The organism is Planctomyces sp. SH-PL62, from assembly GCF_001610895.1.
In the GTDB taxonomy this organism is placed as follows: Bacteria; Planctomycetota; Planctomycetia; order Isosphaerales; family Isosphaeraceae; genus Paludisphaera.
In genome coordinates this window covers 2,363,662-2,479,004 of sequence record NZ_CP011273.1, presented here as the reverse complement: position 1 = coordinate 2,479,004, position 115,343 = coordinate 2,363,662, and the positions used below count along the sequence as shown (strand labels likewise).

Annotated in this window: 91 protein-coding genes, 1 tRNA gene and 2 pseudogenes (2 of these 94 only partly in view); 59 read left to right on the top strand and 35 right to left on the bottom strand. The window is 69.8% G+C overall.

What is annotated here, in order from left to right:
- Positions 1-77 carry the end of a M56 family metallopeptidase gene (locus tag VT85_RS09545; RefSeq protein WP_068413845.1) on the top strand. The gene continues 3,088 nt to the left of window position 1, outside the view, so 77 of the gene's 3,165 nt are visible here — the last part of the coding sequence; its start codon lies beyond the left edge, outside the window; its stop codon occupies positions 75-77.
- A 27-nt stretch (positions 78-104) separates the two neighbouring features.
- On the opposite strand, the gene VT85_RS09540 is transcribed toward VT85_RS09545, so the two are convergent.
- On the bottom strand, positions 105-677 hold the full coding sequence (locus VT85_RS09540) for a hypothetical protein (RefSeq protein ID WP_068413840.1): 573 nt from the start codon (positions 675-677) through the stop codon (positions 105-107).
- A 256-nt stretch (positions 678-933) separates the two neighbouring features.
- Between VT85_RS09540 and VT85_RS09535 the strand changes: the two genes are divergently transcribed.
- Positions 934-2,064, top strand: coding sequence for a DUF1559 domain-containing protein (locus tag VT85_RS09535; RefSeq protein WP_068421714.1), 1,131 nt, complete (start codon positions 934-936; stop codon positions 2,062-2,064).
- A gap of 36 nt (positions 2,065-2,100) precedes the next feature.
- A complete protein-coding gene (locus VT85_RS09530; protein WP_068413837.1) occupies positions 2,101-2,334 on the top strand; it encodes a hypothetical protein in 234 nt (77 codons plus the stop codon).
- Between the two features lie 383 nt (positions 2,335-2,717).
- Here VT85_RS09530 and VT85_RS09525 read toward each other — a convergent pair whose 3' ends face one another.
- From VT85_RS09525 to nusA, 5 genes and pseudogenes are all read right to left on the bottom strand, one after another.
- Positions 2,718-3,563 carry an endonuclease gene (locus tag VT85_RS09525; RefSeq protein ID WP_068413835.1) on the bottom strand — a complete coding sequence of 282 codons (846 nt, stop codon included), beginning with the start codon at positions 3,561-3,563 and terminating at the stop codon, positions 2,718-2,720.
- Positions 3,564-3,677: 114 nt separating this feature from the next.
- The gene (rbfA, locus tag VT85_RS09520) at positions 3,678-4,172 is read right to left on the bottom strand and encodes a 30S ribosome-binding factor RbfA (protein WP_082858951.1); all 495 of its coding nucleotides are present in this window, start codon (positions 4,170-4,172) and stop codon (positions 3,678-3,680) included.
- 193 nt (positions 4,173-4,365) lie between these two features.
- Positions 4,366-6,870 carry a translation initiation factor IF-2 gene (infB, locus tag VT85_RS29060; RefSeq protein WP_261340565.1) on the bottom strand — a complete coding sequence of 835 codons (2,505 nt, stop codon included), beginning with the start codon at positions 6,868-6,870 and terminating at the stop codon, positions 4,366-4,368.
- A gap of 550 nt (positions 6,871-7,420) precedes the next feature.
- Positions 7,421-7,567: pseudogene (locus VT85_RS29990) on the bottom strand (translation initiation factor IF-2 N-terminal domain-containing protein); the annotation flags it as partial.
- A gap of 399 nt (positions 7,568-7,966) precedes the next feature.
- Entirely contained in the window at positions 7,967-9,679 is a 1,713-nt protein-coding gene (nusA, locus tag VT85_RS09505; RefSeq protein WP_082858481.1) for a transcription termination factor NusA, read from the bottom strand.
- Between the two features lie 429 nt (positions 9,680-10,108).
- Here nusA and VT85_RS09500 point away from each other — a divergent pair, with 429 nt between their 5' ends.
- The 3 genes from VT85_RS09500 to VT85_RS09490 all read left to right on the top strand — a co-directional run bounded on the left by VT85_RS09500 (position 10,109) and on the right by VT85_RS09490 (position 11,859).
- Entirely contained in the window at positions 10,109-10,600 is a 492-nt protein-coding gene (locus tag VT85_RS09500) for a Fur family transcriptional regulator (protein WP_068413826.1), read from the top strand.
- On the top strand, positions 10,597-11,463 hold the full coding sequence (locus tag VT85_RS09495) for a TatD family hydrolase (RefSeq protein WP_068413823.1): 867 nt from the start codon (positions 10,597-10,599) through the stop codon (positions 11,461-11,463). Before VT85_RS09500 ends, VT85_RS09495 begins: the two co-directional genes overlap by 4 nt.
- 162 nt (positions 11,464-11,625) lie before the next feature.
- The gene (locus tag VT85_RS09490; RefSeq protein WP_068413821.1) at positions 11,626-11,859 is read left to right on the top strand and encodes a hypothetical protein; all 234 of its coding nucleotides are present in this window, start codon (positions 11,626-11,628) and stop codon (positions 11,857-11,859) included.
- 81 nt (positions 11,860-11,940) lie between these two features.
- On the opposite strand, the gene VT85_RS09485 is transcribed toward VT85_RS09490, so the two are convergent.
- The 3 genes from VT85_RS09485 to VT85_RS09475 form a co-directional block, all read right to left on the bottom strand.
- Positions 11,941-13,353, bottom strand: a complete 1,413-nt coding sequence (locus VT85_RS09485; RefSeq protein WP_068413818.1) for an arylsulfatase B — start codon at positions 13,351-13,353, stop codon at positions 11,941-11,943.
- An 85-nt stretch (positions 13,354-13,438) separates the two neighbouring features.
- Positions 13,439-15,304 carry a patatin-like phospholipase family protein gene (locus VT85_RS09480; RefSeq protein WP_068413809.1) on the bottom strand — a complete coding sequence of 622 codons (1,866 nt, stop codon included), beginning with the start codon at positions 15,302-15,304 and terminating at the stop codon, positions 13,439-13,441.
- A 196-nt stretch (positions 15,305-15,500) separates the two neighbouring features.
- Positions 15,501-16,241, bottom strand: a complete 741-nt coding sequence (locus VT85_RS09475; RefSeq protein ID WP_082858479.1) for a radical SAM protein — start codon at positions 16,239-16,241, stop codon at positions 15,501-15,503.
- Between the two features lie 340 nt (positions 16,242-16,581).
- Here VT85_RS09475 and VT85_RS09470 point away from each other — a divergent pair, with 340 nt between their 5' ends.
- From VT85_RS09470 to VT85_RS09440, 7 genes are all read left to right on the top strand, one after another.
- Positions 16,582-17,550 (top strand): SGNH/GDSL hydrolase family protein, encoded by a 969-nt coding sequence (locus VT85_RS09470; RefSeq protein ID WP_197491188.1) that lies wholly within the window; start codon positions 16,582-16,584, stop codon positions 17,548-17,550.
- A 692-nt stretch (positions 17,551-18,242) separates the two neighbouring features.
- Positions 18,243-21,590, top strand: a complete 3,348-nt coding sequence (locus tag VT85_RS09465) for a hypothetical protein (protein ID WP_156512773.1) — start codon at positions 18,243-18,245, stop codon at positions 21,588-21,590.
- Between the two features lie 509 nt (positions 21,591-22,099).
- Positions 22,100-24,586, top strand: a complete 2,487-nt coding sequence (gene pilM, locus VT85_RS09460) for a type IV pilus assembly protein PilM (RefSeq protein ID WP_068413803.1) — start codon at positions 22,100-22,102, stop codon at positions 24,584-24,586.
- Between the two features lie 111 nt (positions 24,587-24,697).
- Positions 24,698-26,434 carry a hypothetical protein gene (locus VT85_RS28370; RefSeq protein WP_082858478.1) on the top strand — a complete coding sequence of 579 codons (1,737 nt, stop codon included), beginning with the start codon at positions 24,698-24,700 and terminating at the stop codon, positions 26,432-26,434.
- A gap of 82 nt (positions 26,435-26,516) precedes the next feature.
- A complete protein-coding gene (locus VT85_RS09450; protein ID WP_068413802.1) occupies positions 26,517-28,610 on the top strand; it encodes a hypothetical protein in 2,094 nt (697 codons plus the stop codon).
- A gap of 386 nt (positions 28,611-28,996) precedes the next feature.
- On the top strand, positions 28,997-33,427 hold the full coding sequence (locus tag VT85_RS09445) for a type II secretory pathway, component PulD (protein ID WP_068413798.1): 4,431 nt from the start codon (positions 28,997-28,999) through the stop codon (positions 33,425-33,427).
- A gap of 177 nt (positions 33,428-33,604) precedes the next feature.
- Entirely contained in the window at positions 33,605-34,330 is a 726-nt protein-coding gene (locus tag VT85_RS09440; protein ID WP_068413793.1) for a YdjY domain-containing protein, read from the top strand.
- 31 nt (positions 34,331-34,361) lie between these two features.
- Here VT85_RS09440 and VT85_RS09435 read toward each other — a convergent pair whose 3' ends face one another.
- On the bottom strand, positions 34,362-34,577 hold the full coding sequence (locus tag VT85_RS09435) for a hypothetical protein (RefSeq protein ID WP_068413792.1): 216 nt from the start codon (positions 34,575-34,577) through the stop codon (positions 34,362-34,364).
- A 403-nt stretch (positions 34,578-34,980) separates the two neighbouring features.
- Here VT85_RS09435 and VT85_RS09430 point away from each other — a divergent pair, with 403 nt between their 5' ends.
- The 6 genes from VT85_RS09430 to VT85_RS09405 all read left to right on the top strand — a co-directional run bounded on the left by VT85_RS09430 (position 34,981) and on the right by VT85_RS09405 (position 40,902).
- Entirely contained in the window at positions 34,981-35,898 is a 918-nt protein-coding gene (locus VT85_RS09430; RefSeq protein WP_068413791.1) for an ABC transporter ATP-binding protein, read from the top strand.
- The gene (locus VT85_RS09425) at positions 35,895-36,722 is read left to right on the top strand and encodes an ABC transporter permease subunit (RefSeq protein WP_068413784.1); all 828 of its coding nucleotides are present in this window, start codon (positions 35,895-35,897) and stop codon (positions 36,720-36,722) included. Before VT85_RS09430 ends, VT85_RS09425 begins: the two co-directional genes overlap by 4 nt.
- 33 nt (positions 36,723-36,755) lie before the next feature.
- A complete protein-coding gene (locus tag VT85_RS09420; RefSeq protein WP_068413776.1) occupies positions 36,756-37,577 on the top strand; it encodes a PhzF family phenazine biosynthesis protein in 822 nt (273 codons plus the stop codon).
- 245 nt (positions 37,578-37,822) lie between these two features.
- Positions 37,823-40,072 (top strand): FG-GAP repeat domain-containing protein, encoded by a 2,250-nt coding sequence (locus VT85_RS09415; protein ID WP_068413775.1) that lies wholly within the window; start codon positions 37,823-37,825, stop codon positions 40,070-40,072.
- Positions 40,073-40,309: 237 nt separating this feature from the next.
- Positions 40,310-40,594, top strand: a complete 285-nt coding sequence (locus VT85_RS09410; RefSeq protein ID WP_068413772.1) for a type II toxin-antitoxin system ParD family antitoxin — start codon at positions 40,310-40,312, stop codon at positions 40,592-40,594.
- A complete protein-coding gene (locus VT85_RS09405) occupies positions 40,591-40,902 on the top strand; it encodes a type II toxin-antitoxin system RelE/ParE family toxin (protein WP_068413769.1) in 312 nt (103 codons plus the stop codon). Before VT85_RS09410 ends, VT85_RS09405 begins: the two co-directional genes overlap by 4 nt.
- A gap of 42 nt (positions 40,903-40,944) precedes the next feature.
- Here the strand turns inward: VT85_RS09405 and VT85_RS09400 are convergent, their stop codons facing one another.
- A complete protein-coding gene (locus VT85_RS09400; RefSeq protein ID WP_068413766.1) occupies positions 40,945-42,132 on the bottom strand; it encodes a trans-sulfuration enzyme family protein in 1,188 nt (395 codons plus the stop codon).
- Between the two features lie 49 nt (positions 42,133-42,181).
- Entirely contained in the window at positions 42,182-43,336 is a 1,155-nt protein-coding gene (locus tag VT85_RS09395) for a PP2C family protein-serine/threonine phosphatase (RefSeq protein WP_068413762.1), read from the bottom strand.
- A 564-nt stretch (positions 43,337-43,900) separates the two neighbouring features.
- Between VT85_RS09395 and VT85_RS09390 the strand changes: the two genes are divergently transcribed.
- The 3 genes from VT85_RS09390 to VT85_RS09380 all read left to right on the top strand — a co-directional run bounded on the left by VT85_RS09390 (position 43,901) and on the right by VT85_RS09380 (position 47,505).
- Complete coding sequence (locus tag VT85_RS09390; RefSeq protein ID WP_068413759.1) at positions 43,901-45,952, top strand: M16 family metallopeptidase; 2,052 nt, start codon at positions 43,901-43,903, stop codon at positions 45,950-45,952.
- Complete coding sequence (locus VT85_RS09385) at positions 45,949-46,551, top strand: M16 family metallopeptidase (protein WP_068413756.1); 603 nt, start codon at positions 45,949-45,951, stop codon at positions 46,549-46,551. Before VT85_RS09390 ends, VT85_RS09385 begins: the two co-directional genes overlap by 4 nt.
- A 213-nt stretch (positions 46,552-46,764) precedes the next feature.
- Complete coding sequence (locus tag VT85_RS09380) at positions 46,765-47,505, top strand: hypothetical protein (RefSeq protein WP_156512772.1); 741 nt, start codon at positions 46,765-46,767, stop codon at positions 47,503-47,505.
- A gap of 208 nt (positions 47,506-47,713) precedes the next feature.
- Here VT85_RS09380 and VT85_RS09375 read toward each other — a convergent pair whose 3' ends face one another.
- On the bottom strand, positions 47,714-48,565 hold the full coding sequence (locus VT85_RS09375; protein ID WP_068413749.1) for an alpha/beta hydrolase: 852 nt from the start codon (positions 48,563-48,565) through the stop codon (positions 47,714-47,716).
- 20 nt (positions 48,566-48,585) lie between these two features.
- On the bottom strand, positions 48,586-50,046 hold the full coding sequence (locus tag VT85_RS09370) for a DUF1501 domain-containing protein (protein ID WP_068413747.1): 1,461 nt from the start codon (positions 50,044-50,046) through the stop codon (positions 48,586-48,588).
- 207 nt (positions 50,047-50,253) lie between these two features.
- Between VT85_RS09370 and VT85_RS09365 the strand changes: the two genes are divergently transcribed.
- The 3 genes from VT85_RS09365 (at position 50,254) to VT85_RS09355 (ending at position 52,401) form a co-directional block, all read left to right on the top strand.
- Entirely contained in the window at positions 50,254-51,141 is an 888-nt protein-coding gene (locus VT85_RS09365) for a MotA/TolQ/ExbB proton channel family protein (RefSeq protein WP_156512771.1), read from the top strand.
- A 48-nt stretch (positions 51,142-51,189) separates the two neighbouring features.
- A complete protein-coding gene (locus VT85_RS09360; RefSeq protein WP_068413744.1) occupies positions 51,190-51,639 on the top strand; it encodes an ExbD/TolR family protein in 450 nt (149 codons plus the stop codon).
- A 75-nt stretch (positions 51,640-51,714) separates the two neighbouring features.
- Positions 51,715-52,401, top strand: coding sequence for a DedA family protein (locus VT85_RS09355; protein ID WP_068421706.1), 687 nt, complete (start codon positions 51,715-51,717; stop codon positions 52,399-52,401).
- Positions 52,402-52,461: 60 nt separating this feature from the next.
- Here VT85_RS09355 and VT85_RS09350 read toward each other — a convergent pair whose 3' ends face one another.
- On the bottom strand, positions 52,462-52,758 hold the full coding sequence (locus tag VT85_RS09350) for a type II toxin-antitoxin system prevent-host-death family antitoxin (protein ID WP_068413741.1): 297 nt from the start codon (positions 52,756-52,758) through the stop codon (positions 52,462-52,464).
- 386 nt (positions 52,759-53,144) lie between these two features.
- On the opposite strand from VT85_RS09350, the gene VT85_RS09345 reads away from it, so the two are divergent.
- The 3 genes from VT85_RS09345 (at position 53,145) to gltA (ending at position 57,172) form a co-directional block, all read left to right on the top strand.
- Positions 53,145-54,482, top strand: coding sequence for a neutral/alkaline non-lysosomal ceramidase N-terminal domain-containing protein (locus tag VT85_RS09345; protein WP_068413739.1), 1,338 nt, complete (start codon positions 53,145-53,147; stop codon positions 54,480-54,482).
- A gap of 306 nt (positions 54,483-54,788) precedes the next feature.
- Positions 54,789-55,697: a sulfide/dihydroorotate dehydrogenase-like FAD/NAD-binding protein gene (locus VT85_RS09340; RefSeq protein ID WP_082858474.1), complete on the top strand. Its 909-nt coding sequence runs from the start codon at positions 54,789-54,791 to the stop codon at positions 55,695-55,697.
- Positions 55,694-57,172: an NADPH-dependent glutamate synthase gene (gltA, locus tag VT85_RS09335; protein ID WP_197491187.1), complete on the top strand. Its 1,479-nt coding sequence runs from the start codon at positions 55,694-55,696 to the stop codon at positions 57,170-57,172. The genes VT85_RS09340 and gltA overlap by 4 nt, the downstream gene beginning before the upstream one ends.
- Positions 57,173-57,239: 67 nt before the next feature.
- On the opposite strand, the gene VT85_RS09330 is transcribed toward gltA, so the two are convergent.
- From VT85_RS09330 to VT85_RS09290, 9 genes are all read right to left on the bottom strand, one after another.
- Positions 57,240-57,464 (bottom strand): hypothetical protein, encoded by a 225-nt coding sequence (locus tag VT85_RS09330; RefSeq protein ID WP_156512770.1) that lies wholly within the window; start codon positions 57,462-57,464, stop codon positions 57,240-57,242.
- 353 nt (positions 57,465-57,817) lie between these two features.
- A tRNA-Ala gene (locus VT85_RS09325) sits at positions 57,818-57,890 on the bottom strand.
- A 143-nt stretch (positions 57,891-58,033) separates the two neighbouring features.
- Positions 58,034-58,642, bottom strand: coding sequence for a dCTP deaminase (gene dcd / locus VT85_RS09320; protein WP_068413732.1), 609 nt, complete (start codon positions 58,640-58,642; stop codon positions 58,034-58,036).
- Positions 58,639-58,929 carry a hypothetical protein gene (locus VT85_RS09315; protein ID WP_068413729.1) on the bottom strand — a complete coding sequence of 97 codons (291 nt, stop codon included), beginning with the start codon at positions 58,927-58,929 and terminating at the stop codon, positions 58,639-58,641. Before VT85_RS09315 ends, dcd begins: the two co-directional genes overlap by 4 nt.
- Before the next feature lie 123 nt (positions 58,930-59,052).
- Positions 59,053-60,459, bottom strand: a complete 1,407-nt coding sequence (gene lpdA, locus VT85_RS09310) for a dihydrolipoyl dehydrogenase (RefSeq protein WP_068413726.1) — start codon at positions 60,457-60,459, stop codon at positions 59,053-59,055.
- A gap of 118 nt (positions 60,460-60,577) precedes the next feature.
- Positions 60,578-61,822: a 2-oxoglutarate dehydrogenase complex dihydrolipoyllysine-residue succinyltransferase gene (odhB, locus tag VT85_RS09305; RefSeq protein ID WP_068413723.1), complete on the bottom strand. Its 1,245-nt coding sequence runs from the start codon at positions 61,820-61,822 to the stop codon at positions 60,578-60,580.
- Positions 61,823-61,825: 3 nt separating this feature from the next.
- Positions 61,826-64,639 (bottom strand): 2-oxoglutarate dehydrogenase E1 component, encoded by a 2,814-nt coding sequence (locus tag VT85_RS09300; RefSeq protein WP_068413721.1) that lies wholly within the window; start codon positions 64,637-64,639, stop codon positions 61,826-61,828.
- 276 nt (positions 64,640-64,915) lie between these two features.
- Positions 64,916-65,647: a biotin/lipoate A/B protein ligase family protein gene (locus VT85_RS09295; protein WP_068413719.1), complete on the bottom strand. Its 732-nt coding sequence runs from the start codon at positions 65,645-65,647 to the stop codon at positions 64,916-64,918.
- A gap of 211 nt (positions 65,648-65,858) precedes the next feature.
- Positions 65,859-66,317, bottom strand: a complete 459-nt coding sequence (locus tag VT85_RS09290; RefSeq protein ID WP_068413718.1) for a cytochrome c — start codon at positions 66,315-66,317, stop codon at positions 65,859-65,861.
- Positions 66,318-66,594: 277 nt separating this feature from the next.
- Between VT85_RS09290 and purM the strand changes: the two genes are divergently transcribed.
- The 5 genes and pseudogenes from purM to VT85_RS29980 all read left to right on the top strand — a co-directional run bounded on the left by purM (position 66,595) and on the right by VT85_RS29980 (position 74,614).
- Complete coding sequence (gene purM, locus VT85_RS09285) at positions 66,595-67,662, top strand: phosphoribosylformylglycinamidine cyclo-ligase (protein ID WP_068413715.1); 1,068 nt, start codon at positions 66,595-66,597, stop codon at positions 67,660-67,662.
- A gap of 135 nt (positions 67,663-67,797) precedes the next feature.
- Complete coding sequence (locus VT85_RS29055; protein ID WP_068413712.1) at positions 67,798-70,737, top strand: hypothetical protein; 2,940 nt, start codon at positions 67,798-67,800, stop codon at positions 70,735-70,737.
- Positions 70,738-70,774: 37 nt separating this feature from the next.
- Positions 70,775-72,802, top strand: coding sequence for a hypothetical protein (locus VT85_RS29050; protein ID WP_068413710.1), 2,028 nt, complete (start codon positions 70,775-70,777; stop codon positions 72,800-72,802).
- A 166-nt stretch (positions 72,803-72,968) separates the two neighbouring features.
- Positions 72,969-74,095: pseudogene (locus tag VT85_RS29985) on the top strand (L-aspartate oxidase); the annotation flags it as partial.
- 225 nt (positions 74,096-74,320) lie between these two features.
- Positions 74,321-74,614 (top strand): hypothetical protein, encoded by a 294-nt coding sequence (locus VT85_RS29980; protein WP_409999944.1) that lies wholly within the window; start codon positions 74,321-74,323, stop codon positions 74,612-74,614.
- A 40-nt stretch (positions 74,615-74,654) separates the two neighbouring features.
- On the opposite strand, the gene VT85_RS09265 is transcribed toward VT85_RS29980, so the two are convergent.
- From VT85_RS09265 to VT85_RS09245, 5 genes are all read right to left on the bottom strand, one after another.
- Complete coding sequence (locus VT85_RS09265; RefSeq protein ID WP_068413708.1) at positions 74,655-75,389, bottom strand: hypothetical protein; 735 nt, start codon at positions 75,387-75,389, stop codon at positions 74,655-74,657.
- Between the two features lie 68 nt (positions 75,390-75,457).
- Positions 75,458-76,132: a hypothetical protein gene (locus tag VT85_RS09260; protein WP_068413706.1), complete on the bottom strand. Its 675-nt coding sequence runs from the start codon at positions 76,130-76,132 to the stop codon at positions 75,458-75,460.
- A 227-nt stretch (positions 76,133-76,359) separates the two neighbouring features.
- Complete coding sequence (locus tag VT85_RS09255; RefSeq protein WP_068413703.1) at positions 76,360-77,706, bottom strand: hypothetical protein; 1,347 nt, start codon at positions 77,704-77,706, stop codon at positions 76,360-76,362.
- Positions 77,703-78,236: an RNA polymerase sigma factor gene (locus VT85_RS09250; RefSeq protein WP_068413700.1), complete on the bottom strand. Its 534-nt coding sequence runs from the start codon at positions 78,234-78,236 to the stop codon at positions 77,703-77,705. The genes VT85_RS09255 and VT85_RS09250 overlap by 4 nt, the downstream gene beginning before the upstream one ends.
- A gap of 179 nt (positions 78,237-78,415) precedes the next feature.
- Positions 78,416-79,312, bottom strand: coding sequence for an HD domain-containing protein (locus VT85_RS09245; protein WP_068413690.1), 897 nt, complete (start codon positions 79,310-79,312; stop codon positions 78,416-78,418).
- Positions 79,313-79,531: 219 nt separating this feature from the next.
- Here VT85_RS09245 and VT85_RS09240 point away from each other — a divergent pair, with 219 nt between their 5' ends.
- A complete protein-coding gene (locus tag VT85_RS09240; protein WP_068413687.1) occupies positions 79,532-80,065 on the top strand; it encodes a peroxiredoxin family protein in 534 nt (177 codons plus the stop codon).
- 42 nt (positions 80,066-80,107) lie between these two features.
- On the opposite strand, the gene VT85_RS09235 is transcribed toward VT85_RS09240, so the two are convergent.
- Entirely contained in the window at positions 80,108-80,521 is a 414-nt protein-coding gene (locus tag VT85_RS09235) for a hypothetical protein (protein ID WP_068413684.1), read from the bottom strand.
- 384 nt (positions 80,522-80,905) lie between these two features.
- On the opposite strand from VT85_RS09235, the gene surE reads away from it, so the two are divergent.
- The 10 genes from surE (at position 80,906) to VT85_RS09185 (ending at position 92,317) form a co-directional block, all read left to right on the top strand.
- A complete protein-coding gene (surE, locus tag VT85_RS09230) occupies positions 80,906-81,661 on the top strand; it encodes a 5'/3'-nucleotidase SurE (RefSeq protein WP_068421699.1) in 756 nt (251 codons plus the stop codon).
- 164 nt (positions 81,662-81,825) lie between these two features.
- Entirely contained in the window at positions 81,826-82,398 is a 573-nt protein-coding gene (locus tag VT85_RS09225; RefSeq protein ID WP_068413682.1) for an FKBP-type peptidyl-prolyl cis-trans isomerase, read from the top strand.
- A 122-nt stretch (positions 82,399-82,520) separates the two neighbouring features.
- Entirely contained in the window at positions 82,521-83,375 is an 855-nt protein-coding gene (locus tag VT85_RS09220; RefSeq protein WP_068413680.1) for a serine/threonine protein kinase, read from the top strand.
- A gap of 1,153 nt (positions 83,376-84,528) precedes the next feature.
- Positions 84,529-86,193, top strand: coding sequence for a thioredoxin domain-containing protein (locus VT85_RS26635; protein WP_082858469.1), 1,665 nt, complete (start codon positions 84,529-84,531; stop codon positions 86,191-86,193).
- 205 nt (positions 86,194-86,398) lie between these two features.
- On the top strand, positions 86,399-87,364 hold the full coding sequence (locus VT85_RS09210; RefSeq protein WP_068413678.1) for a glycoside hydrolase family 43 protein: 966 nt from the start codon (positions 86,399-86,401) through the stop codon (positions 87,362-87,364).
- Between the two features lie 212 nt (positions 87,365-87,576).
- Positions 87,577-89,121 carry a M20/M25/M40 family metallo-hydrolase gene (locus VT85_RS09205; RefSeq protein WP_068413675.1) on the top strand — a complete coding sequence of 515 codons (1,545 nt, stop codon included), beginning with the start codon at positions 87,577-87,579 and terminating at the stop codon, positions 89,119-89,121.
- A 272-nt stretch (positions 89,122-89,393) separates the two neighbouring features.
- Positions 89,394-90,248: a DUF2262 domain-containing protein gene (locus VT85_RS09200; protein WP_082858468.1), complete on the top strand. Its 855-nt coding sequence runs from the start codon at positions 89,394-89,396 to the stop codon at positions 90,246-90,248.
- 157 nt (positions 90,249-90,405) lie between these two features.
- Positions 90,406-90,960 (top strand): RNA polymerase sigma factor, encoded by a 555-nt coding sequence (locus VT85_RS09195; protein ID WP_068413669.1) that lies wholly within the window; start codon positions 90,406-90,408, stop codon positions 90,958-90,960.
- 83 nt (positions 90,961-91,043) lie between these two features.
- A complete protein-coding gene (locus tag VT85_RS09190) occupies positions 91,044-91,673 on the top strand; it encodes a hypothetical protein (RefSeq protein WP_156512768.1) in 630 nt (209 codons plus the stop codon).
- Between the two features lie 287 nt (positions 91,674-91,960).
- Positions 91,961-92,317 carry a hypothetical protein gene (locus VT85_RS09185; protein WP_068413663.1) on the top strand — a complete coding sequence of 119 codons (357 nt, stop codon included), beginning with the start codon at positions 91,961-91,963 and terminating at the stop codon, positions 92,315-92,317.
- 103 nt (positions 92,318-92,420) lie between these two features.
- Here VT85_RS09185 and VT85_RS09180 read toward each other — a convergent pair whose 3' ends face one another.
- The gene (locus VT85_RS09180) at positions 92,421-92,888 is read right to left on the bottom strand and encodes a nuclear transport factor 2 family protein (protein ID WP_068413660.1); all 468 of its coding nucleotides are present in this window, start codon (positions 92,886-92,888) and stop codon (positions 92,421-92,423) included.
- A 711-nt stretch (positions 92,889-93,599) separates the two neighbouring features.
- Between VT85_RS09180 and VT85_RS09170 the strand changes: the two genes are divergently transcribed.
- The 5 genes from VT85_RS09170 to VT85_RS09150 all read left to right on the top strand — a co-directional run bounded on the left by VT85_RS09170 (position 93,600) and on the right by VT85_RS09150 (position 98,529).
- Complete coding sequence (locus VT85_RS09170) at positions 93,600-93,953, top strand: RNA recognition motif domain-containing protein (RefSeq protein ID WP_068421696.1); 354 nt, start codon at positions 93,600-93,602, stop codon at positions 93,951-93,953.
- 111 nt (positions 93,954-94,064) lie between these two features.
- Positions 94,065-94,394, top strand: coding sequence for a hypothetical protein (locus VT85_RS09165; RefSeq protein WP_068413654.1), 330 nt, complete (start codon positions 94,065-94,067; stop codon positions 94,392-94,394).
- Between the two features lie 598 nt (positions 94,395-94,992).
- A complete protein-coding gene (locus tag VT85_RS09160; protein ID WP_068413651.1) occupies positions 94,993-95,382 on the top strand; it encodes a hypothetical protein in 390 nt (129 codons plus the stop codon).
- 662 nt (positions 95,383-96,044) lie between these two features.
- Positions 96,045-96,275, top strand: a complete 231-nt coding sequence (locus VT85_RS09155; protein ID WP_068413648.1) for a hypothetical protein — start codon at positions 96,045-96,047, stop codon at positions 96,273-96,275.
- Positions 96,276-96,381: 106 nt separating this feature from the next.
- Positions 96,382-98,529: a hypothetical protein gene (locus VT85_RS09150; RefSeq protein WP_068413645.1), complete on the top strand. Its 2,148-nt coding sequence runs from the start codon at positions 96,382-96,384 to the stop codon at positions 98,527-98,529.
- A 113-nt stretch (positions 98,530-98,642) separates the two neighbouring features.
- Here the strand turns inward: VT85_RS09150 and VT85_RS09145 are convergent, their stop codons facing one another.
- The gene (locus VT85_RS09145; protein ID WP_068413642.1) at positions 98,643-99,569 is read right to left on the bottom strand and encodes a hypothetical protein; all 927 of its coding nucleotides are present in this window, start codon (positions 99,567-99,569) and stop codon (positions 98,643-98,645) included.
- A gap of 118 nt (positions 99,570-99,687) precedes the next feature.
- The gene (locus tag VT85_RS09140) at positions 99,688-100,311 is read right to left on the bottom strand and encodes a DUF1080 domain-containing protein (protein ID WP_068413638.1); all 624 of its coding nucleotides are present in this window, start codon (positions 100,309-100,311) and stop codon (positions 99,688-99,690) included.
- 215 nt (positions 100,312-100,526) lie between these two features.
- On the opposite strand from VT85_RS09140, the gene hpnC reads away from it, so the two are divergent.
- The 3 genes from hpnC to hpnE are packed head-to-tail and all read left to right on the top strand — an operon-like array spanning position 100,527 to position 103,966.
- A complete protein-coding gene (gene hpnC / locus VT85_RS09135; RefSeq protein WP_082858467.1) occupies positions 100,527-101,513 on the top strand; it encodes a squalene synthase HpnC in 987 nt (328 codons plus the stop codon).
- Positions 101,510-102,430 carry a phytoene/squalene synthase family protein gene (locus tag VT85_RS09130; RefSeq protein ID WP_068413635.1) on the top strand — a complete coding sequence of 307 codons (921 nt, stop codon included), beginning with the start codon at positions 101,510-101,512 and terminating at the stop codon, positions 102,428-102,430. Before hpnC ends, VT85_RS09130 begins: the two co-directional genes overlap by 4 nt.
- A gap of 18 nt (positions 102,431-102,448) precedes the next feature.
- Complete coding sequence (hpnE, locus tag VT85_RS09125) at positions 102,449-103,966, top strand: hydroxysqualene dehydroxylase HpnE (RefSeq protein ID WP_068413631.1); 1,518 nt, start codon at positions 102,449-102,451, stop codon at positions 103,964-103,966.
- Between the two features lie 16 nt (positions 103,967-103,982).
- On the opposite strand, the gene VT85_RS09120 is transcribed toward hpnE, so the two are convergent.
- Positions 103,983-107,024 carry a tetratricopeptide repeat protein gene (locus VT85_RS09120; RefSeq protein ID WP_068413629.1) on the bottom strand — a complete coding sequence of 1,014 codons (3,042 nt, stop codon included), beginning with the start codon at positions 107,022-107,024 and terminating at the stop codon, positions 103,983-103,985.
- 124 nt (positions 107,025-107,148) lie between these two features.
- Positions 107,149-108,747 carry a thiamine phosphate synthase gene (locus tag VT85_RS09115; protein ID WP_068413626.1) on the bottom strand — a complete coding sequence of 533 codons (1,599 nt, stop codon included), beginning with the start codon at positions 108,745-108,747 and terminating at the stop codon, positions 107,149-107,151.
- Between the two features lie 178 nt (positions 108,748-108,925).
- Here VT85_RS09115 and VT85_RS09110 point away from each other — a divergent pair, with 178 nt between their 5' ends.
- The 7 genes from VT85_RS09110 to VT85_RS09080 all read left to right on the top strand — a co-directional run.
- The gene (locus VT85_RS09110; protein WP_409999938.1) at positions 108,926-109,522 is read left to right on the top strand and encodes a glutathione peroxidase; all 597 of its coding nucleotides are present in this window, start codon (positions 108,926-108,928) and stop codon (positions 109,520-109,522) included.
- A 364-nt stretch (positions 109,523-109,886) separates the two neighbouring features.
- Positions 109,887-110,621: a hypothetical protein gene (locus VT85_RS09105; RefSeq protein ID WP_156512767.1), complete on the top strand. Its 735-nt coding sequence runs from the start codon at positions 109,887-109,889 to the stop codon at positions 110,619-110,621.
- 23 nt (positions 110,622-110,644) lie between these two features.
- Positions 110,645-111,967 carry an efflux RND transporter periplasmic adaptor subunit gene (locus VT85_RS09100; protein ID WP_068413620.1) on the top strand — a complete coding sequence of 441 codons (1,323 nt, stop codon included), beginning with the start codon at positions 110,645-110,647 and terminating at the stop codon, positions 111,965-111,967.
- A 52-nt stretch (positions 111,968-112,019) separates the two neighbouring features.
- Complete coding sequence (locus VT85_RS09095; protein WP_315850940.1) at positions 112,020-112,664, top strand: ABC transporter ATP-binding protein; 645 nt, start codon at positions 112,020-112,022, stop codon at positions 112,662-112,664.
- 91 nt (positions 112,665-112,755) lie between these two features.
- Positions 112,756-113,316, top strand: a complete 561-nt coding sequence (locus tag VT85_RS09090) for a Uma2 family endonuclease (RefSeq protein ID WP_068413613.1) — start codon at positions 112,756-112,758, stop codon at positions 113,314-113,316.
- A 10-nt stretch (positions 113,317-113,326) separates the two neighbouring features.
- The gene (locus tag VT85_RS09085) at positions 113,327-114,544 is read left to right on the top strand and encodes an ABC transporter permease (RefSeq protein WP_068413610.1); all 1,218 of its coding nucleotides are present in this window, start codon (positions 113,327-113,329) and stop codon (positions 114,542-114,544) included.
- 181 nt (positions 114,545-114,725) lie between these two features.
- Positions 114,726-115,343 carry the 5' end (the start) of a mercuric reductase gene (locus VT85_RS09080; protein ID WP_068421693.1) on the top strand. Its footprint extends 777 nt past the window's final position, so the window shows 618 of its 1,395 coding nt (coding positions 1-618); it begins with the start codon at positions 114,726-114,728; its stop codon lies beyond the right edge, outside the window.

Sequence of the window (115,343 nt, the reverse complement as noted above, 5' to 3'; positions counted from 1 at the left end):
ACCTCGGGACGTTCGACGTCGATTCGGGCAAGCGCATCGAGGGAGTCGCCGCGACGGACGTCGGCGCGGCGCGTTGAGGCGAAGGAAGGAGCGGACCGGCACGGTCAGGGGGTCTTGTACTCGACCACCGTCGTCGTGGTGAGCTTCCGGGCGGCCGGGACGCGGGTGACGGACTTGACCAGGAGGCCGGGGCAGTCGTCGGCGTACCAGGCGCGGACGTTCGACGGCCCGGCCTCGGTCTGGCCCTTGGTGTCGAACCACTCGGCGTGGAAGGTCCGGCCGGCGGCCTCGACGTCTTCCTCGCCCTGGGCGTCGGCCTTCTGGGGGCGGCCGAGCCGGGCCTTGTCGACGCCCTCGGGCAGGAACATCGTCCGGCGGTGGGTGTACTCCTGGGGGCCGAATTGGCTGGTGCCGGCCGACGACTCGACCTCGGTCGACTCCTCCACGACGAGCTTCCGGTCGTCGACCGACCTGAGGACCCGCCGCTTGGTGGTGACGACCCGCTCGCCGCCCCCCGCCTCGCTCTCGGCGACCTCCCGGACGACCAGTGTCGTCCCCGGCCGGCAGCGGGTCCAGCTCGTGTAGACGGGGTTCTCCACCTCCTCGGCCCCCGCAGGCGAAGGCCCGAAGGCCGCGACGGACAGGGCGAGGACGAGAGGCGCGAGGACGCGAGGCATGGCGATTCTCCGGGCGGGAAAATTCTGGTCAGCCCGGCCGTCGGGCCGGCGATCGACCCCAAGGTAAGCGGACCTCGACGATCCCGCCACGGGATTCGGGCGCTTCGATGCGACCTTCTCGAAAGCTTCTCGGCTTAACCATGCGGGTTTCCCGGACTCCGCGCGAGACCTTCGAAACCGGACGCTAGGATGCGACGCGAGGGGGGAAACGCCCCCGTTCGATCGATCCTTCCCCTGGTTGCGAGGTGACGAGACCGTGTCGAAGAACCGCTTGAACTCCCGACCCCGCCGGCCCGCCTTCACGCTGATCGAGCTGCTGGTGGTGATCGCGATCATCGCCGTGCTGATCGCGCTGCTGCTCCCGGCCGTGCAGAGCGCCCGCGAGGCCGCCCGTCGCACGCAGTGCACCAACAACCTGAAGCAGTTGGGCCTCGGCGTGCACAATTTCGAGAGCGCCAACGGTTACTTCCCCCAGGGTCCGTTCGACGGCCACCCCCAGGGCGTGACCAGCTCGGGCGCGCCGGACCCCAGCGGCTACAACTACGACGAGGTCTCGCCGTCCTACGGCGCCACGACCTGCTGCAACGCCTGGCACCCCGACGGCTGGAACCAGTTCTTCAAGATCCTCCCGTACACCGAGCAGCAGGCGGTCTACAACCTCGCCAACTTCGCGATGCTCCCCTACAACGGGGGCCAGAACCTCAACGGCGACCTCGACGTGTCGCGGGTGGCGATCCCCTACCAGTACTGCCCGAGCCGCCGGGCGCCCCAGCGCTACGGGGCCAATCCCGTCACCGCCACGGCCAAGAACGACTACGCCGGCTGCGCCGGGTTCTTCCAGGGCCAGTCGATCGACTGCGACGGCGGCAACGCCGACCCCGGCCGGTTCATCCCCCCCCCGCCCAATGGGGCGACGCCCAACAGCGACGAACGCTCCACGGTCAACCAGTCCAACACGGGCGGCCACAAGGGCGCCATCGCCTGGTCCGGGCGCGGCGCCAAGCGGCGGCTCGCCGAGATCACCGACGGCGCCAGCAACTCGATCCTGATGGGCGAGAAGGGGCTCCCGCCCAACCGCCACGGCGCCGAGGGCGGCGACAACGAACGCTGGAACAACGCCGGCTGGGATGAAGACGCGATCCGCTACCACTTCGTCCCCGAGCCCGACCAGCAGGCGCCCAACGGCACCGGCGCGTGCGCCACGCCCGCGACCCCGGGGGGGAACTCCATCTGGCGCCGGACCTTCGGCAGCTCGCACCCCGGCGGCGCCAACATGCTGCTCTGCGACGGCTCGGTGCGGTTCGTGAAGTTCACCATCGACGCGGGGACGTTCCGCAAGCTGGCCGTCATCGACGACGGCGAGCCGATCAGCAGCGACTCCTACTGATCCCGACCCGACACGACCGACCCGCGAGGACCTCCAATGATCAGCCCACGCCTTCGGGCCGCCCTGTTCCTGCTGGCCGCCGTCGTCCCGGCGGCCTGCGACGACGCGGCGAGCCACCCCGCTTACGCGCCCGACAAGCTCCCGCCGCTTTCCGCCGACGACCTGGAGACGATCAGGTCGGAAGACGCCCGGATCGAGGCCGAGGAGCGGGGCACGCCCGTCTACGCCAAGGGGAAGAAGCCGAAAGGCGCCGTGAAGAGCGGCGACTGAGCCGTCCCTTCCATCCCGCGACCGGATCACCCTCGACCGGCCCGTCTTCCGAGCCGAAACGCCCTTCCCCCTCGCGAGGGAAGGTGGCCCGAAGGACCGGATGAGCGGAGGACGAGCCGGGATGCCGCCGGCGTTTCGGTCCCTCCGCAATGACGGAGGCCGTCGGCATCACGCCTTCCCCCCTGGTGGGGAAGGCGCCTCGCGGCGGCGAATGAGGCGGCGACGAGTGCGAGAGCCGTCGGCGTTTCGGTGGGCCGGATCGCGGATTCCGACGACCTCCCGGCTCGTCATCCCCGCATCCGACCCCCTTGGGGTCTTTCTCCCCCGCGACGGGGGGAAGGCCGTCGTCGTGGAGGGCTCCCCGGAATCCGTGACGGCCCGGATCATTTCTCCCCGGGCTTCCCCTTGCCGCCCTTCTTGGGGGGGGCGGGGGGTTCCTTCGGCGCGGCCTTCTTCACCCGCAGGGGCGCGGGCGCGGGCTCGGGAGCCGGGGCTTCCTTGTCCTTCTCCTTGGGTTTGTCCTTGGCCTTCGCTTCCTTGGCGGGGACCTCGACGGCGTCCTTGCCGGGCTTGGCGGGCTTGCCCTGGTGCTCCCAGCGGGGGACCTTGGGGTCGGTGACGATGGCCGGGTCGTGGGCCATGTCTTCGAGGAGGTCGATGAACTCGGCGCCGCGATTCTTGGGGATGGCGCGTTCCACCAGGCCCCGGAGGGTGGCGACGTCGGGCTCGTGGAGGCCGAGCTGTTCGAGCGTCTTGCGGGTGGCCTCGTCGATCGGGATGGCGTGGCCGCCGAGGGCCTGCTGGACGACGGTGGCGGTGACGTAGTCCGAGTGGAAGGCCTCGAACGGGTGGAGCGTCTTGAGGGCTTCCTTCAGCGGCTTCTTGGCGAGCTGCTCGAGAGCGGTGAAGCTGTACGTCTTCTCGAAGAGCTGGCGGAGGAACCGCCGGATGCGCTGGGCGCGGGCGGCGGCGTCGGGGACGTCGGCCAGGGTCTCCCGGACCTCCTCCAGCGGGCTGACGCGGACCTCGTTCCAGTCGAAGAACTGGTCCTTGAACCGGGAGAGGGCCTGGTTGGCCTGCTCGCGGGTCGTGTCCTCGTGGCAGATCCCGTAGACGACGGCGTCGATCACCGAGAGCCGGCTCACGGCCGGCTCCGCCTTGGGCTTGTACCGGCGCTTGAGGAAGGCCTGGAGATCGGCGAGATACTGGGTTTTGCTTTGAGTCGCCATGGACCTGTCGGGGGTTGGGTGCGCTTCGTCCGGGCCGGGCGGTGCGGGCGACGCCGGCTCCGCGTCCGGCGGGGGCGAAACGCCCGGCCCGCCGTCGGGATGGGACGGGGACGCTCAGGAATCCTGGGTGTCGTCGTCGTCGTCGTCGTTCGGGGAGTCGGCCCCGTCGGGGGCCTCGTCGTCGCCGTCTTCCTCTTCGTCGCCTTCCTCATCGTCGTCGTCGAGGTCGTCTTCGAGGTCGTCGGCCTGGGGTCCCGGCTTCTTGTCGGCCGAGACGGCCTCCTCGATCAGCCGGCCCATCTCGACCGACTTCTTGACGCTCTCGTCGAGCTTGAAGTTGAGGATCGGGGTGTAGCGGATCTGGAGCCGGGCCGCGACCCGCGACTGCACGAACCCGCAGGCGCTGCGGAGGCCCTTCATGGCCTGGTTGCGATCGGCCTCCGAGCCCATCACCGTGACGTAGACGGTCGCGCCGCGGAGATCCTGCGTGACCTCGACGCCGAGGACGGTGACGCCCTGGATGCGGGGGTCGGCCACTTCGAAAAGGACGGCCGTGGCGACCACCTCGCGAATGGCTTCGGCGATGCGGAGGCTGCGGTGGGACGGCATCGGGGGGCGTTCCTTGGTCGGTCGGTCGATCGATCGGTTGGTCGGATGTTCGTCGGGCCGAACGGCCCGGGACGAGGCGGGGCCGCGCCTCCCTTTCACGACGAATCGGGCCGGCCGGGGGGCGTTGGAAACGCCCGATCCGGCTCGGCCCGGCCCGACGGAAGCGGGAGGCGGGGCCCGTTCGTTGCGACGATTACAGGGTGCGGCGGATCACGTCGACGCGGTAGGCCTCGATCACGTCGTCGGCCTTCACGTCGTCGAAATTGGTGATCTTGATGCCGCACTCGAAGTTCTGGGGGACTTCCTTGACGTCTTCCTTGAACCGCTTGAGGGCGTCGACGGCCCCCTTGTAGATCTCGCGGCCCTCGCGGATCAGGCGGACCTTCGCCGAGCGTTCGATGACGCCCTGGGTGACGAAGCAACCGGCGACGGCGCCCACCTTGGAGATCCGGAAGACCTGGCGGACGACGGCGCGTCCCAGGTGGACTTCCTTGATCTCGGGGATGAGCATCCCCTCGACGGCCTTCTTCACGTCGTCGGTGACCTGATAGATGATGTCGTAGCGGCGGATCTCGATGTCCCGATCGTCGGCCATCGTGATCGCCCGGTCCTCGGGGGCGACGCGGTAGCCGATGATGATCGCCTGGGAGGCGTCGGCCAGGATCACGTCGCTCTCGCTGATGCCGCCGACCCCCTTCAGCAGGACGCGGATCGGGACCTCGGCGTTCTCGAGCTTCTCCAGCTCCTTGACGATGGCCTCGATCGAGCCCTGGACGTCGGCCTTGATGATCAGGTTGAGCGACTTGACCTTGCGCTCGGCCATCCGGTTGTACAGATTTTCGAGCGTGACGGTCTGGCGCTCGGCCTGGGCGGCGTCGCGGGTGCGGAGCCGGCGGGTCTCGGCGACTTCGCGGGCGCGGCTGAGGTCGTCGGTGACGGCGAAGTTCTCGCCGGCGACCGGGACCACGTCGAGCCCGGAGATCTCCACCGGGAACGACGGGCCGGCCTTCTCGACCAGCCGGCCGCGGTCGTCGAAGAGGGCGCGGACGCGGCCGTAGCCGTCGCCGCAGACCACCACGTCGCCGACCTTGAGCGTCCCTTCGCGGACCAGGACGGTGGCGATCACGCCCCGGCCTTCGGAGATCGAGGCCTCCAGGCAGGTGCCGGTCGCCGGCCGGTCGGGATCGGCCTTCAACTCGTGGAGCTCGGCGATCGTCTCCAGGGTGGCGAGCAGGTCGGAGACGCCCAGGCCGGTCGTGGCCGACGTCTTCACGACCTCGACGTCGCCGCCCCATTCGACCGGGTTCAGGCCCTGCTGGGACAGCTCGCCGTAGATCTTGCTGATGTTGGCGGCGGTGTCGACGTTGGGGACGTCGATCTTGTTCAGCGCCACGACGATCGGCACCTCGGCCGCCTTGGCGTGGGCGATGGCCTCGACCGTCTGCGGCATCACGCCGTCGTTGGCCGCGACCACCAGGACCACGATGTCGGTCACGTTGGCGCCGCGGGCCCGCATGGCCGTGAACGCCTCGTGGCCCGGCGTGTCCACGAACGTGATCGGGTTGCCGTTGTACTCGACCTGATAGGCGCCGATGTGCTGGGTGATGCCGCCGCTCTCGCTCTCGACGACCTTGGCCGTGCGGATCCGGTCCAGGAGCGAGGTCTTGCCGTGGTCGACGTGGCCCAGGATCGTGATGACCGGCGGGCGGGGCTGGAGGTTCCCCGACTCCTCGACGGGCGCGAACGCCTGCATGAAGTCGTCCTCGGCCGTGCGCTCGTGCACCACGTCGAGGGTCATGCCGAATTCCATCGCCAGCATGACGGCCAGTTCGTCGTCGATGTTGGCGTTGATGGTGGCCATCTGGCCCAACGCCATGAGCTTGCGGAGCAGGTCGTTGGCCTTGATCCCCAGCGCTTCGGAAAGCGTCCGGACGGTGATCGGGGCCTCGACCTCGGCGTGGGACTTTCGCGCCTGGGCGGCGGAGGCGTGGCGGCCCCCGGCCTTGTGGTGGGGGCGGCGGCCGGAACGGCCGCGACGCGCCTCGTCGTCGTCGTTGAGCAGCGCGGCGGCGGGGAGCGGCGAGGTCACGCGGCGATCGGTGGCGCGCTCGTTGCGGCGGGCGCGACGGCCGGCGCGGTCGGCCGACGAGCCGACCCCCTTGCCCTTCTTGCGTTCCTCTTCATCCTCGGTCGGCGGGGTGAGCGGCGCCGGAGCCTGGCCGATCCCGCCGGGGGCCGGGCCGCGGGCGACGGGGCCGCGGCTGGGGCCGCTCGCGGGGCCCGACGGCGGCGGGCCGGGACGGCCGGCGGGTCGGGCGGCGAGCCCGGGACCGCCGGGGCGGAGCGGGCCGCTGGGACGCGCCGGAGGCGCGGCGTTGGGCCCGATCTGGCCCGACCGCATCAGCGCCAGCATGTCCTCGCGGGTCATCCGCTTCTCGGGACGCTGGCTCTTGACCTCGGGCGAGGAGGCCTGGGGACGGACGGGCGAACCCGCCTGCTGAGGCCGGGCCCCCTGAGGCTGCATGGAGGCCACCGGGGGGAGCGGACGGCGCGGCCCGGAGGCGTCGCGGCGCGCGCCTTCGGCGGCGGCGTCGTCGGTCGGGCGTCGGACTTCCTCGCCGGGCCTGCGGCCGCCGGCCGAGGGGGCCGAATGCGTCCCGGTCCGCTGGACCGGGGGGCGGATTCCCGCCGAAGTCATGTATTCGCTCCGCTTCAGAGGTTGGGTGGACGCCGATCCTCCCCCGGGGTGCTGGGGGGAAGCCGGGGCGGGGCCTTGCGAGGAGGGAGATTGCGACGTCCGGGACGTCGGCGAGGGGCCGCCGCTGCGATGCGGCGTGTGGCCGGAAAGGGGACCGCTCGACCGCGACGAAAGGGGCGCGGCGCGTCCGGGGGCCGGCGTCGGCGTCGGGCCCAGACCCGTGGCCGCCGGGCTCGCGGCGGCCTCCTTCGAGACTTTCGGGGCCGCGACCTCGGCGGTCGGCGGCGTCGGAGCGGCGGCTGCGGCCTGGGGGCCGGGACCTCGGCGGCCGGCTGCACCGGGGACGGGGCGGCGACCTTGGGGGCCGGGGCTTCGGGGCCGCGACCTCGGCGGTCGGGGTCGGGGTGGGCGCCGTGGCGGCCGGGGGGGCGGAGGGCGACTTCGCGGGCGTGGCTTCGGCGGCCTTGGCGGCCGGCCGTCGCGTGGGCTCCTCGGCGGCGGGCGAGGGCTTGGGGGCCGATCCGGCCCCCCCCTTCGATTCGCGCCCAAACAGCTCCCGGATCTGCTCCACGGTTGGGGGATCGACGACGGCCAAGGCGTTCGCCTTGACGTCCAGGTTCCACTTGTGGATCCGATCCAGCAAGTCCTGGCTCTTCAATCCCAATTCTTTCGCCAACTCGTGAACACGCGTGGACAAAGGCGACTCCTCCCCGGAACCGGCTCCGGCTGGCCGCGACGGCCGCGACCCGAAACGAATGTCTTCTGGATATTTCGATTGTAGCGAGGTGGTCGGTCGCGCGGCGAGCCCGATCGGGGCGGCGGCGATTATCCGGATGATTCCAACGCGCCTGTGAGGGGGCGGGCCCGCCGGCGACGGGGGTCGACGCCGCGGGGGGCGTCGGTCGTCGGGGTCGAGGTCGGGGGCCGGCTCGCATCAGGGCTCGAGTCGGGTCGGGTCGAGTCGGTCTGGATTGGGGGGTCGGGTGCGGCGAACCTCAGATTGCGGGGTCAGCATTGCCGCCGGCGTTCGCCGGCGTCCGGGTCTCCCCCGGGGCGCGGCCCCGATGGGGGGCCCCGCCGCGCGGGTTGGGCCGGTTCAGGACTCCTCGTCGTCGTCGGCGGTCTCGGCGACCTTCGGGTCGCGACCGGGGTCCTCGTCGAGGACCGGGGGGTCGTCCCCCTCGACCACGTTCATCACCAGCCGGAGGGTCTCCGACTGCTCGGCGTCGTCCGGCGCCGAGGTCACCTCGCGGCCGTTCGTGGTCAGCCCGCCGGTCTCCTCGGCGAGGGCCACGTCACGCCGCTCGGCCCCCTCGATCGACTCGTCCCCGTCCGTCTCGGCGTCCGGGTCCTCGTCATCGTAAGGGGGGTCGGAATCGATCGCGCCGCGGAGTTCGGCGGGCAAGGCCGACTCCCGGTCGCCGGTCGATTCCGGATCGAACTCGTCCTCTGGCCCGCCGCGCGGGCCCCCTTCCTCTTCGGTCTCGGTCTCGTTCCAGTCTTCTTCGCCGCCGGCGTCGATCGCCTGGCCTTCGGTTTCGCCCTCGCCCTCACCTTCGGCCGGTCCGGCTTCGGGGGCCTCGGCCGTCGGGGCGGGGGCTCCGCCGTGGTCGTCGGCCAGGGCGGCGGCGTTGCGGCCCGACTTGCGTCGCGGGAGGTCGTCGGTCTGCTCCTCGGCCATCTGCTCGGCCTGGGAGACGATGGAAGCGGCGAGGTCCTCGTCGAGGCCGTCGATGGTGTTGACCAGGTCGACGATCTCCATCACCGACAGGTCGTCGTAGCTGAGGATCCCCTGCTCGACCAGCCGCTCGGCCAGCTCGACGTCGACCCCCTCGATCTTGGAGAACGAGCCGACGGCCTTCTCGATCACCTCGTCGAGCTCCTCGGCCGTCATGATCTCGACGTCCCAGCCCACCAGCTTCGACGCCAGGCGGACGTTCTGGCCCCGGCGGCCGATCGCCAGCGAGAGCTGGTCGTCGCGCACCAGGACGATGGCCCGGCCCAGCAGGTGGCAGAGCATGACCTCGTCGATCTCGGCCGGCTGCAAGGAGTTGGGGATCAGGACCTGGAGCGACTCGTTCCAGCGGACGATGTCGATCCGCTCGCCCCCCAGCTCGTCGACGATGTTCTTGATCCGGGTCCCCCGGACGCCGACGCAGGCGCCGACGGCGTCGATCTTGGCGTCGATCGAGGTCACGGCCACCTTGGAGCGGTAGCCGGCCTCGCGGGCCAGGGCGCGGATGGCGATGGTCGAGTCGGCGATCTCGGGGATCTCCAGCTCGAACAGCCGGCGGACGAAGTCGGGGTGGGTGCGGCTGAGGATGATCTTGACCCGCTGGCCCACCTTGCGGACGTCCAGGATGATGGCCCGGATCCGCTCGCTGGGGTGGTAGCTCTCGCCGGGGATCTGCTCGCCGCGGGGGAGGATGGCGTCGGTCTTGCCCAGGTTGACGATGACCGCGCCGCCTTCGAACCGCTGGACGGTCCCCGTCATCAGGTCGCCGCGCTGGTCCTCGAACTCGTCGAACAGGCTGTCGCGCTCGGCCTCGCGGATCTTCTGGATGATGACCTGCTTGGCGGTCTGGGCGGAGATCCGGCCCAGCTCGGCGGGGTCCATCCGGACGCCGTCCTTGGTGGCCTCGATGGCCCCGCTGTCGCGGTCGATGCGGACCTCGATGTCGCCGGCGTCCGGGTAGTGCTTCCGCGCCGCGGTGGCGAGCGCCGACTGGATCCCGTCGAACAAGATCTCCTTGGAGATGTTCTTGTCCCGATGGATGCTATCGACGATGCGGACCAGATCGACGCTCATTCCTACCCTCCGAGGCGTGCTTATGAGGTTCACTCGACGGCGGCGCGGCGGATCCGGCGTCGGTCGGGTCGGCTCGGCCGCCCCGACGAAGCCGGGCCTCGCCCGGGGACGGGCGGGGCTCGGGTTGATGCCGCGATACCATCTGAGCGGGCAGCGCCTCCTGGGTCGTCCCCCTCCGCGTCCGCCGGCCGCACGAGCCGAGCGAAGGCGCAGGGACGATCCCAACCCCGCGTGGGCCGAGCCAGAATCCACCGGTTCCCAAGGCCCCGGCCCTGCTGCATCCTATCCGCATGTTGACAGTTCTGTCAAGCGCCCCCACAATGGAAGCGTCTCGACCCTCGGGACGTGAAATCTCAACGGGTTCGCGCCAGGCCCACGGCGCGGCGAGGTCGGCCGGCCCGCCGCCCCACGGACCGCCCCGGAGTCTCGATGACCCATCCCCGCCTCGATCACGACGCGCTGCGTGGCGCCCTGGAGACCGCCGGGTTGCGCCCCACGCCCCAGCGGCTGGCGGTCTACGACCAGCTCGCGGCGATGGATCACCATCCCACCGCCGAGGAGGTCTTCCGCGCGGTGCGGCCCCGGAGCCCGCGGATCAGCCTGGCCACCGTCTATAAGGCGCTTGAGGCGCTGGTGGCCGTCGGGGCGGTGGACCGCCTGGGCGCCGAGTCGGCGGCGGGGCCGGCCCGATACGACGCCCGGGGCGACCGCCACTACCATTTCCGTTGCCTCCGCACCGGGACCATCCACGACCTCCCCACGCAGTACGACCCCCGGCTGATCGAGCAGCTCGACCCCGGCCTGGCCGACGACCTCCGCGATCGCGGTTTCCAGGTCACGGGCTATCGCCTGGAATTGCTGGGCTATCGCCTTCCCGGCCGCGACGAGCCGGGGTCTCCTGGGAGCGGACGCGACGCATGAGCGAATCCCCCCGCGCCTCCGGAAGCCGTAGCGAGCCCCCGCCGCCGCTCGACCCCCTGGTGGACACCCACGCCCACCTCGACGATCCTCGCCTCCGCCCCCACCTGGGCGAGATCCTCGGCCGCGCGCGGCGGGCCGGGGTGGTGCAGGTCGTGGCGATCGCCACCACGGCCGCCGATTCCGCCGACGTGGTGGCGATCGCCGCCGAGCAACCCGGGGTCTTCGCCGCGGTGGGCTTCCAGCCCAACAACGTGGTCGACGCGGTCGAGGGGGACTGGGAGCGGATCGTCGAGCTGGCCTCGGCGCCCCGGGTCGTCGCCCTGGGGGAGACCGGGCTCGACCGCCACTGGGACCGCGCCCCGTTCGACCTCCAGCAAGCCTGGTTCCAGCGCCATCTCGACCTGGCCCGCGAGCGCGACCTCCCGGTCGTGATCCACTGCCGCGAGTGCGAGGCCGACGTCGCCGCCCAGCTCGCCGCGATGGGAAGCCCGGTGCGCGGGGTCCTGCACTCGTTCACCGGCGACCGGAAGCAGGCCGAGGCGTTCCTGGACTTGGGCCTGCACATCTCGTTCGCCGGCATGCTGACCTTCGCCAACAAGAAGCTCGACGCGCTTCGCGAGGCCGCCGCCGCCGTCCCGCTCGATCGCCTGCTGGTCGAGACCGACAGCCCGTACCTGGCCCCCCACCCGCTCCGAGGGCTGGGGAACGAACCGGCCCACGTCGTCTGGACCGCGCGCAAGCTTGCGGAGCTGCGGGGGATGGACGAGTCCGAGCTGGCCTGCGCCGTGACCGCCAACGCCCGCGCCCTGTTCCGGCTCCCCGAGGCCGATCTCATTTCGCCCAGCCCTTGCGACCGTTCCTGACGAATGGATTTGGTCCCGGATTTGCTTTAGGTCCGGGGTCGAACTAAGATAACTGGGCTCGACGGATTATTCCGGCTCGCGTTTAATACGCGCGACGCGATCCGTTGAAGATGCACCTCGTCAGAACAGTCGCCGCGCCTTCGGGCCGGGAGCGTTATCGGCATGGACCTCAAGCAGATCATCGCCGTTTCGGTCGTTTCGATCCCCATCCTCGCCTTGCTGCTCGGCGGCGCGATCATCGCCTCGCGGAGCGGCGTCTCGCGAGTCTCCACCGGCCGCGATCTCGTCCAGATCGCCGGCAACGTCTCGGCCATGCTCGTCCGCGTCGCCGGATACGTCGTGGTCCTCATGTTGGTCCAGCACTTCATCGGCCTGCGATCCACCTTCGGCTGGTGAGCCCGAGTCTTTACGCGCGGCCCCGGGATTCGAGGTCGGACCCGGTCCGGCCTGCGTGCACGCCTTGAGCCCCCTCGGCGGTCACGGCCCGCCCGATGGGAGTACGGGCGGCAGCTTCAAGGTCGCCTCGATCGCCGCCGGCGTGAACAGCGGCGGGGTCATCTCCGCGGCCAACTCGATGACGCGTCCCTGCAAGGCGGCCACCTGATCCGGGTGCTTCGCGGCCAGGTCGGTCGTCTCGTACGGGTCCTCCGCGAGATTGTAGAGTTCCGCGGTCGGCGGGAGGGCCGGGTGCCAGACGAGCTTCCAGTCGCCCCGACGGAGGCCGGCGGCCGAGGGCTCGATGTTGTAGACGACCTCCGTCCGGGGCGACGGCTCCCCCCGATGGATCGTGGCCCAGACGTCCAGACCGTCGAGCGGCTTGCCGCGGTCCAGCCTCCCGCCGGCGAGGGTCACGAAGGTCGGGTACAAATCGACGACGTGGATCAGCCCATCGACCGTGCCGCCGGCCTTGATGCGGCCCGGCCAGTTCGCCAGGGCCACGACCCGGCTACCCCCCTCGTAGAGGGACCCCTTGCCGCCCCGCAACGGGCCGTTGTCGGCCACGGGCCGCGCCGGGGTCTGGCCCGCGATCTTGGGGTCCCGGAGCCCGCCGTTGTCGCTATGGAAGAGGATCAGCGTGCGCTCCCGCATCCCGCTCCGGTCGAGCGCCTCGACCACGCGTCCGATCTGGTCGTCCATGGCGGCGACCATCGCCGCGTAGGTGCGGCGGCTCGGGTCGGCGATGGCCGCGTACCGATCCAGGTCATCCTGGGGCGCCTGGTACGGGGTATGGGGCGCATTGAACGCCAGGTAGAGGTAGAGCGGCCGGGCCGGGTCGTGGTCCCGGATGATCCGCACCGCCTCGTCACCCAGGAGGGTGGTGGAATACCCCTCCTCCCGGACCGGCTCGCCGTTCCGCCACCAATCCGGCACCCCCATCACCTCGTGGGTGAAGTAGTCGATCTCGCTGGCGAAGTAGCCGTACTGGTGGTCGAAGCCGCGCCGGTGCGGCCGGAACTTCGGGTCGGCGTGGCCGACGTGCCACTTGCCGACGATCGCCGTGTCGTAGCCGGCCTCCTTCAGAGCCTGCGGCAAGAGCCATTCGTCGGTCGCCAGGCCATACGTGCCCGAGGCCGGGATGACGAAGGACTGGAGCCCGTAGCGGAAGGGGTAGCGACCGGTCAGCAGGGCCGCCCGGGTCGGGGTGCAAAGCGGGGCGACGTAGAACCGTTCAAGCCGCGCCCCGCCGGCGGCGAGCCGGTCGAGGTTCGGCGTCCGGATGTCCGGCGAGCCGTGGAACCCCACGTCCCGCCATCCCTGGTCGTCCGAGACGATATGGACGATGTGGGGCCGTGGGGAGTCCTGCGCTCCTGCCTCCGGCGCCCCGACGGCGAAGCAACCGGCCAGGCTCACCAGGCCGAGCAGGAATCGTTGGGCGATGCGGTACGGCATGCACGTCTCTCCTCGTTCGCGAGGCATCGGCCGCCAGGGCGAGCCGGTCCGCCGACCGGGCCTGAGTTCGGCCGGACACCGCCGGTCACGCCGGTGCGGACTCATGGGCATCGGCGGTCAGCCTGAAGAGTTGAGGATCGAGCCGATTCAACAGCCGCCGGATCTTGGGGATTTGTTCGAGTGCGGCCGCCTCTCCGATCGCCGCGAGTTCCTTCGCCCTCATGAACTCCGAGGAGTCGACGCCCGTCACGTCCGGCTCGATGACCACGTCCGCCGGCTGAACACCGAAGGCGTTCAGGCTGTGGTTCTGAACCAACAGGCTGCGCAAGATCGTCGGCCCGATGCCCGGCTTGTTCCTGGACTGAATACCTTGCCCAGGTTTGATGTCGCAGAAATGAGTCTCCAGCTTCGCCGTCACGCTGATGGCGATGACGAAGTTGCAGCCCATCGAAACCAGCACATCCGCCGGGATATTGTTGACCAGCCCGCCGTCGATCAGCGCCTGGCCGTCGCGGACGATCGGTACGGAGAGGACGGGCAAGTTGATGCTCTCAAGGATCGCATGGACGGCGTCGCCGCGTTGGCGAACGACCGAGTTGCCGCTCACCAGGTCGACCGTGACGGACAGACAGGGGACGGCAAGTTGTTCGAGTCTCCAGTCGTGCAGGTACTTGCGAAGCATCGGGTCGAATTTCCCGCGACGATACTTGTGTATGAGGTACCAGTAATTGCCTTGCGGCAGGCGGCGGAAAAGCCATGAAGGGCGAAGGTCCGAGGCGAATTGATTCGCGTTGTAGTCGGGATCCAGGCCGGCGGAGTACATGATGCCGGTCATGGCTCCGGCGCTGGTGCCGGCGATCATGTCGACGACGATGCCGCTGTCCTCGAGGGCCTTGAGCACGCCGAGGTGCGACATGCCTCGGGCGGCGCCGCCGCCCAGGGCCACTCCCAAACGCACGCCGCGAAGGTCGTGCACCAGCCGCTCCAGCCCGTTGGCCAGCGACCGGCCCATCGGCGGTTTCGGCGGCGTTTCCTTGATTTTGAAATCGCGGGAGGCAAGCTCGGGGAGGTCCGGAACGGCGGAGACCACGGAACCGTCGCCCCTGATCAGCCAGGCGACACTGATCTTGTCGCGCCAGCCCCGGGCAGGCACTTCCATCGCCTTCAGGCGGCGGATTGCGCTGTCGGCCTCATCCGCCGGGATGAAAAAGACGGCGCGGTCGACCAGATTCATGAGCCGCGCCGCCCGTTCCGGCGTCAGGAAGGTGTGGACGTCGAAGATGATTCGATTGGCGTCCTGCCAGCGAGCGACCTGTTCCCGTATTTCCTCCGACGTCAGATCTCGGCCGTCCTCTCGGAGGGCCCGAAACCGCACATTCGGCGAATCCATCCGCTGGTCCGAATCGCTCAACACGGCGAGCTGCTCGCCGACGTCGCTGAGTCGCCGGATGAGCCGTTCCGCCGTCTGGCGCGTGGCGGGCGAATCGTGAATCAGCGCCAGCATCGTCACCGAGCGCTTGGGGGCGTCGCCCAGGAAGAGCTTTCGCAAGCTCCCCGCGTAGGTCTTCAGCCACAGACGGCGCAGGTCCGGCCTGGCGAGCGTCAGTTCCATCGCCTCTTCGTAGTCCAGCCTGAGGACCGTCGTGGGCTCCAGCGCGATGACGCGGATCGGTACGGATTCGCCGAGCGCGCCGACCATCAGCCCGAATTGCTCGCCGCGCTCGATCATGCGGAACAGCGACTCAGTTCCGTTGGCGGCTACCCGGACGGCCTTGAGCCGCCCGCGTAAGACGAAGCCCACCGTGGTGAGCACGACGTCCGCCTCGTGGACGATGCTCCCGGCTGGATACTGCGCGACCCGTCCGAGCCGCACGACCTCGTCGAGGGCCTCATCGGATGCACCCTTGAAGTACTCATGCACTTTCAAGAGCGGCATGATCTCCTCGTTCATGACGCCGCCTTTCGAGTTCGCGACGGATGTGATCGCCGAATTCCGACGCCGGAGATGTGCTCGCAATGTCGTTCAGGTGGGCGAGACGGCGCAGTTCCCTGAAGGGTAGAGTCCGGTCCAATCGACCGCTCTTGTAGTTTGTAGAGGGTCCGATCCAGAGGGGCGAGAGAAATCCATAAAAGGGCGTGGATCGGCCTCAGACTCCGCGCGCCCTGGGGTCCCAAAGGATCTTGTGGAGCTGCACCTGGAGCCGGATCGGCAGGTGGGTCTCCAGGATCCAGGTCGCCAGTTCGGTCGGATCGACGCGGCCGAAGACGGCGCTCATGAGGATGGGGCAGCGGCGGGCGAGGTCGTGGCGGCGGATGACGTCGACGGACCAGTCGAAGTCGTCGCGGTCGCCGAGGACGAACTTGACCTCGTCGGTCGGTCGGAGCCGGTCGAGGTTGCTCCAGACGTTGGCGTCGACCTCGCCGGAGGCGGGCGTCTTCACGTCCAGGATGATCCGGACGCGCGGGTCCACCCGGTCGGTGGCGACGCCGCCGCTGGTCTCCAGCAGGACCGTCCAGCCCCGGTCGGCCAGCTTCTCCATTAAGGGATAGGCCTCGTCCTGGAGCAGCGGCTCGCCGCCGGTCAGCTCGACGAGTCCTCCCCCCAGCGCCTCGACGGCCGCGACCACGGCGTCCAGTTCCAGGGGCTCCCCCTGGTTGAACGCGTGGGGCGTGTCGCAGTACACGCAGCGCAGGTGGCAGGCGGTGAGGCGGACGAAGACGCAGGGGAGCCCGGCGAACGTGCTCTCGCCCTGGAGGCTGCGGTAGATCTCGTGGACCATCAAGGTCCCCGCCGGCCTCCCCTCGATCGGCCTGAGCCGACGTGCGAGCGCGGCCTCCCGGGCGTCGGGGGCGGCGGTTCGGCGATCCGATGGGGCGACGTCGTGCATGGCGAGACCGCAAGTCCTGGCTGAACGAACGAAGGAATCCCGCGCCCGCCCGAAGCAAGGCGACCGCACCTCCCATCGTAGCCCCGGCGACGCCGAGCCGCCCAGATCAAGATCGCGACCGTCGATCCCGGGTTCAGCCGCTCGACTCAAGAAAGTTCTCAAGAGTTCCGTTGCCATCTGTTCAAATTGAAGAAATGTCATTACTGTGTCGCCTCCGCCCATGCCTAACCTCCGACGCGGGGGGATGGATGGCCGGGCGGATGTCCGGATGGACGCCCGACCAGGATTACGCCGGCCCGGACAGGCCGTCGGCACGAAGCCACGACCAGGAGTCGGAAGCATGGACGAAGTGAAGCGTGCGGGACGGGTGCGGCCGGCGATGTGGGCGGCCTGCCTGATGATCGTCGCCGGGCTGGGGGGCGCGGCGGAGGCGGGCCAGTATTCGGGGCTCGTCGTCTTCGGCGACAGCCTCTCGGACACCGGGAACACCTACGCCGCGGCGGGGTTCCCGCCGTCGTCGCAGCACTATTATGAAGGTCGCTATTCCGACGGGCCGAACTGGGTCGACCATCTGGCCGCGAAGCTGGGAGTCGCGGCGCCGACGCCGAGCCTGCTCGGCGGGACGAACCACGCCTGGGGATACGCCCAGTCGGGCGACGGCTACAGCTATCCCCTGGGGCCCGGCGGGCCGGGCGTGCCGAATCTGCTGACGCAGGTCGGCGGGTTCGTGCTCGGCGGCGGGACCCTGGCCCCGGATCAGCTCGTCTCGGTCTGGGCGGGGGCGAACGACTTCCTGAACAACGGCGTGACCGACTACGTCCAGGTGGCCGACAACATCGTCGCCGCGATCTCGACCCTCGCGGCGGCCGGCGGCTCGCACTTCCTGGTGGGCAACCTGCCGCTCCTGGGCGTGCTCCCGGCGACCCTGGCCTACCCCCAGTCGGTGCGCGATCAGTTGAACCTGCTGACAATGGCGTTCAACGCCACGCTCGAGGCCAAGCTTGCGGCCCTCCAGGCGTCCCTGCCGGGGGTCGACCTGTTCTTCAGCGACGTGAACCTCGCGTTCCAGCAGATTCTCGCCGATCCCGCCGCCTTCGGGCTGACCAACGTGACCGGCTCGGCACTCGACGACGGTGCGACGGGCGGCCAGGGCTATCTGTTCTGGGATTCGGTCCATCCGACGACCGTCGTCCACCAGTTGATCGCCGACCGAGCCTACGCCGCGGCCGTGCCGGAACCCTCGTCGCTCGCCCTGGCCGCGATCGGCGCCGGCGCCGTCCTCGCCCTCGCCCGCCGACGGGCCGCCTGACGACGCCCGTCTCGATGGCTCGGGACCGACGATCCCGCCCGGAATCCAAACGGGTCGGTTCGGCGGTCCCGAAGCCGTCGGCGTCGCATTTCCTCCCCTCCCGCTCCGCTCCCCGTCGATCGGGTGCAGACTTCCTATAGATAGCGAACCGCGTCGAAGGTGCGCGCCGAGCCTCGCGGCGGCCTCCGGCCCTCGACCGATCGCCGGGGATCGTCGAAAAGCGTCGAACGAAGCCAATTTGATGGTTCGGAAAGTCTGGATTTATAAGGAGATATGGCGGATTTGAGCCGGGAGTACGAACCCAATCGAAGCCGATTTCGGGAGGCTCCTCGCCGACCTCCACCGAGTTGCGGCCATCCCCCGATGCCCGTCTCCCGATCCTCTTTGAGGCGGGGACGTTAAGTGAGGAGTGTCCGAACGAAGCCAATTTGGATTGGCCTAAAACTTTGTGCCGAAATGGCTTGTGTCGGAATTGGCTTCGGAATACGAACCCAATCGAAGCCGATCCCGGGGGCGCGGCGCGGGGGGCTGAGGGAAAAGGTGGAGGCGACCGGGGAAGGGGGACGAAGGCAGGAGGGAGGGAGCCTGGCGGGCGGAGGTCGGTTGCTCTTCTCGGTTTTCGGGGGGCGGATAAGATCCGCGGTTCGAGGAATCCGAGGATGGTGGCCCGAGTACAGGGAGGTCTCGAGCCGATGGGAAGCCGGCGACGATCGCGCGTGGGTTGGTGCCTGGTGCTGGCGGCCGGGCTGGTCGGTTCCGGGGGTCTGGCCCTGGGGGTCGCGGCCCAGGAGGCGGCGGACGTCCCCGAGTCGGCCCCGGAGGCGGCGGACCCGAACGTCCTGCACGACGGTTTCGAGACCCCGGCGGCGGTCTGGCGTCGGGAGCACACCGACACCACGATCAACCTGTTGGCCCAGGAGCGCTCCGACCGCGCCGCCAATGACGGGCGGCTGTCCGAGCGGTTCCAGTTCGAGGCCGAGCCGGGCAGCCAGTTCTTCGTGAGCTACCCGCTCCCGAACGTCCCGGTGACCGACGCCCTGGAGGCCTCGCTGGCCGTGCGGGCCAATCGGGCGGGGGTGCAGCTCTTCGTCCGGGTCGTGCTCCCGAAGGACGTCGATCCCGAGAGCCGGGCGGCGTCGTTCGTGCTGATCCCAGGCACGGTCTTCGACCGGGTGGACCGCTGGCAGCGGCTGGAGGTGTCCCAGATCCCGCCGGCCGTCGAGCGTCAGGCGCGGGTGCTGCGGGCGTCTTCGAGCCGGCCGGTCCCGCTGGAAGGGGCCTACATCGACTGCGTGGTGGTCAACCTGATGGGGGGCCAGGGAGGCGCGGAGGTCTTCCTGGACAACCTGAGCGTCGGCCCCGTCGCGCCCGAGATCGTCGCCTCGTGGACCCCCCCCGGCGCCGGGCCGGCCCGTCCCGAGGCGCTCCCGGAACTCCCCGCCGCGGCCCCGGCGGCCGTAGCCGAGGACGGAGCGAGGGGGAAGTTCGACCGGATCCGGCTCGACCGCAACTACCTCAGCCGCCTGGGCGACGATCAGCGGGTGCGGCCCTGGTTCCCGACCGCCGTGGAAGCCCCCGGCGCCGACGTCACCGAGCTTCGCCGCTACGGCTTCGACGTGCTGATCGACGGCCACGACGCCGATCGCGACCGCCTGGCCGAGGCCGTCGAGCGCGGCTTCCTGCTGATGCCCCGGCTCTCCCGGCCCAAGCCCGGCGAGGGGATCGAGGGCCAGCTCAAGCAGGTGACCGACTACCCCTTCAAGGACTCCACGGCCTTCTGGATGCTCGGCGAGGACCTGGGCCGGAACCGCGAGCGGAAGGTCCGCGACGAGGAGCTGGCCCGGACCCGCAAGCTGAATCAGGCCATCCACGCCCTCCCCCCAACCTTCTCCCGCCTGACCGTGGGCGAGGTCCGGGGCGAGCTTCCGCTCTACGCCCGGGCGCCGTCGAACCTGGACGCGATCGCGATCCCGACGAACCACTGGGCCGCGGCTCAGGACCAGAGCGAGTTCCACCGGTTCCTCCTCCAGCGCCGGGAGCTGACCGCCAAGGCCAACGCCGGCCAGCTCTACTGGGCGATGCTGCCGGCCTCGGCGCCGAGGATCGTCGAGGAGAACATCTGGGGAGAGGCCCCGCCCCCCGCCTGGGGCGTCCCCCGGCCCTCGCCGGAGCACCTGCGGCTGATGACCTACCTGGCCCTCTCGGCCGGTTATCGCGGCCTGATCTTCCGGGGCGACGCCGACCTAACCCGCCCAGCCGGCCGCCCCCAGCTCATCGAATCCGCCCTGCTCAACATGGAGATCGACCTGGTGGAGTCGATCCTCGCCAAGAGCGCCGACCCGATCCCGATCCACCCCGTCTTCGACCCCCCGCCGTCGGACCTGCCCCCGCCGGGGTCGATGCCCACGACGCGCGTCCGGCTCCAGCCGGAGTCCCGGCCCAAGGCCTGGCATCGGGCGGCGGCGATCTCGGTCGACCGCCGGGGCGCCCTGCTCTTGCTCGCGGACTACTCCGACAACGTCCAGTACCAGCCCCATCAGCTCGCCACCCGCAACCTGGTCGTCCGGGCCATCCTGCCCGAAGGGGTGGAGGCGTTCGACATCAGCCCCGGGGGGGTCGACGTCCTGGAGCACAAGCGGGGGCCGGGGGGGACGTACGTCACGGTCGAGGAGTTCGGGGTCACCTCGATGATCCTCTGCACGACCGACATGGCGCTCAAGGAGCGCCTGGAGATGGCGATCGCCCGGGCGCGGCCGACCGCCGTGCAACTGGCCATCGAGCAGGCCGAGCTGATGTACCAGCAGGTCGCCGAGATCAACGGCCGGCTCGCCGCCGACGGCGTCTCCATCACGTCCGAGGAGGATGAACGTCAGCGCCGGGCCTTGGGCCTGACGAAGCCGTTCAACGACGCCGCCGAACTGCTGGCGAAGGCCGAGGCCAGCGTCAAGTCGGCCCGGGACGCCCGCGACCGCGAGGACTTCGGGCTGGCCTGGAAGGAAGCCCGGCGCGCCCAGCGGCCGCTCCGCATCCTGGCCTACGCCCACTGGGTCGAGGCCTACAAGGCGCTTGCGCTCGCGGTCGACGCCGAGCGGGGGATCACGCCCGAGACCGACGCCGCCTCTCGCACGGCGTCTCGGCCCCCCGAGCCGCAGACGCTGATGAAGCCGACCAGCTGCCCTCCCCTGGTCACGTTCAACACGCTCCCCGAGCTTTACGTCTGGCTCGACTGGATCAGCGGCAAGAGCGGCTATCGGTTCGGCGCCAACCGGGTCCCCTCCGGGGCGTTCGACGACCCCGCCGCGATGGCCGACGATGGCTGGATGAACATGAGCTACGAGGCCGACGGCATCAAGGCCGCCATGGCCGTCGTCCCCCCCGACGTCCCCGTCCCCACCGGCTCCGCCCCCGCCGACCCGGCGAACCGGGCGATCCGCATGAACGCCACCCCGGCCGACCCCAAGGCGCTGGAGACCTCGCTCCCGCCGTTCGTCGACCACCCGCTGGTCGCCGTCCGGTCGCCCGCCCTGAAGGTCCTGGCCAACAACCTGATCCGGATCTCGGTGCTGGTCCGTCGGCCGATGGAGTCGGCCGCCGGCGCGGGGGGGCTCATCGTCCGCGACTCCATCGGCGGCGAGGCGCTCCAGTTCCGCACCACCGCCCCGATCGCCAACTGGTCGCGGGTCGTCCTCTACCGTAAGGCCCCCGCCGACGGCGAGTTCACCGCGACCCTCGGCCTGGCCGGCTACGGTGCGGCCTGGTTCGACGACTTCCGCGTGGAACTGGTCGAGCAGCAGGCGGGGGACGTCCCGGGCGATCTCGCCGACGCCCCCGACGGCGAGGACCTCGATTCCATCCCCGACCCCGACCCCGCCGCCGATTCCGAATCGCCCGCCGCCGCCGCGTCCGCCGCAGCCGCGCCCGCCGCTCCCCCCGCCGACCTCGACGGGACCCGTCGCGAGTCGGCCGTCCCCCGGCTCCCCGATCCTCGGGTCCCCGCCGCGGCGGAATCGCCTGAACAAAACCGCGCTCGCCGACGTTGAAAAGAGGAAGACGCCCCGGCCGCCGCCCCCCTTCTCACACTTCGACGGGGGTCGGTCGGGGCCGTCTCGTCGCATGAGCCCGCCCCGCGTCTTCGGCCGCGATCCCGTTGCGGGGTCCGTCGCCGCCGCTGCGTCGTTGACAGCGGGCCCTCGGGATGATGCACTTACGGACCTCCGACGCCGGAAGTCGAAGCGGCGCTCCGGCGTTGTGCTAGACTCGACACAGGAAACCCGGGCTCCCGCCGGTCGCGATCGGTGGGGAATAGGATCGACGGTCGGGCCCGGAAAACCGGGAACGGCGGAACTTTTCAGCCTCGGGCTGCATCGAAGGAATTGAGAGCCGAGGGCGCGGACCGGCGTTTCGCCGGGCCGTCCCGGCCGTCCGCCCCCTCGCCGCCCGCTCGATTCTTGCTTTCACGAACCGAATCCACGACGCACTTTGACGATACGGCGAACGGCCCGGCGCGGATCGGGGGCCGATCGACCCGACCCGAGAGGAGTCTCACCTCATGGCGAAGATCCAGTCCGTCTGGGCGATCGACATCGGCCAGGCCGCGCTGAAGGCGCTCAAGATCGCCCCCGGAGGGGACGCCGAGCACGTCACCGCCGAGGCGTTCGACTTCATCGAATATCCCAAGCTGCTGAGCCAGCCCGACGCCGATCCCGAGGAGCTGGTCCGCGAGGCCCTGGCCACCTTCACCGATCGCAACGACCTGAAGGGCTGCCGGGTCGCCATCGCCGTCCCCGGCCAGGCCGGCCTGGTGAAGTTCATCAAGCTGCCGCCGGTCGAGAAGAAGCGGATCCCGGACATCGTCAAGTTCGAGGCCAAGCAGCAGATCCCGTTCGCGCTCGACGAGGTCGTCTGGGCCTACCAGCAGATCGGCGACGACGACGAGGAAGGGGGCGACGACGACTTCATGATGGCCGAGGTCGGCCTCTTCGCCATGAAGCGAGACCAGATCGCCCGCGCCATCCTGCCCTTGACCGTCGCCGGGATCGAGGTCGACGTCGTCCAGATGGCCCCGATCGCCCTGTACAACTACATCACCTACGACCAGATCAAGGGGAGCGGGTCCAAGGACTCGGTCGTCGTCCTGGACATCGGGGTCGACAACACCGACCTGATCATCAGCGACGGCGTCCGGATCTGGCAGCGGAACATCCCGATCGGCGGAAACCACTTCACGCGGGCCCTGACCAAGGAGCTGAAGCTCACCTTCGCCAAGGCCGAGCACCTGAAGCGGAACGCCACCAAGGCCCCGGACCCCCGGGCCATCTTCACCGCCATGCGCGGCGTCTTCAACGACTTCGCCAGCGAGGTCAACCGCTCGATCGGCTTCTATTCGAGCATCAACCGGACGGCCAAGATCCGCAAGATCGTGGGCCTGGGCAACGGCTTCAAGCTGCCGGGGCTCCAGAAGTTCCTCCAGCAGAACCTCAGCCAGGAAGTCGAGAAGCTCGACGAGTACAAGCGGCTCGAAGGGGACGAGGTCAAGGCCGCGCCCCAGTTCCAGGACAACCTGGCGTCGTTCGCCGTCGCCTACGGCCTGGCGCTCCAGGGGGCCGGGCTGTCGGCCCTGCGCACCAACCTGCTGCCGCCGGAGATCGAACGGATCCGGATGATCCGGGCCAAGAAGCCCTGGGCCCTGGCCGCCTCGGCCCTGGTCATGCTGGGCCTCAGCTCGCTGTTCGTGCTGGGGGACTATCGCGCCCTGGCCAAGATCTCCACCCCCCAGTTCAACTCGGCCGTCGAGCAGGCGACCAGCGTCTCCAAGAACGGGTCGACGATCAAGAGCGGCCTGGAGACCGCGAAGTCCGAGTGGCAGGCCAAGTACGACGAGGGGAAGGCCCTGATCATCGACCCCTCCAACAAGGGGATGTGGCCCGCCTTCCTCAAGACCATCAGCAACTACTTCCCCGACCCCGTCGCCGAGTACAACCTCAAGCCCGACGACCCCAAGAACGAGTACCTGATCGAGAAGCTCCGCGTCCACATCGACCGGATCATGCCGGTCTGGCGCACCGACCTGGCCGTCGACTGGTTCGACGAGCTGGACCCGCTCTACAAGCGGCTGATGCACCCCTACGACGCCGAGAACCCGCCGTCCGGCGAGGGCTGGATCGTCCAGATCGTCGGCCACCACTACAACCCGTACCCGACCACCCCGGACCAGCAGCGGCTCGCCCAGGCCAGCCCGGACGACCCCGCCCGCGTCGACTTCGGCCCCTACGAGTTCCTCCTCCGCAAGGTCCTCCGCAAGCTGAATTCGCCCTCGCTGCGGCTCTACGGCGTCACCCACGTCGCTCTGGCCTGGATGAACTCCGACAAGAACTGGACCAGCGAGAAGGGGAGCGCCACCAACAACCTCGCCAGCCGCACCGTCCCCCTCCTCGACCGCGCCGCGCCTCCCGTCGAGGAATCCGGCGGCATGGGCGAGATGGGGATGATGGGGGCCATGATGGGCTCGGGGATGATGGGCCCCGGCGGCATGGGCTCCGGCATGATGGGCGGCCGCGGCGGTCGCATGGGCGAGATGGGGGGCATGCCCGGCATGGAAGGCGGCATGATGGGGATGATGGGCCCCGGCGGCATGATGGGATCGGGCTACGGCAGGCGCGGCATGGGCACGGGCGCCGACGCCGAGAAGGACATCCGCAAGCTCACCCGCACCGACTTCCTGCTCCAGTTCGTCTGGGTGCCGCCCGCCCCCACCGAGGAGGACAAGGCCAAGACCCCGGAGGAGCTGCTGGAGGCCCGCAAGGCCGAGCTCCTGGAGATCACCACCAAGATGATCGAGGCCGAGAAGGGGAAATCGGCCGTCACCGTCCCCGTCGAGGCCGAGATCGAGAAGGCCTCGACCAAGCAGTCCGACGAGATCGACAGCGAGATCAACAAGGCCCTGAGCGCCCCCGCCGCGGGCGCCGCCGGCGCCCCGGCCGGCAAGGAAACCCCGGCCGCCCCGGCGGCCCCGACCGAGGCCGCCCCCAAGTCCTGATCCATCGAGACGCCGTCGCCGTCGCCCGGGCGGGCTCCCTCCCGCCCCGGGACGGCCGGCGGCCTCCACCCTTCATCTTCCCCGGCTTTCCCGAGCGAGGTCCCCGTCACCATGGATCAAATCAAGGATATCCTCCGGCAGATCGCCCGATACCGCTTCTGGATCGCCGTCTGCGTCGCCGCCATGCTCTCCGCCGGGGCCTACGTCCTCGGCTCGGGGCCGGTCCAGAAGAAGACGGCCGACGAGACCGGCAAGATCACGTCGGCCTATAAAGACGTCCAGCAGTACGCCAGCAGCAGCGTCCCCACCGGCGACTTCGCCCCCATCGTGGAGCAGAAGACCGCCGTCCTGACCAAGGACGTCGACGCCGCCTGGAAGCAGCTCTACGACCGCCAGGCCCCCCTCCTGACCTGGCCCCCCTCGGTCTCCGAGCGATTCAAGGCCTGGGGCCGCAAGTGGCCCGAGGACGCCGCCCCCAGCGCCGTGCAACTCGCCATCGTCGACTACGTCGAGGCCTACCCCGCCTACGTCGACCAGGTCTTCAAGGTCTTCCGCCCGTTCGACTACGAGACCGGCGAAGGGGTCGTCGCCTCCGCCCCCAAGGAGCAGCTCCTCCGCCCCGTCACCTTCGACCTCAACACCAAGGCCCCCAAACTCGGCGAGGTCTGGTCGGCCCAGGAACGGCTCTGGGTCCAGCGCACCGCCCTGGAAGTCATCGCCCAGGTCAACCGCAACGCCAAGGACTGGGACTCCGCCTACGTCAAGGAGATCAAGCTCCTCGAGGTCGGCAGCGCCCTGGCCCAGGACCAGCGCTCCCTCGCCAAGGGTGAGGAGCTTGAAGAAGCCGAGGCCATCCGCGCCCCCAACGAGCCCGAAGAAGAAGAAGAAGGCATGGGCGAAATGGGCGGCATGATGGGATCGAGCATGATGGGGTCGGGCATGATGGGCTCCGCCATGATGGGCCGCATGGGCGGCATGGGGAGCGGCATGGGAGGCGCGGCCGGGGCCATGACCGAGGCCCAGAGCGTCCTCTTCCTCAAGCCCGAGAACGCCACCCAGTACAAGATCCTGCCGATCATGTTCACCGTCCTCGTCGACCAGGACCACGTCCAGAACCTGCTGGTCGAACTCGAAAACTCCCCGATGGCGATCGAGGTCCGCGACTTCGAGATGCTCCGCCCCACCGAAAAGGTCGTCAAGCCCGAGAAGGGCGAACAGTTCATGGGCGGCTATGGAATGATGGGGATGATGGGCATGATGGGCGGGCCCGGCGGCATGATGGGCGGTCGTGGCCGGATGGGTTACGGCGGCATGATGTCCGGTCGCATGGGCGGGATGGGCGGCATGCCCGGCATGGAAGGCGGCATGATGGGGATGATGGGCCCCGGCGGCATGATGGGCGGCGGCATGGGCATGGCCCCCACTCGCCAGGGCGTCGACAAGCGTGGCGAGAACCGCGCCGAGAAGCGCAAGGAAGCCGAGAAGGCCCTGGAATCCACCAAGCCCGTCCTCAATTTCGACCCCTACTTCAACATCGTCGAAGTGACCGTGTACGGCCAGGCCCGTTTCTACAACGAGCCCACCCCCGAGGCCGTCGACGCCGAGTCGCCGGGCGCGACCGACGCCGACGCCGCCGATCCGGCCGCCGCCGAGGAGCCGAAGGCGGAAGCCCCCGCGGCCGAGTCCGCCAAGGTTGAGGAACCGAAGGCGGAAGCTCCCGCGGCCGAGCCCGCCAAGGCCGAGGAGCCCAAGGCGGAAGCCGCTCCGGCCGAGCCTGCCAAGACCGAGGAGCCGAAAGCGGAAGCTCCTCCGGCCGAGGAACCGAAGGCGGAAGCCCCCCAATCCTGATCGCTCGCCAGGCGGAGTGAACCTCAGATCGACCACGGTCCTCCCCGAACCCGGGGGGCTCATTTCTCACGGAGACCCTCGCATGGCCAACGCCACTGCGGAAAAGCTCAAGAACTTCGGCCTGCGATTCGGCGACAAATTCGCCGTGGCCCTGGCCTCGATCCTCTTTCTCGTCTGCCTGGTCACCGCCCTCAAGCGGCCGACCATCGACGTGACGCCGGACCAGATCAAGAAGGCGGCCGAGCAGTCCGACTCGAACCTGAGGCGCAAGGTGCCGACCGAGGAGATCGTCGACACCCTGGCCGAACAGGGCCTCAAGACCTCCGACTTCGCCAAGGAGGCCGAGGAGTCGTCGCAGATGGTCCTGGTGGCGGCCGACTTCAAGCCCCGCCGCGAATGGGTGATGCCCGAGCCGGGCGCGGGCCTGATCCGCGACCAGCCCGTCCTGATCGCGCCGGCCGACGTCTTCGCCTATCCCGGCCGAGGCGGCGCGCTGATCTACCCGCTGGACGCCGAGGGAAAGCGGATCGTCGAGACCGAGACCAAGGAACCCCCGAAGTCCGCCACCTACACCCGGAATCGTCGTCGAGGCCGTCGCGGCGGCGGCATGATGGGCTCCGGGATGATGGGCTCCGCCGGCATGATGGGGATGGAAGGCGGCATGGGCATGGGGATGATGGGCGGGGCGCCCCGCTCCCCCGAGGAAGAGAAGGCCCAGAAGGCCGAGATCGAACGTCGTCGGCGTGAGATGCAGGCGAAGCTCGCCGGCAAGGACGCGCCCGCCGAGGAGGAGCCCGAGGATCCCGGCATGAAGCCCCAGGGCCCCCCGCCCAAGGAGGTCACCAGGGGGCTCCGCTGGGTCGCCCTGACCGGCACCCTCGACCATGAGCAGATGCTCGAGAACTACCGCACGGCCCTCAAGAACCCGGCGATCGCCCAGCCCAACTACCGTCGGCTGGACGTCCAGCGCCAGGTCAAGCAGAAGGACGGCTCCTGGAGCGACTGGGCCGACGTCGCGGCCGATCGCAACCTGGACATCCTCGACAACCTCCCCATGGAAGACGAGGAACTCGCCCCCGAGACCGTTCGCCCCGAGAACCTCGTCGACCCCCTCCCGTTCCTGACCAACGGCCTCTGGGAGAAGGTGCACATCGCCAGCCTCGTCCCCAAGGAGCTGAAGGAGATCCCCGACCCCACGGCGACCGGCGGCATGATGGGCCCCGGCGGCATGATGGGCGGCTCGGGCATGATGGGCTCCGGGATGATGGGGGGAATGGATTCCGCAATGATGGGGATGCAGGGCGGTTCCGGCATGATGATGGGCCGTGGCGGCAGCAGCAGCATGATGGGCATGGCCGGCATGATGGGCATGGAAGGTGAGATGGGGATGGGCATGGGCTCCGGGATGATGATGGGGGGCGGCGGCGGCGCCACCGAGACCCTCGCCAACTTCTGGCGGTCCGAGGAGAAGAAGGTGATGGTCCGCGCCCTGGACTTCACCGCCCAGCCCGACGAGAGCTACCGCTATCGGCTCCGGGTGGTGGTCTACAACCCGAACCTGAACCGCGAAGGGGACACCGCGCCGGGCGTGGACACCAAGTCCGAGGAGCTGCAAGGCCCCTGGAGCGAGCCGACGGCCGAGGTCCACATGCCCCCGGACGTGACGGCCTATGCGATGGGGACGCTCCCCGCCGGCCCCAAGTCGGACATGAAGGTCGTGTTCCAGGTCGTGAAGTTCAACCCGGAGGACGGCATGATCCTGCCCCGGAACTTCGACGCCAGCTCCGGTGAGATCATCGGCGACCCCCGTTCGACCCCGGTGCCCACGTCCGACGGCACCGGCCAGAAGAACAAGGTCGTCGACTTCAACAGCCACCTGATCGTCCTGGACGTCGCCGGCGGCACCAAGCCGCTCCCCTCGGACTTCCCCGGCAACATCATCAACCAGCCGGCCATGGCGCTGCTGCTCCGCCCTGACGGGGCCGTGGAACTCCGCGACGAGGCCGAGGACAGGCCCAACGAGGTCCGCAAGGACGTCGAGAGCAACTACAAGCGGGAGCTCAAGGAGTCCGACAAGATCCGCGGCAGCTCCATGGGGAGCGGCTCCGGGATGATGGGCTCCGGGATGATGGGCTCGGGCATGATGGGCTCGGGCATGATGGGCGGCCGTCGTTGACCCGTCCCGACCCCTCCTGATCGAACCGATCGAGCCTCACGAAACGCCCCCGCCCTCGCCGGCGGGGGCGTTTTTTCTTGTGTGATCGGAGCGGGCGGCATTTTCCGCGCTTTCGTCAAAAGTCGACCCCCTCTCTTGACCGAAACTCTCATTAGAGGTACACACCGCCGCATCTTCTCCCGTTCCCGGCGCGTCTCTTTGCATGAGCACCTCGATTCGATGCGCAGGGGGGGATTCGTTTGACTTGGGTTGAAGACCCCGTCCCGGTGTACCTGGACGGGATCCGGGCGTAGCTGCCGCACAAATTGTTTCGCCGTGGGGACTCGAACGAAGGCCGCTCTCAGGGATGTCGGCGGTCGTCCGCGTGACGGCGAAAGGAGGTCGCGTTGAGAAGGCTCAGAACGCTCACTTTCATCATGGTCCTCGGTGCAGGGGGGGGAGCGTCCACGGAAGGTGCGACCCTCGACGACGCGGTCGCCTCGCCGTCACCGACGACGGCTCGGAAGCCGTCGCCGGCGCCCCCGGTCAAGTATCTGGAGGCGGGAGCTCGGCTGTTCAACAGCGGGCAATTCGACCTGGCCGCCAAGTATCTTGACGCGGCCCAGTTGTATCGCGACCAGCTCGAGGCGGGGCATCAGGCCCTGCTGGACGAGTACGCTCGGGAATTGAAGAAGGTCAAGGGGACGGCCACGGCCGCCTCCCCGGCCCCGGCCCCGGCCGCGACGCCGGCCGCCGCGGTCACGCCGTCGGCGTCGTTCGTCGAGGCCAAGCCGGTCTCGCGGAACGATTCCCCGGCCACGGACAAGCCCGACGATCCGGACCTGAAGCAGCGGGGTCGCTGGCTGCTCCAGGAAGCCGGCGAGCAGATCCTCCTGGGCGACTACGACGTCGCCGAGCAGAAGATCGCCGAGGCCGAGGCCCTGAACGTCAAGTGGGGGCTCTTCGATGTGACGCCGGCCAAGGCCCGCGCGTCGCTGGCGAAGGCCCGGCCCAAGGTCGCCCCGGGCACCACGGCCGCGGCCGGCCAGGTCGTCGACCACAAGACGGCCAAGTCCAAGCTCAAGGAGGCCCGCGCCGCGCTGTCCGACCGCAAGTTCGAGGTGGCCGAGGCCATCGCCCTGGAGGTCAAGGGCTGGAACCTGTCGTACGGCATGTTCGAGGACAACCCGGACAAGGTCGCCGCCGCCGCCCGCGCCCTCCGCAAGCGGGACGTGATCCGCGAGACGCCGCTGAAGGACCAGGCCAGCCCGGGCGTCTATGACGTCCTGGTCTCCGAGTCCCGCCAGCTGCTGAAGGTCGGCAAGCTCGCCGAGGCCGAGTCCAAGGCCCGCCAGGCCCAGCGGATGAACGTCGTGCCGGCCCTCACCGCCGACCGGGCGGAAGCCGTCCTGCACGAGGTCGCCATGGCCCGCGCCCAGTCCGAGGCGGCCCCGGCCGTCGCAACCGCCGCGACCGACGAGGCCGCCGGGCTCGCCGCCGAACGCGAGGCCGACGCCCTGCTCGCCAAGGGCGACCAGGCCGCGGCCGCGGCCAAGTTCGCCGAGGCCGAACGGCTCCAGGCCCAGGCCGCCGGCATGCCGGCCCTGGCCTCCGCCACCCCGCCGATCGACGACCAGCTCCAGCGGAGCGGCGCCGAGGAGCCCGCGCTCGACGCGCCGGCCCCGGACCTCGAGCTCGCCCCGGCCCCCGCCCTCGCGGCGAGCCCGGACGACGATCTCGCGGTCCCCGCCCCGGCTCCGGCCCCGGCGCTCGATTCGCTTCCCGCCCCGGCCGCGGCCGAGGCCCCCGTCAACCCCGGCGAGCGGATGCTCTCGCAGGCCAGGACCCTCTACGCCGAGGGGAACTACGCGGCGGCCCGGCAGATCGCCGAGCAGGCCAAGACCGGCGACTTCGGCCTTGAAGACGAGGCCGACGAGCTGTCCGCCCAGATCGGCCTCGCCGAACAGGGGGGCGCCCTCAGCCTCTACGAGTCCGCCCTGACCGCCCTGCGGAAGGGGGAGAAGGATCGCGCCAAGACCCTGCTCACCGAGGTCGCCACGGCCGGCCCGGTCCTCGACGACAACCTCCAGACCAAGGTCCAGGAGCTGCTCAAGAGCCTGACCACCGACCAGATCGGCGACCCCTCCGGCCGGGCCGTGGTCAACGACCGGATGCAGAGCGCCAGCGACGTGGAGAGCGTCGCCGCCCAGAAGCTCAACGCCGAGGTCGGCGCCAAGATCGCCGAGGCCCGGCGGCTCCAGGAGGTCGACCCCGAGAAGGCCCTGACCATCTATGAGCAGACGCTCAAGGCGGTCAAGGCGTCGGACGTCGCCCCCAACCTGCAGCGGCCCATGGTCCGCCGCCTGGAAGTCGCCGTCGAGCTCGCCAAGAAGGACAAGGTCCTCTTCGACGAGAAGATGAAGGAGAAGGGCGCCCGCGAGGAGATCGAGGTCAAGCGGCTGCGGATCCTCGAGGCCGACAACGCCAAGAAGGCCCGCTACAAGGAACTGTTCGAGAAGGCCCAGGCGGCCTACACGAACGAGGACTTCTACCGCGCCGAGTCCTACGCCAAGCAGGCCATGGAGATCGACCCCACCGAGGTGGCCGCCCCCATGATGGTCTTCAAGGCCAAGGCCGAGCGTCGCTACAAGCAGGACAAGGACACCAAGGCCGCCAAGGAGGACGCCGTGGTCGTCGCCCTCCAGCAGGTCGACGCCTCGTCCTACGCCGACCCCGAGGTCCAGCTCCGCGACATCAGCTTCCCGAAGTCGTTCAGCGAGCTGACCAAGAGCCGGCTGGCGATGAACAAGCGGCTGGAGCCCAAGAAGAACCCCAAGACCCTGGCGGTGGAGTCCAAGCTCCGCGAGCCCATCAGCGTCAACTTCGACAAGCAGCCGCTCGGCGAAGCCATGGCGTTCATCAGCAACTACACCGGCGTGAACATCACGCTCGACCCCAAGGCGCTCAGCGACGAGGGCCTCACCTCCTCGACGCCGGTCACCCTGAACCTGTCGAACGTGTCGCTGAAGACCGTGATGAAGCTCATGCTCAAGCCGCTGGGCATGAACTACACGATCGAGGAAGACGTCCTCGTCATCACCAACAACCAGGCCACGAGCCAGGAGACGTTCACCAACACCTACTACGTCGGCGACCTGGTCATGCCCAAGTCCAAGGGGAGCCAGGAGACGTTCGGCGCGGCCACGAACCCGGTCAAGAACCCGCAGTTCGACGCCCTCGGCCAGCCGATCGCGGGCCAGGGGAACGCCCTCGGCCTGACCCCGGGCTCGCCCACGGCCAGCCGTGAAGACCGGCCCAACGTCGACATGACGCCGCTGGTCCAGCTCATCACCGCCTCGATCGCGCCGGGGACCTGGCGGGTCGTCAACGGCGACGACAGCCAGGACGTCTCCGCGGCCTACGGCCTCGGCGGCGGCTTCGGCGGCGGCGGGCTCGGCGGGGACATCGACGAGGGGCGGCCCCCCGGATCGATCACCCCCTTCTTCCTGAGCATCAGCCTGATCATCCGCCACACGGCCGAGGTCCACGAGCAGATCGCCGACCTGCTCCGCCAGCTTCGCCGGCTCCAGGACCTCCAGGTCTCCATCGAGGTCCGGTTCATCACGGTCACCGACTCGTTCTTCGAGCAGATCGGCGTCGACTTCGACTTCGCCATCAACTCCAAGAGCGTCGGCAAGCACAGCACCTGGGCCTACCCGAATAACACCGTCACCAACGTCTCCACGGCGCCCGGCGGCGGCGGCACCACCGGCGGGACGACCGGCGGCGGCGGCATCGGCGGCACCGGCGGCGGCGGGACGACCGGCGGCGGCACCACCGGCGGCGGCACGACCGGCGGCGGCGGCCTCGGCGGCACCGGCGGCGGCATCGGCGGCGGCGGCGTCGGCGGCGGCGCCGGCGGCATCGGCGGCGGCGGCCTCGGCGGCACCGGCGGCGGCGGGACGACCGGCGGCGGCGGCGGCAACACCACCCCCGCGTACCTGATCAACCCGATCCGCGACTACTCCAACTACCTGCCCGGCGGCAAGCAGCCGATCGTGGCCGGGACCCAGGGGGGCGGGCTCTACAACTTCTCGCCGACCCTGCAGATCCCGTTCACCAACACCCAGGGAAGCCTGATCGCCCCGTTCAACACGGTGGCCGGTGCGGGCGCCTCGGTGGGCATGGCGTTCCTCAGCGACCTGGAAGTCTACTTCTTCCTCACGGCCGCCCAGGGCGACACCCGCAACAACATCCTCCAGGCGCCCAAGGTGACCACCTTCAACGGCGCCGCCGCCACCATCCAGAACGGTGACGTCCAGTACTACGTCCAGTCGCTGATCCCGATCATCGGGCCCGGCTCGGTGGCCTTCCAGCCCAGCGTCGGCGTGCTGAACAACGGCGTCGTCCTCCAGGTGACCCCCGTGGTCACGGCCGACCGCCGCTACGTCCGGCTCAGCCTCTCGCCGTTCTTCCAGGTGGTCAACGGCTTCACGACGATCACGGTCCCGGCCGCGGTCGGCGGCGCCGGCCTCGGCGGCGCCTCGGCGGCCATCAACGGCACCATCCAGCTGCCGAACACCACCGTCACCACCGTCAGCACCACGGTCACCGTCCCCGACGGCGGCACCGTCCTGCTCGGCGGCGTCAAGCAGCTCCAGGAACAGCGGCTGGAGTACGGCGTCCCCGTCCTCTCCAAGACCCCCTGGGTCGACCGCCTCTTCCGCAACGTCGGCATCGGCCGCACGACCTCCAGCCTCATGCTGATGGTGACCCCTCGGATCATCATCCTCGAGGAAGAGGAAGAGCGGCTGGGCATCCCCTCGGTCGCCTTCTGACCAGGGTCCCCCCCCTCCGCCGATCGCCAACCCTCCGAGACCGCCGGGACCACCTCCCGGCGGTCTTTCGCTTTCGAAGCCGTCGCCCGGCTTGCAACGGCCGCCCCGGAGGATCATGCTGGATCCCCTGTCGTTCGCGATCGAGACGCGACCCGACCCGCGCACCGAGGGAACCCCATGTGCACCCTGATCCTCCCCGCGACGATCCTGGCGGCCCTGGCCTGGCAGGCGGCCCCCGCCGGCGGCCCGGACCCCGCCGAGCCCCCCGCCGCCTTCCAGCCCGACCCGGCCTGGAAGCCGCTGGGCCCCAGCCTCTGGTTCGACGGCCGATCGAACCCCAAGCGGCTCATCGTCCGGGCCCGCGTCGTCTTCCGCGAAGGCCCGCTGGAGCACCTGCTCTGCCTCCGGGGGACCAAGGAGCATGAGGCGATCCTCGCCACCGACGCCCCCCCCACCCTGATCCACGCGGGGCTGCTCCTCACCGGTGCCGAGCCCGGCGGCCCCGTCCGGTTCAAGCCCGAATTCCGGCCCCCCCACGGCCCCCGCATCGCCCTCGACGTCCGCTGGCGACGCGACGGCGAGATCGCCGAGGCCGACGCCCGGACCTGGGTCCAGGACGAGAAGACCAGGAAGCAACTCGACGTCGACTGGGTCTTCGCCGGCAGCATCCTCTACGAAGACCCGGCCACCAAGAAGTCCGTCTACGCCGCCGAGGAAGGGGACCTGATCACCGTCGCCAACTTCGCCAGCGCGATCCTCGACCTCCCGATCGTCAGCTCGGCCGACGACGCCTCCCGCAACTTCGTCGCGTACACCGAGCGCATCCCCCCCGTCGGCACCGAGGTCCAGCTCATCCTCAGCCCACGTCCCGAGAAGGAAGCGAAGGACCCGAAGGCCCCATGACCGCCGCCTCGACCCCGAGGCCGCGACGGCCCTACTCCTCCAGCCGCAAGGCGCACCAGACGCCCACCGGGTGGTACTGCGCGTCGATCGGCCGCACGTCCAGGCCCTCCCATTCCTCGGGCGACCAGATCAGGAGCCTCGCGGGATGGCCGTTGATCCGCCATCCCACCGTCGGCCCCCCCCGACGCATCGCCGGGGGATCGAATCGCGCGAACCTGGAACCGTCGATCTGGCGAGCGTCGTTCACGGGTGAGACTCCTCTGACGTCTTGCGACCGGAGCTGCGACGAGCCGGGACCCCAATCGGATCGTTGGGTCGGCCGACGAAGTGAGTGAAGGTAGGGACGAATGCGCCTGCGATCCCGCAAGAACCCATCACCGCATCTCGAGATTTTTCTGGTAGGCGCCCAGCCCGCCCGGTGGACCCGGAGGCGGTCGGCGAACCGATATCGAAGCGGGACGGCCGTGGCGACCGTCGTTTGTGAGAATAGGGGCTTGGCGTCGGATTTATTATGCGCCTATTAAGGCTGCGAGGCAAGCAGGCCGAACAAGATTCTATGTTTTGATGTTCGCACGCATGGATGCTTGCATGGTTGGCTGGCTGCGAGCTTCGAGTGACGCCGTTTTCCCCCTCGGATCCGGGAACACCGCATGGACAGACCCCCGTTAATCGTCTCGGACGGACTGACTAAGGCCTATGGGCCGATTCACGCCCTGCGCGACCTGAGCATGGAGGTTCGTCAGGGAGAGGTTTACGGGCTCCTGGGGCCGAACGGGTCGGGCAAGACGACGACGATCCGGCTCTGGCTGGGTCTGATGAAGCCGACTCGAGGTCGGGCGTCGATCTTCGGGCTCGACTGCTGGCGAGGGGGCCTGCAAGTGCGTCGGCTGGTCTCCTATCTGCCGGGCGAGCTGCGGATGCCGGGCTCGATGTCGGGCCTGGGGGTCCTGAAGTTCCTGAGCGGGCTCCGCGACGGCGAGGGCCTCGACCGGGCGGCGGCGATCGCCGAGAAGGTGATGCGGCTGGACCTCCGGCGCAAGGTGCGGAAGTACTCGACCGGCATGAAGCAGAAGCTGGCCCTGGCGCAGGCCTTCGCCGACCCGGTGGACGTCCTGATCCTGGACGAGCCGACCTCGGCCCTCGACCCCTCGGCGCGGGTCGACGTGATGAACCTGATCCGAGAGGCGAAGGCGCTGGGGCAGACGGTGGTCTTCTCCGGCCACGTCCTCTCGGAGATCGAGGCGGTCTGCGACCGGGTGGCGATCCTCCGTCGGGGCCGCCTCGTCCACGTCGAGGACATGCACGCCCGCCGGCGGCTCCGGATGCTCCTGGTCCGGTTCGCGGGGGACTCTCCCCCCCCTTTCCCCGAGGAGCTGGGGCTCTCGATCCGGAAGCCCGAGGGCGCGGCGCTGCTGCTGGAGCATCGCGGCGAGTTGGGCCCCCTGCTCCGCTGGCTGGCGACCGTCCCGGTCGAGGACCTAGCGATCGGGACCGAGGATCTCCACAGCCTTTACAACGAGTACCACGGCCCCGACGCCGTCGACGAGGAAGAGGACTTCACCCGATGAAGCCGTTCTGGACATTGGTCCGCAAGAACTTCCACGACGTTCGCTGGTCGCTCTTTCTCTCGTCGGCCGCCCTCTTCGGCCTGGGGTGGCTGCTGGTCCACGTCGCGTCGCTCCAGGAGACCCGGATCCGCCAGGCGCTCACCGACGGCAAGGGGTTCAACTGGGTCCGCCAGATGGGCCTGGACGCCGACCCGCCGTCGATCGAGATCATGATGGCGTTCTGGAACCACCCGTTCATCATCCTTCTGGTGTCGATCTGGGCCATCGGCCGGGGGACCAACGCGGTCGGCGCCGAGATCGAGCGCGGCACGCTCGACATGGTGATGTCGCGGCCGGTCTCGCGGTCGACCTACCTCGCGGCGCAGGTTTTGACCTCGACCCTGGGACTGCTGACGATCGCGGCGGCGCTGGCGGCGGGGGCCTACGCGGCGACCTTCTACAACATCTTGAAGTCGCCGCCGCCGTTCTGGCTGCTGATGCGGCCGGCGTTCAACCTGGCGGCCCTGGCGTTCCCGATGTACGGCTACGGGCTGTTTTTTTCGTCGCTCGACATCGTCCGATGGCGGCCGTTGATGATCGCCTCGGTGCTGACCCTGGCCGGGTTCATCGCGCGGGTGATCGCGGTCATCCCGGTGTTCAAGGAGTCGGTTTGGCGGCCCTGGGCCGAACGTGCGTCGCTGTTCACGCTCTATAATCCCGTGGACGCCGTCTCGGAACGCTCCCACTACGATTACGACGTGGCGGTGCTCCTGGGGGTGGGCTCGGCCTTCATCGCGCTGGCGTTCCTGGCGTTCTCCGCGCGCGACCTGCCGGCCAACGCCTGACCCCCGCCGCCGACCATCGAGGAGCCGACCATCGTGAACCCCGTCCTGACCACGGTCGACGCCTTCACGGATCGACCCTTCGCCGGCAATCCGGCGGCCGTCTGCGTGCTCGACGCCCCCGCGCCCGAGGAATGGATGCAGCTCGTCGCCCGCGAGATGAACCTCTCGGAGACCGCCTTCCTGCTCCCGGTCGACGGCGGCCCGCGCCACGGCCTGCGCTGGTTCACCCCGACCGTCGAGGTCGACCTCTGCGGCCACGCGACGCTCGCCGCGGCCCACGTGCTCTGGGAGGAGGGCCGGCTCGCCCCCGACGCGACGGCCGAGTTCGAGACCCGAAGCGGCCGGCTCGCCGCCCGCCGGGTCGACGGCTGGATCGAGCTGGATTTCCCCTCCAAGCCCGTCGATCGTCGGGTCGAGGACCCCGCCGAGCTGGAGGAGATCGCCGCGGCCCTGCGGAGCCCGATCGTCTCGGCCTGGCGGAATCCGTTCGACCTGCTGGTCGAGCTGGCCGACGAGGAGAGCGTGCGCGACCTGGCCCCGGACTTCGGCCGGGTCAAGGCGATCCTCGGCCGGGGGATCATCGCCACGAGCCGATCGTCCGACCCGGCCTTCGACTTCGTCTCCCGCTTCTTCGCCCCCCGAGTCGGCGTGGACGAGGATCCCGTCTGCGGCTCCGCCCACTGCTGCTCCGGCCCCTTCTGGGCCTCCCGCCTGGGCCGCACCGACCTCCGCGCCCGCCAGGTCTCCGCCCGGGGGGGCGTCCTCCGCCTCCGCATCGGCGAAGAGCGCGTCGCCCTCGCCGGCCAGGCGGTGACGACCTTCCGGGGCCAGCTCCAGGGCGCGGCGGGGATCTGACCACGCCGCCGGAATTCCCGAGGATCCTCCGGCCCACCCTTGACCCGGCGGCAGGCATCGGTAATCTCGGAGATGTTGATCATCCCGATGGAATCCCGCCGGCCGACCGAATCGGCCCCCCGCGGGGTTCCCCGAGGCCAGGGCGTCTCCCTCGCGCCCCGCCCTCCCACCGGCTCGATCCACTCCAGTACTCAGTACGAAGGGCAAGTGCGGGCAAGCCGCATCAAGCCCTGGAGAGGCATGCCATGAACGCGATCCAGCGGGCAGACCCAGCAACCACCACCGTACCCTCGTCTCGAGACCGGCGCCGACGAGGCGGAAAGACCCGCCTCCGCGCCCGCTGCGAGCTGCTCGAAGCCCGGGCGCTCCTCAGCCTGTTCCCGGGCGTTCGGGACTATCCCGTGGGGGTCCTGAACACGGCGGCGGCGGTGGGGGATTTCAACCGCGACGGCCGCCTGGATCTCGCCGTCGCGGGCCGTGCGGGCGTCTCCGTGCTCCCCGGCCTGGGCGACGGCGGTTTCGGGTCCGAGGCGAGGTTCAGTCCCGGCGGCGGCGCGGTGAGCCTCGCCGTCGCGGACTTCAATCGCGACGGCTTCCTCGACGTCGTCACGGCCAATTCGTTCCCCGACGGCGTCGGCGTGCTCCTGGGCGACGGCTCGGGTTCGTTCCTGCCGGCTTCAACCTTCGCGGTCGGCGGCGGGCCCGCCTCGATCGCTGTGGCCGACGTCGACGGCGACGGCAAGCTCGACGTGGTCACAGCCGACGCCGCCTCCAGCACGGTGAGCGTCCTGCGGGGCGACGGCCTCGGATCGTTCGCGCCGGCCGTCTCGTCGCCGGCGGGGGTCCGGCCGGTCGCGGTGGCCGCGGCCGATCTCGATGGCGACGGGCGGGCGGAGCTGATTGTGGCCGACCCCGGCGGCGGGGTGGTTCGAATCCTCCGCGGCGACGGGTCAGGCTCCTTCGTCGAGGCCGCGGCCTTCGCCGTCGGTTCCGATCCGTCGGCGGTCGCCGTGGGCGATCTCGACGGCGACGGACGGCTCGACCTCGCCGTCGCCGACCGTGGCGCCGACGCCGTCGTCGTCCTGTACGCGCGGCCCGACGGCTCCTACCGGGCCGGTCGAAAGACGGCGGCGGGCCCGCAGCCGAGCTCGATGGCGCTGGCGGACCTGGACGGCGACGGGCGTCTCGACATCGCCGTCGCCGCCTCCGGCGACTGGTCGCTGGTCGGAAAGACCATCACCCCGACCCCGTCGTCGACCGGCGGTATGACCGTGCTGTTGAACCGGCGTCGGGGCGGGTTCACGCGCGTCCGTCCCGAGCTCCCGACGGGTGCGGACGCGCGGGGGATCGTGGTAGGGGACTTCAACAACGACGGGCTCCCCGACCTCGCCACCGCGAACTGGTACGGCTACAACGCCAGCGTGGCCCTGGCGCAAGGACCGGGGAGATACCCTGCCTCCCCGTCCTACGCCGCCGGCGCCACGCCCGGGCGGCTCGCCACCGGCTCGATCTTCCGCCGCGGCGGGGCGGATCTCGTGGCCGCCGACCCGACCGACCGGCGCGTCGGTTTGGTGCGCAACCTGGGCGGGGGGCGTTTCGCCCGACCTCGGACGCTCGACGTCGGCGTCGAGCCGTTTGCGATCGCGCTGGGTGATCTCGACGGGCGCGGCTGGGACGCGATCCTCGCCGTCGGGATCGAGGGGGAGGACGGCCGCTTGACCGTCCGCCAGGGCCTCGGCCACGGACGGTTCGGCCCCGTCCGGTCCTACGCGGTGGGGGGCCTTCCCCGAGCGGTCGCGGTCGGCGACCTCGACGGCGACGGCCGGGACGACGTCGTCACGGCGAACAGCGGGAGCGGCGACCTGAGCATCCTGCTGAACGTCGGCCGGGGCCGGCTCGCGATCGCCGGAAGCGTCGACGCCGGGCGATTTCCCGCCTATCTCGGGCTCGGCGACCTCGACGGCGACGGCAAGCTCGATGCCGTGGTCGCAAGCAGCCTGGGCGGCGAGGTCCTCGTCCTAAGAGGCCGCGGCGACGGCTCGTTCGACCCGGCCCGGGCCTTCCCGGCCCCCCAATTCCTCCAGGGGATCGCGCTGGCGGACATGAACGTCGACGGGCGGCTCGACGTCGTCCTCAGCGGGACTTCGCCCGCGCTCAGCGTGCTCGACAACGAAGGCGGCGGCGAACTGTCCGCGGCCGTGGGCTATGCCGCGCCGGATTGGAACGGCGGGAACCTCGTCGTGGCCGACTTCGACGCCGACGGGCGGCCCGACGTGGTCATGACGCAGGCGCGAGGTCAGATCGCGGCCTACGTCGGAGCCGGGACGCTCCATTACGACGCCACCTACGCCGTCGCCCCCTTCATCGGAAGCCTGGTCGCCGGGCCGTTCTTCGGACCCGGTCGGACCGACCTGGCCGTCGGCGACGCCCTGGGCGACCTGATCTACCTGTTCCCGGGGCGGGCTCCCGCGCCCGCGCCCCGGCGATTCCGCTGAACCGGGCCCGACGCCTCGCTCAGGCGAACTCGAGCGCCTGGGCGAGGTCTTCCACGTCTTCGAGGCCGACGGAGACGCCGGCGTCGCCCGATTTCCCGAGTCGCGGCCGAGTGGGGCGAGCCGCCGGGAGCCGGGGTGCGACTGTTTCTCCCACGGGAGCCAATAACAAAAATTGCTAAATTTCGTTATTCGTGCTAGGCTCGGGACATCGCGAACCGTGGAGAAGGAGCCGACCCCATGAACGTCTCGCTGACCCCCGAGCTTGAAAAGTACGTGGACTCCAAGGTCCGGAGCGGGATGTACCACACCGCCAGCGAGGTCGTTCGCGAAGGTCTGAGGCTCCTCAAGGAGCGGGAGGAGCTTCATCAGCAGAAGCTCGTCGACCTTCGGGCCGCCGTCCAGGTCGGGATCGACCAGGCCGATCGGGGAGACGTCGTTCCGCTCACCCGGGAGCTCATCGAGGACGTGAAGCGTCGCGGCCGGGAACGCCAGGCGGACCGCAAATCCGGGCGGAAGTCGTGAACGAACCGGTTATCTCGCGCGAGGCACTCGCCGACCTCGATGAGGCCTGGGAGTACCTCGCGCGTCGGAATCCCAACACCGCCGACCGTCTCCTCGACCGCTTCTTCGCCGCGGCCCGGATGCACGCTCAATTCCCGCTCATGGGACCGTCTCGCGACGACATCTCACCTGGCTTGCGATGTTTCACCGCTCGTCCTTACGTCGCGTTCTATCGCGTCGAGGGCGAGAACATCGTCGTGCTTCGGGTCCTGCACGGCAGGCGGGACCTGAAGCGGGTCATGCGGAGCCAGCCCGACCCTCCGTCGTAATCGCCCACTTCGAAACGGGGTGGCGGGGATCGACTCCGACTCTCAGGCGAACTCGAGCGCCTGGGCGAGGTCTTCCCAGAGGTCTTCGACGTCTTCGAGGCCGACGGAGACGCGGATGAGGCCCGGGGTGACGCCGAGGCGTCCCAGGACGGCGGGGTCCTGGCCGCGGTGGCTGGTGGTGCAGGGGTGGCTGACGGTCGTCTGGGCGTCGCCCAGGCTGGGGGCGAAGGGGATGGCGCGGAGGCCGCGGATGATGCGGTCGGCCTGCTCGCGGCCCCCGGCGTCGAACGAGATCATGGCGCCGAAGCCGCCGGAGAACTGTCGCTTCGCCAGGGTGTGGTCGGGGTGGGAGGGGAGGCCCGGATACGAGGTCCGGAGCACCTTGGGGTGGACTTCGAGGCGGCGGGCCAGCTCCAGGGCGGTCCGCGAGGTCCGCTCGACCCGGAGCGGCAGCGTGACGGCCCCGCGCATCGCCAGCCAGCAGTCGAACGCGCTTCCGGTCTGGCCGAAGGTCGAGGCGACGGCGTGGATCCGGTCGATCAGCTCGCGAGGTCCGACGACCGCGCCCAGGGTCACGTCGGCGTGGCCGCCGATCAGCTTGGTCAGGGAGTGGACGACCAGCGTGGTCCCCATCGCGATCGGCTTGCAGAGCAGCGGGGCGAACGTGTGGTCGATCAGGAGGGGGACGTCGGCCTCGCGGGCGACGGCGCCGATCCCTTCCAGGTCGCAGACGCGGAGCAAGGGGTTGGAGAGGGTCTCGGCCACGACTAGGCGGGCGTCGGGGGCGTCGGCGAGCGCCCGGCGGAGCGTCTCGGGCTTCGACGGGTCGAACAGGTCGTGGGTGACGCCGAACCGGGCCAGCTCGCGGGCGATGAGGGTGGTGGTCTTGCCGTAGAGTTCCTCGGAGACGAGGATGCGGCCCCCCTGCTCCGCCAGGGTCAGGACCGAGGCGGCGATCGCCCCCATGCCCGAGGCGCAGACGACGCCGGCTTCGGCCCGTTCCAGCTTCGCGAGCTTGTCGGCGAGCTGCGCGGCGTTGGGGTGGCCGTCGCGGGCGTAGAAGAAGCCGTCGGCCCGGCCTTCGAACAGGGCGTCGACCTCGTCGAGCCCGGCGATCCGGTAGACCGAGCTGAGCTGGATCGGCGGCGCGAGCGGCTCGCTGATCGAGCGGGGGGATTCGGGCGCGCGGGCGCATCGGGTCGCGTCGGAGGCGGAGGCGTCGTGGGGCATCGCGGGGTCCGTCGGTTGCGAGGGTCCGGTCCGGGCCGGTCCGGGCCGCTCAGGTGGCGGCGTGCTTGCGATGGAACCGACCGGCCTGGCCGAGCATCGAGGCCATCTCGCCGATCTCGCGGAGCATCACCCAGGAGTTGGCGGCGGCCTGGGCCTCGGCGAACTTGCGGCGGTGGTCGGAGAGCCGCGTCCAGTCGACCGACCAGGCCTGCGAGATGGCCGTCTCGCGGACGTCCTCGACGAGCTGGGAGAGCGTGTCGACCAGGCGTTCGTCGATGGCGCATTCGGCCGAGCGGTAGCGGTGCTCGTCCTCGGGGGCCAGCGGCTGGATCGGCTTGGGGGCGGTGAAGCGCTCCACCAGCCGATCCTTCCAGGACTTCGCGACGCCGTTGGCGGCCGATTTCTTGGGGGCGTCCCGCTGGTCGGTCTCGCCGGATTCGGGGTCGACCCACGGGCCGATCCGGACGATCTGGACCGTGATGTTGTCGAGTCCGCCGCGGAGGTTGGCCAGGTGGACGAGGTACCGGCAAGCGTCGCGGGGGTGGAAGTTGGCGGCGAAGGCGCCCAGCTCTGGGTCGGTCACGGGCCCGGAGAGGCCGTCGGAACAAAGCAGGTAGACGTCGCCCTGACGGACGGCCAGGGGGCCTTCCACGTCGACGTCGACCTCGGCCGGGCCCAGGCTCCGTGTGATGACGTTCTTGGGGATCGAGACGTTCGCCTGCTCGGACGTCAGGTGGTTGCGGCGGACGAGCTCCCAGACCAGGCTGTGGTCGAACGAGAGCTGGTCGATGCGGCCCTCGCGGGCGCGGTACACCCGCGAGTCGCCGACGTGGGCGACCAGCGCCCCTTCGGGCAGGAGCAGGAGCGACGAGCAGGTGGTCCCCATGCCTTCAAAATCGCGGTTGGCGGCGGCCCGGACGTGGATCTGGGCGCTGACGTCGCGGAAGGCCTTGGCGATGGCCTCGTCCGCCGCGCCGGCCTTGGCCTTCATGTAGTTGTGGGGGATCAGGTCGCAGGCCATCTTGCTGGCCAGTTCGCCGGCGGCGTGCGCGCCCATGCCGTCGGCGACCATGAACAGGTGCCCGCGCCGCCGCCAGGTCTCGCGGTTGGTCGCGCGGACCGAGGCGTGGCTGTCCTGGTTGTTCTGACGACGCATCCCGGTGTCGGAAGCCGAGGCGTCGATGATGATGTCGTCCCAGTTCACAGTCCGACCTTGTGGAAGGAGGTCTCGGCGGGCGGCCCAACTCGGAAACCCCGACTCGGGAGCGGTTCGCCTCCCGGCGACGGCCACAGCGTCGCGGGTCCGGCGTCGTCCCCGAGATGCTTGCGTGAATCGACCCCACCGCGATGGCAATTCCTCGCCCACGCTGAATTGTAACCGTTCGACCGGCCGACCCCCAGCGGGCTCCCCTGATTTTCGGCCGGGCTCGGCGGGCGGACCCACTCTGACAACCTTAGTCGGAAGCGATCATGGTCGGCAAGCCCGCCCCCCCGAGGGCGTGCGACGGTCCTCCCCGCCCGGACCGACCATCCGCGTCGCTCGCAGAAGGTATTACTGACCCCCTACCCGACTTGTGACCGGCCGAAGCGAGCCGGGCGAGATGTCGTTGGCCTGCCCGCGGGTCGCGGAAAACGCTAAGGTGGACCGAGGCGGGCCTCCCGTGATCTCCCGGACCCCGCGCCGGACGGCGGGACCGACGCCTCACCGGCTTCAGGTTCAGCTTCGGCCAGCCTGGCTTCCTTCCCAAACGATGCGAGCCCCTCCGCGATGAGCGAGACGCCGACTCCCCCGCCGTTCGAATATCGGAAGCAGACGCTCGCCAATGGACTGGACGTGATCGCCAGGCGGCGGCCGGGGCTCCCGCTCGTCGCCGTCAACCTCTGGTATCACGTCGGCTCGAAGGACGAGGAGCGCAACCAGCGCGGCTTCGCCCACCTGTTCGAGCACATCATGTTCGAGGGCTCCGAGAACTATCCCGGCGACTTCTTCAAGCACCTGCAGCCGATGGGGGCGAGCATCAACGGCTCGACCTCCACCGACCGGACCAACTATTACGTGGACATCCCCGCCGCCCACGCCGAGCGGGTGTTCGCGATGGAGTCCGACCGGATGGGCTGGCTGATCCCGGCCCTCGACGACAAGAAGCTGAACGTCCAGCGCGACGTGGTCAAGAACGAGTACCGGCAGAACTACGCCAACCGCCCCTACGGGCAGGCCTGGCGGATTTTGTCCGAGGCCCTCTATCCGCCCCAGCATCCTTACAGCTGGATGACGATCGGCGTGATGGAGGACCTCGACTCGGCGTCGCGCGACGACGTCGCCGCGTTCTTCCAGCGCTATTACGTCCCGGCCAACGCCAGCCTGGCGGTCGTGGGGGATCTGCCCGAGGACGAGATCTTCGCGATGGCCGAGCGCTACTTCGGAGCGATCCCCGGCGGCTCGAAGGCGCTTCGGCCCTGGACGCCCCCGGTCGCCCTGGCCGAGCCCGTCGAGCTGGAGCTGCGCGAGCGGGTGGAGCTGGATCGCGCCTACATGATCTGGCACACGGTCCCCCAGTTCGACCACGACGACGCCGCGCTGGGACTGCTGGGGGACGTGCTGGGCCGTGGGCGTTCCAGCCGGCTCTACAAGGAGCTGGTGCTGGAGCGTCAGTGGGCGCAGGACGTTTCGGCGTTCCAGTCCGGCCGCGAGCTGGGGGGGACGTTCGGCCTGGTGGCGACCCTCCGCCCCGGGCGGTCGACGGCCGACGTCCGCCGGGCGTTGCTCGACGCGGTCGAGGCGATCGCACGCGACGGCGTGACCGAGGAGGAGCTGGGGCGGGTGAAGACCATGAAGGCGTCGGCCTTCCTGTTCGCCCTGGAGCACGCGGGGGGCTTCGGCGGCGTGGCCGACCGGCTCAACGCCTACAACGTCTACCGGGGCGATCCGTCCCTGATCACGACCGACCTGGAGCGGTTCCTCCGCGCGACGCCCGAGGACCTCCGCGCCGCGGCCGTCGAGTACCTGGACTGTCGGCCGTTCGTGGGCCTCTCGATCCACGGCCGCAAGCCGAGCGCCGTCGTCGATCTCGACCGCGCGACTCCCCCGGCGGCCCGGACCCCGGCCTCGTTCCGCGCGCCGACCCCGGAGGTCTTCGCGCTTTCCAACGGCGTCCCCGTCTGGGTCCTCCCCAAGCGCGACCTGCCGACGATTTCGATGACCGTGGCGATCCGGGGGGGGGCCGGGCTCCAGCCCGTCGACCGGCCGGGGCTGGCGCAACTGGCCGTCGGGATGCTCGACGAGGGGACGCGGTCGCGGTCGGCCGCCGCGATCGCCGAGCGGGTGGAGTCGATGGGGGCCTCGCTGTCGGCCTCCAGCGGCTGGGACGGCGCGTTCGTCTCCATCCGATGCTTGAAGGGGGTGCTCGACGGGACGCTCGACCTGGCCGTCGACGTGCTCCGCGAGCCGACGTTCCCGGCCGACGAGTGGGACCGCCTCCGTGGGCAGACCGTCGCCGCCCTCCGCGCCGAGCGCGACGGCGCCGACGCCCGCTGCCACCGGGCGCTGATGAAGGCCCTCTATCCTGAGGATCACGCCTATCGGCACCCGCTCGACGGCGTGGAGTCGGTCGTCGCCGGGCTGGGGCGTGAGGAGGCCGTCGCCTTCCACGGCCGCAACCTCGGCCCCGCGCGGGCCGGCGTGGTCGTGGCCGGCGACGTCGAGCCCGACGCGATCCTGGCGATGCTGGAAGCCCGCCTCGGCGACTGGCGGGGCGACGCCCCCCCGCCCCGACCTTCGCGCCGCCGTCCCGAGGGAGTCGGCCCCGGATCCTGCTCTTGAATCGTCCCAACGCCCCGCAGGCCGTCGTCCGGCTCGGCCACGTCGGGATCGCCCGCGACGACCCGGACTACGACCGCCTGATGCTGTTCAATCAGGTCCTCGGCGGCCAGTTCACGTCGCGGCTGAACGAGAAGCTCCGCGAGGAGCGCGGGTTCACCTACGGCGTCCGCAGCAGCTTCGACGGCCGCCGCGGCGCGGGGCCGTTCGCCGTCGCCGCGTCGCTCCAGGCCGACAAGCTGGACGTGGCGCTGGACGACGTCCGCCACGAACTCGAGGCCCTGCTCGGCGACAAGCCGCCGCGCCAGAGCGAGATCGACGACGCCCGGCGCTCGCTGATCGAGGGCCAGTCCCGCCACTTCGAGACCCCCTCGGCCCTGGTGAACCGCTACGCCAACGTCTTCATCCACGGCTTCCCGATCGACCACCTGGCGACGTTCCCCGAGCGGATCGCCGCCGTCGACCTGGCCTCCGTCATCGACGCCTCGCGCCGGAGGATCGACCCCCAGGCCCTCGTCGCCGTCGTCGTCGCCGACGCCGAACAGACCCGCCCCCTCCTCGAATCACTGACCTGGGCGGACCTGGAGCTGATCGAGGATTGACCCCGCCGAGCCGGTCGCCCCTCGACCCGGGCGACCGGCTCATGTCGCGAAAAAACCACGCTCCTTTGAAAAAAGCGCGCGATCGGTTCGGGACTCGCTTGTTTTCGCTCGAACCGTCGGCTGAAATCGCCGCGGCGAATTTTCCGATGCGTGATCTCAAGATGAGTTGAATCGGTCGGCCCGGGCGCCGTGGCCCGGAGATGGGGATTGAATATGTCTTTGCGAATCGCGATCAAGCCGCTGATGGCGGCGTCGCTCCTGTGCGCGCTGGCGGGGCGGGCTGATGCGGGGAACGTCCTCTGGTACAACGGGGACAATCCGGACATCGGCGGGGCGACGGTGAATGAGGTGGCGCCCAACATCGGGTCGTTGAACACCTATGACGATTTCATCGTCACGGATTCGGCCGGCTGGACCATCGAGCGGATCTGGTCCAACAATCAGATCAAGGTCACCGGGGTCACCGAGGCGAGCTGGTCGATCCGCACGGGCGTCTCGCCGGGAAACGGCGGGACGATCGTCGCCAGCGGGACCTCGGCTGCAACCCAGGTTGCGACCGGTCGGACGGGGGGCGTCACCGGCTACCTCGAATACACGATCGAGGTCGCGGGGTTGAGCATCTACCTCGATCCCGGCACCTACTGGCTGTCGGTTTCCCCGCTCGTCGAGCGTGACCCGGCGGGCGATTTCGGGGGCGTGTATCTGGCCTACAATTCCGCCACGTTGGGGGATAACGCCGTTGGGACGCCTCCCGGGACCGGCGACGACGGGCTGTTCAACTCCGCTTTCCTCAGCCACAACTTCGCGGCCTTCGGGAACAACTACTCGATGGGGGTCGCGGGCGTCGTCGGTGGGGCGTCCGTCCCGGAACCTTCGGCGGGTTGGCTGCTCGCGATCGCGCTGCCGGCCGTCGTCGGGCTCGGCCGTCGCGCGGGGGGGCCGGCCGGCCGATGATCGAGGCGTGAGCTTCGGACCGAAAGCGGCGCCGCCCGGGATCAGGCGGCACCGCCGGGTCATACGTCATGGCTTCGATGACTCGCCTTTGCGGAGCGGTCTCGGGTGCCACGGGTTCGTCCCCGAACCCGTGCCGCAAAGCTTCGGATGAACAGGTTCGGGGACGAACCCGTGGCACCCGAGGGTCGGTGAACGAGGCGATTTGGTATCACTCGCGGTCCTTGGCCGGCTTCAGATGTTCGTCGAAGAACCCGATCACCAGGGCGCGCAGGTCGCGTTGGCGGGGGCGGAGGGCGAAGCTGTGGGGGGCGCCCTCGACGATGACGAGCTGGTGGGGCACGCCGACTTCCTGGAGCTTCGCGGCGAGTCGTTCCGAGTGGAAGAGGGGCGTGGTCGTGTCGGCCGTGCCGTGGAGGAGGAGGATCGGCGGGTCGTCCTTCGTGACGTGGGCGATGGGGGCGGCGAGCCGGTAGAGGTCGGGGGACTCGCTCATCCGGGCGGGGAACATGGCGTGGTCGCCGTCGAAGCCGGCGGCCATGTGGGCGTACATCGGCGCGGCGGCCTGGATGCGGGTGGAGACGTCGGGGTCTTCCTCGGGCTCGAAGCCGTCGTCGGGGCCGGTCAGGGCGAGCATCGCCGTCAGGTGACCCCCAGCCGAGCCGCCGATGGCGCCGATCCGATCGGCGTCGACGTGGTATTCCTCGGCGTGTTTGCGGAGCCATTGCACGGCGCGTTTGCAGTCCTTCAGGTTGCCCGGCCAGGTGGGGCTCCCCTTCTTCGCGAGCGCGTAGTCGATGCTGACGCAGACGTAGCCGTGCTGGGCGAGCGTCGTGCCGATCTCGATCTCGCGCCTCGCCCCCTTGTCGCCGCCGGTCCAGCCGCCGCCGTGGATGATGACGATCCCCGGCCGCTCCTCGCCGTCTTTCGGGTCGGCCGCGGGGAGGTACAGGTCGAGCTTCTCGGCGCGGTCGGGGCCGAGGTAGGGGATGTCCTTGCGGACGACGACGTCGTCGGCCCACGCGGCGGCCGAGAGGACGAGGAGCAGGAGCGTCGAGGGCATGGGGGCGTCTCCGTCGCGGGTCAGAACAGCTCGGGGATCGGCCGGCCGGTCTCGCCGACGATGAAGTGGGGGCGCTGGTTGGCGTCGTAGTAGAAGGCGTCGAGCGGGACGCCCATGTGCCGGTAGATGGTGGCGGCGAGGTCGCTGGGGGTGACGGGATGGTCCTTGATGTGACCGCCGTCGGCCTCGGTGGAGCCGATGACCTGGCCGTGCTTGAGGCCGCCGCCGGCGAGGCACATCGACATCACGTTGCTCCAGTGGTCGCGGCCGTCGGTGCTCCCCTGCGTCCCCATCCTCGGCGTGCGGCCGAACTCGCCCATGGCGATCACCATCACGTCGTCCAGCAGCCCGCGCTCGTCGAGGTCGGAGACCAGCGTGGTGATCAGGTGGTCGAAGAGCGGGAGGAGCGGCTGGAGGCCCTTGCTGATGCCGCCGTACGGGGGGATGTTGTCGCCGTGGTTGTCCCAGGTGCCGGACGCCGTGTGATAGCTCAGGTCGAGCGTGATGAACGCCGCGCCGGCCTCGACCAGCCGGCGGGCCAGGAGGGCCTGCTGACACCACAGGTGCTTGCCGTAGCGGTCGCGGACCGATTCGGGCTCTTGCTCCAGGTCGAACGCCTCCTGCGCGCGACGGCCGACGAGGAGGTCGACGGCCTCTCGGCCGTAGCGGTCCATGGCGGCGACGTCGGGCGAGTGGTCGAGCGTGCGGCGCAGGGCGTCGAGGTCGTCGAGCAGCGTCTGGCGATTCATGAGCCGCTCGTGGGTCATCCCGCCGGGGAGCTTGAAGAAGCCAGCCGGCGAGGTGCGTCCCAGGTCCTTGCCGACGTTGTCGTAGACCGGCAGCTTGCACGCCTGGTTGGCGATGAACGGGTCGAACTGCTTGCCCAGGTAGCCGGCGTGGGCGATGTGGGTCCGCGAGGTCTGGAAGGCGATGTACGGCGGGATGCCCGGCTGGTTGGCTCCATGATGCTTGGCGACGATCGAGCCGATGGCCGGGTACAGGTCCTTGCTCGGGCTGACGCGAGGCTCGGCGTCGAGGTTGGCGGTCTGGAAGACCTTGTTGGGCTCGTGGTTGCTGTGGCGGGGATCGACCGATCGGATGATCGTGAACTTGTCGAGCATGGCCGCCTGCTTGGGGAGGTGCTCGCAGACGAACACGCCCGGCAGCCTGGTCGGGATCACGCCGAACGGCCCGCGGTTCTCCAGCGGACGATTGGGCTTGGGGTCCCAGGTGTCGATCTGGCTGGGGCCGCCGGCCATCCACAGCAGGATGACGGACTTGCCACCCGGCGGCTTCGTCGCGTCGGCCGAGGCTCGGAGCCTCAGCAGGTCGGGCATCGACAGCCCCGCCAGGCCGGCGAGGCTCGCCTTGAGCATGCTGCGGCGGCTGGCGATCACCAGGCCCTCGCGCTCTCGGGCGCGAAGGTCGCCGAAGGCGTGGGCGTGGCTGTGACTCGGCTGGAGGGGGTCCAGTCCGCTCATGAGTCGCGTCCTCCGAATCCCGGCGTCGTCTCCGTTTCGAATTCCCAATCGCCACCAGGATACCCGCTCGGGCGGCTCGATCCCATGCAAACCCGAGTCGTGCGGCGGGTTTCGGCGCGGCCGGCTCGATTGACAGGGTCGGCGGGACCGTTAGAATCCACGATTGGTCGGCCTCGGATGAGCCTGTCTTCGGAGGGAGCCTCCACGATGCCTCGCGTTCGTTTCACGTCCCTCCGACTGCTCGCGGCGTCGGCCTTGCTGCTCGCGACGGCCGCCGCCCCCGCCCAGGACGGCTCGGCGCCCCCACCCGTCGCCCCGGCCGTCGAGCCGAAGGCGGAGACGCCGGCCGCGACCCCGACGCCCGCGACCGAGGCCAAGCCGGGGGTGGACCGCAACGCGATGCGCCGGCTGCTCTTGACGGCCAACCCGATGCTCTGGCCGCTGGCCGCCTGCTCGATCCTGACGATGGGGGTCGCGCTGGAGCGTTGGCTGGCCCTGAGGCGCAAGCGGGTCGCCCCTCCCGAATTCGTGGACCGCTTCCTGGAGCGGCTGGCGGCGGGGAAGCTCGACCGCGACCGGGCGCTGGAGCTGTGCAAGGCCCACGACAGCGTGGCGGCGCGGGTGTTCGGACACGCCGTCCGGGCCTGGGGCCGACCGGGTGTGGAGATCCGCCAGACGGTCGCCTTCGACTCGGCCGGCGAGATCCTCGAACTGAAGCGGAACCTCCGGGTCCTCAGCGGGATGGCGACGCTCGGCCCGTTGCTCGGGCTGCTGGGGACGGTCGTCGGCATCATCCAGTCGTTCGACGCCCTCGGCGGCCGGGCCGGCCCGGCGCGGGGCGAGATGCTGGCGCAGGGGATCAGCCTGGCCTTGATCGCCACGGCCTTCGGCCTGGCGATCGCCATCCTGGCCGTCTCCGCATATTACTACCTGCTCAACCGCCTGGACGTGCTGACCCGGGAGATCGACGAGCACGCGCGCGAGGTCGTCGACCTGGTCGCCGGCGATTCGGTCCGGCCCTCGGGCGTCGACCGTCGCATCCTCCCCGGCCTCCCCAACGACGCCCCCCGGGTCCCGGAGACGCGGGTCGTCTGAGCCGATCCGCCTTCCCGTCGCGAATCCTCCCGAGTCCCGAGGCCCCCGATGCTCTCCAGCCGCCTTCAGGCCCAGGACGAAGCGCCTTTCATCAACATGACGCCCATGGTGGACGTCATCCTGTGTTTATTGGTGTTCTTCATGGCGGCCACCCGCCTGTATGATTGGGACGAGAGCGAATTCGCGGTGAAGGTCCCCGAGGTGGCCGACGCCGCCCCCCTGACCGCCGCGCCCGACGATCTGGTGCTCACCGTGATCGAGCCGGGCAAGGTCGGCGTCGGGGAGGCGGTTCACGACCTGGACGGCCTGTCCACCCTGCTCCGCCAGGCCCGCGCACGGTACGCCAACCAGGGCGTGATGATCCGCGGCGGGGCCTCGCTGACCTATCAGGACCTCGCCGACGTGTTGTCGGTCTGCGACTCGGCGGGGATCCGCAACGTCCGACTCCCGGTCCGCTCGCGCGACGAGTCGAACCAGCCCCGACCGCCCGCGCCGTGACGAGGGATCGTCGCCGAGGCGCATCGCGTCGCAATGCAACGCATTTGGAACGCCCGCCCCCTTTTGGAGTCGATGATGGAGCTTGTCAGACAGCTGGTCGATTTCGTGATCCATTTCAGCCCGGAGTCGCTCAACCAACTGGCGCAGATCGTCGGGCCCTGGCTCTACGTGATCCTCTTCGCGATCATCTTCGCCGAGACCGGGCTGGTCGTCACGCCGTTCTTGCCGGGCGATTCGCTGCTGTTCGCGGCGGGGGCCGTGGCCGCCCACCCGGAAGCGCCGGTGCAGCTCCTCCCGCTGACGATCCTGCTGATCGTCGCGGCCATCCTGGGCGACGCGGTGAACTACGCGATCGGCTCCTACATCGGCCCCAAGGTCTTCTCGCGGGAGGACTCCCGGCTGCTCAACCGCAGGCATCTGCTGCAGGCGCACGCCTTCTATGAGAAGTACGGGGCGATCACGATCATCCTCGCCCGGTTCATGCCGATCGTCCGCACCTTCGCCCCGTTCGTGGCCGGGATCGGTCGGATGAGCTACGGCAAGTTCGCGCTCTACAACGTGACCGGCGCCATCCTCTGGGTGGTGATGTTCCTGGTCGGCGGGTGGGTCTTCGCCGGCCGCGAGATCGTCCAGGAGAACTTCAAGGTCCTGATGCTGGCGATCATCGTCATCTCGGTGCTGCCGGCGATCTTCGAGATCGCCCGCGCCAAGTTCAAGAAGTCGGCCGACCCGGAGACGGTCGAGGCGGGCGTCGCCGACTGAGCACGCGACGGCCTGGGCGCCGGCCGACGCCGAAGTCCGCTTCGCCCGTCGCCCTCGGCGTCAATCCGTCTGAGGATCCAGGGCCCGCTCGAGATCGTCGAGCGGGACCGATCCCAGGTCTCCGCCCAGGAGGGCCGTGAGCTGCAAGCCGACCAGGGCCTCGCTCGACTTCCGGCCGTCGAGGATCATGCTGAGGTAGGGCTCGGCCCCGACCAGGACCGCGCGAGGCTTGCCGTGGACGGTGAGGACGTAGCGGACCTTGTGGTTCTCCAGCTCGCGGAGGATGCCCGGGAGATTCTGGTGCAGCTCCCGACTGCCGATGATCCGAACGGGAGAGTCCGAGGTCTTTTCCGCCATGAACAAGGCCTCCGCCAGTCAATCAAGCCGATCAAGGATGTTGCGACGCCCCACGATCCTTGGGGCTCATCGCCGCCGCGGGGCGCGGCCGGGGCGTCGCGAAGCCCGCGACGGCCAGGTTGGCGCATTCGGCGATTTTCGACCGCTCGCGCAAAAAAATCGTCATGCGAATTCGGGCGACGATCCGCCCACGGAAAATCGACGAAGGCAGCCCGGATGCCTGACGGCTTCCTGCGCTGCGAGAGCCGAGACGTGCGATCCGCGCGACGCGGTTGAACTATTTTACTAGGCCCGGACGTCCTTGCAAGGGTCGAAGGTCGACCCGGAGCGTTTTGGCGGGCGTGGGAACCCTGGTCGACGCTGCTCCTTGCGGCGGAGGAACCCGGATGAGCGATCGGAAAAAATCGGGACTCGTCGCCCTGCTCGGCCTGCTCCTGAGCCTCTCCACGCCCCCCGCGCCGGGGAACGAACGCGCGCCGACGTTCCGGGCGGGCGTCGCCTCGTGCGACGTGACCCCGCCGAATCCGACGCCGATGTGGGGCTACGGAGCTCGCCATGATCGGCTCTCGGAAGGGGTCCGGGACCGGCTGCTGGCCCGCGCGATCGTCCTCGAAGCGGGGGGCGTCAAGCTGGCGATCGTCGGCATGGACCTGGGTCGGGGACCGACGCCGGCCATGATGGCGCGGATTCGCGAGGCCCTCGCCCCCAGGAAGTTCGACACCCTCCTGCTCTGCGGCAGCCACACCCACCACGGCCCGGTGATCGAATTGACCGACGAGCCCGGTCGCGGCCGGGGCCGATTCGACGACGCCGTCGCCTACGCCCGCGACCTCCCCGAAACGCTCGCCCGCGCGATCCGGGAGGCCGACGATAGGCTGGAACCGGTGACGATCCGGGCCGCGGCGAAGGAGGTCCCGCTCAACCGCAACCGGCACACGAAAAGGACGCCGAAGCCCACCGACCCCCGGCTCACCGTGATCCGGCTCGACCGCCCCGACGGCTCGCCGCTGGCCTCGCTTGTCAACTTCGCGGCGCATCCGGTCATGAGGGATTCGGACGACCTGCAATTCTCGGCCGACTACCCCGGCGCGATGCGGGCGGTGGTCGAGGAAGCCCTCGGGGCGCCCTGCGTCTTCATCCAGGGCGCCGGGGGCGACATGAGCCCGAACTCGCCGGCCGGCGTCGAGGGCGCCGACGCCTTCGGCCGGGTCCTCGGCCTCGCCGCCCTGGAACTGGCCGCCGAGGCGAAATCCGCCGAGGCCGTCCGGCCGACGATCGGCGTCGCGGTCGAGTCCCAACGCTTCGACGCCCGGCTCGACCTGGCCAACCCCCTCAACCGGCTCCTCTACGGTCGGGCCTTCTTCCCCGAACTGGTGGCGAACTTCGCGGAGGAGTTCGTCGGCGGCGCGAAGCCCGAGACCACCACGGCCCTGCTCGGCGACTCCATCGGGATCGTCGGCCTCCCCGGCGAGCCCTTCCACCGCCACGCGACCCGGCTCCGCGAACGGGCCGACCTCCCCCACGCCCTCGTCTTCGGCTACTGCAACGGCCACCTCCTCTACTTCCCGACCATCGAGGCCGCCGCCGAGGGGGGATACGGCGCGGACCCCCGGATGTCTCCTATCGCCCTGGGAGCGGGCGAGACCATGCTGGACCGCGCCCTCGTCGCCCTGTTCCGCCTTCGAGGGAAGTTCCCCGGCGAGCAGCCGGCCCTGATTCGGTGAAAACGAACGCGGTGGTTATTTCTGTTGAAATCGACAGGTCGGACTAGGATCAAGGCGAGGGGCGCGTCATAATCAGGGAGAGGACGCCGTCGCGTCGGGCGAGCCGCCCGGACGCGTTCGGCCCCGACCCCTCAAGCCGCTCCGACGACGCCCCGGCGTCGACCCCCTTTTGATCCCTGGGCCGACGCCGGGTGATTTCCAAAGAGGCCCGAGCCCGGGCCTTCGCATGACGAACGCTCATGCCCCAGGCCGGTGCCAAGCCGACCGATCGTCGCCGGTTCTCCCCGCGTTCGACGAGGCCCTCCGATGTTCCCTATTGTCGAGGCCGAGTTCCTGGCCCCCGACGTCAAGCGGTTCGTGATCGAGGCCCCGCGCGTCGCCAGGAAGCGCAAGGCCGGTCAGTTCGTGATCCTCCGCCTCCACGACCACGGCGAGCGGATCCCGCTGACGATCGCCGACTCCGACCCCGATCGGGGCACGGTCACCTTGATCGTCCAGGGGGTCGGCAAGACGACCAAGCTCCTGAACATGCTGGGGGCCGGGGATGCCGTCCTGGACCTCGTCGGGCCGCTGGGAACCCCTTCGCACGTCGAGGTTTTCGGCACGGTCGTCGTCATCGGCGGCGGTCTCGGGGCGGCCATCGCGTATCCGACCGCCAGGGCCATGAAGGAGGCCGGCAACCACGTCGTCTCGATCGTCGGCGCCCGCAACAAGGAGCTGGTGATCCTCGAAAGCGAAATCGGCGCGATCAGCGACGAGCTGCTCGTGACGACCGACGACGGCAGCTATGCCCGCAAGGGGTTCGTGACCGACGTCCTCCGCGAGCTGATCGAGTCGGGCCGGACGATCGACCTGGTGCTGGCGATCGGGCCTCCCCGGATGATGCAGGCGGTCGCCGAGACGACCCGTGCGAAGGGGATCAAGACGGTCGTCAGCCTCAACTCGTTGATGGTGGACGGCACCGGGATGTGCGGCGGCTGTCGGGTGCTCACCAACGCCGGGGCGAGGTTCGCCTGCGTCGACGGGCCCGAGTTCGACGCCCACGAGGTCGATTTCGAGACGCTCATCCGCCGCAACCGCACGTACGCCCAGAACGAATCCGAGTCGCTCAAGCGATTCCTCGAAGATCCCGGCCGCGACCTGGAGCGCGTCCGCGAGTCGTGCCGCCTGGAGCAGGAACATCCGGAAGTCCGTCCCGAGGCCCGCCGATCATGAGCGCCGAGATCCCCGACCCCGCCTTCCCCGTGTCGATCCCGCCGCCGTCGAAGAAGGATCGGATGAAGATCCCTCGCCAGCACATGCCCGAGCAGGACCCCGCGCGGCGGCGGACGAATTTCGAGGAGGTCAACCAGGGCCTGACCGTCATGGGGGCGGCCACCGAGGCCCTGCGCTGCCTCTCCTGCGCCAATCCCAAATGTACGGCCGGCTGCCCGGTCGGCGTGAAGGTCAAGGACTTCGTCGACCTGATCGTCGCCGGCGACATCCTCGGCGCGGCGGCCAAGATTCGGGAGGACAATATCCTGCCGGCGATCACCGGCCGGGTCTGCCCGCAGGAGACCCAGTGCGAGGGGTGCTGCATCCTGGGCAACAAGTTCGAGCCCCTGGGCGTCGGCTACCTCGAACGCTTCGTCGCCGACTACGAGCGCGAGACCGGCCGGGTCGGGCTTCCCGAGCGGGCCCCGGCCACCGGCAAGAAGGTCGCGATCGTCGGCAGCGGCCCCGCCGGCCTGAGCGCCGCGGGCGACCTCGTCCGGATGGGCCACCAGGTCACGGTTTTCGAGGCCCTGCACGACATCGGCGGCGTGCTGCTTTACGGCATCCCCGAGTTCCGCCTCCCCAAGGCGATCGTCCGCCATGAGGTCGACGCCATGCGGGCGATGGGGGTCGAGTTCCAGACCAACGTCGTCATCGGCAAGACCGTGACGATCGACGAGCTGATGACCGAGGAGGGCTATAACGCCGTCTTCGTCGCCACCGGCGCGGGGCTCCCCAAGTTCCTGGACGTCCCCGGCGAGCATCTCAACGGCGTGTACTCGGCGAACGAGTTCCTGACCCGCGTCAACCTGATGCGGGCCAACGACTTCCCCGAGAGCGACGAGCCGGTCTACGACTGCCGTGGCCGGGACGTGGCGGTGGTCGGCGGCGGCAACACGGCGATGGACGCCGTCCGCACGGCCAGCCGGCTCGGGGCGAGGACCAGCTATTTGATCTACCGCCGCTCGGAAGCCGAGATGCCCGCCCGCGCCGAGGAGTTGAAGCACGCGAAGGAAGAGGGGATCACCCTCCTCTGCTTGACCAACCCGGTCGGCTTCCTCGGCGACGCCGACGGCTTCGTCTCGGGCGTGCGCTGCGTCCGCATGGAGCTGGGCGAGCCCGACGCCTCGGGCCGTCGGTCGCCGAAGGAGATTCCCGGCTCCGAGTTCGAAATGCCGATCCAGATGGCCGTGATCGCGCTGGGGACCTCGGCCAACCCGCTGGTCCAGTCGACCACCCCGGACCTGAAGACGACCCGGAAGGGCTACATCGCCGCCGATCCCGAGACGCTCCGCACCTCCAAGCGCGGCGTCTTCGCCGGCGGCGACATCGTCACCGGCGGCGCCACGGTGATCCTCGCCATGGGCGCCGGCCGCAAGGCCGCCGCCTCGATCCAGGAATACCTCGACTCCGGCGCGTGGGACTCGTCGGCGTGAAGCCCGGCCGAGACGGGTCGGCGACGGCTTTTGGGCTCGTCGCCGGCTCGTTCGTCGTGGCGGGACTTCAACGCGGGGCGATCGCGTAGTCCTGGAACAGCTCGGAACGCAGGCGCTGCATGATCGCGCGGAAGGTCTCGCGTTCGTGCTCGGTGCGGAGGCGGGGCGTGAGGCGGTCGACGCAGCCGGCGACGAGGTTCCAGGCGACCGTCAGAGGGATGCCTGCGGCCATCGCGGCGCGGGCCAGGCGAAGGCAGCGGGTGATGAAGACCCGCTCGCGATCGCAAGTCATACCGGGGAGGCTCACGATGAACACGCGAGCCCGAATGTGGTCGATCGGCCGTCGATCGTGTGCATGCCTTGACAGCGGCATTTGAGCATCTCCAGGTCGGCAAACCTTCGCCGTGACGAAATCCCTCGATTCACGATCTTGTCGATCGCATCGACGAACTCGAACGGAGCGGTCCTTGGCGGAACGCACCTGGTCGGGGGCGTCGAATAATGGAGAGGCTCAATACGCTCAAAGCGACCGGTCCTCGAACAAGGACGGTCGCGAGCGGTATGTCTCAAGGAGTGCTGGTCGATCTAGGCGGTGGGGCGGGTCGTAGCGAGAAGGATCGACGCAGTCATCGTCGACTTATCGAGTGGAGGATAAGGGATTTGAACCCTTGACCTCTTGCATGCCATGCAAGCGCTCTCCCAGCTGAGCTAATCCCCCGTACTGATTCTCTGGGGTGTCGTGCGATGGTCGGCCTTCTTTTCGTCGGCCGTCGTCTGCACGTCACAAGGGAGATATTACCGGGGGGCTCGCCCCATTGCAACCTCGATTTGGCCGAGATTCCGAGGTTTTCCCCCGGGGGGTCAAACCGGGGGCGGGACGTCGGGCCCCTGGATGGCGAAGACGCCGTCGTAGCCGCGTCCGGGGAGGCCGGCGACCTCCTCGAAGATGACCTGGCAGATGCGCAGGCCCTTGAACAGCCGGACGGTGAGGGGGCCGGCGTTCCAGATCTCGAGCTGGATCGGGTTGCCGACGAAGCCGGGATCCTGGGCGCGGAAGCCGAAGCCGGCGTGGATGGTGGGGGCGGTGACGTGGACGCCGATCCCGATCCGCGCCAGGCTGCTTTTCCCTTCCACCCTGGCGGCGATCCGCGAGGCGTGCGGGAGCTGGATCTTCTCGACCGTCCAGCCCAGCAGGAACATGCCCGGCTCGACGTCGAACCCCTCGGTGCAGTCTTCCTCGTGGGCGTAGGCCGAGGCCAGCTCGGTGGCGCTGAAGTTGACGTCGCGGGGATCGACCACGAATCGGGCGTCCGGGCCGTCGGGGCGCCGCCAGACCTGGAGCCGGGCGTCCAGCCGGAGGTCCAGGGCCGTGGACGACCAGACCTCGGAGGCCAGGTCGTCCGGCGGCGGCGTGATCCGCACCTGCCCGCGACGGAGGGCGGCGTCGATCTCCCGGTCGGAGAGGATCATGAGACGGCCTTCGCCCCGCTCGCCGCCTCGATCTTGTGCAGGTTGGCCTGCCAGACCCAGAGCCGGTTGATGCCGGCGTCGGACTCGTGCGGCAGCTCCACCAGGGCGAGCTGCTTGGCCTCGTCCACGCCGATCATCCCCACCGGGATGTAGGCCTTGCCGTCCACCTCGGCGATGAAGCCCGCCTCCACGCGGAGGTGGTGGCGGTTGCCGTAGACGTCCGGGACCGCCACCGTCCGCTCCGACGGCCGCAGCCCCGCGCCCACTTCACAGAGGACTTCCCACATGATGTTCCGACTCCCCGGCCCGGCGACGATCGAGTTGTGTACGTGCGATCAGTTTAGCCTCCCCGGCGCGGGTTGCAAGCGGCGGAGTCGGATCGACCGCGCCGGGGGTTCGGATTTCGCGGATCAGCCGCTGATCGACCGCTTGTCGACGGCCAGGGCCGCCTCGCGGACGACCTCGCTGAGGGTCGGGTGGGCGTGGCTGGTGCGGGCGATATCTTCGGCCGAGCCGCCGAACTCCATCACCGCCACCAGCTCGGCGATCAGGTCGCTGGCCCGGGGGCCGACGATGTGCGCACCCAGCAGGCGGTCGGTTTTGGCCTCGGCGAGGAGCTTCACCACGCCTTCGGTCTCGTCCATGGCCTTGGCCCGGCCGTTGGCCGCGAAGGCCGACTTGCCGACGCGGTATTCGACCCCCTGCTCCTTCAACTGCTCCTCGGTGCGTCCCACGCTGGCGAGTTCGGGCCAGGTGTAGACGACGTTGGGGATGGTGTCGTAATCGACGTGGCCCGCCTTGCCGACGAGCAGCTCGGCGAAGGCGACCCCTTCGTCCTCGGCCTTGTGGGCGAGCATGGGCCCGGCGATCAGGTCGCCGAGGGCCGAGATCGTCGCCACGTTGGTCCGGAAATGGGGGTCGACGGGGATCTTGCCGGACTTCGGGTCGGCCTGCACCCCGGCCCTGTCCAGGCCCAGGCCCTCGGTGTAGGCGCGGCGGCCGACCGAGACCAGGATCTTGTCGCAGGGGAAGGACAGCTCCTCCCCCTTGGCGTTCGTCGCCTTGACGACGGCCCCGTCGGGCTTGATCTCGGCGCCGGAGACCTTGGTCTCCAGGTGGAACTCCAGGCCCTGCTTGGCCAGGCTCTTGCGGAGCAGTTCGCCGATCTCGAAGTCGGAGGACGGGACGATGCGGGGGAGGAACTCGACGACGGTGACCTTGGCGCCCAGGCGACGCCAGACCGACCCCAGTTCCAGGCCGATGGCCCCGCCGCCGACGACGACGAGGTGCTTGGGGACGGCGTCGAACGCCAGGGCCTCGGTCGAGCTGACGACGGTCTTGCCGTCGAACGGCAGGAACGGCAGGTTGATCGGCTCGGAGCCGGTCGCCAGGAGGATGTGTCCGGCTTCCAGGTCGACGGCCTTGCCGTCGTTCCCGGCCACTTGCACGGTCGTCGGCGAGGTCAGTTTGGCCGCGCCGAAGACGGGGGTGATCTTGTTCTTGCGGAAGAGGTAGGCGACGCCGTCGGTCAGCCCCTTGACGACCTGATCCTTCCGCTTGAGCATCGCCGGCAGGTCGATGCCGAGCTTCTCGTACGTGATGCCGTGCTTGGCGAACTTGGCCTCGGCCAGGTGGTAGAACTCGCTGGAGTCCAGCAGCGCCTTGCTGGGGATGCAGCCGATCCGCAGGCAGGTCCCGCCGAGAGCCGCGGCCTTCTCGACGCAGGCGACCTTGAGCCCGAGCTGGGCCGCCCGGATCGCCGCCACATATCCGCCGGGGCCCGCCCCGATCACGACCAGGTCGTACCGTTCCGCCACCGCGGGTTCCTCTTTTCTCGTTCGTTAAGGTGAGTCGAGCCGAGTCGTTCGGGATTCGAAAAAAAGCCCCGGACGGGCCCGCGCGGGGGCTCGTCCGAGGCCGGATGGGGGTTGGTCGTCAGATTTCCAGGAGCAGCCGCTCGGGGTCTTCGAGGCAATCCTTGATGCGGACCAGGGCGCTGACGGCCTCTCGGCCGTCGATCAGCCGGTGGTCGTACGAGAGGGCCAGGTACATCATGGGCCGGATGACGATCTGGTCGTCGACGACGACGGGGCGCTTCTTGATCGCGTGCATGCCGAGGATGCCGCTCTGGGGGGGGTTGAGGATCGGCGTCGAGACGAGCGAGCCGAAGACGCCGCCGTTGGTGATCGTGAACGTCCCCCCCTGGAGGTCGTCGACGCCGATCGTGCCCTTGCGGGCCTTGTCGGCGTAGTGGCCGATGGCCAGCTCGATGCCGGCGAACGAGAGCTGGTCGGCGTCGCGGACGACGGGGACCATGAGGCCCCGATCGGTGCTCACGGCCACGCCGATGTTGTAGTAGTTGTGGCGGACGATCTCATGCCCTTCGATCCGGGCATTGACGTTCGGGAACGCCTTGAGGGCCTCGATCGTCGCCTTGATGAAGAAGGACATGAAGCCCAGGGAGACCCCGTGGGCCTTCTGGAACGCCTCCTTGTACTTCGACCGGGTCGCCATGACGCGGGTCAGGTCGACCTCGTTGAAGGTCGTGAGGATGGCGGCCGTGTGCTGGGCCTCGACCAGGCGCTGGGCGATCCGCTGCCGGAGGCCGCTCATCCGCTCGCGGGTCTCGCGGCCTTCCTTCGCCACGGGAGGCTTCGGGGCCGGCGGGGCGGCCGGAGCGGGCGCCGATTCAGGGGCCTTGGCGGACGCGCCGGAGGCCGCGTGGTCCAGGACGTCTCCCTTGGTGATCCGCCCTCCCTTGCCGGTCCCGGCGACCTGGGACGGGTCGACGCCTTCCTCGGCGACGATCCGGCGGACGGCGGGCGAGAGGTGGTCGACGCCGTTCGCGGCCCCCTTCGCGGGCGCCGGGGTCGGCTTGGAATCCCCCCGCTCGGGAGCGGGGGTCTTGGCGGCGGCGGCGGCGGCGGCGGCGGTGGGGGTTCCCGACGGGTCGATGACGCCGACGGTGGCGCCGATGGCGACGGTGTCCCCCTCGGCGGCCTGGGCTTTGAGGACGCCCGAGGCCGGCGCGGGGACGACGTTGGTCGCCTTGTCGGTCTCCAGCTCGAAGAGCGGATCGCCGGCCTTGACCGTCGAGCCGTCGGCGGCGAGCCACTTGGCGAGGATGCCTTCGGAGATCGATTCACCGACCCCGGGGACGCTGATCGGAACGGCGGACATCTTTCAACGGACTCCTTCCCGCGAACCGGCGGCGGCCAGGGCGCGGACGGGGGTTGCGGAGACGAGGTGCGGGACCGCGGCGCCGACGGCCGCCTCGACCAGTTCGGACTGCTCGCGGTCGTGGACCAGCTTCGAGCCGGTCGCCGGGCTGGCGCTGGCGTCGCGGCCGACGTACTGGAAGGGGAGGCCCATCAGCTCCTCGAGCCGGGGCGCGACGAACGTCCAGGCGCCCATGTTCTGCGACTCTTCCTGGACCCAGACCCAGTCGCGGACGTCCGGGTAGCCGTCGAGGATCTGCTTCAGCTCCTGGGCCGGGAACGGGTAGGGCTGCTCCAGGCGGACGATCGCGACCTCCTTCTCCTTGCCCAGCTCGGCCCGCTTGGCGGCCAGGTCGTAATAGACCTTGCCGGAGCAGAGCAGGAGCCGGCGGGCGCCCCTGGGGGCGTCGGAGTCGTCCAGGACGTCGTGGAACCGATCGTCGACGAGTCGGTCGACGGGCGACACGGCCTCCTTGCGGCGGAGCAGGCTCTTGGGGGTCATGACGATCAGGGGCTTGCGGAAATTCCGCCGGACCTGCCGCCTGAGCATGTGGAAGTACTGGGCCGGCGTGGAGGGGACGCAGACCTGGATGTTGTCCTCGGCGCAGAGCTGGAGGAACCGTTCGAGGCGGGCGCTGGAGTGTTCCGGCCCCTGCCCTTCGTAGCCGTGCGGCAGGAGCATGACCAGGCCGCTCCCCCGCCCCCACTTCGACTCGGCCGAGGCGATGAACTGGTCGATGATCACCTGGGCGCCGTTGGCGAAGTCGCCGAACTGGGCCTCCCACATGATCAGCATCGAGGGCTCGTCGAGCGAGTAGCCGTAGTCGAAGCCGAGGACCGCGGCCTCGGACAGCAGGCTGTCGTAGACGCAGAACTGGGCCTGGCCGCCGCCGAGGTTGTTGAGCGGGATCCAGGGCTGGCCGGTGAGCTGGTCGATCAGGACGGCGTGCCGCTGGCTGAACGTCCCGCGACGGCTGTCCTGGCCGCTGAGCCGGACCGGGGTCTCCTCCAACAGGAGCGACCCGAACGCCAGGCTCTCGGCGAACGCCCAGTCGACCCCCCCCTTCTCCTCCATGACCGCGACGCGGTTCTTGAAGATGCGGACGAGCTTGTGGTTGGGGGTGAAGCCGGTCGGCGGCGAGGCGGCGACGCTCGTGATCTTCTTGAGCACGTCGTACCCGACGCCCGTCTCCACCGGCTCGAACGAATAGTGGGGCGTCAGCTCCGACCAGGGGCCGCTGGAGTAGCCGGGCATGGCGGTGCGGGGCTCGACCCCCTCGCGCTTGACCTCTTCGAGGACCTGCTGGAGCTTCTCGGCGAAGGTCTCGGCGACCGACTCCGCCTCCTTGCTCGTCAGCTCGCCCGAGGTCACGAGGCGCTCGGTGTACATCTCGCGGACGCTGATCCGGTTCTTGATGTTGTCGTACATCAGGGGCTGGGTGAACCCCGGCTCGTCGCCTTCGTTGTGGCCGTGGCGGCGATAGCAGACCATGTCGATGACGACGTCCCGGCCGAACTGCTGGCGGAAGTCCGTCGCCAGCTCGCCGACGAAGACGACGGCCTCGGGGTCCTCGCCGTTGACGTGGAAGATCGGCACCTCGATCATCTTGGCGACGTCGGTGCAGTAGCGGGTCGACCGGCCCTCGCTCGGGGAGGTCGTGAACCCGATCTGGTTGTTGACGACGATGTGGATGGTGCCGCCGGTGCGGTAGCCCGGCAGCTGCGAGAGGTTGAGCGTCTCGGCCACCAGGCCCTGGCCGGCGAACGCGGCGTCGCCGTGGATCAGGATCGGGGCCCCCAGCTTCCGCAGGGCGTCCTTGGCCCGCCGCTGCTTGGCCCGCATCCGGCCCTCGACGACCGGGTTGACGGCCTCCAGGTGGCTGGGGTTGGGGGTGAGCGTCAGGTGGACCGTCCGTCGGTCCTGGGTGACGTGGTCGGCCGAGAACCCCAGGTGGTACTTGACGTCGCCGTCGCCGGCGACCGTCTCCGGCATGTTCCCCTCGAACTCGCTGAAGATCAGGCCGTAGGGCTTGTGCAGGATGTTCGCCAGCACGTTGAGCCGCCCCCGGTGGGGCATGCCCATGACGATCTCCTGGACCCCCAGGCCGCCGGCCCGCTCGATGATCGCGTCCAGGAGCGGGATCAGCATCTCGCCCCCTTCCAGCGAGAAACGCTTCTGGCCCACGAAGTTCTTGTGGAGGAAGGTCTCGAACAGCTCGGCTTCGTTGAGCTTGTAGATGATCCGCCGCTTCTTCTTGAGGTCGAAGCGGGGGTTGTTCCGCACCGGCTCCATCCGCTCGAAGAGCCAGCGACGGATCTCCAGGTCGCGGATGTGCATGTACTCGACGCCGATCGTCCGGCAGTAGGTGTCGCGCAGGACCGACAGGATCTCGCGGAGGGTGCCGTGGTCCTCCTCGCCGAACTTGGTGTAGAAGTCCCGGTCGAGGTCGGCCTCCGAGAGCCCGAAGTTGGCCAGCTCGAGCTGCTCGTCCGTCAGCCGGCGGGGGGTGAGCTTGAGGGGGTCGAGGTCGGCCAGGTTGTGGCCCATCTCGCGGTAGGCGTCGACCAGCCGGGTGACGGCCTTGACGGACTGCTGGGCGGGGGGCGGGGCGTCGCCGTACGGGGCGGCGGCGGGGTTGATGAGCGAGGCGCCGAGATCGTACCCCTCGAAGAAGTTCCGCCAGGACTCGTCGACCGAGGCGGGATCCTCCCGCCACCGGCGCTGATAGGCTTCCACCAGGTCCAGGTTCGCCCGGCTCACGACCGACGTGGGTGTCATCGAAATGGATCTCCTGGCCGGCCCGGGCGTGTAAGCCTCGGGGCGAGCCGCGGACTTGACGAAGGCGTTGGTTTTCCGAGCCCGGGGCCGCGACCCTCCCCGCGTGGCGGGTCGTTCGTCCGGTCTCGGGGATGCGACCGTTCCCTCTGGTAGGCGCGCGACGTTCCACCCCTCCCGGCGAAGGCGCGCGAAGGCGGTCCGGGCTCGTCGCTCGCCCGGTCGGCCGTCTCGCTTCGTCTTCGCCGCATCACCACGGGCGACTCCATCGCCGGGGCGTCATAGTCGCTCGATCCAAGATCGGTTCGAGAACTTCTCGACACGCAGAGTTTCGAGCAGATCTTGTGGGACATCCGACGTCGTAGTGAGAAGAGTGGAGTGGGACCACGCCGAGCGGATCGATTCAGTCAAAATTCTACGCCGTACCGGGAGATTCATCAAGAACTCCTCGTGCGTCCGCCCCCCCCGATAATCGGGCTGACGCCCCGGAGTCCGCAAATAACGCGTGATCCTCGCGATCGGGAAATCGTAGAGGATCGTCGCATGCACCAGGAGCCGCCTCCGGAGCCGCCTCTGGGCGCTCCCCGAGAACTTCCGGCCGGCGATCGTCAGGTCGCCCGAGCCCTTCACCTCCACCGCCGGCGCGACGTGCCGCAGCGATTCGGCGATCCGGCCCAGTACGTACGCCTGGGTCCCGTCCACCGTGACCAGCTCGGGGGCGGAATCCATGGCCAGGACGACCGTCACGTTGAGCGCCCCGGGGCCGATCACCACGGTCCCTCCGCCGCTGGTCCGTCGCGCGACGGCGACGCCGTCCTCGCGGCAGCGCCCGACGTCCAGCTCGTCGGCCAGCCGCCGGGAGGACCCCAGCACGACGGCGAAGTCCGGCTGCTCCCAGAAGCGGAGCACGGGGGGGCCGTCGCGCTCGTCGGCGTCGACCAGGATCGCCTCGTCGAGCGCCAGGTTCTCGTGGACGGTCGCCAGCGTCAGTTCGAGGGGGTCGGGGGGCACGCCGCGGGGCCTTTTTTTAGGTCGGCCGTCGTCCCGGCCCCCTGCGGAGGTCGGTGGGGGCGAGTTCGGGGACGGTCGCTCGACGGCGTCTGGTGTAGCCCATTTCCCGAAATAGGGGAAGGCCGTCGGCGCTTCTCTTCCGCGCCGCCCGAGGGACGGCCGCGAGGGCCGACTCGCGTCGTCCTCCGCGGGCCGTCCCGCGTTTGCGGACTCAGAAATTCTCGTCGGCGTCGATGCGGAAGACCTGATGGCACTCGGTGCAGTTCTTGTTGATGGTGTTGAGCTGGTCCTTGGCGTCCTTCTGGGTGGAGTCGGCCTTGGCGGCGATCTCGGCCAGCTTCTCGGACTCCTTGACCCAGACGTCGATCAGCTCGTCCCACTTCTTCACGGGGTCGTCCTGGCCCTTGGCGGCCTTGGCGGCCTCGTTGTGGGGCTTGGACTCCTTGGCGAGCTTGACCCATTCCTTGGCGGCCTTCTCGACGTCCGACTGCGACTTCTTGTAGGAGGCGACGTTGCGGACGCCCTTGGTGATGACGGCCTTCTGCTTCTGCACCTTCTCCATGATCTGGCCGAGCGCGGACTCCTCGTCGGACGAGCCGGAGAAGGCCGTCGCGCACAGGCCGAGGCCGAAGGTCAGGCTGGCGGCCAGGGCGATCCATTTGCGCTTCATATCTTCGGTTCTCCTGGGATCGGGGGAATCGGAGGGACCGTCGGGATGGAAAAACGGGGTAGGCGCGGTGGGTAGGCCGAAACCTCGCCGTTCGGTCCGGGGAACCTTAATCTATACCGCGCGACCGGCTCGATCAAGGATGGGGCCCCGCGCGTCATGCGGGGGGCGTCGGGGCGGAGGCGCCTTGTCGGCGTCGGCCGCGCTGGGCGATGATTCTCCTGTCGGCGCATCGGTTTCGGGGCGACGTCCCCTCGGGATTCTCTTTCTGCGGACGGTTATGAGCGAGCCACTGAATTATCGATCGGCGGGCGTGGACCTGACCACTTATGACGAGACGATGGCTCGCCTCCCCCCCCTGATGCGCCGGACGTTCACGCCCCGCGTGATGGAGTGGAAGGACGGCTTCGCCGGGCTCTTCCGGCTCGACGCCAAGCTCGGCCTCTTCTCGCGGACCTATCGCGACCCCGTCCTGGTCGCCTCCACCGACGGCGTGGGGACCAAGCTGAAGCTGGCGGTGGCGACCGGCCGGCACGACACCGTGGGGATCGACCTGGTGGCGATGTCGGTCAACGACTGCCTCTGCGCCGGGGCCGAACCCCTGATCTTCCTCGACTACGTCGCCATGAGCAAGGACGACCCCGAGCTGACCACCCAGGTCGTCAAGGGGATCAGCGACGGCTGCATCGAGGCCGAATGCGCCCTGATCGGCGGCGAGACCGCCATCCTCCCCGAGTTCTACCAGCCCGGCGAATACGACCTCGCCGGCTTCTGCCTCGGGGTCGTCGACCGCAAGCGGCTCCTGGACGGCCAGGACGTCCGGATCGGCGACAAGGTCATCGGCCTGGCCTCCTCGGGCCTGCACTCCAACGGCTACAGCCTGGCCCGCAAGATCGTCCTGGACCACGCCGGGCTCAAGCTCGACGATCGCGTCGAGGCCCTGGGCCGCACCGTCGCCGACGAGTTGCTCCAGCCGACCCGGATCTACACCCGGCCGCTCAAGGAAGTCTACCGCCACTACCGGGTCAAGCGGATCGTCCACGCCATCGCCCACATCACCGGCGGCGGCCTGATCGACAACCCCCCGCGGATCCTCCCCGACGGCTGCAACATCCGCCTGAAGCGCGGGTCGTGGGCGGTCCCCCCGGTCTTCACCTGGCTCCAGCAGCTCGGCGGCGTGGCCGACGAGGAGATGTTCCGCGTTTTCAACATGGGGATCGGCATGGTGGTAGTCGTCGCCGACTACTACGCCGAGTCGATCGTCCGCCACCTCAACCAGAAGGCCGACGTCCCGGCCTGGATCATCGGCGAGGTCGTCCCCGGCGCTCGCGAGGTCGAGTGGGCCTGACCCCCGCGAGCCCGGCCCGGCGGGCGGAACGAAGCGATTCGGAGGTCGCTTCGTTCTTTTCGGGGCGGCCGGACGTATAATGCACGGACCTTTCGCTCGGCTCGGCACGCGTAGACACATCCGGGGGATCATGGCATGACGGCCGGCGCCCAGACGCGGACCCAGGGCAAGCTCCTGGACTACAAGGAGTTCATCGAGCACCAGATCGCCCTCACCCGAAGGCGGATCAAGTACACCGACCTGGTCACCGCCTGCCTGACGCTGGCGGCGGGCCTCGCCCTGGTGCTCCTGATCGAGGTCGTCCTCGACCACGCCTTCGGCCTGCCGGTCTTCGTGCGCCGGATGATCCTGATGGCCGGGACCGTGTCGGCCGCCGCCTTCATCCTGATGCGGGTGGTCCGGCCCCTGGCGATGTCGATCAACGCGATGTACGCCGCCAAGACGATCGAGGGGGCCGACCCCGACATCAAGAACAGCCTGATCAACTATCTGGAAATCCGCCGCGACCCGGCCCGGGTCTCCAAGAACGTCATGGCCGCCCTGGAGTCCCGCGCGGTCGCCGACCTGACCCAGATCGAGCTCGACGACGTGGTCGACCAGCGGCGGGCCATGCAGACGGCCTACGCGCTCTGCGGCGTGATCGTCGCCTTCTGCATCTACGCCGCCTTCACCCCCAAGAGCATCCTCGACTCCACCAAGCGCGCCTTCCTCGCCGACGTCGTCCGCCCCACCAACACCAAGCTGGTGAACATCAAGCCGGGAGACGACCCCGAGCTGGCCGAGATCGTCGCCGGCTCGCACGTCCAGTTCTCGGTCGACGTCCAGGGCGTCCGCCCCGAGAAGGTCAAGCTCCACTACAGCGCCGACGGCGGCAAGTTCTACGCGGTCAAGGAGTTCGACCCGGGCAAGAACTACTACGACCCGTGGGCCGCGACCCTGACGAACCTCCAGCAAAGCCTGGACTACTTCGTCACCGCCAACGACGCCGAGTCGCTCCATTACGAGCTGAAGGTCCTCCCCGCGCCGATGATCGAGTCGGTCATGATCGACTACGAGTTCCCCCGCTACACCGGCGTCCCTCCCCGCACGGACATTGAAGGGGGGAACGTCGAGGCGCTCGAAGGGACCATCGTCACGGTCCACGCCCGGACCAACGAACCGGCCCGCGCGGGCTCGCTGAACCTGACCGCCGGCGCCTCCGCCGGGATGACCGTCTCGGAGGCCGACCCCCGCGAGCTGACCGGCAAGTTCAAGGTCGAGAAGACCGGGACCTACACGATCAACTTCCGCACGACCGGCGGCCAGCTCAATCCGAACCCGGTCGTCCACGACATCCTCGCCCTCCCCGACCGCCCCCCGGCCGCCCGGTTCGTCAAGCCCGAGCGCAGCGGCGTGAAGGTCCCGGCCAACGTGCCCGTCGACCTCGTCATGACCGGCGACGACGACCACGGCGTCAAGGACGCCACCCTCCACGTCATGCTGGGCCAGGAAGCCCTCGTCACGAAGAACGTCCTTGAAGGCCGCCCCCCCCGCCCGGCGTTCGAGGACGCCGAGATCCTCGACCTGGAACAGCTCAAGGTCCCCGCCGGCTCGACCCTCACCTACTGGCTGGCCGTCCGCGACAACCGCGAGCCCACCTCCAACCGCATCGAAACCCCGCGCTGGACCCTGGAAGTCGGCGACCCCGTCGCCCCCCAGGAAAAGCAGGAGATCGAGCAGCGCCAGGCCGAGGAACGCGAACGTCGCGAGCGCGAAGCCCGCGAGGCCCAGCAGAATCAGCCCCCGCCCCCCTCCGACCCGACCCAGGAACAGGACCCCGCCCGGCAGGCCGAGCAGCCCCTCGAGCAGCCCGACCAGGCTCCCCAGGGCGAGAGCCGTCCCGACGGCGGAACCCCCCGCGACGAGCGTCCCGCCCCCGATCGCGGCGAGAACCCTCCCGATCGCCAGCCCGGCGACGCCGACGAGGACCCCAACGCCCAGCCCGGCGAGAATCCCGGCGGCGAGCCCGGCCGCAACCCCGACCCCGCCGACGCCGAGAAGTTGCGGCGCGCCAAGGAATTCCTCCAGAAGAAGGGCCTCCTCGACAAGGACCCCGGCCGTCCCCAGGACCAGCCGGCCAACCCCGGCGCGCCCGGCGGCGACCAGTCCCGCCAGGGCGACGAACAGCCCGGCGAACGCCCCCGCATGCAACAGCCCGACGCCGCCCCGGCGCCAAGCCCGCCCAGCCCCAGCCCGCCCCCAACGCCGACAACCGCACCGGCGAAGTCAACCCCGGCGAGCGCCCCCAGAATCCAAACCAGCCCGGCGAGCAGAAGTCCGGTCAGCCCGGCGATCAGAAGTCGGGCCATCCCGGCGATCAGAAGTCGGGCCAGCCCGGGGATCAGAAGTCGGGCAGCCCGGGGATCAGAAGTCGGGCCAGCCTGGCGACCAGAAGTCCGGCCAGCCCGGGGACCAGAAGTCGGGGCAGCCCGGCGATCAGAAGTCGGGCCAGCCCGGGGATCAGAAGTCCGGCCAGCCCGGCGATCAGAAGTCGGGTCAGCCCGGCGATCAGAAGTCGGGCCAGCCCGGGGACCAGAAGTCCGGGCAGCCCGGCGATCAGAAGTCCGGCCAGCCTGGCGATCAGAAGTCGGGTCAGCCCGGCGATCAGAAGTCGGGCCATCCCGGCGATCAGAAGTCGGGCCAGCCCGGAGACCAGAAGTCCGGCCAGCCTGGCGACCAGAAGTCCGGGCAGCCCGGGGATCAGAAGTCCGGGCAGCCCGGGGATCAGAAGTCGGGCCAGCCTGGCGACCAGAAGTCCGGGCAGCCCGGGGATCAGAAGTCGGGCCAGCCTGGCGACCAGAAGTCCGGGCAGCCCGGGGACCAGAAGTCGGGCCAGCCCGGGGATCAGAAGTCCGGCCAGCCCGGCGATCAGAAGTCGGGTCAGCCCGGCGATCAGAAGTCGGGCCAGCCCGGGGACCAGAAGTCCGGGCAGCCCGGCGATCAGAAGTCCGGCCAGCCCGGCGATCAGAAGTCGGGTCAGCCCGGCGATCAGAAGTCCGGCCAGCCTGGCGACCAGAAGTCCGGCCAGCCCGGTGATCAGAAGTCGGGCCAGCCTGGCGATCAGAAGTCGGGCATGGAGAAAGCGGCCTCCGAAGAGGCGAATCGCGAGACGGGCGAGCAAAAGGAACGAGCGGGGCGTCCTGAGAAGGGTCAGGAGAGGCCCGGCGATCCGGCCTCGGAGCCTCGCCCCGACGGTGTGAAGCCGGAGGACGATCGCGCGACCGACGAGAAGACGAACGACCAAACCAAGGGCGCACGCGAGCCCCGGACCGGCGAGCCGTCGGAAAAGACCGCGGACGGCCGCAAGCCCGAGTCGACCGAGGCCGAGAAGAACGCCCGACGCGAGGACCAGAAGGACCGAGAAGAGGCCGCGCGCCAGGCCCAGGCCGCCGACCCGAACGCTCGTCCCGACCAGCGGGTGCAGGACCCGAATGCCCCTCGGGATCCCAAGCAGACGGATTCGAGGCCCGACGATCCCCAGGCGCAGGAGCGGGCGCGCGCCGGCGAACAACCCGCGCGGAAAGACGCCCAGACGAAGGATCAAACCAAGGACCAGCCCAAGGCGTCCCCCGACGCGAAGGCCGAACCTAAAAAGGACGACAAGACCGGCGACAAGAAGGAGGAGCCGGGCAAGTACGTCTCGCCCAAACCCAAGGACCCCGAAAAGGCGGCCGAGAAGCGTGCCAGGCCCGAGGGCCAGCCCGAAGAGAAGCCGGCCGAAGAACCGGCCTCGCCCCAGGAGCAGCCCCGCCAACGCCCCAACGACGCCTCACCCCCGACCGATCCGTCCATGCCCCCCCCCAAGGGCGACCAGTCCCAGAGCCAGCCGCAGGACCAGAAGTCGGATCAGCCGCAGGACCAGAAGTCCGGTCAGTCCGGTCAACCTGGCGATCAGAAGTCGGGCCAGCCGCAGGACCAGAAGGCCGGTCAGCCGCAGGACCAGAAGTCCGGTCAACCCGGCGATCAGAAGTCGGGCCAGCCTCAGGACCAGAAGTCCGGTCAATCCGGCGACCAGAAGGCCGGCCAGGCTGGAGAGCAGTCGGGCCAGTCCGGCGACCAGAAGTCCGGCCAGGCCGGCGACCAGAAGTCGGGCCAGGCCGGCGGCAAATCGGGTCAGCCTGGCGATCAGCCGTCAGGTCAACCGGGAGATCAGAAGACTGGGCAACCCAGCGATCAGAAATCCGGTCAGCCCGGCGACCAGAAGTCGGGCCAGGCCGGCGGCAAATCGGGTCAGCCCGGCGATCAGCCGTCGGGGCAGCCTGGCGACCAGAAGTCCGGCCAGGCTGGTGAGAAATCCGGTCAGCCCGGCGACCAGAAGTCCGGCCAGGCTGGTGAGAAGTCCGGTCAGCCTGGAGACCAGAAGCCGGGCCAGCCTGGGGAGCAGTCCAGCCAGGCCGGCGATCAGAAGTCCGGTCAGGCCGACCAGAAGTCGGGCCAGACCGGCGAGCAGAAATCGGGTCAGGCCGAGGCTCAGAAGTCGGGCGGATCGGGTGGCCAGCAGTCCGGCCAGCCGAGCGGCGGCCAGGGGGCTGCGAATCCCACGGGCGGTGGGGGAACGCCGGAGGGCGGGTCGCTTCCGGGGGGCGCGGAGCGGGAGGCGGAGCCGGCGGGCGAGGTCCGGCAGAGGGACGACGCCTCGGGCGAGTCGGTGGCCCCGCGCGACCAGGACCAGTCCGAACTGGTACTCCGGACGATCCGCGACATGCTCGACAACAAGGCCGACACCTCCGACCTGGAGGCGGCGACCGGCATGAGCCGGACCGAGATGGAGCAGTTCGTCAAGCAGTACGAGAAGGTCAAGTCCGAGCCCGCGGGCCCCGGCCGCGACATCCCGATCGAGCCGGGCGAATCCGGCGAATCGGCCCGCGCCGAGCCCGGCCTTCCCGGCCTCGGCGAGCGCGCCCGGTCGTCCAGCAAGTGGATCAAGGAGCGTGGGGGGATGCCCCAGGACGAGGTCCGAGCCAACCAGGAGGGCCTCCGCTTCGCCCCCCCGGCCGAATTCCGGGGCAAGGTCGAAAGCTACAAGAACGCCCTCTCCCGCCGCCCCGCCGCCGCCTCCGGCCGACCCGCCCAGCCGAAGCCGGCCGACGGAACCCCATGAGTCGACCGGGGGGCCGGTCGAGGAGCGAGAGCCGCGCGAGACCCGTCGCGTCCGACCTCGATCGCCTCGACGCCCCCCCCTCGGCCGGTAAGGAGGTCCGTCTGCGTCCGTCTCCTGGTAGAATCCTCCCGGACCTTCCCGCTTCCCGCCCAGGCGATCTCCAGAGATGACGACCCCCCTGCTCCTCCCCCGGCGATACCTCGTCGGTTTCGACCCTCGCGAACTCCCCCACCACTTCGCCGACGTCGTGGTCGTCGGCGGCGGCATCGCGGGCCTCCGCGCGGCGCTGGGGGTCCCGGCCTCGGCGCGGGTGCTGGTCGTGACCAAGGACGAGGTCCGCGAGAGCAACAGCAGCTACGCCCAGGGGGGCATCGCCGGGGTGATGGACCCTGAGGACCGCGTCGAGGACCACATCGCCGACACGCTCTCCGCCGGCAAGGATCTCTGCGATCCGAGCGTGGTCGACCTGGTCGTGCGCGAGGCCCCGAGCGGATCCGCGAGCTGATGGAGATGGGCGCCCACTTCGACACCGTCGGCGGCCAGGTCGCCCTCGGCCGCGAGGGGGGCCATTCCCACGCCCGCATCGTCCACGCCCTGGGCGACGAGACCGGCCGCGAGATCATGCGCGCGGTCATCGCGCAGGCCCGAGCCCGGGAGAACATCCGGATCTGGCAGAACTGCACCACGGTCGACCTGCTGACCCTCGACGGCCGCTGCCGGGGGGTCCTGGTTTGGGACAAGCGCCGGGGGTTCGCCCTGGTCTGGGCGCGGGCCGTCGTGCTGGCCACCGGCGGCGCGGGGCAGCTCTTCCGCGAGACCACCAACCCGTCGATCGCCACGGCCGACGGCCACGCCATGGCCTACCGCGCCGGGGCCGAGCTGCGCGACATGGAATTCATGCAATTCCATCCCACGGTCCTCTACATGGCCGGGTCGGCGAGGCACCTCCTGACCGAAGCCCTGCGCGGCGAGGGCGCCTACCTGCGCGACTGCGAGGGCCGTCGCTTCATGTCCGACTTCGACCCTCGGGCCGAGCTCGCCCCGCGCGACGCCGTCTCGCAGGCGATCGCCGCCCAGATGGCCAGGACGCGGCATCCCAACGTCTACCTCGACCTCACGCACCTCGACGCCGACGCGATCCGAAGCCGGTTCCCGGGCATCGACCGCATCTGCCGGGGATTCGACCTGGACATCACCCGCGACCTGATCCCCGTCTGCCCCGGCGCGCACTACATGATCGGCGGCGTGACCGTCGACGACTACGGCCGCAGCTCGCTCGACGGCCTCTGGGCTGCCGGCGAAGTCTCCAGCACCGGGCTCCATGGCGCGAATCGGCTGGCGTCCAACAGCCTGCTGGAAGGCCTTGTCTACGGGGCCCGCGTCGCCGAGGACGTCGCCGCCCGGCTCGACGCGACCGGCCCCTGGCAGCTCGAAGTCCCGGCGATCGCCGCGGCGACCCCGCGCGAGCGTCGACCGGCCATCGACCTGACCGACCTCCGCGAATCGCTCTGCGCCCTGATGTGGCGGCGGATGGGCATCACCCGAGACGCGGCCGGGCTCGCCGAGGCCGCCCAGCAGGTCGACCGCTGGTGCCGCTACGTCCTCCCCCACGTCTTCGACGACCCCGCCGGCTGGGCCGTCCAGAACATGCTCACCACCGCCCGCCTCATGATCGCCGCCGCCGCCGAGCGCACCGAATCCCGAGGCGTCCACTTCCGCTCCGACTTCCCCGTCACCGACCCCTCCTGGCGCCGCCACATCCCCGTGCGGGCACCGGGCGAGCCGAACGAGCCGGCAGGCGTGAGCCGATGAGCCGGTCGCTTCGGCCGGCCCACCGGAGCGAAAGCCGCGATCAGCGCGAAGCCCGCCGCCGCGCCGCCCAGGCCGCCGCGCCCAGGAGCGCCGCGACCGTCCAGGCCGGCTCGGGGACGGGGGTGGCGGTGAGGAAGTCGATCTCGCCCACGGCGAGTTGCACGTTGGAGTCCGGGCTCGGCGGCTCACCGAGCCACCCGTCTGGACGCTCGGGGAGTCGGCCCAGCAGGTAGACCTTGGCCTTGGGGAAGTCGCTCAGAGCCAGGTCGGCGGGGACGGGATCGCCGGGCCAGACGACGCGCTGCTGGCCTTCGAGGAAGATGGAGACGCCGTAATCCGGCCCCTTCGAGTAGTCGGGAAGGTCGCTCCGGATGTGGAGTTCGATCGCGGGCGACGGCCGGTACTCGGGGCGCATCGTGGACCATGAGTCGATCGTGAGATCTCCCTCGGAGCGGACCGTCGGTCCCCCGTCGATTCGCAGCTCGATGCCGGAGCCGTCGGTCGACCCGTCCGGGAGGCGATGTGCGCCGAAAACATATTGTGCGAAGTCGCCGCGCGAATTGGGATACTCGAAGGACTGCACGGGCAAGGCCGCGTCGTCGTAGGTGAAACTCCCAGTGAACCGCGTCCCTGGCGCGACGCCCGTCGAGGCTTCCGCTTGAGTGAGCACGCCCCCGAAGTCATAGCGGATCGGCGCGGCGGCGGCGGGGACCGCGATCAGCAGCAGTACCGGGGCGAATCGGAGGATGAGGGTGCGGCGATTGGTTCGGGCCATGGCGCGCCTCCTGGCGCTATCGGGGGAGGATCTTCCAGATCGAAATTCGGCCGTCGACCGGCCCCTGTTCAGCCGGCGTTCCGGCGTCGTCGCGCGGCCCAGGCCGCCACGCCCATCAGCGCCGCGACCGTCCACGCCGGCTCGGGGACGGGGGTCGCGCTCAGGGTGTCGATCTTACCCAGATAGACGAGGTCCGGCGCGGACTGCAACGGGGGAAGGACGACCAGGTCACTCGTGGAGAATTGCTCCAGCAGGAGCTGGGGAGGCAGCGAGCCGACCCCCTGCATGTTCTGGCCGCGGAACACGAGGTAGAACTCACCCTGGTCGTCGTTGCGGGGCCCGCCCCGGAACACGAGGTTGAGGTTGATCCCCTCGCCGATCGGCGACGGTTTCGAGTTGGACTCGATGGTGAGGCCGTCGATCCGTAGCGGCAGCGGCTCGTCGCCGATGCGGACCTCGATCCCGGAGCCGTCCGGAGTGGGGTCGTCGGGGTGATGCGTCCCGTAGGCGTACTCTTTGTAAGCGCCGCCCCCCTCCTCGGGAACCGTCTTGATGGCCTGCGCATCGGGGTCGTACACGAAGCTCCCGGAGAATCGCGAGCCGACCTCCTCCGAGCCGTACGAGTGCGTCACGACCCCGCCGAAGTCGTAGCGGATCGGGGCCGCGTCGGCGGGGGCCGCGAGCACGAACAGCAGCGCCGGCGCGAGCCGGGCGACGAGGGCGTTCTTCCCTGAGCGGGACATGGGGCGACTCCGTGCCGGGGTGGGTTCGGGCTCGCGCCGGTCCTGGCGCGAGCCCGCATCAAGCTGCGAACCTCGAAACGTCGAGACCTTACGCAGATTCGCTCGATGCGTCAATGCAACTCCGACGGACGCTGATAGGTCGATCCGCCCTGCGCGACGGGTTGATTCGGCGCTGTTCGACGGCGACGAGCCCGTCCGGCATCCCCGGACGGGCCAGTTCCTTGAACTCACTTCGCGGGGTCGATGGGGAGGTCGGCCGGGGAGACGTCCCTGATGGAGAGGTCGCCGAACACGGCTCGCGGTTTGGTCGCCCCCCTGGCCGTATACCAGCAGACGAGCCGATCGGCCTCGCCCAGCTTGGCCCCCGCGCCGACGTACTGGAAGGAGCCGGGCTCGGCGTGGTCCTCCACGAATTGAAGGACCGGCGATCGGAACACTTCCCGGCTGAGGAACTTGTCGTGGAGCCGGATCAGTTCCGCCTCGGCGGCCGTTCGGTCGGCGGCGGGTTTGAGGCTCGCCGTGTTGAACTTGGTCTGGTCGAAGGCCGCGAACGGCGAGTCGGGGAAGACGTCGCCGTTGAACCTCGCGGCGGCCCCGAGGAAGCCGACCATCTCCTCTTCCGTGACGGTCGGCCTGGCGATCGCCTGGAACGCGAACCCGGCCGGCGGGTCGAGGCTGAAATCCGCCGCGTCGAGCTTCGCATCGACGACGATCTCGTGGTTCAGGCTCCCCTCGCCCATCACCGACGCGGCCTTCTCCCCAGGGGGCCGGAGGCTCGCCCTCGCGGATTCCAGCTCGACGTCGCCGTTCGAGGTCCAGACGGCGAGGAGGCGTTTCGAGGCGGCGTCGAAGTAGAGGTCCCGGCGGCCGTATCCCTGGTCGTCGCCGCGGTCGACAAGGAGCCGGATGAGATTGGCCTGGGCCCCGTCGATCTCCTTGCGGCCCACGAGCGAGACCGACTTTACGGGGAGGATCCTGGCGACCATGCGGTCTCGGAGGGCCTCGCCGACCCAGGCGAAAGGTCCTCGGACGTCGGGCCAGGTCACGGGGGCTTTCAGGACCGCCGTCTTCTTGTCCAGGTCCAGGACGAGCATGCGACCCGCGCGGACGTCGGTGATCTCGACGACGCGCGGCCGTCCCTCCGGATCCAACAGGGTCTCGCGATACTGCCCCGGTCGTCGGTAGGCGTGGAGCCGCCGCTCGGGCTCGAACCAGGTCGTCCGGCCGTCGGCGCTGGTGGCGCGGGGATAGAAGGTCGTGGTCCAGGTGAGGATCTCGGGATCGTCGACCCCGGGGATGGTGTCCGCGAAGGCGCGTCGATCGAGCTCGCCTCCAGAGCGGAGGTAGAGAGCCCCCAGGGCGATAAGCAGCGTTGCGGCGATCAACTTCGGGCCGAGCGTCATGGCGATCCTCCAGGGTTGGTGGAATCGGGATCGAGACGGGTTTGGGGGGGAGAGAGAGTCGAGGGCGTCCGAATGACGGGCCCGCCAGGCTTCGAAGTCGGGCCGGGGGGCCTCGCCCAGACCTGCCCGAAGCCGGTCCTCCCAGCCGTTCTCGGGGAGCGAGGGGTTCATGTCTTGGCTCCGGTTGAGTCGCGTGCGTCGAGGATCTGGGCCAGCTTGCGCCGCGCCCGCTGCAACCGCCCGTGGACGCTCTGGGCCGAGAGCCCGAGCGCCCGGCCGATCTCGTCGTACGACAGCCCGCTGAAGTAGTGGAGGGTGACGATCTCGCGAGAGGTGGCTTCCAGGCGCTCCAGGGCGTCCTGGACGTGGAGTCGGAGCGACGGGAGGTCGCCGTCTCCGGCCGGCGCGGGTTCGTCGGGCAACGGTTTGTAAGGCGGCCGGTTTGCGTCGATCCGTGACGCCGTCCGCCGACAGATGGTCCCCAGCCATTGCGGGAACCGACGCCGATCTCGCAGGGTGGCCAGGGTGCGGCACGCGATCGCGAACGCCTCCTGCGCCGCGTCCTCCGCCAGGTGGCGGTCCGACAGCCGGCCGCGGGCGATCCCGACCGCCATGCGATAGTGCCGCTCGTAGAGAAGGCCGAAACTCGTCAGGTCCCCCCGACAGGCGGCCTCGACGAGTTCCGCGTCGGGACGGTCCAAGGGGAAGGCCTTTCCTGAAAGTCCGCGAGGTTCACCGACGCCGTCGGGATAGTGCCCCGAACCCCCGGGGAATGAGCGCCGGCCCCGCAAGAATTCTTCACGCGGCGCCGCGACCCGCGGGAGTGTGAGCGGAAGGTCTTCCGCGAGCGAGCCCGCCCCGCCCTCGACGGGCCGAAGATTCAGTCCAGCTCGGACAGGAGACGAAACGTCGATCCGACCTGCACCGGCGGGTCGATCCGGCGCTGCTTGGGGGAGATCCTGGGGGCGTAGCCTTCGGCGCAGGCCGGGTCGAAGCGGCGGATGCGGGCGAGGATGGCGTCGACGGCGGGGAGTCCGGCGGCGTCGAGCTTGGCGAGGACCTTGTCGTCCTCGGTCAGGAGGTCGTCCTCGGTGATCGCCCCCTGGCGGAAGGCCTCGCGGAGCGCCTCGGCGAACTCGTTGTAGATGTAGGCCTCGACGCCGCTGGCCCACCAGTCGCGGTTCATGACGGCGAACAGCCGGACGGCCAGGCGGGCGACGGCGGGGTCGGTGAAGACGATCGTCGAGTCGACCACGGCGACCGCCCCCAGGATCCGCGCGACGTCATCGCGGCGGACGGCCTGGCAGGCCGCCCCGTCGCGCAGGAAGTAGTCCAGGCGGTCGGCGCAGAGCCAGGGCAAGGGGCGTTCGAGGAGCGGGTAGCGGGAGTCGTCGAAGAAGTCCTCGGGGGCGAAGCCCATGCGGTCGAGGGCGGCGACGACGTCCGGGCGACGGAGCAAGAGGGGCTTGAGGGTCTCGTGGTGGTCCTGCTCCTCCGAGGTCACGAGGAAGTCGACCGCGTGCGAGAAGGCCGTGTGGGAGATGTCGTGCACGAGCCCCGCGACCTGCTCCTTGCGGCCGGCGCCCAGGCTCCGGAGCAGCAGGAAGACGCCGACGCAGTGCTCGAATCGGCTGACGTTCTTGAACGGGAAGGCGATCGCCGACGGCCCCGCCTGGCGGATCCCCTTGAGGCGCTGGAAGGTCGGCCCTTCGATCAGATCCAGGATCTCCGGGTCGTCGATCCGGACGGGCCCGTAGACCCGGTCATTCCACTGCATCGGACGTCGATCCCCTCGTCGGCCTCGGGCGGCTCCGCCCCGTCGAGGGCGCCCTTCCCTTCCCATGATCGGCGTCCGGCCGGGAATTGACAAGAGCGGACGACCCGGCGGGCCCCCGCCCGCGCCTTGTTCGCGGTCGGGGGCGTGTGGGATGATCGGGGCGTTGCCTTTCCACCAGCCTGATTTCACCATCGCCCCCGACCGGGGCGGGAGGACGGCATGATTCGACGGATCGCGCTTCTGGGCCTGATTCTGGGGCTCGCGACGGCCTCGACGACGCTCGCGCGGGCGGGCGACCTGAAGGTGGGCGACCCCGCCCCGGCGTTCTCGATGCCCGGCTCGGACGGCGAGACGCACGCCCTGGCCGACTACAAGGGGAAGAGCGGCGTGGTGCTCGCCTGGTTCCCCAAGGCGTTCACGCCGGGCTGCACCAAGGAGTGCCAGTCGTTCGCCGCGGGGAGCGAGTCGCTGAAGGGGTTGAAGGTCGCCTATTTCACGGCGAGCGTCGACGAGCCCGACCTCAACAAGAAGTTCGCCGAGTCGGTGGACGCCGACTTCCCGATCCTCAGCGACCCGGGCAAGAAGGTCGCCGAGGCCTACGGCGTCGTCCACGAGGGCCGCGCCGTCCCCGAACGCTGGACGTTCTACATCGACAAGGAAGGGATCGTCCGGGGCATCGACAAGAACGTCAACGCCGCCAAGGCCGCCGACGACGTCGTCGCCAAGGTCAAGGAACTGAAGCTGGCGGACTGAGCCCGATCATCCCCCCGCCGTCGGCGCGTCGGGGCCCCGTTTTCAGGGCCCGACGCGGTCGGCGGCCTGCCTTTGCAGCCGGGCCCAGCGGTATTTCAGCTCGCCGAGGATCCTCCAGAAGAGGCGGCTGTGCATCCGGCCGGGGATCCGCCCGCAGGCGCTGGCCGAGAACGTGTCCGGCTCGGTGTACTCGAGGTGGTGGGAGACCTCGTGGAGGAAGGTGTCGAACAGCTCCTCCAGGGGACGGCGGCCCTGCTCGCTGTCGTTGACGTACAGCCGGACGAGCCGTCGCGAGCGGTAGTAGCCGCCGAGCACCCGCGCCGTGGCGCGGCTGTTGACGTCGAGGTCGAACTCGACCCGGCAGAGGAAGAGCCGGTCCAGGCGGGCCCGGAACAGCGGCGCGATGGCCGAGACCGGGACGTCGAACCGGCTGGGGAGGTGCGCCGGCCGGCTCACTTCCGACGTCGACGAGGCGTCGCCGCGACCGGGCCGAGATCCCTCGGCGCCGGCTTCGCTCGCGCCCGCTCGCGATCTGCTGGTGGGGCGGGGGGTTCTTGGGTCCATGGCTCTCGGAAGATCTCGGGCGAACGGTCCGGGACGGAAGGGTCGAGGCTCGATCGGGCGCGGGGCGTCGGGTCTCGTACGACCCCGGATCCCACTCTATCACGCGAGCCGGCGCGGGGTGAATCCCGGCGCTCGCGGGATTTTCGGACCGCTCCAATCAACCCCCGCCGCCGGGTCGGTTTGACATCGCGGCCGGGACGTTCGACAATCCCTGACGGGATGGGACGCGTCGGCCGACGCGAGATGCGAGTCGAGGTCGGGACCGGAGGGGGACGGATGACGGGCGCGGATTCGCGGACGCTGGTGCTGACCAACGACGACGGCTACGACGCCCCGGGGCTGGCGGCGCTGCGGCGGGCCGTCGAGGGCCTGGGGACGGCCCGCGTGGTGGCCCCGCTGGCGGCCGAATCCGGCTGCGGGCATCGCGTCACGACCCACGAACACCTCCACGCGACGTACCACGAAGGGGAGGTCGTCGCCGTCTCCGGCACCCCCGCCGACTGCGTCCGCCTGGCCATGCACCACCTGGCGCCCGACGTCTCCTGGGTCCTCGCCGGGATCAACGCGGGGGGGAACCTCGGGGTGGACGTCTTCCACTCCGGCACCGTCGCCGCCGTGCGCGAGGCCGTCATCCACGGCGTCCCGGGGATCGCCGTCTCCCACTACATCGCCCGGGGCCGGACGATCGACTGGGAACGCGCCGCGCGCTGGGCTCGGCCCGTCTTGCAGGACCTGCTGGCGAGGCCCTGGAACCCCGGCACGCTCTGGAACGTCAACCTCCCGCACCCGGACCCGGACGCGGCCGATCCCGAGGTGGTCTTCTGCCCGCTTGACCCCTCGCCCTTGCCGCTCCACTTCGAGGTCGAGGCCGACCGCGCGCTCTACCGGGGCGACTACCAGCGGCGTCCCCGCCGCGAGGGCTCGGACGTGGCGGTCTGCTTCGGCGGCCGGATCGCCGTCAGCCTGGTCCGGCTCTTCGACCCCGACCCGGCCGTCGGAACGCCGTCGGAACCTCGCGACGGGGACGGCTGAGGTCTGGTCGCGGGCTTCGCGGGCGTGTCATAATCATCATGCTCGGCCGGCGGCCGGGCCGACGGCGCGACCGTCGGCCCCGGTCGTCCCGCGCCGCGCCATATTTTCGATCATGCTAGGCTCTTGATTCGAGCCGTATCCGGTTTGAGTGGGAGAACGATCCGATGAGGCGAGGCTTGCTGGGCGTCCTGGGGATCTTATCGCTGGCCTTGGCGTCGGTGCTGCCGGGCTGCGGGGATCCGGGCCAGATCGTTTCGGTCATGCCTCCGGGCGCGACGCCGATCCGCACCGTCCCCGAGGGGCAGGCCAGCGAGGCCCTCGGCGAGTCGGCCAAGCTCAGCGGGGGCGCGGTCCCCAAGGGCGAGCCGTTCCCCCCCGCCCCGCCGACGGCGATCGGCGAGACCAAGACCCTCACGGGGGACGTGAAGTACGAGACCCTCAAAGAAGGGACCGGCGAGGAGGTCAAGTCGGGCCGGGTGGCCGTCGTCCACTACGTCGGCACGCTCGACGACGGCACCGTCTTCGACTCCAGCCGCAAGCGCGGCGCCCCCGCCAATTTCACTCTGGGGACCGGCGGGCTCATCAAGGGCTGGGAATACGCCATCCCCGGCATGAAGGTCGGCGAACTTCGCAAGATCGTCATCCCGCCGGCCATGGGCTACGGCGCGCAGGAGCAGCGCCAGATCCCGCCCAACTCCACGCTCACGTTCGAGGTCGAGCTCGTCGGCGTCAAGTGACCGCGACGTCCGCTCCCACCCGGCCGCCCGGCCCTCCCCGCCCCGCCCGACCGCCGGCACGGTCGGGCGGCGGGCGACGTCCCCCCGCCTGACACCGAGAATATCCACCTGCGAGGCAGAGTATGGCAAGCGCGACGATCACGCCCAAGCTGTCGGGGATGAAGTACCGCGTGGTCAACACCCTGGGCGCCGGGGCGGGGAGCACGATCCTCCAGATCGCCGACAAGAACGGCGGCAAGCGGTACGCCCTGAAGGTCGTCCGCAAGCAGGAGCCCGAGGACGAGATCTACATCGACCAGGCCAAGACCGAGTACGAGGCCGCCCAGAAGCTCAACCACCCGGCCATCGCCAAGGTCTACGACCTCAAGCTCAAGAAGTCCTGGTTCAAGGTCGTCGGCGTCGAGCTGCTCCTGGAGTACGTCGACGGCAAGACCCTCGACGAGATCGAGGCGCCGGAGCTCTCCCAGCTCATCCTGATGTTCTCCCAGGTGGCCTCGGCCCTGGCCCACATGCACCGCCGTGGCGTCTACCACGGCGACCTCAAGCCGTCGAACATCATGCTCACCAAGGCCGGCCAGGTGAAGCTGATCGACTTCGGCACCGCCTGGGTCCGCGGCCAGGAGAAGAACCGCGTCCAGGGGACCCCCCAGTACATCGCCCCCGAGCAGGCCTCCGAGCGGATCGTCAACGAGCGCACCGACGTCTACAACCTCGGCGCGACGATGTATCGCATGTTCACGGGCCGATACGCCCAGCCCGACATCCCCAAGCCGGGCGCCGAGCGGAAGCTGCCGGCCGTCAACAAGATCAACCCCCGCATCCTCTCGAAGCTCAACAACCTGATCCTCGCCTGCCTCGACCTCAACCCCGCCAAACGCCCCGCCGGCATGTTCGAGATCCGCGAGACCATCTCCGCCGTCATCAAGGAAATGGGCCTCGAGGAGGTCGAACTCAAGGGCGCCGACGAGGAAGAATAAACCCGACCTTCACGGATGATGGGGGGCCTTCGACGAAAACGGTCTCCTCCCCTCGCGAGAAGACAGACCCCGTATCCGACGCACGGTCCAAACGCCGACGGCCTGGAAACGCCTCGTTGAACGCCGACGGCGCACGTGCGCGTCACCCCCTCATCCGGCCCTTCGGGCCACCTTCCCCCGCGAGGGGGGAAGGACGTTATGGTTCCGGATGCGGAGACCGACGGCCGTCGTGCTCGTCCACCCCCTCATCATAAGGCCCTTCCAAAACCCGTGACGGCCAGGAATAAACTCCTCGCTCCCTTCCGCCCGGCGGGAGCAACGGCCCGATCGCGGGCCGCTGGAGTCTCGGCCGCTCCGCGCCGAGGTCATCCCTTCTCCCACCAAGGGGTTCCTTCGACGACTCTTCGGAACAGCCTCCGCAGATCGAAGCCTCGGCGGTGACAGGCTGGTCGACGACCGCCAGGTCGGATTTCTCGACTTCTCGATCGGCCTTCCCCTCCCGACGATCCGGGGGGCGCGTCGGGCTTGCGCGCGGGAATTTCGGGAAAGCTCAAGGGGTCCCGGAAAAACGCCGATAAGTGACCTGGTACTCCAGAGACACCTCTAGTAAAAGGGGCTCACCGCGGTGAACGCGATCCCCTCCGATCGTCGTATCCTCCGGGCAGGACGCCCGGGGTCGTCGAACATCAGGGAGGACGCGGGCGCAGCGGGACTGTCAGCCGGCCGACCTGGGTCGTCGGGCTCGTCCTCCATTGGATCGGACGGGGCCTTGATCGACCGAGATCGACCGAACGACGGGACGCGGGCGGCCATGAGGGTCGACCGCGGGGCCGACTTCGCGAGGCCCGCCGCCCAAGGAAGGTCCGGGGTACGCCCCCGGCACATCGTTCACCACCTGGAATCACCACCACTTCTTTCGGCCCCCACGCCGCCCCACAGCGAGCGTGGCCCGTGCGCGCCGGTCGCCGCCCCAGGTTCAGGGGACGCGACCCGGACGGACGATGCGGCGAATCTCCTCGCGACTCCCGGCCCAGCCGCTTCCGTCGACCTCGACCTCGGTCGAGCCGCGTGGCATGAAGCTGGTCCCGGGTCCGGCCCCCTTGCGAGCGGGTCGGGCGGACCGACGCCCCCGAGGGAAAGGAGTCCTTTCGGCATGAAATTCGCACCTGTGCTGCTCCTGCTCGTCAGCGTCGCCCAGGCCGCGGCGGGAGAATCCCAGCCGGTCCTACTCGACTTTCACGCCGACTGGTGCGGCCCCTGCAAGCAGATGCGCCCGGCCGTCAAGGCGCTGGCCGATAAAGGCTATCCGGTCGAGTCGATCGACATCGACGAGGACCCTGCGACGGCCCAGAAGTACGAGGTCCAGGCGGTCCCGACTTTCATCGTCGTCGACGCCGACGGCCGCGAGCTCGGCCGCTCCTCGGGAGCCCAGCCCGCCGCGCAGCTCGCCAAGCTCTACCTCGACGCCCGTGAGAAGGTGGGGGCCGAACGTCCCCGCCAGGGCGATCGTCGCGGGGATTACCTGGCCGACGCCGACGACGAGCCCCCCGCCGCCGAGGCCGACGAGGAGGCCGCCGAATCCCTCACTGAGGAGGAGATCGCCGACCGCGCCGAGAGCCGGAAGTCGATCAACCCCAAGCCCTGGGAGACCGTCGTCCGGATCAAGGTCCACGGCAACGGCTCGATCGGGTTCGGCTCCGGGACGATCGTCTACAGCTCGAACGAGGAGTCCCTGATCCTCACCTGCGCCCACATCTTCAAGCTCGACTCTCGCAAGCAGGTCTCGCCCGACAAGTTCCCCAACAAGATCACCATCGACCTGTTCGACGGCCGGTTGAAGGGGAAGCAGCAGCTCACCTGCGTGCAGCAGGGCATCCCCGGGCAGGCCGTCGACTATGACTTCGCCACCGACGTCGGCCTGATCCGCATCCGGCCCGGCAAGCGTCTCCCCTATTCGCGAATCGTCCCGGCGCACTGGCAGCCGTCCGAGCGGATGGGGATGTACACGGTGGGCTGCTCCGAGGGCCGCGACGCCACCGCCTGGAGCACCATGATCACCAAGACCCCGACCCGGATGCTTCGGGGCAATCCCGAGCACCTGGCGATCGAGTGCACCCACGCCCCGCTCCAGGGCCGCTCCGGCGGCGGGCTCTACACCAGCGACGGCTACATCGCCGGCGTCTGCAACTTCGCCGAACCCCAGGGCGACCGCGGCCTCTACGCGGCCCCCGAATCGATCTACAAGATGCTCGACCGCAACAAGCTCGCCGCCCTCTACGCCCCGGCGACGCTCGGCGATCCCGACACGCTCCTCGCCGATCGGGGCGCCCCGGCGCGGGGAGGCCGACGTCCCGGGACCCTTCGCGGCCAGTCTCCCGACCCCGAAGCTCGGCCCCGGCCCGTCCGGCAGGGCGACGTGACGCTCCCCGAGCCCGACATCGTCCTCGGCCTCGAACCGCTCGCGCCGGTCGACCGTCGCACGGCCCAGGTCCAGCCCGCCAGCAACAAGACCGGCAGCCGCCGCCTCGCCTGGTCGCCCACCCCCTCCTCGGAGCAGCCGACGACCCCGACCCCCAAGCTGGCCTCGCTCCCCAACGGCGCGACCGCCGAGGCGACCGACCTGAACCTCGACTCCCGCGTCGACAGCGACCACTTCCCCCCGCCGGCCTTCGAGGACGGCGAGGACGAAACCCGGATCAACGACGAGGACGTCGGAGCCGGCCACCAGTCCAGCCGCCCGCAGACGCGAGTCGAGATCGACCCCGACCGGCCGATGGCCTGGCGCCCCGTGAAGACCCAGGCCGACGCCGGCCGCTGAGGCCGTCGCCCGAGCATCCTCCCGCATCATGACGAGGCCGACGCCCCCCGGGGGGCGTCGGCCTCGTTCGCGTTCGCGACGATCGCCTCGGGCTTGTTTTTCGGCGTCGCGCCTGATCGAGTGGAGCGCTTCGAATTCGTCTTCGGCTCCCCGGACGGACGGGCGCGGCTCGCCCCGACGCCGGCGGGCGCAGGGCTTCCGCACCATGAATCGCCTCGCCACTCGCTTCTCCCTCCTCCTCGTCGCGGCCCTCGCCGCCCACTCGGTCTCGCTCGCGGACGGCCCGGCCGTCCCCGAAGGCTCGGCGCTGGTCTTCACCTCGTTCCGGGGCAACGGCGACGACGGCCTCCACCTGGCCGCCAGCCGCGACGGCTACACCTGGACCGCCCTCAACGGCGACCGGCCGATCTTCCAGCCCAAGGTCGGCGGCGGTCTGGTCCGCGACCCGAACATCGTCCAGGGGCCCGACGGCCTCTTCCACATGGTCTGGACGACCGGCTGGACCCACTCGGCCATCGGCTACGCCCACTCCAAGGACCTGATCCACTGGTCCGAAGCCCGCCAGATCGTGGTCATGCAGGACGAGCCCAGGTCTCGCAACGTCTGGGCGCCGGAACTCTTTTACGACGATAAGAACGATCGCTTCCTGATCTTCTGGGCCTCGACCATCCCCGGCCGGTTCCCGGAAACCGAGACCACGGGCGACGACGGCTACAACCACCGCACCTACATGACCGCGACGAAGGACTTCGAAACCTTCACGCCGACGAAACTCTTCTACGAGCCGGGCTTCAACTCGATCGACGCCACGATCGTCCGCGACGGCGACCGCTACGCGATGTTCATCAAGGACGAGACCCTCAAGCCCCCCGCCAAGAACCTCCGCGTGGCCTTCGCCGACGCCCCCTCCGGCCCCTTCGGCCCCCCTTCGCCGCCGATCACCGGCGACTTCTGGGCGGAAGGCGCGTCGGCGATCAAGCTCGGCGACCGCTGGTTCCTCTACTTCGACCGCTACGTCGACCACCGCTACGGCCTCGTTACCTCGACCGACCTCGTCCACTGGAACGACGAGTCCGACCGCGTCCGGTTCCCGGCCGACTTCCGGCACGGCAGCGTCCTGCTCGTCCCCTCGACGATCCGCGACGGCCTCGAGGCGCTCGGGCGCGAGTGACATCGGTCGCCGAGGGGCTTCCCCACACGTATCACCCTTCCCCCCTCGCGGAGGAAGGTGGCCCGCAGGGCCGGATGAGGGGGAAGACCAGCACGAAAACCGTCGGTCTCCGAATCCGGAACCATAAAGCCCTTCCCCCGCGAGAGGGGAAGACCGTCAGTCAAGAGAAGGCCGAAGGTCGACAGTCTTATTCTTGAAATCAAGGTTTATCAATGAAGATTCATCTCCTCGCCCTCACCCTGCTCGCGCCGGTCGCGGCGCGCGCCCAGGCTCCCGTCGACTCCGCGGCGGTCGAGCCGCCGCCGGCCGCGGTGGCGTCCATCACCGGCCGAGAGATCGGCGGGCACCTGCAGTTCCTGGCCTCCGACCTGATGCGAGGGCGCGACGCCGCCTCGCCCGAGGCGAGGCTGACGGCCGAGTACCTGGCGTCCCACCTGACCGCCGTCGGCGCCGAACCGCTCGGCGATCCCGGGCGCGGCGGGCGCACGTTCCTCCAGCGGTTCCCGCTCGAAGTCGCCACGCCGCTCTCGGAAGGCTCGGGGCTGACGCTGACCCTCGCCCCCGACGCCTCGAAGCGCGTCGTCGCCTGCAAGCTGGGCGTGGACTACATCTACGGCCCCCAGGGCGTCGCGGAAGGGGAGGTCGACGCCCAGGTCGTCTTCGCCGGCTACGGCCGCCACCTGCCCGACCAGGGCATCGACGACTACGCCGGCCTGGACGTCCGCAACCGCTTCGTCCTGATCTATGAGGGCGCGCCTGGCAACGCTCGCAGCGACCCGGGAGAGAAGCGGGAGCTGGCCGTTGCCAGGGGGGCGTTGGGACTCCTGGTCATCCCGCCGCCCGACGTCGCGGGCGCCTCCCGTCCCCTCGGCTCGCCGTCGGCCTATGGTTTCGATCGGTCCCAGATGACGCTCGGCCGCCCGTCGTCGTCGATCCCGACGATCACCCTGTCCTCCTCGATCCGCGACCTGCTCGTCTCGGCCCTCCAGCTCGGGGCCGGCGAGGAGGCCGCCCCCATGCAGTTCGGGAGCGAGTTCCGCGCCCGCTTCGCCCACGCGGTCAAGCGTGAGCCTCGCGAGGATCGCAACGTCATCGGCTTCCTGCCCGGCTCCGACCCGGTCAAGAAGAACGAGCTCGTCGTCTTCAGCGCCCACTACGATCACGTGGGGGTCGACGACAAGGGGGAGATCCACAACGGCTCGGACGACAACGCCTCCGGCACCAGCGGCCTGCTGGAGATCGCCCAGGCGTTCGCCGCCGCCCCCCGTCCGGCGCGGAGCGTGGCGTTCCTCTGGGTCTCGGCCGAGGAGAAGGGCCTGCTCGGCAGCAAATGGTTCGCCGACCATCAGGCCCTGCCCGAAGGGGGCAAGATCGTCGCCGACATCAACCTCGACATGATCAGCCGCAACGACCCGACCAAGATCGGCGCGACCCCCTCGCCCAGCCACCCGGACTACAACACGCTGGTCACCGACGCCGCCGTCGCCGCCCAGGCCGAGGGCCTCGAAATCCTGTACGACTCCGACCCCTACTACGGCCGGACCGACAGCTACAACTTCGCCGCCAAGGGAATCCCCGTCATCTTCTTCTTCGCCGGACTCCACGAGGATTACCACAAGCCGTCCGACGACGTCGAGAAGGCCGACCTCGAAAAAGCCGCCCGAGTCGCCCGCGCCGCCTTCCGCCTCGGCTGGAAGACCGCCCAGGCCCCCGAGCCCCCGAAGAAGATCACCGCCCCCCCCGCCGCGAACCCCTGACGCGAAGGCGGAACCGCCAGATCCCGAGCCCAACCTTGTTGCGGCGGATCAAGAGACCATCGAGCCCGCCGGGGTGGTCCGCCGCATCATCCGGCCGTCGGCACCCCAGACGCCGGTGGCCCGCGACTTGTTGCGAGGCAGGACTTTATCCCGGACAGCGAGCCGTGTCCCTGCAAGTAAGTGAGCTTTCGGCAGCCACGTCATAGGACGACTGTCGGTCCAGCATGCCGATCATGTCGTGAGTCGAGATCGACGCCGACGGAGCAAGAGCGATGACCATCAACGCAAATGAAGCGGATGCCATGTTCGCAGCGGCCGCCGAGAGAAGGCGGGCCATCGACGCTCAACTGTCGGAACGACCGGTCGAGGAGGTCCTCGGCCTCGTGAGCGCAGCAGGCGTGTACGGCGGCTTCCTGGAGGACGGACCAAGGACCCTGGGGTTCACCTTCGAGTACTGGAAGATCACGCCCGGTCCCGTCAAAAAACGACCGCTCAAGGTCCGGTGCAACTGTTCGGCCGAGGAGTTCTACTCGTTGCGGGATCGCATACCCACCTACGCGGTCCTTCGCATCCGCGCCCGAGTGGTCGAGGAGTCGGTGATCGGGACATCGGAAGCCGAACTCCTGGAGGTGCTCGGCCCCGATCACTCCGACTCCGAATTGAATCAAGCCGCGATCGACCTCGAGACGCCCGTCGTGGTCGAGGATCGTCAGTTCGGGAAACTCACGCTGGATCGCACGGTCAACTGGTATACGACGACTACGAAATGGAACGGCGCGGCCGTCGTCCTCAAGCTGGACGTGGGCGATTCCGCCGCGATCGACGGGGCGCTCGCGGCGGCTCGCACCCTCTGGAATGACCCGAAGCGGTGGACGGAGCGCATCCTGGATTACGCGGTGGAGAAGCTCCTCCCCCTCAAGAACGCGAACTGGTTGGACGAGGACGCGGGGGAGGCCGAACTGACCGCCCGACAGTTCCGATCCCGGATGAAGCTCAAATCGATCACCGTGAGGCCGGACGGCTCGTTCGACTTCTGGCACGCCGACGGCGGCCTGTTCTCCGGCCACTGGATCCAGGTCGGCGGCGATCTGAACGCCGGTCCGACGCGTGCGGATATCCCCGGCTGAGAGGCTCGGACAAAACCACATGATCGTCCGATCCGACCCAGGAGCAGCTCCCGGATTCGTCGACTTCTTTTCCGGTCGACGGCCGGGCATTGAACCTACCGCGGATGGGATGCGACCTTGATCCAGACGGGTCGATGCGCCCGTCGGCGAGGTTTCCATGACGTCCGACGACTCCCAAAGCCTGCGGGATGAGATCCTGGTGCTGAAGCACCGGCTCGGAGACGCCTCGGCGTTCGACGAACTGATGCGACGGTGGGAGCCCCGGCTCCTGTACTATCTCCGCCGTCTGACGCCCCAGGAGGCCGACGCGTGGGACGCCCTCCAGCGCACCTGGCTGGCCGCTTTCCGCGACCTCCGCCGCCTGAAGGACCCGAAGGCCCTCCGCGCCTGGCTCTACCGCGTGGCGCGGAACCAGGCGGCGAGCCACCTCCGCGCCGAGAACGCCCGGCGAGGCCGCGTCGAGGATCTCGACCCGGACGGACTCATCGACGACGCCTGGACCCCCGACCCCGACGAGGCCGAGGCCGTCCACGCCGCGCTCGCGACGCTCAGCCTGGCGCACCGCGAGGTCGTGACCCTCCACTTCCTGGAGCAGATGCCCCTCCGCGAAATCGCCGAGGTCGTCTCCGCTCCGATCGGGACGGTCAAGTCCCGACTCCACCACGCCAGGCGGCTGCTGAGGCAGGCGCTGGCTCAGTCGAGGACGCCTTGAAGACGGTCGCCAGGTTCCTTTTCCCCGCGAGGGAAGGACGTATCCATCGAACGAGTCCGACCAACGAGGAGGAGGATAAAGCCATGAACATCGACGACGCCCCCACGCTGGGGGAGTGCTTGATCCGCGTCGAGCCGGAGGACGCCGATCTGCGGCGACGCTATGAAGAAGGCAAGCTCGCGCTCCGGGAGCGTCGGCTCACGCCGTTGCAGAGGGCCCTGGGATGGGTAGGGGTGCCGTTGAACGTCGGGCTGGCCCTGGCGGTCGGCTGGCGGCTCTGGACGACCGGCTCGGCCGAGCCCCCGGGATGGGCCGCGCTGCTCGCGGCGAGCGCTGCGGGGTTGCTGGCGATCGGCGGCTGGCTGTTCTACGTTCTTCTCCAAGGAGGCCGCGTGACGTGGCGGGCCGACCGGGTCTTTCAGGTCGTCGCCGCGGCGTCGGCGTGCGGGATGGCCGCCGCGGCCTTCGAGGTGGCCCGCTCGCTGGACGACCGCCGCGCCGGGTTCGGCATGCTGGGAGTCGCCGTCGTGACGCTCGCCGGAGCGGGGGCCGGGCTGGCGGTCGAGTGGGCCCGCCGCGCCAGGCTCGAAACCCGGGTCGCGGCGCTGGAGAACGAGCTGCGGCTGGCCGAGCTGTCCCGCAATGTGGCCGACCTTCGCCGGGATCGGGACCGAGACCGGCCCGGGAACGACGCGAGCCCGGCCCCCTCGTGATGAGGGGCCGGGCTCGTCACGGGACCGAATCGACCGTTCTCAATTGCCGGCGGCGGCCGAGGCGGGAATGGCGACCTCGACCTATCTGGCCGTACGCTCGAAACGGGCAAGGATGTGTTTCAAAAGGACTTCAATGGACGCCCAGGCTACTCCAACTTCCTAAATTTCGTGCGTGGCCATATCCCATTCGTCCCAAAGCCCTCAGTTCAAGTACGTGGATTATTTCCATAGATCCATCTAAATAGTTCACGCCAAATGCGAAAGTGACTTCAACGGAGGAGGTGACGATGTACGGCGTACCAGATGGGTTAGACCTCCGCTTTCTTCACGGCTCTGAGTTGATACAAGTCTGCCTCGGGCTGCATCAGATCCAGTTCAACTTCCACACGGAGGGGGCCATCTCCGTGGAGGGCGAGTGGGAGATACTGGGGGCCGATGGTTCGTTGCTTGACCGCAGCGAACCAGCCCCCAGGACGCAGGCTTTTCAACTTCATCGGCTGCTGGGACGGCGGGTCAGCCAGACACAGGTGAACCCACCGACCTCCGTTGCGCTGCAGTTCGAGAGCGGGGAGGTTCTTCGGGTATTCGACACCTCGAAGGAGTACGAGTCGTTCACGATCCAGCCCGGTGATGTCGTGGTCTAAACAACTTGAACCGCCTGGCAGCACCGTTGCCACGGCTAGGCGTGGACGCTCGCATCACTTTCGCATTTGGCGGGAGCCATGGAGCACCACTGGCGCGGGCTGCTTATCGAGCCGCCTTCTTCTCGTTGGCGATGAACTCGTCGAGTTCCTTCCGGGCTTTGGCGCGGAGGATTGGGGGGCATGCGGTGACCAGTACGGCCTCAGGGTAGCCGAGAGCCTGTTTAGCCCATTCCCACCGGCTGGCCGAGTCGACGTGCCTCAGGATCTTTCCGTCTCGGAAAGCGAACGTCGGCTGGATCTTGTAGCGGACGTGACGTTTGCCACGGAACATGTAGTCAGCGATCCACCAAGCCTTGACTTCGCCGTCCTCGGTCCTCACGTCCCCAAACTCGATTTTGACTTTCTTGGAACAAACCAGTCGCCACATGGCCGAGATATCCGCCTTGCCAGAGAGCTGGAAGGCCAGATCCTCAAACTTCGCGTCGTCGCGGTAGCATTCCGAGGCGTCTGCCGCGTCGAATCGCTGGAGGGCCTCGTAGAAGCGTTGGACCGTCTTCTCGTCGGGCGTCATGGCGGTCTCGGCGTTAGGCGATGGGGCGGCGAGGTTGTGAAGCGGACAGCCTAGAAGCCGATCGGACCGGAATCAACTCAAAAAAGATGTTATAAGCCATTTTTGCCGCTCTGTCCTCTGGGCACGAGACTTCCGCTCGGTTCCAATGGGTCGCCAGAGCGCCACGATTGCTCCCGGACGTCGCGATCCTCGCGCATTTTGGAAATTACCGGCCAACCGGTCGGCAGTCGGCCGCGCACCCAACCTGGAGTGTTTAGGCGGCCAGTGAAGTTCTCAGGTGGCCGTGTTGGCCAGTCGCCAAATGTGGGATGGCTGAGCCCTCTGCCGCGTTTCCGAGTCCACCCGAACCACCTCCATTTCCCCCATTGAGTGCCTGGCCAACAAATCCGAGGAGACCATCGAGCTCGTCGGGGTGGTCCGCCGCAACATCCGGCCCTCGGTCACCCGGCCGTGGGAGGCCTGCGGCGCCCATGGCGCAGCCGCCCTGTCATCGCGGCCTGTTTCCTGCGCCCTCCTATTCATCGGATCGTACTTTTGTTATGGTGTTAATCGGTTGGTATGACGACCGAGAAGCTCCTCCGGCTCGATTCGAACCTGTCGAAGCCCCCTCTCTCGCCTCGCCCGCCAGTTGGAACTCTTGCGAGTCCACCTTTCCCAGCGGCCCGGAAAGCAATTTGGGCGGTCGCGGTACGTTCATTCCGGAGCTTGATCGTGGGCAAGAAACTGTACGTCGGAAACCTCACCTACAACGTCAACGAATCCGACCTGGAGACGTTGTTCAGCCAGTTCGGGACGGTGCAGAGCGCCCAGGTCATCGTCGATCGGGACACCAACCGCTCCAAGGGCTTCGCCTTCGTGGAGATGGGTTCGGACGCCGAAGCCCAGGCGGCCATTCAGGGTCTCAACGACCGGGACCACGACGGCCGGAACCTGACGGTCAACGAGGCCAAGCCCCGCGAGCCCCGGAGCGGCGGCGGTGGCTACGGCGGTGGCGGCGGCGGTGGTTACGGCGGCGGTGGTGGTCGAGGCGGCTATGGCGGCGGAGGAGGCGGCTCCCGTTATTGATCCTCGAGGGTGCTCTCCCTGGCTCCTGCGCATGCAGGCGCCAGGGCGATCCCCGGTCCATCCGGCGCGCAGCGAGCGCGAGCGAGAATCCCCTGAGTCCCTGGAGGTCAGATGAACCGCTATCCGGCCGGTGAAGGGTGGATCACGGACGTCGAGATGGGCCGATGCTGCAGCGTCACGGTCCCCGTGGCGAACGGGAGTCGACCCGCCCCCGGGGATGTCATCCTCTTCGAACAGGGGCACCGTCGGGCCGGCGAGGCGCCGCACTTTCTCAACGGGGGCGATTGCGTCCAGGTCTTGCTCACCGACGTCGTGGACCTCGGGGCCTCCGATTCGTTCGCCGGCGAGTCGAACTTCCAGATCTCATGGAGCCCGCTCGGCCGCTTCGAGGCGCCTGCGCCCGGCTCCTCGAAACGCGTGAAACCCACGCGCCGGCCCTGAGGGTTCACCGCCCTCGCCAAGCTCGGTTCTCGCCGAGGCCGGCAGTTGGCCAGACACCAAACCCATTACTGGCCGGCACCGCTTGGATCGACCTGAATCCGTTCGCCGCCGGTGCCGCGGAGACGCCCGAGGCCTCGCGGCAAATCTCGCTTCGCGAGCGGCTCGACCACGCCAATCGCGCGGCGACGCCGATCCTCGTCTGCCTGCTCTTCCACCCCGCGAACTGGCTCGAAATCTACCAGGTCCTGAACCGGCCTCATCCTCCCGCCCGGCTCGGCCGTCCTCGCCCCGCCCGTTCCGCTCCCCCCGGGCGACGACCGCCCCGGCCGCTTCGGGTTCCTACCCGGTCCTCTCGACCAACCCGCCCGCCCCTGACGCCCGATCCGATCCTGACCTGACCTTCGGGACGTCGGTACCTCCGTCACGCGCCGACGCCATCCGCCCCCGCTCCTGCATTCGCATGCATCGATTGTTGCGGAGGAGCCGGCGACGATACGCTCCCCGGTTCTCCCCGAAGCCCTCAGTTCAAGTGCGTGGCTTGCTTCTCTGCCCTTCTCTGCTCATAACGGGTTTTACTCCAAGCTTTTGGGAGCGAACCATGGTGGACGACGGTTCGTATCTCGAAGACATTGCTCGCGAAATAACATACTACGGGCTTGCCGACTGGCAGATGGACGCAGACGTGTGCGCGGCTGTCTTTGAATACAAGGGCGGAGCATTCGGTAATCAACTTAGAAGCCGCAGCCTGGAAGTGATAAAATACATGGTCGACAATTGTCTAGTTAAGGTTGGCGAGCTTGGTTACAACGAAAATGAAGTATTCACCTTCAAGCCTTGGCCCGGAACTACCGAGGTGGTGATGGAGCGACTTCGACAGAACTGGCCGGAGAACATGGACTTTCCCGAAGGCATGGGTGATATCTTCTGGGTCTCGAACACCGAATTAGGTGATCGGCTAGGAAGGACGCATCCCGAAGATGTCGAGTAAGCGTCCCTTCCATGAGCGGCATTACGCCTCCTCCGGGCGTGGATAGCGGAACTCCGGGTCGACGCCGTTCGAGGGGCGGGGCCAGCGCCGACCAACCAGGGGCCAAGTTGGCTAAGCACCCAGGCAGGGAAGAAGACCACCGCCCCCCGCCGCCGAGCAACCGTGACGAATCGACCGCCGCCCCTGCTCCTCGCGGGGAGGGGTCGGCGGGCCGGATTCCGCGTTTCTGCAACCGATTCCTCGAACGCTTGAATCCGTTCGACCATCCGGGCGCATGATCCAGTTGGGGGATTCCCCCGCGGGTCGCGTCGTCCGTCGATCCCGACCCGGCCGATCTCGGAAAACGACGCGTCCGGCGTTCAGGAGACTCGATCAAAACCGCCGAACGAAGCCAATTCAGGTTCCCGGAATTCGCATATATCTCGATGGTCTGGAACAGTTTGCGTCCGATGGCTTCGCTTTTCGAGGTTTGCGATCGAAGCCAATTCCCGGCCGTCGCGCGGGGGGCTGTCGGCGTGAGATCGAGGTCGGGCGGGGTCGGGGCGTGAACCGGCGGGGCGGGGGCGTATAATGGGTTTGTCTTGAGTGGCGGTTTCTCGCGATTCGACCCTGATCGGGAAGGGTCGACCGGCCGACGGCGCCGGCGATCCGGGAGGTGGAGCATGTCCGACCTGTTTCGTCTGATCGACGCCCACGGCCATGAGCTGGCCCGGGCGGACACGATCTCGTACTTCCGAGCCGTCGCCGCCGACCTGGAGCCGGGGCGGTACACGATCCAGGAAGTCGTCGCCGACTCCCTGGGCCACGAGCACAACATCCGGCATTGGGGGACGATCAGGCACCTCGAGGATGGGACGATCGTCCTCCACCCCGATGAGCCCGCGGATTCCTGACCTGGCCTGACACCCTCCGCCGAAGCCATCCCCGCCGCGATCGCGAGCCGGCCCCGCCGACCCAGGTCGCGGCTCCTTCCCTCCCCGCCATCACGGACTCGCCCCCATGAAGACGCCCCGCGCGTTCCCGGCCCTCCTCGGGCTCGCCCTCGCCTGCCTGGCGCTCCCTCTCCTCCCGATCGCCCGAGCGGAGGAAGGGCCTCGCGACCTGTTCAGCGACACCTGGGTCGCCGTCGACGGCCTGGGCCGACGGACCCTGACCGCCTCGGAAGTCGGCCCGCCGAAGCCGGACAAGACGGTGGCCATCTTCTACTTCCTCTGGTTGGGGCGCAGCGGCGAGCAGGGCCCGTTCGACATCTCGAAGATCCTCCAAGCGGCCCCGAACGCGATGAGCGAGCCGGGCAACCCGCTCTGGGGGCCGAAGCACTACCCCCACCACTGGGGCGAGTCGATCTTCGGCTATTACCGCAACGACGACCCGGCCGTCCTCCGCAAGCACGCCCAGATGCTGGCCGACGCCGGAGTCGACGCGGTCTTCTTCGACGTCACGAATCAGCTCACCTACCCCGAAAGCTGGAAGGCCCTCGGGACGACGTTCGACGAGATGCGGCGGCAGGGCCTCCGCGTGCCGAAGATCGCCTTCCTCACCCCGTTCTGGGCGCCCCGGAAGGTCGTCCGCGAGCTGTATGAGCAGCTCTACGAGCCCGGCCTCCACCCGGACCTCTGGTTCCAGTGGAAAGGCAAGCCCCTCATCCTGGCCGACCCCGACCTGCTCACGAACGACGTCCTCAAGCGCGAGAAGCACACGACCTCGGTCCCCCTGGCGCCGGGCGAGACGCTCGGGACGTGCTTCACCGTCGACGTCCCGTTCGACTCCGCAGCGCTCGTTACGCCGACCTGGGGCGAGCGCGGGGCTTCGGCGACGCTGACGCTCCGTCGCGGCGACGCGAAGGGTGAGGTCGTCGCCTCCCGGCGGGTCGAGGACGTCCGCGACAACGCCTGGCAGGCGATCACGCTCGACGCCTCCGCGCCGGCGGGCGCCTACCACCTGGAGCTGTCCGAACCGAAGGGCCGCATCGGCGTCTGGAAGGACGGACGGGGGGAATTGAACCTTCGGGTCGGTCGGATCGACGAGGCCGACCGCCGCATGATGTCGTTCTTCACGTTCCGCCGCCCCCAGCCCGACTACTTCCAGGGCCCCACCGCCCGGGCGCAGTGGAGCTGGCTGGAAGTCCACCCCCAGCACCCGTTCCCGGATGAGGAGGGGAAGCCCGAGCAGGTCTCCGTGGGCGTCGGCCAGAACGCGGTCGACGGCAAGCTCGGCGTGCTCAGCCACCCGCGATCGCACGGGAGGAGCTTCTCCAACGGCCGCCAGCCGGGGCCGGAGGGGGTCGATTTCACCGGCAAGAACTTCGCCGAGCAGTGGAGCCGGGCGCATGAGATCGACCCGCCCCTGGTCTTCGTCACCGGCTGGAACGAATGGATCGCCGGCCGCTTCGACGAGACCTTTCCGCTGGCCGGGGCCGGCCCGGTCACGTTCGTCGACCAGTTCGACCGCGAGTTCAGCCGCGACATCGAGCCGATGAAGGGGGGGCACGGCGACGCCTTCTACTACCAGCTCGTCTCCGAGGTCCGGCGCTACAAGGGGGCCCGGCCCGCGACCGTCGTCACGTCCCGTCCCATCGCGATCGACGGCCGGTTCGACGACTGGGACGGCGTCGCCCCCGAGTTCCGCGACACGATCGGCGACCCGGTCGACCGCGACTATCCGGGCTGGGGCCAGACCCTCCGCTACGTCAACCACACCGGCCGCAACGACCTGATCGCCGCCCGAACGAGCCGCGACGCCGACCGCGTCTCCTTCCTGCTCCAGTGCCGCGCCGCGATCCGGGCGACGCCCGAGCAGGGGGGCCCGATGCTGCTCCTCGACGTCGACGCCGACCCGAAAACCGGCTGGCTCGGCTACGATTTCGTCGTCGGCCGCACCCCGGGTCGGCCGACCCTCGAACGCAACGTGGGCGGCAAGTACGAATGGGCCGACCCGCAAGCGATCGAAGCCGCGACCGCCGGCGACCGCCTGGAACTGGCCCTCCCGATCGCGTCGCTGGGCCTCAAGCCCGGCTGGACCTCGATCGACTTCAAGTGGGCCGACGCCCTCGCCGAGACCGGCGACTGGTCCGACTTCACCCTCAACGGCGACGCCGCCCCCAACGACCGCTTCAACTACCGGGCGGTGTTCGAAGACGGCCGCTGACCCCGGAGACGACGCCCCGCCCGGCCGTCGCGATCAAGCCTTCTCCCAAGGTGGCCTTCAGGTCGGCCGAGGGAGCGTCGCGGCGGGATCGGTCGGGGACTCGGCGGCCGACGTCACTCGCCCTGGACGTATCGGCGAAGGATTCGGTCGCCGTCGGCCTCGATCACCGGTACCCCGTCGGGGATGGTCAGCTCGGTGAAGAGGCTGTCGTCCACCTGAGGACGGAGGGTGATCGCCTCGGCCTTGAACTGGTGGATCCCCAGCGCCGTCCGACGCCCCTTGGCGAGCTCGAAGGGGTCGTAGACGACGACCGAGGAGGCGGTCGGGAACCAGAGCCCGGGCTCGACTTCCCTCAGGGCCTCGACCTCGCCGGTCTCGACGGGCGACGTCCGGCTCACCTCCGGGTTGAATCCCTCGGTCTTGATGGGCAGGTGGTTTTGCTTGACGGACAGCCAGAGCTTGACGACGTCCGGGTCGTCCTCGATCCGATGATGGGCGATCTTCACGACCTGGCAAGGCCAGCCCCTCACCTCCTCCTCGCCCGCGGGCTCGACCGTGATCCGGCGTTTCTCGGAGGCCGACCGGCCCCCGAGGATGCGGGAGAGCGGCCCGTCGACGCCGAAATTGGGGAGGAGCAGCAGGTGCGGGGTGTAAATCTCGTAGTCGATCGCGGTCGTGTTGTGGAGGATGTTCGCGATGGCGCGACCGTCCAGGTATCGGGTGTCCTTGCCGTCGCTGATCCGGGTGATATCCAGCCGGAGCCGGTCGCCCTTGACGGGGTCCTCGAAGCCTTCGAGCCGGTATCGGTACTTCGCGCCCTTGATCACGTAGTCCACGACGTGTTCGCGGTCCCGGATCATCGTCTCCAGGCGCACCGTCGGGGCCTTCAGGCTGTATCGTCTCGTGAACTTGATCCGGAAGTCATCGTAAGCGGCCTCATGGGCGCGGACCTTCTCGATGATGGGGGCCATGTCGTCGCCGTACGCCTGGGAAGCCAGGCTGAGAAGCACGGCGATCGGCGTGGCGAGGAAGCGAGCCATGGCGAGCCTCCATCGGCGTCCGAAACGGCCCGGGGGGTCCGGCGAGGGGGGCCGAGCCCGGACCGGGAACGCTCCGACGACCTGCGTACGGCGGCGGTCCCGGTCCGAACGCTTGGAGTCAGTTCAGTTCTTCGATGGTGATGTCCTTGTAGCGGACTTCCATCGCGGGGCCGACGTGGACCTGGAGGGCGATGACGCCGTCGTCGGGGAACTCCTTGTCCTCGCGGTCGATGACGGTGACGCCGTTGAGGACGACGGTCAGGCGCTTGCCCTTGAAGGTGATGGCGAGGTCGTTCCAGTCCCCCTGCTTGACGATCTTGGCGGCCTCGGCTTCGGGGTAGCGTTCGAGGATGCCGCGGCCGCGCTCGTCGTAGAGCAGGCCCCAATAGCCGTCGGCCACGTCGGCCTGCGGGCCGGAGACGGCGCCGTCGTCGGCGCGCTTGCTGCGGACCTGGATGCCCGAATTGCCGTTGCGGAGCTTCACCTTGGCCTTGAGGGTGAAGTCCTTGTAGGACTTCGCCGTGACCAGGAACTCGTTCTTCTTGAGGTCGCCGGCGGTGCGGCCGACGATCACGCCGTCCTCGACGCTGAAGAGGGCCTTGTCGTCGGGCGTGATCCAGCCTTGCAGGCTCTTGCCGTCGAACAGCGGCGTCGCCTGGGCGCGGGCCGGTGCGGCCGACGCCTGGAGCAGGAACGCCGTCGCGAGCAGGCCCGCGAGCCGGATCGTGGTCATCTTGCGCATGATCGCTCTCCCCTGGGTGTGAGAAGGTGCGGCGGGAAGGCCGCGTGGTGCGGTCGATCAACTCGACCGGCGAAGACGCGCCGATTGTCGGGGCGCGGCGGGGCGGGGTCAATGGGCCGCCCGGCGCCCGACTGGCGGGATGCGCCGGCCCCCTGTAGAATCGATCTCCATCACGCCCCAAACGTGCGGCGACCTTCGGAGCGGAGCGACCCGGGATGACGTTCGAGACGGACCTCCGGCGATTCGGCCCCCCCGCCCGCGAGACCGCCTCGCGCCGGGACGCGCTCGACTATTGCGCGCGGCTGACCGCCTCTCACTATGAAAACTTCAGCGTCGTCACCTGGCTGACCCCGCGCGAGCACCGGCCCGCCTTCCAGTCGATCTACGCCTTCTGCCGCTGGTCCGACGACCTGGCCGACGAGGTCGGCGACCCCGCCCGCTCGTTGGAGCTGCTCGCCTGGTGGCGCGGCGAACTCGACGCGATGTTCGAGGGCCGGGCCCGGCACCCCGTGATGATCGCCCTGGGGGAGACCGTCGACCGCTACGGCATCCCGCCCGGGCCGTTCCACGCCCTGATCGACGCCTTCGTCCAGGACCAGTCCGTCACGGACTACGCCACCTTCGACCAGCTTTGCGACTACTGCACCGGATCGGCCGACCCGGTGGGCCGGCTCGTCCTGTACGTCGCGGGCGCGTTCGACGAGGAGAACGCGAAGCTCTCCGACGCCACCTGCACGGCGCTCCAGCTCGCGAACTTCTGGCAGGACGTCTCGCGCGACCTGGACATCGGCCGGATCTACCTGCCGCGCGAGGATCGCGAGCGGTTCGGCGTCCGCGAGGACGACCTGCGGGCCCGCCGCTTCACCCCCGCCTTCGCCGACCTGCTGAAGTTCGAGGTCGCCCGGACCCGCGAGCTGTTCGACCGGGGCCGCCCCCTGCTCTCCCGCATCCCGGGGGAGTTCGCCGTGGACGTGGACCTGTTCTCGCGCGGGGGGCTCGCGATCCTGGACCGGATCGAGGCCTGCGGCTTCGACGTGCTCTCCGCCCGGCCGTCGCTGGGGAAGGCGGCGAAGCTCGGGCTGATGGCCCGCGCCGTCTTCGGCCTGGCCCGGGCGCGACTGTCCGGCGGTCGCAAGGCTCCCCGGCCCGGAGCCGCGCCCCGGCCGGTCGCGAGATCGCCGCGCGGGGAGGCTTCCCCGTGAAGACCGACGCCCGGCTTGCGGAGAGCTACCGCGTCTGCGGCGAGATCGCCCGTCGCGAGGCCCGCAACTTCTACCACGCGTTCCGGCTCCTGCCGGCCGATCGCCGTCGCGCGATGTGCGCGCTGTACGCCTTCATGCGGCACACCGACGACCTGGCCGACGACGATCGCCCCGGCGTGGACAAGCCGCTCGCGCTGATCGAGTGGCGCCGCGACCTCGACCAGGCGCTCGACGGCCGGCCGTCGTCCTGGCCCGGCCTCCTCGCGCTGGCCGACACCGTCCGCACCGCCGCGATCCCCCCGGCGCTGCTGCACGAGGTGATCGACGGCGTGGAGATGGACCTCTCTCCCCGGCGGTTCGACGAGTTCGAGGAGCTGGCGGACTACTGCCGGCACGTCGCGTCGGCCGTGGGCCTCTGCTGCATCCACATCTGGGGATACGAGTCCGACGGCGGCCGCGCCGAGGCCCTGGCCGACCGCTGCGGCCTGGCGCTCCAGCTCACCAACATCCTACGCGACGTCCGCGAGGACGCCGAGAACGGCCGCGTCTATTTCCCGAGGCGCGACCTCGAACGCTTCGGCGTCGAGGATTCCGACCTGCTCGCCGCGAAGACCGGCCCGGCGCTCCGTCGGCTGCTGGAGGAATACGCCGTGCGCGCCTACGCCTGCTACGACGAGGCGGCCGGGCTCGTCCCTCTGGTCGCCCCGGTGGGGCGTCCGGTCCTGCTGACGATCATCGGCATCTACCGGGCCCTGCTCGACGAGATCGTCCGGCGCGACTACGACGTGCTGTCCGGCCGGGCGTCGGTCCCGACCTGGCGGAAGGTCGTCGTCGCCCTGCGCTCCCTCCCCTCGCGATACCGCCGCCCGCTCCGCGAAGACGCGGCGTCCCCCCGCAAGTCCGACCTGGTCTCCTGAGGAGCCCGAAGGAACCTCATGAAGCGCACCCCCCCCGCCCCGCCCCCGCCCCGCGTCGTGATCGTCGGCGGCGGCCTCGCCGGGCTGGCGACGGCGGCGACGCTCGTCGGCCGGGGGCTGCGGATCACCCTGCTGGAGAGCCGCCCCCGGCTCGGCGGCCGGGCCGGCTCGTTCACCGACCCGGTGACGGGGGAACTGGTCGACAACTGCCAGCACGTGAGCATGGTCTGCTGTACGAATCTCGCCGATTTCTGCCGCCGGGTGGGGATCGACGGCCTCTTCCGCCGGGAGCCGGCGATCACGTTCCTGGCCCCCGACGGCCGCACGTCGACCCTCCGGGCCGGGCTCGGCCCCGCCCCCTTTCACCTGGGACTGAGCTTCCTGCGGTCCAAACACCTGCGCTGGGGGGACAAGCTCCGGGTCGCCTACGGCCTGGCCCGGCTGGCGCTCGACCGGGACGCCGGCCGGCGCGCCGAGGGGACGTTCGCCGACTGGCTCATCCGGCACCGGCAGACCGTGCGGACCATGAACCTGTTCTGGGGGCCGGTCCTGGTCTCGGCGCTCAACGAGCGGCTCGACCTGATGGACGTGGGCCTGGCCCGGCAGGTGTTCGTCGACGGCTTCCTGATGAACCGCCGCGGCTTCCAGATGGAGATCCCCGCCGCGCCGTTGGGCGAGTTGTACGGGGCGCCGCTGGAAGCCTGGCTCCGCGCCCGGGGCGTCGAGGTCCGGCTGACGACGGGGGTGCGGTCGATCGACCCGGACCCCGAGGACGCCTCGGCCGTGGGGGGCGTGACCTTGCGGAACGGGGAGGCCCTCGACGCCGATTTCGTCGTCGCGACCGTCCCGTTCGATCGCGTCGGCGGCCTGCTCGATCCGGCGATCCGGGCGCTCGTCCCGGCCCTTGAGGGGCTGAAGGGGATGGAGTCCTCGCCGATCACCGGCGTCCACCTCTGGTTCGACCGGCCCGTCTGCCCGCTCGACCACGTCGTCGCGCCGGGGCGTCTGCTGCACTGGGTCTTCAACCACTCGGCGTTGCAGGGCCGGGGCTCGGAGGCCGGCGGCCAGTATCTGCAGGTCGTCATCAGCGCGGCGTACGACCTGGTGGGGATGGACAAGGGGGCGATCCGAGACGCCGTGCTGGCCGACCTGGCGGAGATGTGGCCCGTCGCCCGCGAGGCGAAGCTCCTGCGCTGGTGGGTCGTCACCGAGCACGGCGCGACGTTCGCGGCGAGGCCCGGCGTCGCCGCGCTGCGGCCCCCGCAGCGCACGCCGGTCGACGGCCTCTTCCTGGCCGGCGACTGGACCGACACCGGCTGGCCCGCCACGATGGAAGGCGCCGTGCGGAGCGGCTACCTCGCCTCGCAGGGCGTCCTCGAAGACCTCGGCAGCCCCGAGCGTCTCGTCCGCCCCGACCTCCCCCCCGACCGCCTGGCCCGCTTCCTCCTGGGGAGCCCCGAGCCGTCCGAGAAAGACTTCACGCCCGACTTCGAGGAATGCGCCGACGATCCGGCCGGCGGCCCCGGGCCGGCCTGATCGATCGCCGCCCCCGTCACGTCCGGGTCGGGTCCGGTTTGGGCGCCGGGGCCGGTTTCGGCCCGGGCTCGGGGGGCTTCGTCTCCGGGAAGGCCTCGCGGAGCCAGGAGGCGGCGGCGGCCCGGTTCCAGCCGTTGGCCGCGGGGTCCCCGGCGCAGGCCTCGAGATACTTCCGCGCGTCTTCGGGGCGGCCCCGCATGAGCAGGAACTTGCCGACGACGACATGCATGAAGTCGGGCGTGTCGGGCCGGATCGATTCGATCGCCGCGTCGACCGCCGCGAGGTCGAGCGACCGGTTCGGATCGGCCAGGGCGTCGCGGAGGAGGCGGCAGATGCCCGCCGTCTTGGGGCCGATGCCTTCCAGCCCGCCGACGATCCGCTCCAGGACGGCGTCGCGCTTCTCCTCCGCGCCGATCTGGTCGTAGAGGATCAGGAGCATCATGGAGGCCGGGCCCGGCTGGACCTCGATCCAGGACTCCAGCACCCGGATCGCCTGGTCCGGCTCTTTCTCCAGCCAGTAGAACCACGCGACGACGTCGGGCGTGGCCGCGTCGGGGCGGCGGACGGCGGCCCGCGCGACGGCCCGGGCGTCGTCGAGGTCCCCCCTCCCCGTTCGCTGGCAGAAGATGTACCAGGCGCCCCAGGAATCGCCGTACCGCTCCGAGACCCGCCGGGACCAGGACTCGGCCTCGTCCAGGTCGCCGAGCCGTTCCTCGACCTCGGCGGCGCACATCATGGCCCAGCCGGCTCCCGTCTGCGCGGCGGCGTCGGAATAGTCCTTCGCCTTCTCGGGCCGACCCTTGCCCAGGAAATGGTACGCGAGCTTCACCTGGACCCTCGCGTGCTCCAGGCCGGCGTCCTCGGTGTTCTCCAGGTAGTCGTCCAGCGTGGCGAGCCAGCGTTCCTCGTCCCCCTCCCCTTCGTAGCAGGCGGCCAGGTCCTCGTAGGCCGACTGATCGGGGGAGAGTTCGACGTAGCGGGCCAGGTTGTCGCGGGCCTCCGCGAAGCGCTTGAGCTCCAGGTATTTCGTCCCGAGCGCCCTGAGGACGGCCGGGGGAGTCCCGTCGGCCTTGGCCCAATCCTCGAGCTTCGGCTGGGTCTTCTCCCAGTCATGCTTGATGAGCATGGCCTTGGCGTAGGGATTGTGGGGGCTGACGCGCAGGAGGGATTCCGCCCGCGCCACGCGATCCGACGACTTATCGCCCAGGGTGAGGCTGAAGTCGCGGGCGGTATGCGAGCCGTGGCCGCGGGCGACGCCGCCGTCGTACCGCGCGCGGGGCGATTGGAACTGGAGGGCGAGCCGGATGAACTCGCCCTGGGTCGGCTCGATGTCCGAGCGGTCGAGCTTCTCGGCGAATTCGGCGAACGCCATCAGGTCGCCTCGGTCCTGCGTCAGCGCCGCGAGGTACGGGCGGTAGCGGTGGCCCTCGACGAGCGGGGCGGCTGCGTTCCAGAAGTCGTCGACGGGGACGTTCCACGTTCGCGCCATGAAGTAGAGACGCCGGTGGACCTGGACGAACCGGGTCTCGCGGGCCAGGTGCGCGAGCACGCCCCACGAGGGTTCGTCGGCGTCGACCTGGGGTCGGCCGGCGTCGTCCAGCGCGGCGACCAGGGCCGGGCCGTCGGCGTCGCGGTCGAGCGCCGCGCGGACCGGCGCGGGGAGGTCGGCCGCTCCTTTCAGCTTGGCGCGGAAGAAGCTTTCGAACGCCTGGGGGCCGAGCACCGTGGCCTGGTGCTGGTCTCCGAGCGCCCCGTTGCCGCAGATCACGTCGAAGGCCCGGCCGCAATCGGGGTCGGCCTGGACCACGGCCTCGGCCGAGCGGACCAGCAGCCGCGTGTGCACCGGGAACTCCAGGGCCGCCATCTTGAGGAGCGCGGCCAGGCTCCGGGACGCCCCCTCGGCGGCGTCGAGCCGGGGGAGGTCGTATCTCAGGTAGGCGTCGAGCACTCCGGCCCATTCCGGGGCCGGGGCCGGGTTCGGCGTCCGGGAATCAAGCTCGGCGGCGGCTTCCAGATCCTTCAGGGCGTAGCCGTGCACGCCGACGATCCCCCGGACGAAGGCCCGGTGACGAAGGGCCGACGCCGACTCCGGGGCCCGCGCGACGAGCCGCTCGGCGTAGAGCATCGCCCGGGCCTCGAACCCCCGATACGCGGCGCTCCAGTGGTGGACCGTCAGCATGGCGAGCTGCGCGTAGGCTCGCGCCAGGGCGCCCAGCCGCTCGGGCGATTCCCCGTCGGTCCGGATCGCCTGATGCAGGGATCGGAGGGCCTGGACGTGCTCGATCAGGCCGAGCGTCCGCAGCTTCTCCTCGACCCCCTCGGGGACCGGCCCCGAGTCTTTCACCTGGTTCGGCGTCCCCTTGACCCCCGCCTCGTCGAGCAGCTTCGGGAAGTCGGTCCGGGCCATCCGCTCCATCTGCGCGGCCAGCCTCAGCGGGTAGTCGTCCATCCCCGCCCCGTCGCCGAGGCTTTTGGACAGGATCGCCAGGGGATCGACCTCCCCCTTGACGACCTTCCGGATCATGACGCGCGTCCGCTCGGGGCGGAAGAGCGTGCTGATCTCCAGGGTGGGGGCGTCGCCCGTGGGGAGCGAGGCGTCGTCGAGCAACTCATCGCGGGTGGCGATCCCGCGCTCGTCGCGTGCGGCGAGCAAGACGGCCTGGCGGACCAGCTCGCGGTCGAGGAGCTTCTGGCTCGTCCCCGCGATCGAGTCGAAGTCCTCGGGGGCGACGGCCCGACTCATCACGGCGGTCCGCCCGCCTCCTTCCGCGTCGAGCAGGGACAGGCGGCTGCGGACCTCGGCCGGGTTGGCGTCGTCGGCGACCGATTCGGGCGGTTTCACGACCGCCGGGAACGTCTGGACCGCCGGCGACGAGGGGGACAGCGGCTCCTGGAGGTTCGACAGGTTCCAGTAGATGGCCCCGCCGGCGACGAGGATCACCGCCAGGGCCGCCACGGCCTGCTTCGTCCGGCCGGCGGGCTTACGTCCCGCCTCGCCGCCATTCGGCCCGGGCGTCGCGGAGCCTTCGCCCTCCGCCGGGTTCTCTTCCGAAGTCATCGATCCGATCTCCCGGCGTTGGTGGCCACGGCTTCCCGGACTCTTCGCCCAGTCCCATGAAAGGGTTTTCACGGTTGTCCGCGACAGGTACGAAGAGTTTAGGTCGGCGTTTGGTTCCTTGCAATCACTCAGTCGGGAAAACCGGGTCGTGCGGGAGGGGGTCGGGGTCGGCGGCGTCGAGCGCCGCGCGGAGGCGGGCGGCGGCGTCGCGCGGGCGGTCGGCCTTGACGACGGCGGCGGCGACGGCGATCCGGGAGGCGCCGGCTTCGAGGACGCGGTCGACGTTCGTCTCGTCGACGCCGCCGAGGGCGAACCAGGGGAGGTTCGTCGACTCGGCCGCGGCGCGGACGTAGGCCAGCCCGGCCAGCTCGGGCTCGGCGAACTCTTTGGTGGCGCTGGGGAAGACGGGGCCGACGCCGAGATACCCCGCGCCCGAGAGGACGGCCGCGTCGAGCTGCGCGCGGTCGTGGGTCGAGACGCCGATGACGAGGTTCGGCCCGACGATCCGGCGGGCGTCGCGGACGGTCACGTCTTCCTGGCCCAGATGGACGCCGTCGGCCCCGGCGAGCCGAGCCAGGTCGGGGCGGTCGTTGACGAGGAACCGGGCCCCGGCCTGCGCGGTGAGGATGCGGACCTCGCGGGCGCGGGTGAGCAGCACGCGGTCGGGGAGCCCTTTCTCGCGGAGCTGGATCACGTCCGCCCCGCCGGCCAGGGCCTCGCCGACGATCCAGGTCAGGTCGCCCAGCGTGGGGAGGCCGCCGACGAGGACCATCAGGCGGCAGTCCGCCAGCGAGCGATAGGCGTGGACCGCCGTCATGACCAGCTTTTCGAGCGTGTAGACGTCGTACCGGAGGACCTCGAAGCGGCCGGCGAGCCAGACGTCGACGAGCTTGCCGTACTCCTCCAGCGAGCGGAGCGCCTCGGCGGTGCGCTTGAAGTTGGCGGCGAGCACGGCGCGGGGGTTCTCGCGGACCTGCTCGGAGTGGGTCATGATGTGGGTGCCGACGTCCTCGCGGGTGTCGCGTGCGGCGAGGAGCAGGTCGGGGTCGAAGCCGCGAAGGGCTTCGGCCAGGCGGTGGCGGGCCTCCTTGAGTCGGCGGGTCAGGCCGGGGTCGTCGAGCACGAACCGGGCGTAGTCCTCGACCACGCGGAGCCCCTCGCGGGCGCGATTGGCCGAGGCGTCCAGGACGCGGGCCAGGTCGACCGTCCGGGTCGAGTCCGACAGGTCGAGCGGCGGCCCTTCGAGCGGCGGCAAGGGCTCGACGTCGACCTCGGGGCGGTTCAGCGAGTCGCGAAGGCCGTCAAGGTCCAGCCCCGCGTCGCGGAGCGGCTCCAGGGCGAAAGCGGCCTCGACGACCAGCCCGGCCAGCAGGTGCTCGGTGCCGATCGACGACGACCGGCCCTGGGCCCGCGCGCGGGCCTTCGCCTCGCCGACGATGGCGCGGATCGCCGGGGACCACGGCGGCGCCGGTGCCGGGGCCGACTCGTCGAGCGGGTCGGCGCCGTGCTCGGACTCATCGAGCCGGGGGAGCCCCAGGACCTCGCGGACGCCCGGGGCGTCGAGGCCGAACGCGGCGACCATCTCCGAGGCGACGGACTCGGGCTCGTCGGCCAGGGCGGCGAGCAGATCCCCCGGCCCCACCTCGTCCGCGCCTCGCGCTCGCGCCCTCGCCCCGGCCCGGTCCATCGCCCGCCGGGCGCCCGGCGTGAACGTCTCATCCATCGCGACCTCGATCCTTCCCCGACCCGGTTTGGGGGCGAAAGGTTGAACTGTTGATCCACTTCTCTTGAAAAACCCGACCGGCGGCATGAAGATGAACGGTGATCGTCGCCTCGCGACGATCGCGAAGGCCGACGCCGCCGGTCCCCCCGATCCGCCCACCCCTACTGAGGACTCCCCCGTGCTCGGACGAATCCTGATCGCCTGTACGATCCTCCCCGCCCTCGGCCTGATCCTGGCGAGCTTCGCGACCACCCCGACCGCGCGGGCCGACGACAAGAAGCCGACCTCGGTGCTCGATTTCCACGTCAAGGACATCGACGGCGGCGACGTGGCCCTGTCCCAGTACCAGGGCAAGGTGCTCCTGATCGTCAACACCGCCAGCCAGTGCGGCCTGACCCCGCAGTACAAGGGCCTGGAGGAAGTCTACAAGAAGTATAAGGATCAGGGCCTGGAAGTGCTCGCGTTCCCCGCCAACGAGTTCGGCGCCCAGGAGCCCGGCAGCGACGAGCAGATCAAGGAGTTTTGCAGCACCAAGTACAACGTGACCTTCCCGCTCTTCTCGAAGATCGTCGTCAAGGGCGAGGGCATCAATCCGCTCTACTCCTTCCTCACCAGCGAGACGACCAACCCCAGCTACGCCGGCCCGATCGGCTGGAATTTCGCCAAGTTCCTCGTCAATCGCAAGGGCGAGGTGATCGCCCGCTTCGACCCCAAGACCACGCCCGAATCGCCCGAGGTCCAGGCGGCCCTGGAGAAAGCCCTCGCCGAGAAGTGAGCCCAAGGCGACTCCCGCCGAGAGGCTCCATCGAAGTGCCGCTCCGATCCATCACGTCCTTCCCCCCTCGCGGGGGAAGGTGGCCCGCAGGGCCGGATGAGGGGGACGACCAGCTCGAAGACCGTCGGCGTTTCAAGCGGCCGAGCTGCGAATCCCGACGGCTCCCCGGCCCGTCCTCCCCCTCATCTAACCCCTCCGGGGTCTGTCTTCCCCCGCGAGGGGGGAAGACCGTCATCGCGCGGACGCCGAAACGGCCTCCCGCGTCTGACCTTCGACCGCGTCTTCCCAACCAGAGGGCGCGTCGAGACGGCCCCGGCTTGAAACCTCCGGCCCGCTTGCGGGGTAGATCGAGCGGGGAGGAACGATGGATCGCGTTGCGGCCGGTGATGCATTCGAGACGAGTCCGCGCCGGGAGGCGCGCGGGGCGCCCGTGTTGGGCCTCTGGGTCGGCCTGACGCTGCTCCTCTACGGGGCGATGTGGGCCACTGGAGGTCGCACCGCGGCGCTGGCGACGGCCGTCGAGGGGGGCGTGACGCGGATCGAGCGCGACGGCGCGGCCGCGCCGAGCGACGAGGCCGTACGCAAGGCGGTGGACCTCCAGCGGGCCGCGCTGCCGTTCTGGGCGACGATCCGGCTCCTGGGCGACTTCGTGTTCGAGCCGGCGCTGCTGGCGCTTCGCGCGGCGGCGGCGGCCGTGGGTTTCACGGCGTGCGCGGCCCTGGCGGGTCGGGGCTGGAAGTTCCAGCGAGCCTGGGTCGACTGCGCCCGGGTCCAGGGCTGGTGGGTCCTCGGCCTGGCCGTCCGCCTGGGCCTGGTGGCCTGGCTCCGCCGCGCCGAGGAAGACGTGGAGACGTCGCTGGCCTTGTTCCTGCCCGCCGGGACCTACGGCGCGGCGGCCTGGCTGTCGTTGCGCCGGGTCGACGTCTTCGCGGCCCTGGGATGGCTGGCGACGGCCCTGGCGGGGCGCCGCCGGGGCGATGCGGGCCTGGCGACGGCCCTGGCCCTGTGCGCGTTTTTGGCGGCCGTCGAGGCGGCCTCGCGCGTCGGCGTCGGGCTGCTCGTGGGATCGGCGATGCGACTGGCGTTGGCCGCGCCCTGACGGCGCGATGAGGGGGGCGGGCGATGTTGCGTCTCACGTCGATCCTGGGGGTCTGCGTCCTGGCCGTGGGGCTGGCGGCGCTGAACGCCGCGCGCGAGCCGGGGGGCGTCAAGTTGGACTGGACCCTGGTCGGCACGCCGCCCCGGAAGGTGCTGGCCGAGCCGCTCGCGCGGGCGACGATCATTCGGACCATCACCGCCTCGGGCAAGATCGAGTCGGTCGACGAGGCCGAGATCGCCAGCCAGATCATCGGCCGGGTGATCGCCGTCAACTTCAAGGAGGGCGACCCCGTCAAGAAGGGGGACGTCCTCGTCGAGATCGACCCGACCGACGCCCAGGCGAAGCTCGACTCCACCACGGCCCGGATCTCCCGGCTGTCGGCGGCCATCGACCAGGCCGACTCCGAGCTGAAGAAGGCCCGGCGCGACGCCGAGCTCTCCTCCAAGCTGGCCGGTCGCGGCTTCTCCACCCCGACCGAGCTGGCCGATTCGTTCACCCTGCTGGCCAAGGCCGAGGCCGCCCTGGCGATGAGCCGCAACGAGCTGAGCGAGTCCGAGGCGATGCGCCGCGCCACCCTGGAAGAAGTCCGGCGCACGACGATCCGCGCCCCCATCGACGGCGTCGTCTCCAACCTGGAGGTCGACGTCGGCGAGATCGTCATCGCCGGCACCACGAACCTCCCCGGATCGGTCCTGATGAAGGTCTGCGACCTCGACCGCATGCGGGTGCGGGCCGACGTCGACGAGACCGACGTGCCGCTCGTCCGCCGAGGCCAGGTCGCCCACGTCTTCCTCCAGGCCGATCAGCTCCACCCCCTCGCCGGCCGGATCGACCGCGTCTCCCCCCAGGGGAAGGTCAAGAAGGACGAGGTCGTCGGCTTCGAGACGCTGATCGACCTGGACGTCCCGGGGTCGACCGGCACCGGCTCCGAGTCCGACCGGCCCCCGCTCCGGCCCGGGATGAGCGTGACCGTGGAGATCGAGGTCCGCCAGAGCGACGCCGCGCTCTCGGTCCCGGCCCAGGCCGTCGTCCACCGCCGCCGCAAGGAACTCCCCGACACGCCCCTGATCCGCGAGTGGGCCGAGCGTTCGGCGCGACCGCCGGGCGAGAAGGTCCGCGACGCCGAGCAGCGCTACCTCAAGGTCGTCTACGTGCTCGAAGCGGGCGTCGCCCGCGCCCGGCCGATCGAGACCGGCCTCAGCGACGAGCGCCGGGTCGAGGTGCTGGCCGGGCTTCGCGAGGACGACCGCGTCGTCGTCGGCCCGTTCCACGCCCTCGACGAGATGAAGGACGGCGACGCCGTCCTCCCCGTCGCCTCCCCGGCCGATTTGGAGAAGGAGGGCTGAGATCGAAGACGCCTCGGTCATCCTCCTGGAACGGGTCGCGAAGCTCTACCGCGTGGGGGACGAGACGGTCCACGCGCTGCGGGGCGTCGACCTGGCGATCGGCTCGAACGAGATGCTGGCCGTCATGGGGCCGTCCGGGTCGGGTAAATCCACCTTGATGAACATCCTCGGATGCCTCGACGTCCCGACGAGCGGCTCGTACCGCCTCGACGGCCGCGACGTCGCCGCCCTCTCCCAGGCCGAGCTGGCGCAGGTGCGGGGGCGTCGGATCGGGTTCGTCTTCCAGACCTTCGAACTCCTGGCGCGGCAGACGGCCCTGAGCAACGTGGAACTGCCGATGATCTACTCGGGCGCGTCCCCCTCCCAGCGGCGTCGGCGGGCCGTCGAGGCGCTCGAGCGGGTGGGCCTCGGCGACCGGATGGGCCACCGCCCGAACCAGATGTCCGGCGGCCAGCGCCAGCGGGTCGCGATCGCCCGAGCGATCGTCCAGCGCCCCGCCCTGCTCCTCGCCGACGAGCCGACCGGCAACCTTGACACCCAGACCGGCGACGAGATCCTCGCCCTCTTCGCCGACCTCCACCGCGAAGGCCAGACCATCGTCGTCGTCACCCACGAGCCCGATGTCGCCGCCCGCTGCCGCCGCATCGTCCGCATCCGCGACGGCCTCGTCGAGTCGGACGAGTGCCGCGAGCTTTGACCGCGGCCGAGCGATCCCGATGGACGCTCCCGCACCCTCTCTGGGACAATCACGACGGACGACCGGACGGATCGAGCGAAAGGAGCCCCCCATGGCGACCGTGGAACAGACGCCCGCCCTGACGACGGCCGAACAATTCGCCCGCCGCCCCGACTCGGGCTTCGTCGAGGAGCTGGTGCGAGGACGAATCGTCATGTCGCCGCCCCCGAACCGCCGCCACGGTTTCGTCTGCGCCAGGATCGTTTACCGGCTCTCGCGATTCCTGGAGGAACATCCGCTCGGGCGCGTCTTCGGCAACGACTCGGCGATCGTGACGCGGCGCGATCCGGACACGGTCCGCGGCGCGGACGTGGCCTACTACAGCTTCGCGAGGCTCCCGGTCGAGGCCGACAACGTCGGCTACGGGCCGGAGACCCCCGAGATCGTGTGCGAGGTGCTCTCGCCCAGCGATCGCTGGAGGAACGCGCTGGAGAAGGCGGCCGAGTACCTGAACGCGGGCGTCCTGGTGGTCGTCGTCCTCGACCCGGATCGGCGGACCGCCCACGTCTTCGGCGTGGAGACGCCCCCGGTCGCGCTGGGGCCGGACGACGTGCTCCGGTTCGACGCGGTCCTGCCGGGTTTCGAGGTAGCGGTCGGTAGCTTGTTCGAGTGAGGGGCTGTTGATGCGGATCGCGCTGGCGAACATCGGGAACGCGTTCGAGCAGATCTGGGCGCATCGGCTGCGGTCGATGCTGACGGTGCTGGGGATCGTGATCGCGGTGACGTCGACGCTGACGGTGGTGGGGGTGGTGCAGGGCTTCACGCGGTACGTCTCGGAGTTCCTCCAGGGGCTGGGGACGAACGCGATGTGGGTCTGGCCCGAGCGGCCGGGGGGCGAGGCGGGGCGTCGGTTGGGGCGGATCGCGATGGACGAGCGCGACCTCGCGGCGATCCAGGAGAACTGCCCGGCGCTGCGGCGGCTCTCGCCGCTGGTGCGGTCGGACGCGGTGCTGGTCCAGGCCGGTCGCGACGAGCTTCGGGCGGCGCTCGAGGGGGTGTCGGCCGACTACCTGGCGATCCGCAACTTCGACGTGGCGGCGGGGCGGCCGTTCTCGGTGGTCGACGTCGAGGAGCGCCGGGCCGTCTGCATGCTCGGCCGCGAGGTGGTCCGCAAGCTCGAGCTCGGCGACGACCCCGTCGGCCGCACGCTCCTGATCGCGGGCCGTCGGTTCTCGGTCGTCGGCGTCCTGTCCGAGAAGGGGAGCTTCCTCGGCAACAGCCAGGACGAGCTGATCCTGGTCCCCTACACCACGGCGCTGAAGATGTACCCCGCCCAGCTCCGGCGGATGGCGGCCACGGCGCAGGCGGTCTCGGAAGAGGCGGTCCCGGAGGCCCGCGCCCAGATCATCAACCTGCTGCGGCGCCGGCACCGGCTGGACGCGTATCAGCCGAACGACTTCAAGATTATGACCCAGGACGAGATCCTGGACGCCTTCAACAGCATGAGCCTGGTGGCGACCGCCGTGCTCGCCGGGATCGTCGGCGTGTCGCTGCTGGTCGGCGGCATCGGCGTGATGAACGTCATGCTGGTGAGCGTCACCGAGCGCACCCGCGAGATCGGCCTGCGGAAGGCCGTCGGCGCGCGCAGGCGGGACATCTGCCTCCAATTCCTCACCGAGGCCGTCTCGCTCAGCCTCCTGGGGGGCTCGGCGGGCGTCGCCCTGGGCTACGGCCTATGCGCCCTGGCGAGCCTCCATCCCCGGATGGTCGACGTCGTCATCCCCCTCTGGGCCGTGGCCCTGGGCTTCGGCGTCTCCACCCTCACCGGCGTCGTCTTCGGCCTCGTCCCCGCCGTCAAGGCGTCGCTGCTCAACCCCATCGATGCGCTCCGGCACGAGTAGGACTGTGTCCGAGAGCCGGAATCGCCCCGTCGAGGGTTGCTCCACGGGCCTCCCGAGCTTTCGCGGGCGGCGCGTCGCTGCGACAGGCTCCCAGAATCTCGACGGCCGTTCGAGCCGGCGGCATCGTTCTCGCTTATCTCGCCATCCTGGAAAACACGGCATCATGCAGGAGCAGTTTTCGATGGCAGATCGGCCGGAAAAATTCGACGCGGTCCTGCTCGGCGCCGGACAGGCGAACAACCCTCTTTCTCGGTCGCTCGCCAGGGCGGGCCGACGGGTCGCCCTGATCGAAAAGGGCAAGATCGGCGGGACCTGCGTCAACGTCGGCTGCACGCCGACCAAGACGATGGCGGCCAGCGCCCGGGTCGCCCACCTGGCCCGTCGGGCGCGCGACTTCGGCGTCCACACCGGGCCCGTCGCCGTGCGGCTCCAGGAGGTCCGCGCCCGCACGGGTGCCATCGTCGAGGAGTTCAGCGCCGGGAGCGAGCGACAGCTCGAAGAAGCGGAGGGGGTGGAATTGATCCGCGGGGAAGGCTGGTTCACCGGCCCGCGCACCGTCCGGGTCGAGCTGAACGGCGGCGGCGTCCGCGAGCTTTCCGGCGAGCTGGTCGTCATCGACGTCGGTTGCCGCCCGGCGCGCCCGGAGATCCCCGGACTGGACTCCGCGCCCTGGCTCGACTCCACCAGGATCCTCGGGCTCGAGGCCACCCCGGACCACTTGCTGGTCCTCGGCGGCGGGTATATCGGGGTCGAGTTCGCCCAGATGTTCCGCCGCTTCGGCAGCCGCGTGACGCTCGTC

What these genes read in the sequence shown, in the direction of transcription:
- VT85_RS09540 (WP_068413840.1), bottom strand. Translation starts at nt 677, where the DNA reads ATGCCTCGCGTCCTCGCGCCTCTCGTCCTCGCCCTGTCCGTCGCGGCC.
- VT85_RS09530 (WP_068413837.1), top strand. Translation starts at nt 2,101, where the DNA reads ATGATCAGCCCACGCCTTCGGGCCGCCCTGTTCCTGCTGGCCGCCGTC.
- VT85_RS09525 (WP_068413835.1), bottom strand. Translation starts at nt 3,563, where the DNA reads ATGGCGACTCAAAGCAAAACCCAGTATCTCGCCGATCTCCAGGCCTTC.
- rbfA (WP_082858951.1), bottom strand. Translation starts at nt 4,172, where the DNA reads ATGCCGTCCCACCGCAGCCTCCGCATCGCCGAAGCCATTCGCGAGGTG.
- infB (WP_261340565.1), bottom strand. Translation starts at nt 6,870, where the DNA reads ATGACTTCGGCGGGAATCCGCCCCCCGGTCCAGCGGACCGGGACGCAT.
- nusA (WP_082858481.1), bottom strand. Translation starts at nt 9,679, where the DNA reads ATGAGCGTCGATCTGGTCCGCATCGTCGATAGCATCCATCGGGACAAG.
- VT85_RS09500 (WP_068413826.1), top strand. Translation starts at nt 10,109, where the DNA reads ATGACCCATCCCCGCCTCGATCACGACGCGCTGCGTGGCGCCCTGGAG.
- VT85_RS09495 (WP_068413823.1), top strand. Translation starts at nt 10,597, where the DNA reads ATGAGCGAATCCCCCCGCGCCTCCGGAAGCCGTAGCGAGCCCCCGCCG.
- VT85_RS09490 (WP_068413821.1), top strand. Translation starts at nt 11,626, where the DNA reads ATGGACCTCAAGCAGATCATCGCCGTTTCGGTCGTTTCGATCCCCATC.
- VT85_RS09485 (WP_068413818.1), bottom strand. Translation starts at nt 13,353, where the DNA reads ATGCCGTACCGCATCGCCCAACGATTCCTGCTCGGCCTGGTGAGCCTG.
- VT85_RS09480 (WP_068413809.1), bottom strand. Translation starts at nt 15,304, where the DNA reads ATGAACGAGGAGATCATGCCGCTCTTGAAAGTGCATGAGTACTTCAAG.
- VT85_RS09475 (WP_082858479.1), bottom strand. Translation starts at nt 16,241, where the DNA reads ATGCACGACGTCGCCCCATCGGATCGCCGAACCGCCGCCCCCGACGCC.
- VT85_RS09470 (WP_197491188.1), top strand. Translation starts at nt 16,582, where the DNA reads ATGGACGAAGTGAAGCGTGCGGGACGGGTGCGGCCGGCGATGTGGGCG.
- VT85_RS09465 (WP_156512773.1), top strand. Translation starts at nt 18,243, where the DNA reads ATGGGAAGCCGGCGACGATCGCGCGTGGGTTGGTGCCTGGTGCTGGCG.
- pilM (WP_068413803.1), top strand. Translation starts at nt 22,100, where the DNA reads ATGGCGAAGATCCAGTCCGTCTGGGCGATCGACATCGGCCAGGCCGCG.
- VT85_RS28370 (WP_082858478.1), top strand. Translation starts at nt 24,698, where the DNA reads ATGGATCAAATCAAGGATATCCTCCGGCAGATCGCCCGATACCGCTTC.
- VT85_RS09450 (WP_068413802.1), top strand. Translation starts at nt 26,517, where the DNA reads ATGGCCAACGCCACTGCGGAAAAGCTCAAGAACTTCGGCCTGCGATTC.
- VT85_RS09440 (WP_068413793.1), top strand. Translation starts at nt 33,605, where the DNA reads ATGTGCACCCTGATCCTCCCCGCGACGATCCTGGCGGCCCTGGCCTGG.
- VT85_RS09430 (WP_068413791.1), top strand. Translation starts at nt 34,981, where the DNA reads ATGGACAGACCCCCGTTAATCGTCTCGGACGGACTGACTAAGGCCTAT.
- VT85_RS09425 (WP_068413784.1), top strand. Translation starts at nt 35,895, where the DNA reads ATGAAGCCGTTCTGGACATTGGTCCGCAAGAACTTCCACGACGTTCGC.
- VT85_RS09415 (WP_068413775.1), top strand. Translation starts at nt 37,823, where the DNA reads ATGAACGCGATCCAGCGGGCAGACCCAGCAACCACCACCGTACCCTCG.
- VT85_RS09410 (WP_068413772.1), top strand. Translation starts at nt 40,310, where the DNA reads ATGAACGTCTCGCTGACCCCCGAGCTTGAAAAGTACGTGGACTCCAAG.
- VT85_RS09400 (WP_068413766.1), bottom strand. Translation starts at nt 42,132, where the DNA reads ATGCCCCACGACGCCTCCGCCTCCGACGCGACCCGATGCGCCCGCGCG.
- VT85_RS09390 (WP_068413759.1), top strand. Translation starts at nt 43,901, where the DNA reads ATGAGCGAGACGCCGACTCCCCCGCCGTTCGAATATCGGAAGCAGACG.
- VT85_RS09380 (WP_156512772.1), top strand. Translation starts at nt 46,765, where the DNA reads ATGTCTTTGCGAATCGCGATCAAGCCGCTGATGGCGGCGTCGCTCCTG.
- VT85_RS09375 (WP_068413749.1), bottom strand. Translation starts at nt 48,565, where the DNA reads ATGCCCTCGACGCTCCTGCTCCTCGTCCTCTCGGCCGCCGCGTGGGCC.
- VT85_RS09370 (WP_068413747.1), bottom strand. Translation starts at nt 50,046, where the DNA reads ATGAGCGGACTGGACCCCCTCCAGCCGAGTCACAGCCACGCCCACGCC.
- VT85_RS09365 (WP_156512771.1), top strand. Translation starts at nt 50,254, where the DNA reads ATGCCTCGCGTTCGTTTCACGTCCCTCCGACTGCTCGCGGCGTCGGCC.
- VT85_RS09360 (WP_068413744.1), top strand. Translation starts at nt 51,190, where the DNA reads ATGCTCTCCAGCCGCCTTCAGGCCCAGGACGAAGCGCCTTTCATCAAC.
- VT85_RS09355 (WP_068421706.1), top strand. Translation starts at nt 51,715, where the DNA reads ATGGAGCTTGTCAGACAGCTGGTCGATTTCGTGATCCATTTCAGCCCG.
- VT85_RS09350 (WP_068413741.1), bottom strand. Translation starts at nt 52,758, where the DNA reads ATGGCGGAAAAGACCTCGGACTCTCCCGTTCGGATCATCGGCAGTCGG.
- VT85_RS09345 (WP_068413739.1), top strand. Translation starts at nt 53,145, where the DNA reads ATGAGCGATCGGAAAAAATCGGGACTCGTCGCCCTGCTCGGCCTGCTC.
- VT85_RS09340 (WP_082858474.1), top strand. Translation starts at nt 54,789, where the DNA reads ATGTTCCCTATTGTCGAGGCCGAGTTCCTGGCCCCCGACGTCAAGCGG.
- gltA (WP_197491187.1), top strand. Translation starts at nt 55,694, where the DNA reads ATGAGCGCCGAGATCCCCGACCCCGCCTTCCCCGTGTCGATCCCGCCG.
- VT85_RS09330 (WP_156512770.1), bottom strand. Translation starts at nt 57,464, where the DNA reads ATGACTTGCGATCGCGAGCGGGTCTTCATCACCCGCTGCCTTCGCCTG.
- dcd (WP_068413732.1), bottom strand. Translation starts at nt 58,642, where the DNA reads ATGATCCTCTCCGACCGGGAGATCGACGCCGCCCTCCGTCGCGGGCAG.
- VT85_RS09315 (WP_068413729.1), bottom strand. Translation starts at nt 58,929, where the DNA reads ATGTGGGAAGTCCTCTGTGAAGTGGGCGCGGGGCTGCGGCCGTCGGAG.
- odhB (WP_068413723.1), bottom strand. Translation starts at nt 61,822, where the DNA reads ATGTCCGCCGTTCCGATCAGCGTCCCCGGGGTCGGTGAATCGATCTCC.
- VT85_RS09300 (WP_068413721.1), bottom strand. Translation starts at nt 64,639, where the DNA reads ATGACACCCACGTCGGTCGTGAGCCGGGCGAACCTGGACCTGGTGGAA.
- VT85_RS09290 (WP_068413718.1), bottom strand. Translation starts at nt 66,317, where the DNA reads ATGAAGCGCAAATGGATCGCCCTGGCCGCCAGCCTGACCTTCGGCCTC.
- purM (WP_068413715.1), top strand. Translation starts at nt 66,595, where the DNA reads ATGAGCGAGCCACTGAATTATCGATCGGCGGGCGTGGACCTGACCACT.
- VT85_RS29055 (WP_068413712.1), top strand. Translation starts at nt 67,798, where the DNA reads ATGACGGCCGGCGCCCAGACGCGGACCCAGGGCAAGCTCCTGGACTAC.
- VT85_RS29050 (WP_068413710.1), top strand. Translation starts at nt 70,775, where the DNA reads ATGGAGAAAGCGGCCTCCGAAGAGGCGAATCGCGAGACGGGCGAGCAA.
- VT85_RS29980 (WP_409999944.1), top strand. Translation starts at nt 74,321, where the DNA reads ATGTGGCGGCGGATGGGCATCACCCGAGACGCGGCCGGGCTCGCCGAG.
- VT85_RS09265 (WP_068413708.1), bottom strand. Translation starts at nt 75,389, where the DNA reads ATGGCCCGAACCAATCGCCGCACCCTCATCCTCCGATTCGCCCCGGTA.
- VT85_RS09260 (WP_068413706.1), bottom strand. Translation starts at nt 76,132, where the DNA reads ATGTCCCGCTCAGGGAAGAACGCCCTCGTCGCCCGGCTCGCGCCGGCG.
- VT85_RS09255 (WP_068413703.1), bottom strand. Translation starts at nt 77,706, where the DNA reads ATGAACCCCTCGCTCCCCGAGAACGGCTGGGAGGACCGGCTTCGGGCA.
- VT85_RS09245 (WP_068413690.1), bottom strand. Translation starts at nt 79,312, where the DNA reads ATGCAGTGGAATGACCGGGTCTACGGGCCCGTCCGGATCGACGACCCG.
- VT85_RS09240 (WP_068413687.1), top strand. Translation starts at nt 79,532, where the DNA reads ATGATTCGACGGATCGCGCTTCTGGGCCTGATTCTGGGGCTCGCGACG.
- surE (WP_068421699.1), top strand. Translation starts at nt 80,906, where the DNA reads ATGACGGGCGCGGATTCGCGGACGCTGGTGCTGACCAACGACGACGGC.
- VT85_RS09225 (WP_068413682.1), top strand. Translation starts at nt 81,826, where the DNA reads ATGAGGCGAGGCTTGCTGGGCGTCCTGGGGATCTTATCGCTGGCCTTG.
- VT85_RS09220 (WP_068413680.1), top strand. Translation starts at nt 82,521, where the DNA reads ATGGCAAGCGCGACGATCACGCCCAAGCTGTCGGGGATGAAGTACCGC.
- VT85_RS26635 (WP_082858469.1), top strand. Translation starts at nt 84,529, where the DNA reads ATGAAATTCGCACCTGTGCTGCTCCTGCTCGTCAGCGTCGCCCAGGCC.
- VT85_RS09210 (WP_068413678.1), top strand. Translation starts at nt 86,399, where the DNA reads ATGAATCGCCTCGCCACTCGCTTCTCCCTCCTCCTCGTCGCGGCCCTC.
- VT85_RS09205 (WP_068413675.1), top strand. Translation starts at nt 87,577, where the DNA reads ATGAAGATTCATCTCCTCGCCCTCACCCTGCTCGCGCCGGTCGCGGCG.
- VT85_RS09200 (WP_082858468.1), top strand. Translation starts at nt 89,394, where the DNA reads ATGACCATCAACGCAAATGAAGCGGATGCCATGTTCGCAGCGGCCGCC.
- VT85_RS09195 (WP_068413669.1), top strand. Translation starts at nt 90,406, where the DNA reads ATGACGTCCGACGACTCCCAAAGCCTGCGGGATGAGATCCTGGTGCTG.
- VT85_RS09190 (WP_156512768.1), top strand. Translation starts at nt 91,044, where the DNA reads ATGAACATCGACGACGCCCCCACGCTGGGGGAGTGCTTGATCCGCGTC.
- VT85_RS09185 (WP_068413663.1), top strand. Translation starts at nt 91,961, where the DNA reads ATGTACGGCGTACCAGATGGGTTAGACCTCCGCTTTCTTCACGGCTCT.
- VT85_RS09180 (WP_068413660.1), bottom strand. Translation starts at nt 92,888, where the DNA reads ATGACGCCCGACGAGAAGACGGTCCAACGCTTCTACGAGGCCCTCCAG.
- VT85_RS09165 (WP_068413654.1), top strand. Translation starts at nt 94,065, where the DNA reads ATGAACCGCTATCCGGCCGGTGAAGGGTGGATCACGGACGTCGAGATG.
- VT85_RS09160 (WP_068413651.1), top strand. Translation starts at nt 94,993, where the DNA reads ATGGTGGACGACGGTTCGTATCTCGAAGACATTGCTCGCGAAATAACA.
- VT85_RS09155 (WP_068413648.1), top strand. Translation starts at nt 96,045, where the DNA reads ATGTCCGACCTGTTTCGTCTGATCGACGCCCACGGCCATGAGCTGGCC.
- VT85_RS09150 (WP_068413645.1), top strand. Translation starts at nt 96,382, where the DNA reads ATGAAGACGCCCCGCGCGTTCCCGGCCCTCCTCGGGCTCGCCCTCGCC.
- VT85_RS09145 (WP_068413642.1), bottom strand. Translation starts at nt 99,569, where the DNA reads ATGGCTCGCTTCCTCGCCACGCCGATCGCCGTGCTTCTCAGCCTGGCT.
- VT85_RS09140 (WP_068413638.1), bottom strand. Translation starts at nt 100,311, where the DNA reads ATGCGCAAGATGACCACGATCCGGCTCGCGGGCCTGCTCGCGACGGCG.
- hpnC (WP_082858467.1), top strand. Translation starts at nt 100,527, where the DNA reads ATGACGTTCGAGACGGACCTCCGGCGATTCGGCCCCCCCGCCCGCGAG.
- hpnE (WP_068413631.1), top strand. Translation starts at nt 102,449, where the DNA reads ATGAAGCGCACCCCCCCCGCCCCGCCCCCGCCCCGCGTCGTGATCGTC.
- VT85_RS09120 (WP_068413629.1), bottom strand. Translation starts at nt 107,024, where the DNA reads ATGACTTCGGAAGAGAACCCGGCGGAGGGCGAAGGCTCCGCGACGCCC.
- VT85_RS09115 (WP_068413626.1), bottom strand. Translation starts at nt 108,747, where the DNA reads ATGGATGAGACGTTCACGCCGGGCGCCCGGCGGGCGATGGACCGGGCC.
- VT85_RS09105 (WP_156512767.1), top strand. Translation starts at nt 109,887, where the DNA reads ATGGATCGCGTTGCGGCCGGTGATGCATTCGAGACGAGTCCGCGCCGG.
- VT85_RS09100 (WP_068413620.1), top strand. Translation starts at nt 110,645, where the DNA reads ATGTTGCGTCTCACGTCGATCCTGGGGGTCTGCGTCCTGGCCGTGGGG.
- VT85_RS09090 (WP_068413613.1), top strand. Translation starts at nt 112,756, where the DNA reads ATGGCGACCGTGGAACAGACGCCCGCCCTGACGACGGCCGAACAATTC.
- VT85_RS09085 (WP_068413610.1), top strand. Translation starts at nt 113,327, where the DNA reads ATGCGGATCGCGCTGGCGAACATCGGGAACGCGTTCGAGCAGATCTGG.